Origin of the sequence: Anaerobacillus sp. MEB173 (assembly GCF_052119505.1) — a bacterium.
Lineage (GTDB): Bacteria > Bacillota > Bacilli > Bacillales > JBJMAU01 > JBJMAU01.
On the sequence record NZ_JBJMAU010000009.1, the window covers coordinates 1 to 115,343 of the forward strand.

General features: G+C 35.4%; 111 protein-coding genes, 1 pseudogene and 1 other annotated feature (1 of these 113 running past the window's edge). Of the genes and pseudogenes, 87 read left to right on the top strand and 25 right to left on the bottom strand.

From position 1 onward, the window contains the following. Positions 1-119 precede the first annotated feature (119 nt). The 12 genes from ACJ2A9_RS16325 to ACJ2A9_RS16380 all read left to right on the top strand — a co-directional run bounded on the left by ACJ2A9_RS16325 (position 120) and on the right by ACJ2A9_RS16380 (position 12,958). On the top strand, positions 120-1,499 hold the full coding sequence (locus tag ACJ2A9_RS16325; RefSeq protein WP_441422744.1) for a right-handed parallel beta-helix repeat-containing protein: 1,380 nt from the start codon (positions 120-122) through the stop codon (positions 1,497-1,499). Next, on the top strand, positions 1,496-2,074 hold the full coding sequence (locus ACJ2A9_RS16330; protein ID WP_441422745.1) for a nitrous oxide reductase accessory protein NosL: 579 nt from the start codon (positions 1,496-1,498) through the stop codon (positions 2,072-2,074). The genes ACJ2A9_RS16325 and ACJ2A9_RS16330 overlap by 4 nt, the downstream gene beginning before the upstream one ends. 39 nt (positions 2,075-2,113) lie before the next feature. Further along, positions 2,114-3,094 carry an ABC transporter permease subunit gene (locus ACJ2A9_RS16335; RefSeq protein WP_441422746.1) on the top strand — a complete coding sequence of 327 codons (981 nt, stop codon included), beginning with the start codon at positions 2,114-2,116 and terminating at the stop codon, positions 3,092-3,094. Then, complete coding sequence (locus ACJ2A9_RS16340; RefSeq protein WP_441422747.1) at positions 3,095-3,802, top strand: ABC transporter ATP-binding protein; 708 nt, start codon at positions 3,095-3,097, stop codon at positions 3,800-3,802. 337 nt (positions 3,803-4,139) lie between these two features. After that, complete coding sequence (locus ACJ2A9_RS16345) at positions 4,140-5,318, top strand: MFS transporter (RefSeq protein ID WP_441422748.1); 1,179 nt, start codon at positions 4,140-4,142, stop codon at positions 5,316-5,318. Beyond that, a complete protein-coding gene (gene fdhF, locus ACJ2A9_RS16350) occupies positions 5,315-7,438 on the top strand; it encodes a formate dehydrogenase subunit alpha (RefSeq protein WP_441422749.1) in 2,124 nt (707 codons plus the stop codon). Before ACJ2A9_RS16345 ends, fdhF begins: the two co-directional genes overlap by 4 nt. A gap of 186 nt (positions 7,439-7,624) precedes the next feature. Beyond that, positions 7,625-8,167: a 4Fe-4S dicluster domain-containing protein gene (locus tag ACJ2A9_RS16355; protein ID WP_441422750.1), complete on the top strand. Its 543-nt coding sequence runs from the start codon at positions 7,625-7,627 to the stop codon at positions 8,165-8,167. Positions 8,168-8,250: 83 nt separating this feature from the next. Next, a complete protein-coding gene (locus tag ACJ2A9_RS16360) occupies positions 8,251-8,793 on the top strand; it encodes a Rieske (2Fe-2S) protein (protein WP_441422751.1) in 543 nt (180 codons plus the stop codon). Then, positions 8,786-8,974: a hypothetical protein gene (locus tag ACJ2A9_RS16365; protein ID WP_441422752.1), complete on the top strand. Its 189-nt coding sequence runs from the start codon at positions 8,786-8,788 to the stop codon at positions 8,972-8,974. The genes ACJ2A9_RS16360 and ACJ2A9_RS16365 overlap by 8 nt, the downstream gene beginning before the upstream one ends. 262 nt (positions 8,975-9,236) lie before the next feature. Further along, complete coding sequence (locus ACJ2A9_RS16370; RefSeq protein WP_441422753.1) at positions 9,237-10,529, top strand: NarK family nitrate/nitrite MFS transporter; 1,293 nt, start codon at positions 9,237-9,239, stop codon at positions 10,527-10,529. 37 nt (positions 10,530-10,566) lie between these two features. Then, on the top strand, positions 10,567-12,063 hold the full coding sequence (locus tag ACJ2A9_RS16375; RefSeq protein ID WP_441422754.1) for a NarK family nitrate/nitrite MFS transporter: 1,497 nt from the start codon (positions 10,567-10,569) through the stop codon (positions 12,061-12,063). 181 nt (positions 12,064-12,244) lie between these two features. Continuing rightward, positions 12,245-12,958, top strand: a complete 714-nt coding sequence (locus ACJ2A9_RS16380) for a Crp/Fnr family transcriptional regulator (RefSeq protein WP_441422755.1) — start codon at positions 12,245-12,247, stop codon at positions 12,956-12,958. A gap of 151 nt (positions 12,959-13,109) precedes the next feature. On the opposite strand, the gene ACJ2A9_RS16385 is transcribed toward ACJ2A9_RS16380, so the two are convergent. Then, a complete protein-coding gene (locus tag ACJ2A9_RS16385) occupies positions 13,110-13,664 on the bottom strand; it encodes a hypothetical protein (RefSeq protein ID WP_441422756.1) in 555 nt (184 codons plus the stop codon). Positions 13,665-13,889: 225 nt separating this feature from the next. Here ACJ2A9_RS16385 and ACJ2A9_RS16390 point away from each other — a divergent pair, with 225 nt between their 5' ends. The 5 genes from ACJ2A9_RS16390 (at position 13,890) to ACJ2A9_RS16410 (ending at position 16,561) form a co-directional block, all read left to right on the top strand. Beyond that, positions 13,890-14,609, top strand: coding sequence for a YwiC-like family protein (locus ACJ2A9_RS16390; RefSeq protein WP_441422757.1), 720 nt, complete (start codon positions 13,890-13,892; stop codon positions 14,607-14,609). A gap of 140 nt (positions 14,610-14,749) precedes the next feature. Continuing rightward, entirely contained in the window at positions 14,750-14,929 is a 180-nt protein-coding gene (locus tag ACJ2A9_RS16395; protein ID WP_441422758.1) for a YjzC family protein, read from the top strand. A 140-nt stretch (positions 14,930-15,069) separates the two neighbouring features. Then, on the top strand, positions 15,070-15,216 hold the full coding sequence (locus ACJ2A9_RS16400) for a hypothetical protein (protein WP_441422759.1): 147 nt from the start codon (positions 15,070-15,072) through the stop codon (positions 15,214-15,216). A gap of 174 nt (positions 15,217-15,390) precedes the next feature. Further along, positions 15,391-16,320, top strand: a complete 930-nt coding sequence (locus ACJ2A9_RS16405; protein WP_441422760.1) for an NAD-dependent epimerase/dehydratase family protein — start codon at positions 15,391-15,393, stop codon at positions 16,318-16,320. A 73-nt stretch (positions 16,321-16,393) separates the two neighbouring features. Then, positions 16,394-16,561 carry a hypothetical protein gene (locus ACJ2A9_RS16410; RefSeq protein ID WP_441422761.1) on the top strand — a complete coding sequence of 56 codons (168 nt, stop codon included), beginning with the start codon at positions 16,394-16,396 and terminating at the stop codon, positions 16,559-16,561. Positions 16,562-16,643: 82 nt separating this feature from the next. On the opposite strand, the gene ACJ2A9_RS16415 is transcribed toward ACJ2A9_RS16410, so the two are convergent. Further along, positions 16,644-18,239 (bottom strand): peptide chain release factor 3, encoded by a 1,596-nt coding sequence (locus ACJ2A9_RS16415; RefSeq protein WP_441422762.1) that lies wholly within the window; start codon positions 18,237-18,239, stop codon positions 16,644-16,646. 277 nt (positions 18,240-18,516) lie between these two features. Between ACJ2A9_RS16415 and ACJ2A9_RS16420 the strand changes: the two genes are divergently transcribed. From ACJ2A9_RS16420 to ACJ2A9_RS16435, 4 genes are all read left to right on the top strand, one after another. Then, positions 18,517-19,491 (top strand): BMP family ABC transporter substrate-binding protein, encoded by a 975-nt coding sequence (locus ACJ2A9_RS16420; RefSeq protein ID WP_441422763.1) that lies wholly within the window; start codon positions 18,517-18,519, stop codon positions 19,489-19,491. Between the two features lie 77 nt (positions 19,492-19,568). Beyond that, entirely contained in the window at positions 19,569-19,754 is a 186-nt protein-coding gene (locus tag ACJ2A9_RS16425) for a ComZ family protein (protein WP_441422764.1), read from the top strand. Further along, complete coding sequence (locus ACJ2A9_RS16430) at positions 19,755-20,081, top strand: hypothetical protein (RefSeq protein WP_441422765.1); 327 nt, start codon at positions 19,755-19,757, stop codon at positions 20,079-20,081. A 131-nt stretch (positions 20,082-20,212) separates the two neighbouring features. After that, positions 20,213-20,464, top strand: coding sequence for a hypothetical protein (locus ACJ2A9_RS16435; protein WP_441422766.1), 252 nt, complete (start codon positions 20,213-20,215; stop codon positions 20,462-20,464). 43 nt (positions 20,465-20,507) lie between these two features. On the opposite strand, the gene ACJ2A9_RS16440 is transcribed toward ACJ2A9_RS16435, so the two are convergent. After that, positions 20,508-20,855 carry a hypothetical protein gene (locus tag ACJ2A9_RS16440; RefSeq protein ID WP_441422767.1) on the bottom strand — a complete coding sequence of 116 codons (348 nt, stop codon included), beginning with the start codon at positions 20,853-20,855 and terminating at the stop codon, positions 20,508-20,510. A gap of 305 nt (positions 20,856-21,160) precedes the next feature. Between ACJ2A9_RS16440 and ACJ2A9_RS16445 the strand changes: the two genes are divergently transcribed. After that, positions 21,161-22,096, top strand: a complete 936-nt coding sequence (locus ACJ2A9_RS16445) for a beta-ketoacyl-ACP synthase III (protein ID WP_441422768.1) — start codon at positions 21,161-21,163, stop codon at positions 22,094-22,096. A 51-nt stretch (positions 22,097-22,147) separates the two neighbouring features. Further along, a complete protein-coding gene (gene fabF / locus ACJ2A9_RS16450) occupies positions 22,148-23,389 on the top strand; it encodes a beta-ketoacyl-ACP synthase II (RefSeq protein ID WP_441422769.1) in 1,242 nt (413 codons plus the stop codon). 51 nt (positions 23,390-23,440) lie between these two features. Here fabF and ACJ2A9_RS16455 read toward each other — a convergent pair whose 3' ends face one another. Together ACJ2A9_RS16455 and ACJ2A9_RS16460 are read right to left on the bottom strand one after the other, a co-directional pair. Then, on the bottom strand, positions 23,441-24,487 hold the full coding sequence (locus tag ACJ2A9_RS16455; RefSeq protein WP_441422770.1) for an LCP family protein: 1,047 nt from the start codon (positions 24,485-24,487) through the stop codon (positions 23,441-23,443). 296 nt (positions 24,488-24,783) lie between these two features. Next, positions 24,784-25,296 carry a DUF3231 family protein gene (locus ACJ2A9_RS16460; protein ID WP_441422771.1) on the bottom strand — a complete coding sequence of 171 codons (513 nt, stop codon included), beginning with the start codon at positions 25,294-25,296 and terminating at the stop codon, positions 24,784-24,786. Positions 25,297-25,469: 173 nt separating this feature from the next. On the opposite strand from ACJ2A9_RS16460, the gene ACJ2A9_RS16465 reads away from it, so the two are divergent. From ACJ2A9_RS16465 to ACJ2A9_RS16480, 4 genes are all read left to right on the top strand, one after another. Further along, complete coding sequence (locus ACJ2A9_RS16465) at positions 25,470-25,685, top strand: YozQ family protein (protein ID WP_441422772.1); 216 nt, start codon at positions 25,470-25,472, stop codon at positions 25,683-25,685. A gap of 151 nt (positions 25,686-25,836) precedes the next feature. Beyond that, on the top strand, positions 25,837-27,990 hold the full coding sequence (locus ACJ2A9_RS16470) for a DNA topoisomerase III (protein WP_441422773.1): 2,154 nt from the start codon (positions 25,837-25,839) through the stop codon (positions 27,988-27,990). 74 nt (positions 27,991-28,064) lie between these two features. Continuing rightward, complete coding sequence (locus tag ACJ2A9_RS16475; protein ID WP_441422774.1) at positions 28,065-28,913, top strand: DUF2268 domain-containing protein; 849 nt, start codon at positions 28,065-28,067, stop codon at positions 28,911-28,913. Between the two features lie 511 nt (positions 28,914-29,424). Then, positions 29,425-30,171 (top strand): DUF3603 family protein, encoded by a 747-nt coding sequence (locus ACJ2A9_RS16480; protein ID WP_441422775.1) that lies wholly within the window; start codon positions 29,425-29,427, stop codon positions 30,169-30,171. 174 nt (positions 30,172-30,345) lie between these two features. On the opposite strand, the gene trpS is transcribed toward ACJ2A9_RS16480, so the two are convergent. Then, on the bottom strand, positions 30,346-31,338 hold the full coding sequence (trpS, locus tag ACJ2A9_RS16485; protein WP_441422776.1) for a tryptophan--tRNA ligase: 993 nt from the start codon (positions 31,336-31,338) through the stop codon (positions 30,346-30,348). Between the two features lie 58 nt (positions 31,339-31,396). Next, positions 31,397-31,638 (bottom strand) — a binding site (T-box leader). Between the two features lie 281 nt (positions 31,639-31,919). Between trpS and ACJ2A9_RS16490 the strand changes: the two genes are divergently transcribed. Both ACJ2A9_RS16490 and ACJ2A9_RS16495 read left to right on the top strand, forming a co-directional pair. Then, positions 31,920-33,062, top strand: coding sequence for a dicarboxylate/amino acid:cation symporter (locus ACJ2A9_RS16490; RefSeq protein ID WP_441422777.1), 1,143 nt, complete (start codon positions 31,920-31,922; stop codon positions 33,060-33,062). Between the two features lie 366 nt (positions 33,063-33,428). Next, the gene (locus ACJ2A9_RS16495) at positions 33,429-33,986 is read left to right on the top strand and encodes a TlpA disulfide reductase family protein (RefSeq protein WP_441422778.1); all 558 of its coding nucleotides are present in this window, start codon (positions 33,429-33,431) and stop codon (positions 33,984-33,986) included. Positions 33,987-34,142: 156 nt separating this feature from the next. Here ACJ2A9_RS16495 and ACJ2A9_RS16500 read toward each other — a convergent pair whose 3' ends face one another. After that, positions 34,143-35,150 (bottom strand): sodium:calcium antiporter, encoded by a 1,008-nt coding sequence (locus tag ACJ2A9_RS16500; RefSeq protein WP_441422779.1) that lies wholly within the window; start codon positions 35,148-35,150, stop codon positions 34,143-34,145. Between the two features lie 358 nt (positions 35,151-35,508). Next, positions 35,509-36,048 (bottom strand): HD domain-containing protein, encoded by a 540-nt coding sequence (locus ACJ2A9_RS16505; RefSeq protein ID WP_441422780.1) that lies wholly within the window; start codon positions 36,046-36,048, stop codon positions 35,509-35,511. Positions 36,049-36,251: 203 nt separating this feature from the next. On the opposite strand from ACJ2A9_RS16505, the gene ACJ2A9_RS16510 reads away from it, so the two are divergent. After that, on the top strand, positions 36,252-36,488 hold the full coding sequence (locus ACJ2A9_RS16510; protein ID WP_441422781.1) for an excisionase family DNA-binding protein: 237 nt from the start codon (positions 36,252-36,254) through the stop codon (positions 36,486-36,488). 68 nt (positions 36,489-36,556) lie between these two features. Next, complete coding sequence (locus ACJ2A9_RS16515; protein WP_441422782.1) at positions 36,557-37,774, top strand: putative glycoside hydrolase; 1,218 nt, start codon at positions 36,557-36,559, stop codon at positions 37,772-37,774. A 104-nt stretch (positions 37,775-37,878) separates the two neighbouring features. Here the strand turns inward: ACJ2A9_RS16515 and ACJ2A9_RS16520 are convergent, their stop codons facing one another. Beyond that, positions 37,879-38,058: a hypothetical protein gene (locus ACJ2A9_RS16520; protein ID WP_441422783.1), complete on the bottom strand. Its 180-nt coding sequence runs from the start codon at positions 38,056-38,058 to the stop codon at positions 37,879-37,881. A gap of 265 nt (positions 38,059-38,323) precedes the next feature. Here ACJ2A9_RS16520 and ACJ2A9_RS16525 point away from each other — a divergent pair, with 265 nt between their 5' ends. Continuing rightward, entirely contained in the window at positions 38,324-38,878 is a 555-nt protein-coding gene (locus ACJ2A9_RS16525; RefSeq protein WP_441422784.1) for a GNAT family N-acetyltransferase, read from the top strand. A 33-nt stretch (positions 38,879-38,911) separates the two neighbouring features. Then, positions 38,912-39,043: a hypothetical protein gene (locus ACJ2A9_RS16530; RefSeq protein WP_441422785.1), complete on the top strand. Its 132-nt coding sequence runs from the start codon at positions 38,912-38,914 to the stop codon at positions 39,041-39,043. 140 nt (positions 39,044-39,183) lie between these two features. Here ACJ2A9_RS16530 and ACJ2A9_RS16535 read toward each other — a convergent pair whose 3' ends face one another. After that, on the bottom strand, positions 39,184-42,225 hold the full coding sequence (locus ACJ2A9_RS16535) for an efflux RND transporter permease subunit (protein ID WP_441422786.1): 3,042 nt from the start codon (positions 42,223-42,225) through the stop codon (positions 39,184-39,186). 3 nt (positions 42,226-42,228) lie between these two features. Beyond that, complete coding sequence (locus ACJ2A9_RS16540) at positions 42,229-43,317, bottom strand: efflux RND transporter periplasmic adaptor subunit (protein ID WP_441422787.1); 1,089 nt, start codon at positions 43,315-43,317, stop codon at positions 42,229-42,231. A 323-nt stretch (positions 43,318-43,640) separates the two neighbouring features. Here ACJ2A9_RS16540 and spxA point away from each other — a divergent pair, with 323 nt between their 5' ends. Next, positions 43,641-44,039 carry a transcriptional regulator SpxA gene (gene spxA, locus ACJ2A9_RS16545; RefSeq protein ID WP_441422788.1) on the top strand — a complete coding sequence of 133 codons (399 nt, stop codon included), beginning with the start codon at positions 43,641-43,643 and terminating at the stop codon, positions 44,037-44,039. Positions 44,040-44,109: 70 nt separating this feature from the next. On the opposite strand, the gene ACJ2A9_RS16550 is transcribed toward spxA, so the two are convergent. Next, positions 44,110-44,787 carry a TerC family protein gene (locus ACJ2A9_RS16550; RefSeq protein ID WP_441422789.1) on the bottom strand — a complete coding sequence of 226 codons (678 nt, stop codon included), beginning with the start codon at positions 44,785-44,787 and terminating at the stop codon, positions 44,110-44,112. 365 nt (positions 44,788-45,152) lie between these two features. Between ACJ2A9_RS16550 and mecA the strand changes: the two genes are divergently transcribed. The 4 genes from mecA (at position 45,153) to pepF (ending at position 50,688) form a co-directional block, all read left to right on the top strand. Beyond that, the gene (mecA, locus tag ACJ2A9_RS16555; RefSeq protein WP_441422790.1) at positions 45,153-45,812 is read left to right on the top strand and encodes an adaptor protein MecA; all 660 of its coding nucleotides are present in this window, start codon (positions 45,153-45,155) and stop codon (positions 45,810-45,812) included. Positions 45,813-45,959: 147 nt separating this feature from the next. Beyond that, on the top strand, positions 45,960-47,471 hold the full coding sequence (gene cls / locus ACJ2A9_RS16560; RefSeq protein ID WP_441422791.1) for a cardiolipin synthase: 1,512 nt from the start codon (positions 45,960-45,962) through the stop codon (positions 47,469-47,471). 80 nt (positions 47,472-47,551) lie between these two features. Next, complete coding sequence (locus ACJ2A9_RS16565) at positions 47,552-48,754, top strand: competence protein CoiA (RefSeq protein WP_441422792.1); 1,203 nt, start codon at positions 47,552-47,554, stop codon at positions 48,752-48,754. Positions 48,755-48,873: 119 nt separating this feature from the next. Next, positions 48,874-50,688: an oligoendopeptidase F gene (gene pepF / locus ACJ2A9_RS16570; protein WP_441422793.1), complete on the top strand. Its 1,815-nt coding sequence runs from the start codon at positions 48,874-48,876 to the stop codon at positions 50,686-50,688. Positions 50,689-51,272: 584 nt separating this feature from the next. On the opposite strand, the gene ACJ2A9_RS16575 is transcribed toward pepF, so the two are convergent. The 4 genes from ACJ2A9_RS16575 to ACJ2A9_RS16590 form a co-directional block, all read right to left on the bottom strand. After that, entirely contained in the window at positions 51,273-52,139 is an 867-nt protein-coding gene (locus ACJ2A9_RS16575; protein WP_441422877.1) for a ClpXP adapter SpxH family protein, read from the bottom strand. A 74-nt stretch (positions 52,140-52,213) separates the two neighbouring features. After that, positions 52,214-52,606, bottom strand: coding sequence for a globin domain-containing protein (locus tag ACJ2A9_RS16580; RefSeq protein WP_441422794.1), 393 nt, complete (start codon positions 52,604-52,606; stop codon positions 52,214-52,216). Positions 52,607-52,817: 211 nt separating this feature from the next. Continuing rightward, positions 52,818-53,438 (bottom strand): lytic transglycosylase domain-containing protein, encoded by a 621-nt coding sequence (locus ACJ2A9_RS16585; RefSeq protein ID WP_441422795.1) that lies wholly within the window; start codon positions 53,436-53,438, stop codon positions 52,818-52,820. Between the two features lie 62 nt (positions 53,439-53,500). Beyond that, positions 53,501-54,085, bottom strand: a complete 585-nt coding sequence (locus tag ACJ2A9_RS16590) for a CYTH domain-containing protein (protein ID WP_441422796.1) — start codon at positions 54,083-54,085, stop codon at positions 53,501-53,503. A gap of 106 nt (positions 54,086-54,191) precedes the next feature. Here ACJ2A9_RS16590 and ACJ2A9_RS16595 point away from each other — a divergent pair, with 106 nt between their 5' ends. The 4 genes from ACJ2A9_RS16595 to ACJ2A9_RS16610 all read left to right on the top strand — a co-directional run bounded on the left by ACJ2A9_RS16595 (position 54,192) and on the right by ACJ2A9_RS16610 (position 57,101). Beyond that, a complete protein-coding gene (locus tag ACJ2A9_RS16595) occupies positions 54,192-54,560 on the top strand; it encodes a hypothetical protein (protein ID WP_441422797.1) in 369 nt (122 codons plus the stop codon). Positions 54,561-54,664: 104 nt separating this feature from the next. Further along, positions 54,665-55,294, top strand: coding sequence for a GTP pyrophosphokinase (locus ACJ2A9_RS16600; protein ID WP_441422798.1), 630 nt, complete (start codon positions 54,665-54,667; stop codon positions 55,292-55,294). 89 nt (positions 55,295-55,383) lie between these two features. Next, on the top strand, positions 55,384-56,175 hold the full coding sequence (locus ACJ2A9_RS16605; RefSeq protein WP_441422799.1) for an NAD kinase: 792 nt from the start codon (positions 55,384-55,386) through the stop codon (positions 56,173-56,175). A 23-nt stretch (positions 56,176-56,198) separates the two neighbouring features. Then, positions 56,199-57,101 (top strand): RluA family pseudouridine synthase, encoded by a 903-nt coding sequence (locus ACJ2A9_RS16610; RefSeq protein ID WP_441422800.1) that lies wholly within the window; start codon positions 56,199-56,201, stop codon positions 57,099-57,101. Between the two features lie 105 nt (positions 57,102-57,206). Here the strand turns inward: ACJ2A9_RS16610 and prpE are convergent, their stop codons facing one another. Beyond that, complete coding sequence (gene prpE / locus ACJ2A9_RS16615; RefSeq protein WP_441422801.1) at positions 57,207-57,947, bottom strand: bis(5'-nucleosyl)-tetraphosphatase PrpE; 741 nt, start codon at positions 57,945-57,947, stop codon at positions 57,207-57,209. Between the two features lie 249 nt (positions 57,948-58,196). Here prpE and ACJ2A9_RS16620 point away from each other — a divergent pair, with 249 nt between their 5' ends. The 6 genes from ACJ2A9_RS16620 (at position 58,197) to ACJ2A9_RS16645 (ending at position 65,533) form a co-directional block, all read left to right on the top strand. Continuing rightward, positions 58,197-60,044, top strand: a complete 1,848-nt coding sequence (locus ACJ2A9_RS16620; protein WP_441422802.1) for a monovalent cation:proton antiporter family protein — start codon at positions 58,197-58,199, stop codon at positions 60,042-60,044. Between the two features lie 104 nt (positions 60,045-60,148). Then, positions 60,149-60,292 carry a hypothetical protein gene (locus ACJ2A9_RS16625; protein ID WP_441422803.1) on the top strand — a complete coding sequence of 48 codons (144 nt, stop codon included), beginning with the start codon at positions 60,149-60,151 and terminating at the stop codon, positions 60,290-60,292. Between the two features lie 185 nt (positions 60,293-60,477). Next, positions 60,478-61,260, top strand: coding sequence for an enoyl-ACP reductase FabI (gene fabI, locus ACJ2A9_RS16630; RefSeq protein WP_441422804.1), 783 nt, complete (start codon positions 60,478-60,480; stop codon positions 61,258-61,260). A 220-nt stretch (positions 61,261-61,480) separates the two neighbouring features. After that, a complete protein-coding gene (locus ACJ2A9_RS16635; RefSeq protein ID WP_441422805.1) occupies positions 61,481-62,593 on the top strand; it encodes a CotS family spore coat protein in 1,113 nt (370 codons plus the stop codon). Between the two features lie 112 nt (positions 62,594-62,705). Next, the gene (locus ACJ2A9_RS16640) at positions 62,706-63,803 is read left to right on the top strand and encodes a CotS family spore coat protein (protein WP_441422806.1); all 1,098 of its coding nucleotides are present in this window, start codon (positions 62,706-62,708) and stop codon (positions 63,801-63,803) included. Further along, complete coding sequence (locus ACJ2A9_RS16645) at positions 63,803-65,533, top strand: glycosyltransferase family 4 protein (protein ID WP_441422807.1); 1,731 nt, start codon at positions 63,803-63,805, stop codon at positions 65,531-65,533. The genes ACJ2A9_RS16640 and ACJ2A9_RS16645 overlap by 1 nt, the downstream gene beginning before the upstream one ends. Positions 65,534-65,585: 52 nt before the next feature. On the opposite strand, the gene ACJ2A9_RS16650 is transcribed toward ACJ2A9_RS16645, so the two are convergent. From ACJ2A9_RS16650 to ACJ2A9_RS16660, 3 genes are read right to left on the bottom strand one after another with little or no spacing between them, the layout of a single operon-like run. Next, on the bottom strand, positions 65,586-66,722 hold the full coding sequence (locus ACJ2A9_RS16650; RefSeq protein WP_441422808.1) for a glycosyltransferase family 4 protein: 1,137 nt from the start codon (positions 66,720-66,722) through the stop codon (positions 65,586-65,588). Between the two features lie 13 nt (positions 66,723-66,735). Then, positions 66,736-67,677: an NAD-dependent epimerase/dehydratase family protein gene (locus tag ACJ2A9_RS16655; protein ID WP_441422809.1), complete on the bottom strand. Its 942-nt coding sequence runs from the start codon at positions 67,675-67,677 to the stop codon at positions 66,736-66,738. Then, complete coding sequence (locus ACJ2A9_RS16660; protein WP_441422810.1) at positions 67,674-68,954, bottom strand: UDP-glucose dehydrogenase family protein; 1,281 nt, start codon at positions 68,952-68,954, stop codon at positions 67,674-67,676. Before ACJ2A9_RS16660 ends, ACJ2A9_RS16655 begins: the two co-directional genes overlap by 4 nt. Before the next feature lie 223 nt (positions 68,955-69,177). On the opposite strand from ACJ2A9_RS16660, the gene ACJ2A9_RS16665 reads away from it, so the two are divergent. After that, on the top strand, positions 69,178-69,984 hold the full coding sequence (locus ACJ2A9_RS16665) for a UTP--glucose-1-phosphate uridylyltransferase (RefSeq protein ID WP_441422811.1): 807 nt from the start codon (positions 69,178-69,180) through the stop codon (positions 69,982-69,984). A gap of 716 nt (positions 69,985-70,700) precedes the next feature. Here ACJ2A9_RS16665 and ACJ2A9_RS16670 read toward each other — a convergent pair. Then, positions 70,701-73,013: an ATP-dependent helicase gene (locus ACJ2A9_RS16670; protein WP_441422812.1), complete on the bottom strand. Its 2,313-nt coding sequence runs from the start codon at positions 73,011-73,013 to the stop codon at positions 70,701-70,703. A 206-nt stretch (positions 73,014-73,219) separates the two neighbouring features. On the opposite strand from ACJ2A9_RS16670, the gene ACJ2A9_RS16675 reads away from it, so the two are divergent. The 3 genes from ACJ2A9_RS16675 to ACJ2A9_RS16685 all read left to right on the top strand — a co-directional run bounded on the left by ACJ2A9_RS16675 (position 73,220) and on the right by ACJ2A9_RS16685 (position 74,194). Further along, complete coding sequence (locus ACJ2A9_RS16675) at positions 73,220-73,492, top strand: hypothetical protein (RefSeq protein WP_441422813.1); 273 nt, start codon at positions 73,220-73,222, stop codon at positions 73,490-73,492. A gap of 89 nt (positions 73,493-73,581) precedes the next feature. Continuing rightward, positions 73,582-73,914: a chaperone CsaA gene (gene csaA / locus ACJ2A9_RS16680; RefSeq protein ID WP_441422814.1), complete on the top strand. Its 333-nt coding sequence runs from the start codon at positions 73,582-73,584 to the stop codon at positions 73,912-73,914. Positions 73,915-74,053: 139 nt separating this feature from the next. Further along, positions 74,054-74,194, top strand: a complete 141-nt coding sequence (locus tag ACJ2A9_RS16685; protein ID WP_441422815.1) for a hypothetical protein — start codon at positions 74,054-74,056, stop codon at positions 74,192-74,194. A 41-nt stretch (positions 74,195-74,235) separates the two neighbouring features. Here ACJ2A9_RS16685 and ACJ2A9_RS16690 read toward each other — a convergent pair whose 3' ends face one another. The 3 genes from ACJ2A9_RS16690 to ACJ2A9_RS16700 form a co-directional block, all read right to left on the bottom strand. Further along, positions 74,236-74,658: a GNAT family N-acetyltransferase gene (locus tag ACJ2A9_RS16690; protein ID WP_441422816.1), complete on the bottom strand. Its 423-nt coding sequence runs from the start codon at positions 74,656-74,658 to the stop codon at positions 74,236-74,238. 5 nt (positions 74,659-74,663) lie between these two features. Continuing rightward, entirely contained in the window at positions 74,664-75,179 is a 516-nt protein-coding gene (locus ACJ2A9_RS16695) for a YjcG family protein (protein WP_441422817.1), read from the bottom strand. A gap of 83 nt (positions 75,180-75,262) precedes the next feature. Continuing rightward, entirely contained in the window at positions 75,263-75,988 is a 726-nt protein-coding gene (locus ACJ2A9_RS16700; protein WP_441422818.1) for an alpha/beta hydrolase, read from the bottom strand. Between the two features lie 206 nt (positions 75,989-76,194). On the opposite strand from ACJ2A9_RS16700, the gene ACJ2A9_RS16705 reads away from it, so the two are divergent. From ACJ2A9_RS16705 to ACJ2A9_RS16715, 3 genes are all read left to right on the top strand, one after another. Continuing rightward, positions 76,195-76,746: a phosphatidylglycerophosphatase A family protein gene (locus ACJ2A9_RS16705; RefSeq protein WP_441422819.1), complete on the top strand. Its 552-nt coding sequence runs from the start codon at positions 76,195-76,197 to the stop codon at positions 76,744-76,746. A gap of 86 nt (positions 76,747-76,832) precedes the next feature. Continuing rightward, positions 76,833-77,006 carry a hypothetical protein gene (locus ACJ2A9_RS16710; protein ID WP_441422820.1) on the top strand — a complete coding sequence of 58 codons (174 nt, stop codon included), beginning with the start codon at positions 76,833-76,835 and terminating at the stop codon, positions 77,004-77,006. A gap of 78 nt (positions 77,007-77,084) precedes the next feature. Continuing rightward, positions 77,085-77,381: an atypical membrane-integrating protein (Mistic protein) gene (locus tag ACJ2A9_RS16715; protein WP_441422821.1), complete on the top strand. Its 297-nt coding sequence runs from the start codon at positions 77,085-77,087 to the stop codon at positions 77,379-77,381. A 43-nt stretch (positions 77,382-77,424) separates the two neighbouring features. Here ACJ2A9_RS16715 and ACJ2A9_RS16720 read toward each other — a convergent pair whose 3' ends face one another. Beyond that, the gene (locus tag ACJ2A9_RS16720; protein WP_441422822.1) at positions 77,425-77,568 is read right to left on the bottom strand and encodes a hypothetical protein; all 144 of its coding nucleotides are present in this window, start codon (positions 77,566-77,568) and stop codon (positions 77,425-77,427) included. 546 nt (positions 77,569-78,114) lie between these two features. Between ACJ2A9_RS16720 and ACJ2A9_RS16725 the strand changes: the two genes are divergently transcribed. From ACJ2A9_RS16725 to ACJ2A9_RS16880, 32 genes and pseudogenes are all read left to right on the top strand, one after another. Beyond that, entirely contained in the window at positions 78,115-80,868 is a 2,754-nt protein-coding gene (locus tag ACJ2A9_RS16725) for an ATP-binding protein (protein ID WP_441422823.1), read from the top strand. A 12-nt stretch (positions 80,869-80,880) separates the two neighbouring features. Beyond that, positions 80,881-81,765 (top strand): CheR family methyltransferase, encoded by an 885-nt coding sequence (locus ACJ2A9_RS16730; RefSeq protein WP_441422824.1) that lies wholly within the window; start codon positions 80,881-80,883, stop codon positions 81,763-81,765. Next, the gene (locus ACJ2A9_RS16735; RefSeq protein ID WP_441422825.1) at positions 81,758-83,728 is read left to right on the top strand and encodes a PAS domain S-box protein; all 1,971 of its coding nucleotides are present in this window, start codon (positions 81,758-81,760) and stop codon (positions 83,726-83,728) included. The genes ACJ2A9_RS16730 and ACJ2A9_RS16735 overlap by 8 nt, the downstream gene beginning before the upstream one ends. 282 nt (positions 83,729-84,010) lie before the next feature. Continuing rightward, on the top strand, positions 84,011-85,306 hold the full coding sequence (locus ACJ2A9_RS16740; protein ID WP_441422826.1) for an ATP-binding protein: 1,296 nt from the start codon (positions 84,011-84,013) through the stop codon (positions 85,304-85,306). Positions 85,307-85,570: 264 nt separating this feature from the next. After that, on the top strand, positions 85,571-85,750 hold the full coding sequence (locus ACJ2A9_RS16745; RefSeq protein WP_441422827.1) for an aspartyl-phosphate phosphatase Spo0E family protein: 180 nt from the start codon (positions 85,571-85,573) through the stop codon (positions 85,748-85,750). 103 nt (positions 85,751-85,853) lie between these two features. Then, entirely contained in the window at positions 85,854-86,861 is a 1,008-nt protein-coding gene (locus ACJ2A9_RS16750) for a DUF3231 family protein (RefSeq protein ID WP_441422828.1), read from the top strand. 126 nt (positions 86,862-86,987) lie between these two features. Beyond that, positions 86,988-87,056, top strand: a pseudogene (locus ACJ2A9_RS16755) (YjcZ family sporulation protein); the annotation flags it as partial. Between the two features lie 204 nt (positions 87,057-87,260). Next, positions 87,261-88,367 carry an S-layer homology domain-containing protein gene (locus tag ACJ2A9_RS16760; RefSeq protein WP_441422829.1) on the top strand — a complete coding sequence of 369 codons (1,107 nt, stop codon included), beginning with the start codon at positions 87,261-87,263 and terminating at the stop codon, positions 88,365-88,367. A 394-nt stretch (positions 88,368-88,761) separates the two neighbouring features. Beyond that, positions 88,762-90,045: an MFS transporter gene (locus ACJ2A9_RS16765; protein WP_441422830.1), complete on the top strand. Its 1,284-nt coding sequence runs from the start codon at positions 88,762-88,764 to the stop codon at positions 90,043-90,045. Positions 90,046-90,254: 209 nt separating this feature from the next. Further along, positions 90,255-90,791 carry a cupin domain-containing protein gene (locus ACJ2A9_RS16770; protein WP_441422831.1) on the top strand — a complete coding sequence of 179 codons (537 nt, stop codon included), beginning with the start codon at positions 90,255-90,257 and terminating at the stop codon, positions 90,789-90,791. 177 nt (positions 90,792-90,968) lie between these two features. Next, on the top strand, positions 90,969-91,883 hold the full coding sequence (locus ACJ2A9_RS16775; RefSeq protein WP_441422832.1) for a VOC family protein: 915 nt from the start codon (positions 90,969-90,971) through the stop codon (positions 91,881-91,883). Positions 91,884-91,902: 19 nt separating this feature from the next. Further along, a complete protein-coding gene (locus tag ACJ2A9_RS16780; RefSeq protein ID WP_441422833.1) occupies positions 91,903-92,694 on the top strand; it encodes an SDR family oxidoreductase in 792 nt (263 codons plus the stop codon). A gap of 25 nt (positions 92,695-92,719) precedes the next feature. Then, positions 92,720-94,405, top strand: coding sequence for a thiamine pyrophosphate-binding protein (locus ACJ2A9_RS16785; protein WP_441422834.1), 1,686 nt, complete (start codon positions 92,720-92,722; stop codon positions 94,403-94,405). A gap of 12 nt (positions 94,406-94,417) precedes the next feature. Continuing rightward, complete coding sequence (locus ACJ2A9_RS16790) at positions 94,418-95,863, top strand: aldehyde dehydrogenase family protein (protein ID WP_441422835.1); 1,446 nt, start codon at positions 94,418-94,420, stop codon at positions 95,861-95,863. 15 nt (positions 95,864-95,878) lie between these two features. Continuing rightward, entirely contained in the window at positions 95,879-96,661 is a 783-nt protein-coding gene (gene nadX / locus ACJ2A9_RS16795; protein WP_441422836.1) for an aspartate dehydrogenase, read from the top strand. 111 nt (positions 96,662-96,772) lie between these two features. Further along, positions 96,773-98,077: an aromatic ring-hydroxylating dioxygenase subunit alpha gene (locus ACJ2A9_RS16800; protein WP_441422837.1), complete on the top strand. Its 1,305-nt coding sequence runs from the start codon at positions 96,773-96,775 to the stop codon at positions 98,075-98,077. A gap of 81 nt (positions 98,078-98,158) precedes the next feature. Next, the gene (locus ACJ2A9_RS16805; RefSeq protein WP_441422838.1) at positions 98,159-98,668 is read left to right on the top strand and encodes an aromatic-ring-hydroxylating dioxygenase subunit beta; all 510 of its coding nucleotides are present in this window, start codon (positions 98,159-98,161) and stop codon (positions 98,666-98,668) included. A gap of 38 nt (positions 98,669-98,706) precedes the next feature. Further along, positions 98,707-99,495, top strand: coding sequence for an SDR family NAD(P)-dependent oxidoreductase (locus tag ACJ2A9_RS16810; RefSeq protein WP_441422839.1), 789 nt, complete (start codon positions 98,707-98,709; stop codon positions 99,493-99,495). A gap of 25 nt (positions 99,496-99,520) precedes the next feature. Further along, positions 99,521-100,480, top strand: coding sequence for a VOC family protein (locus tag ACJ2A9_RS16815; RefSeq protein WP_441422840.1), 960 nt, complete (start codon positions 99,521-99,523; stop codon positions 100,478-100,480). 208 nt (positions 100,481-100,688) lie between these two features. After that, positions 100,689-101,504, top strand: a complete 816-nt coding sequence (locus ACJ2A9_RS16820; RefSeq protein WP_441422841.1) for an alpha/beta fold hydrolase — start codon at positions 100,689-100,691, stop codon at positions 101,502-101,504. 128 nt (positions 101,505-101,632) lie between these two features. Then, on the top strand, positions 101,633-102,421 hold the full coding sequence (locus ACJ2A9_RS16825; RefSeq protein ID WP_441422842.1) for an IclR family transcriptional regulator: 789 nt from the start codon (positions 101,633-101,635) through the stop codon (positions 102,419-102,421). A 127-nt stretch (positions 102,422-102,548) separates the two neighbouring features. Beyond that, positions 102,549-102,974, top strand: coding sequence for a GlcG/HbpS family heme-binding protein (locus tag ACJ2A9_RS16830; protein ID WP_441422843.1), 426 nt, complete (start codon positions 102,549-102,551; stop codon positions 102,972-102,974). Between the two features lie 539 nt (positions 102,975-103,513). Next, positions 103,514-104,563: an ABC transporter substrate-binding protein gene (locus ACJ2A9_RS16835; protein WP_441422844.1), complete on the top strand. Its 1,050-nt coding sequence runs from the start codon at positions 103,514-103,516 to the stop codon at positions 104,561-104,563. Positions 104,564-104,645: 82 nt separating this feature from the next. Continuing rightward, positions 104,646-105,455, top strand: coding sequence for an ABC transporter ATP-binding protein (locus tag ACJ2A9_RS16840; RefSeq protein WP_441422845.1), 810 nt, complete (start codon positions 104,646-104,648; stop codon positions 105,453-105,455). Then, on the top strand, positions 105,448-106,209 hold the full coding sequence (locus ACJ2A9_RS16845) for an ABC transporter permease (protein ID WP_441422846.1): 762 nt from the start codon (positions 105,448-105,450) through the stop codon (positions 106,207-106,209). The genes ACJ2A9_RS16840 and ACJ2A9_RS16845 overlap by 8 nt, the downstream gene beginning before the upstream one ends. 52 nt (positions 106,210-106,261) lie before the next feature. Beyond that, entirely contained in the window at positions 106,262-107,014 is a 753-nt protein-coding gene (locus ACJ2A9_RS16850) for an ABC transporter permease (protein WP_441422847.1), read from the top strand. Between the two features lie 34 nt (positions 107,015-107,048). Then, entirely contained in the window at positions 107,049-108,467 is a 1,419-nt protein-coding gene (gene aspA / locus ACJ2A9_RS16855; protein ID WP_441422848.1) for an aspartate ammonia-lyase, read from the top strand. Between the two features lie 376 nt (positions 108,468-108,843). Beyond that, positions 108,844-110,211, top strand: coding sequence for a sigma-54 interaction domain-containing protein (locus ACJ2A9_RS16860; RefSeq protein WP_441422878.1), 1,368 nt, complete (start codon positions 108,844-108,846; stop codon positions 110,209-110,211). A 305-nt stretch (positions 110,212-110,516) separates the two neighbouring features. Then, the gene (locus tag ACJ2A9_RS16865) at positions 110,517-111,293 is read left to right on the top strand and encodes an enoyl-CoA hydratase-related protein (protein WP_441422849.1); all 777 of its coding nucleotides are present in this window, start codon (positions 110,517-110,519) and stop codon (positions 111,291-111,293) included. A gap of 26 nt (positions 111,294-111,319) precedes the next feature. Beyond that, the gene (locus ACJ2A9_RS16870) at positions 111,320-112,108 is read left to right on the top strand and encodes an SDR family oxidoreductase (protein ID WP_441422850.1); all 789 of its coding nucleotides are present in this window, start codon (positions 111,320-111,322) and stop codon (positions 112,106-112,108) included. 33 nt (positions 112,109-112,141) lie between these two features. Continuing rightward, positions 112,142-113,314 (top strand): acyl-CoA dehydrogenase family protein, encoded by a 1,173-nt coding sequence (locus ACJ2A9_RS16875; protein WP_441422851.1) that lies wholly within the window; start codon positions 112,142-112,144, stop codon positions 113,312-113,314. A 23-nt stretch (positions 113,315-113,337) separates the two neighbouring features. After that, positions 113,338-115,343, top strand: the 5' portion of a protein-coding gene (locus tag ACJ2A9_RS16880) for an acetate--CoA ligase family protein (protein WP_441422852.1). It continues 109 nt past the right edge of the window; 2,006 of the gene's 2,115 nt are visible here — the first part of the coding sequence; the start codon lies at positions 113,338-113,340; the stop codon falls past the right edge of the window.

Sequence of the window (115,343 nt, forward strand, 5' to 3'; positions counted from 1 at the left end):
TAATGAATCAGGTGGACCTGAAGGCGAATCAAGCATGAGCCACTAAAATATTGTTCTTTAAGGCTAATAATACCCCTCTTTCTGTACAGTAAAGAGGGGTATTGTAATGAGGTGGGAATATGAGAACTAGGGTCGGATTAGTTGGTTTATTCACCGTAATATTCTTCATTTCTTTTACAAGCATTAGTTTTACTGCTGGAAAAGAAATCAGTGTTACAGATAGTGATTCATTACATCAAGCTCTTAAACAGGCCAGTGCTGGAGATACAATTATACTAGAAGATGGCGAGTATCATGGCAATTTTACAATTGAAGCTTCAATTGTACTTAAAGGGAAAGGAGAAGCTCATATTAAAGGCCTTGATAAAGGATATCCAATTTTAATTGAAGCGGATGATGTTACAGTTGAAAACCTTCATGTTGAGGGCGGAGGCACTGATGCCGCTGGGATATTCTCGCGCGGAGACCGAAATCAAATTTTAAATAATAAAATAAGAAATGTATTCCATGGCGTACTTGTCAGAGATGGTTATGGCAATGTTATAAGCGGAAATAATATTTCCAGCTGGGATGAGTTAATAGGTAGTCGACGTTATGGTTATGCAATGTATGTCATTAACGGCGACGGTGCAATAATTACAAATAATCAAACGTACAATACACAAGATGGGGTATGGGTTTCACATACTAGTTCTGCACAAGTGAGCTATAATCGTTTTATTAATGCCAGATACGGTATCCATACGATGTATGCAAAAAACATTGCCATTACTCACAATGAAGTGAGAGGAAGTTATAATGGCGGCATGATTATGCAAAGTAAAGAAATAACAATAAAGTACAACTATTTTCATTTAAATACACTTTCTGATGGAACTGGTGTTTTTGGTTTCGACCTATTTGATTCAGTGATTTCCGAAAACATCATCAAAGGGAATTCGAAAGGGATTTTCTTAGGTTTTGCACAACGAAACGAGATTTACAAAAACCAAATTACTGAAAATGTAAGAGGAATTGAGCTGGGAGAAGGTGCGTTAAATAACTGGATATTTTTAAATAACCTGACAAAGAACACACAGCAAGTCGTTACAAACCCAGAAAACGAAAATGATTTTAATGTGGATGGATACGGTAACTTTTGGGATGATCAAAGAATTGTTGATTTAGAAAATGATGGTATTAATGATTTCGCTTATAAAAGCGGTGATGTCTTTTACCAAATGAGTGAACGAGATCCCTTTTTACACATTTTCTTTGAGAGTCCGGCTGTTCGTTTATGGAACACCATTGAACAGTACACACATATCCCGTCAGATACGTTCATTATAGATGAATATTCACTTTCTGAACCAGTGATTATTACACAACAAGTGGAAGTCTTTCAGCCTCATGGAAATCACATGGGTTTTACTCATCCTGCATTATTATTAAGTTTGTTTGTTTCAGTAATTAGTATTAGTTTTATCACTTTGTATTTAACAAGGAGGAGAACAATTTGAAACGGATTGTGATCGTTTTTGTAATGCTAATAGTATCGATTGGTTTGATGACTGGATGCGGAAATGCTTCGCTTGAACCAGTTGAAATCACGTTGGATGTAGATAAATGTTATACATGTCATATGGGAATTGAAGATTTACAATCAGCGAGTCAAACAATTCTGAAAGATGGTACACCACGCCTATTCGATGATATTGGGTGTATGTTAACGTATTTACTGGAAACAAATGATGAAATTGAAGTTTCTTATGTTAGAGATCATACGTCTGGTGAGTGGATTGACCTCTCTCAATCTTATTTTGTTCATGATCAAAATATTCAAACCCCAATGAGTTATGGATTTATTGCTTTTCAATCACAAGAAGCAGCAGAGCAGTTTGCAACAGAGCACGGTGGGGAGCTATTAACGTATGAACAGATAATGGACATTGATAGTGAAACACTGAAACAGTGGTATCAAACTCATACTGATGGTCATGGTGAGAGTGAACATGGTGAAGACATGGATGACCATAATGCGGAAAGCACTGAAGATGGGGAACACGAAGATGTTGAGATGGAAAAATCACACTAAGGTGAATCAGTCAATGCAATGACTGAGGAGGTTGGACATATGAAAAAATCAATGTTTCAGTCGATGCTTGCATTAGAATTACGTGTCCTGTTAAGAAGTAAATGGTTATTAAGTTTCTTAATTTTATTTATTGGCTTAGCGTTTTTACTCTACTTCTATGGACTTGAGTCAGCAAAAAATACAGCAATTCCGTTTTCTGATAGAGCAACGGGTGAGGTAGCTGGCACACAATTTTCTGTCGGGCAGCTAGATCCAGCGTATTTTGGTCTGGATGAAGTGAAAGATACGTCAGCAGTTTATGACGCTGAAGGCAACATAACAGAAGAAACAATAAGTAATGCGTATAGTCGTTCCATTGCTATGCTGATTAACTTATCTCTTTGGATTTTGCCTATTATTTGTTTGATATTAGGAACGAATTCAATTGTAGCGGATAAAGAAGAAGGAAGATTTTCTCTTTACCGAACCTATCAAACCCCAATGATTTTTTACTTGATTAGTAAGTATGTAGCTTTATCTGTTTCGCTAATGATATCTCTTGGTGTTTCCTATGGGGTCTTTGGAATTTTCCTCTATTTCAAAGGTGCACTCTACGACGCAGCAATGTTTGGAATTTTTCTTTCACTTAATATTTTTATTGTTTTAGTTTTCTCAGGATTAGCAGTACTGATCGGTTCGTTTTCAGTCACTAGAATGCAAGGATTATCGTTAGCATTATTTGCTTGGAGTTTCCTTGTTTTTGTCTATGAGTTTATTGTTTTTTCAATTATTAATACAATTCCATACGGTCAAAAATTAACGGCATTATTTTGGTTTATTTTAGCCAATCCAATTGAATCTGTGCGTGTTTGGACGATCAATCAGCTTGGGGCAAATTATATTTTCGGTCCTAACTATTTAATATTAAATGAATGGGGAGTAAATGGTACATTAAATGCATATTTCTTCTTCTCATTGTTCGTTATCATATTAATTTCCCTGAGCCTATCAGTCATAGTTATTAGGAAGAGGGTGGCATAAATGCAAGAAGAAAAAATAATGTTAGAGATTTCTAATGTTTCAAAAACATACGGTAAATCGACTGTTTTGCATCCGACAAATATAAAGATAAAAGCAGGCAAGTGTGTCGTCATTTGTGGAGGAAATGGAGCTGGAAAAAGTACTTTAATAAAAATTGTTACAGGTATAGAAAAATCCTCGAGTGGAACTGTTAAATTTAATACAAACGATAAAAAGTTATTCGGTTATATGCCTGACCATATGAATTTTCATCCTGAATTAACCCCAGTTGAAGTATTAGAATATTACGCTTCCTTTATAGGAGCCAAAAAAGAAAAAATAAAAGAAGTTCTTCAAAGAGTTGGCTTATGGGACAAAAGGAACAATAAAGTTGGATCTTTTTCAAAAGGGATGGGCCAAAGAGTTAACCTAGCACAGGCGTTGTTGGCAGATGTTGATTTATATATTTTAGATGAACCGACAAATGGATTAGATCCATTTTGGGTGATTCAGTTTAAGGATATTCTCCAAGAGTTGATTAGAGAAGGTAAGACTGTTGTTTTATCAAGTCACATTATGAGAGATGTAGTTGAAATTTGTGATGAGATCATCATATTATTTCAAGGAAAAGTGAAAACATCAGGTACACTTGAAGAAATTTATGCTGAACAAAACTGCTCATCATTAGAGGAAGTTTTCCTGTCAATGGTAGAGAGTTCAGCTAGTTAAATAAGTATCTATTAGGAGCTCAATTTCTCACAGCAGAGGTTGGGCTTCTTTTATTTAACAATAATTGTATGAAGTAAGTTAGCATTTTTTGTGAACGTTCTGTGACTAAGCTTCTGCTCCATTGTTATCAACGCTTTAAGTTATACTAAAAAAATAATTTGGAGTGTAGTAATACTTTTTTTCTCCACTATTTCATAGGTTTTCGACAACTGTGTGAAAAAATTCACAGCATGCTCTTTAAAAAAACTCTAGTATAGGAACTAAGAAAAGCGCAGATAAAAAACAACGGAAATCGCGCTAAATCGTTTTAAAAGATTTATAGGGGGAGTGAAAAAGGGTGAAACAGTATGAAAAATCCTTTTATTCAAAAACAAGCATGTATGCATTTGTCGTTGTCTTAGCTATGGTTTTTATAATGTGGGTAGCTACAAATCAGTTTGCACACATGAAACTAGCACAAATGGGGTATATTATTGGATCATTTGTTTTTGCTATTGGTATTACAGTTCGAATGTGTTCTTGGCTGATCCGTCCGGCTACTAAACAAGTTGTTAAACGAAGTATACAAAACATGAAGCAAGGTTCAAAAATGAAACGAAACTACAAGGCAATATTTAAGACATTAGTAGATAATATTATCCTTCAAAAATTTATTTTTAAGCGTGGTACGTACCGAGGGATCATGCACTGGTTGATAGCATGGGGCTGTCTTGGATCATTTGCAATTACATTTGGACTTGTATTTGGTTTGTTCCGCTTCGATCTAGTTGATCCCCACACTTATCAAATGATTGTGTTTGGATTCCCAACGATTACAATGTCACCGACTGGAATACTTGCCCAAATGGCATTTAACGGATTAAACATTACGGCACTATTATTATTAATTGGTTTAATCATGGCACTTATTCGCCGCACAAATAACAAGAACTTAGCAGTTACACAACGTGTTGAGTTTGATTTAGTACCATTATTTATGTTGTTAGCAGTTACTGTAACAGGATTAGTATTAACCGTTTCATATAAGTTTATGGGTGGCTGGATGCACCATAATTTAACAATTATCCATCAAGCTGTAACAGTTGTATTCTTAATTTACTTTCCATTCGGGAAATTGTTCCACTTGCCAATCCGCCCGCTTGCGACTGCGGTACCAATGAACTATCAAGAAGTATTACAAGTGGATACGCGTCCTTGTAAAAGCTGTCAAAAAGAATACAGCAGTGATGCTCAAATTGAAGATGTAAAAGGAATTTTAGGGGCACAAGCCTTTGATTTACAAATGGAAGATGGTTCGTATTTAGCTGACTATTGTCCAGCATGCCGTCGTAGAATGCGTGTAATGAAACAGATGAATATGGAAGGACCACAAGGTGATCCATTCGGACCTGTACAAACAAATAATGGCTTTCATATTTCTGGATTTGGAAAAAAACGATCAGATGATTTTTATAACTTAAACAAAAAAGAACAGAAGTCTACTGAGGAGAAGTCTAAAGAGGAGGTAACAGTATGACAAAGTTTTACGTAAAAGAAGGTACAAAGAATTTACAACATAAAGGTGAAAAACTAATTACAACTCATTGTTGTTATTGTGGAATGCAATGTGGAATGCACATCCGTTTAAATGAAAAAACAGGTAAGGTAGTAGGGGTAGAGCCTCGTTACGATTGGCCAGTAACGAATGGGAAAATGTGTCCTAAAGGGGTAACAGCTTACCAAACGGTCGATCACAAGGATCGTATTACAAAACCTTTAATAAAGAAAAATGGTCAGTTTGTAGAATCTAGCTGGGAAGAAGCACTTGATTTAATTGAAAAGAATTTTAAAGAGCTTCAAGCGAAACACGGAAAAGATGCTTTATCAGTTTACGGTGGAGTATCAATGACGAATGAAAAGTGTTATTTAGTAGGGAAATATGCTCGTGTTGCATTAGGTACTCGCTATGTTGATTATAACGGTCGTTTTTGTATGAGTAGTGCCGCTGGAGGCTTTATGAAAACTCTGGGAATTGATCGTGGATCAACATTGCCATGGACTGAGCTTGAACATACAGACTGTTTCTTTATGGGTGGAACAAATACAGCAGAGTGTCATCCGACAAGTATTCAATGGTTCTGGAGAGCAAAAGACAAAGGTGCAAAGCTAATCGTTGCTGACCCTAGAGAAACACCAACAGCTCGTATTGCTGATGTACATTTGGATTTAAAATCTGGTACAGACTCTGCACTGGCAAATGGAATGATGCACATTCTTATTAAGGAAGGCTATGTTGATGAAGAGTATGTAAATGAGCGTTGTAATAACTATGAGGAATTAAAGAAAAATGTTGAGCGCTTTACACCTGAGTACACGTCAAAAATCACTGGAGTATCAGTTGAGAAGCTATTAAGAGCAGGACACATTTATGGTCAATCACCACGTTCAGTCGTCATGTTCGCTCGTGGAATTGAACAGCAAACAAAAGGTGTAGACAACGTTTCACTATATACGTCAATGGCGTTACTAAGAGGTCAAATCGGTAAATTTGCTTCTGGTGTTGCAACATTTACGGGACAAGGTAACGGTCAAGGTGGACGTGAGCATGGTCAAAAGGCTGATGCATTACCAGGATACCGTAAAATTGAAAACCCTGAACATGTTAAATATGTTGCAGGTGTTTGGGGAATTAAGCCTGAGGAAATGCCTAAGGCTGGTGTCTCTGCTTATGAAATGATGGATGAAATTTTAAAAGGAAAAATTCGTGCAATGCATGTTATCTGTAGTAATCCTGCAGTATCGGCTCCAAACAATGAGCATGTATGGAAAGCATTCAAAGCGTTAGATTTCATGGTAGTAAGTGACTTCTTCTTATCTGAGACAGCAGAATTTGCTGATGTTGTACTTCCGGCATCAACATGGGCAGAAGATGAAGGGACAACAACAAATATTGAAGGTCGTGTTATCCGTATTCAAAAAGTAAAAGATCCAATCGGTGAGTCGAAAACGGATTGGGAAATTATGAAGTTAATTGCTGAAAGAATGGGCAAAGGGGACTTCTTCCCATATAAAAATGTTCCTGAAATTTTTGAAGAGTTCAAATTAGCTTCTAAAGGTGGAAAAGCAGATTATTACGGAATTACGTATGAGCGCTTAGAAAAAGAAAATGGTATCTTCTGGCCTTGTCCTGAAGAAGGTCACCCTGGAACACCAACGATGTTCAAAGAGAAATTTGGTACAGAAGACGGAAAGGCAAACCTGGCAGTTGTTGAATGGAATGAGCCTGGCGAAGTACCATCAACAGATTATCCTTTAACATTAACAACTGGACGTGTAGTATTCCACTACCTATCAGGAAACCAGACTCGCCGTGTTGATTTCTTAATGGAACAATGTCCTACGCCTTATGTTGAGATTCATCCTGAACTTGCGAGTCAATACAACCTATTAAACGGTGATACAGTACGTTTAACAACTCGTCGTTCATCAATGGTATTAGATGTCCGTTTAACAAAAGCAATCCGTAATGATCATTTATTTGTACCGTATCACTGGGGGAAAGAGTTATCAATTAACCAATTAACAAATCCTGCATTAGATCCAATATCACGTATGCCAGAGTTTAAAGTTTGTGCAGTTAGAATGGAGAAAGCGTAAAAAGATCAGTGAAGAGTTTAGAGTGTAGAGTTTAGAGTTGGTTTTGAATTGCTTCGACGTTTTTCTTACTAGAGCTTCGATGCCTTAACCCTCAATAACTCTAAACTCTAAACTATCAACTCTAAACTTATATTATCCTATATAAATGTGTGTTCGGGAAGAAATCAATGAGGGGGAACAACTACTATGAATAAAATTATGTATTTAGAATTTGAACGTTGTATTGGTTGTCGTTCATGTCAGGCAGCTTGTCGTGAATGTGGCGGTCATGACATGAAAGAACGTAACTATGTAGAGTATGTTGACTTTATGGAGAGCCGTCAAACATATCCAATGCTATGTATGCAATGTAAGGATCCTGCATGTGCTCGTGTATGTCCTGCTAATGCGATCCAAATTACGGATGAAGGTGTCGTTCTTTCAGCGATGGAGGAAAAGTGTATCGGTTGCCGTAACTGTACATTTGGTTGTCCATTTGGAATACCGAAGTTTGATTTTGAAGAGAATAAAATGTACAAGTGTGATATGTGTTATGACCGCACGCAGCATGATATTGCACCAATGTGTGCATCTGTTTGTCCAAGTGATGCGATTCGCTTTATTGACTTTGATGAAATGCAGGCATTACGCCGCCGTCGTACACAAATGAATCTTGTGGAAGGTAAGAAACCGACTGAACAAGATAAGTGGAAATATGTTCCTGAGTTTTTCGGGGTTTACTCAGACTAAGAAAAGCGGAAACGCCTTGTCTGAAGCAAAATGATTTCGAATGATGAGGAGTTGGAGCTAGACTAGAAATGGAGGAGAGTAAGATGACCGAAAAGAAAAAAATAGGTCGTAATCAAAAAGATACGAATGATGATATGATCAATCTCGTTGATAATTTAAACCGAGATGATGATTTAAAATATAATCGAAGAGCATTTCTAAAATCTGCTGTTGGGGCATCTGTAGCTTTAGGAATTGCAACATTACCTTTTTCACTTAAGGCGATGTTAGGTGCTGAAGAAAAAGCAGTAGCTGATAGTAACCGTGTCAAAATTGCCGATCTGGCTGATGTCCCAAAAGGTTCCTCAGTAACGTTTCATTATCCAACCGAAGAAGATGGAGCTTTACTCGTTCATTCAAAAGAGGGGAAACTTGCCGCTTATAACAATGCGTGTACACATTTAAAATGTCCTGTATTTTATGAAGAAAAAAAAGATATTTTGTTATGCCCTTGTCATAAAGGATCTTTTGATATCGGTACTGGACACCCAATTTCAGGACCGCCTCAACGTGAACTTCCTCTAATTGAGCTTGAAGTTGAAGCTGGAGTAGTATACGCAGTAGGAAGGAAGTATCGTCATGGCTAAAAAAATATGTTGGGCGATCATTTTTCTAACCGTTATTGTTAATGTGTTTATGTTACATTTAAGTGTACAGCACTACTATGGACATGAATATGAAGCAATTGCTCCATTATCGATTGTTGGAATGATTTCTGCTGTTATTGCGTTAATAACCTATTTCTATTGGCGCAAACTTGAATATTAAATTAATAAAGTACAAAAGCTGACTAGAAATTAGATAGTCAGCTTTTATTATTTTAATAAAATTTTATCAATTTTGTTTCAGTATATTGAACATTTTTTGAACACCATATAATATGTGAGAAATTTCACACCAGCAAGGGATTGACTCCTTTATGATTAAAGTAAGTTAAACAAAGGCCTTTATACTAATTAATAATTTAACTTAACAAATAATTATTTCATTAAAAATTATTTCATTAAAGTTTTTTAGGGGGAATTAAATCATGGCAAGAATTACAAGATGGGATCCGGAAGATGAACAGTTTTGGGAGTCTGAAGGAAAGCGGCACGCAAATCGAAATCTATGGATTTCAATACCTGCACTTTTCTTAGCATTTGCGGTATGGCAAATTTGGTCAGTAGTGGCTGTTAACTTAAATGATGTAGGCTTCAATTTTACACCTGGGGAATTATTTACACTTGCAGCCTTACCTGGTTTGACGGGTGCTACATTCCGATTAATCTATACATTCGTTGTACCGATATTCGGTGGGCGAAACTGGACAATAATCAGTACTGCTTCATTATTAATACCAACAATTGGAATCGGATTTGCAGTTCAAAATCCAGAAACATCGTTTATGACAATGGCAATTTTAGCCGCACTTTGTGGTTTTGGTGGAGGTAATTTCTCCTCTTCAATGTCAAATATTAGTTTCTTCTTCCCGAAGAAGGCGAAAGGTACGGCATTAGGACTAAATGCTGGAATTGGTAACTTAGGAGTATCAGCAGTTCAATTTTTAGCTCCATTAGTAGTGACAATCGGTATTTTCGGTGCATTTGCTGGTTCATCTCAAGAATTATCAAACGGTGCACAAGTATGGATGCAAAATGCAGCATTTATCTGGGTTATACCAATTATCTTAACAGTAATTGCAGCCATTTTTGGAATGGATAATTTACCAACAGCAAAAGCTTCTTTTAAGGAACAAACAGTAATTTTTAAGAACAAACACACTTGGATTATGACGTTTCTGTATATTATGTGTTTCGGATCATTTATCGGGTTCTCAGCGGCATTTCCACTGTTAATCAGAACAGAATTTCCGGAAGTAAATGCCTTACAATTTGCGTTCTTAGGTCCACTAGTTGGTGCTTTAGCTAGACCGATTGGAGGTATGATCTCTGACAAATTAGGTGGAGCTAGAGTAACATTTTGGGATGTTGTAGTAATGATTCTTGCAACATTTGGGGTTATTTACTTCTTAAATGCAGGTAGCTTCACAGGATTCTTACTAATGTTTATGTTGTTATTCATCACAACGGGAATTGCAAACGGATCAACATTTACAATGGTTCCATATATTTTCCCACCGAAGGAAGCAGCACCAGTACTTGGGTTCACAGCAGCAATTGCAGCATATGGGGCATTCTTTATTCCGAAAATTTTCGGTTGGTCAATTGAGACAACTGGTGGTGCAAACTTAGCTATGTACTTATTTATCGGATATTATGTTGTCAGTTTGTTAGTAACGTGGTACTTCTATTCACGTAAAAATGCGGAAGTGAAATGTTAATTTCCTTATAAAATCGTCTCTTGGGAGGGCGGTAGCGATGAGTTTTTCAGATATTTTTCAATTTAAAAATGAACGAACAAAAATCTTACACTTAACATGGATTGCCTTTTTCGTCTCCTTCTTTGCTTGGTTTAACATGGCTCCATTAGCCACCACGATGGTTGATTCCCTCGGGTGGCTAACAATGGACCACATCGCAGCTTTGGCTATCATTAATGTAGCTTTAACAATACCTGCGCGTATTATTATTGGGATGTTACTCGATAAATACGGACCAAGAAAAGTGTTCTCAGCATTATTAATCGTTATGGCGATTCCAACATTTGCATTCGCATTTGGTGATACGTGGACACAATTATTAGTTGCTCGTTTATTACTTAGCTGTATTGGTGCAAGCTTTGTTGTTGGAATTCGAATGGTTTCGGAATGGTTTCCGCCAAAAAGCGTTGGCTTTGCCGAAGGGTTTTATGCAGGATGGGGAAACTTTGGTTCAGCTGCAGCTGCAATGATTTTACCATGGGTAGCAATTTCAATGTTTGGTGGAGATGAAGGATGGCGCTATGCTATCGCTTTCTCAGGAGTATTATGTCTTATCTATGGTGTGATTTATTACTTCTCAGTCACTGACACACCTGAAGGAAAAGTATATCAAAAGGCTCGTAAAATTGCTGCAATGGAAGTAAGCAGCTGGGGTGATATGATTCAATTGATTATCTGGACTGTACCATTAGTTGCAGCACTTGGATTACTATCATGGCGTTTGAAAAATTTAGGTTTTATCTCTGAAACAGCACTCTTTATTATTTATGTTATCTTGGCGATTACTCTTATTTATCAGATTGTCCAAATTCTTCGTGTAAATATTCCAATTTTAAAAGCTGGGGTACCAGAAGATGATAAATATAAGTTTAAAAATGTAGCTGCATTAAATACAACATACTTTGCCAACTTTGGAGCTGAATTAGCGATTGTTTCAATGTTACCAATGTTCTTCTTACTAACATTTGGTTTATCAGCCACAGCAGCTGGTTTAATTGCTGCATCATTTGCCTTTGTGAATCTTTTTGCAAGACCTCTGGGTGGCTGGTTATCAGACAGAGTGAAAAGCAGAAAGAAAGTTATGTTGATGTATATGTTTGGTATTGGTTTGGGATTAATTGGAATGGGATTAATCAATTCTGAATGGCCGTTAATTTTAGCGATTGTCGTAACAATTATCACATCTATCTTTATCCAAGGTGCAGAGGGAGCAACATTTGCGGTCATTCCTTTAATTAAAAAAAGGATTACAGGTCAAATATCAGGGATGGCTGGTGCTTATGGCAATGTTGGGTCCGTTGTTTACTTAACGATCTTTACAATGGTTTCTCCTCAAACATTCTTTTTCATCTTAGCCGGCGGAGCCTTTGTTAGTTTCTTCTGTTGTTTGTTCTTACTAGATGAGCCTAAGGGTGGTCACGGAGAAGAGTATGAGTTATCGTCCGTAGATCGTGAGGTTAATCAAGCTGAGATTCCGTTACAGAAAACAAGTTAGTGAAAAATTTCACAAGATTCACGGCAGAATATTCTTTCTGCCGTTTTTCCCATAAGTAGAATCAATTATACTTTTTTTATTTTTTCAGAAAACATATTTTATTACAGTTTATATTTAAAAAGGATACAATAGAAGTGTATAATAGCAATGGATAAATAATAAGGAAAAGGTGGTTTTCTTCATGCCAAAGAAACAGCTAGAAATGAAGCGGTTCTTTAACGAGTTGTCCAAAGAAAACCAAGATATGTTGTTAGCGAATGGACAGGAACTATCTGTAGTGGCGGGTACAACTTTATTTTATGAAGGGGATCAACCTGATAGTGTCTATCTTGTTCGTTCAGGAATGGTAAGGCTAAGTAAAATGACTGTTGACGGGAGAGAATTCTCCGTTCATTTAAAGCAAAAGGATGAACTTGTTGGGGAAGTTGGTCTATTCAATGAGATGTCAATTAGTGTTACTGCTGAAGTAATTGAAGATGCAGTATTAGTAAAGTTTGAACGAAATCAACTAGAAGAAATTTTCCGCAAAAACGGAGAGATTGCCGTAGCGTTTATGAAGTGGTTTGCAAGGCACACGCAGTCGACTCAGGCAAAGTTTCGTGACTTAATTTTGTGTGGAAAAACAGGTGCACTTTATTCTACATTAATACGTTTTAGTAATTCATATGGCATTAAAAATCCTGATGGCAGTATACTAATCAATGTTCATTTAACAAACCAAGACATTGCCAATTATATCGGAACATCACGAGAAAGTGTTAACCGAAGCCTTAATGACTTAAAGAAAGACAAGGTGATTACGTACAACAAAGGTTATATTTGCATTAAGGATATTAACTACCTTAAAGAATATTTGCAATGCGGAGATTGCCCAGTAGAAATTTGTACGATATAAGAAAAAGACATGGTAACAAAAACCATGTCTTTTTAAGTCGAGTGTAGATTTTAGAGTGGAGAGTTTAGAGTTATTGAGAGCTTCTTAAGAAAGTCACTTTCTATCTTTGAAATCACTAACACAACTCTAGGCTTTAAACTTTAAACTAATTCTACATAAATTCCCCTGTAGGTCTTATTATTAAATCTTCACCGGAATATTCTCGGTCTCCGAATGTCGTAATTAAGGAGCACTTTTTTATTTTGAAATGTTCTGATTCATTTTCATCCTTTTCAAAGCTCATTAATATTCCTTCTGCTAGTAAGGCGGGGCCATCATAAACTTGTACTTTTTGTCCTTCCATTGAGCTGTGTTTTGCCTCCTGTAAAAATGATATCCAAGGATTCCATCCATTAATAATGTAAGCTTCGGAGCCGTCTTTTAAATATCCCATTGAAGCCTTTGAATCATTAATTACTCCGTTTAAAGATGAGTTAAGTTTATTAATTGTATCGTGAATAAATTGATATTGTTCCATTTTTAACTCACCAGAAAAAGTAAGGGTTATTTTTTTTTGTTCTGCATCATGATGTGCAGCTAAAGTGAGAAGAGAATGATCGATCTCTTTTTCTAAAATATAATTTCCGTCTTTATATAAAAAGTTACATTCACGCAATTTTTCAAAAACCGGTAACTCTCCGGTATAAGTAACAATGACTTCTAGCATAGCATTATCCCCTTCCCGTACATGATCAAGCAGTAATAGTGTAGCAAATTTCATAAAAGACGGCAGTGTAAAAAATCACAGTTAATATTCCTGTGATGAAAGTCACTTAGATTGGCGGTCGTTTTTAGTAAAATAAAATCAGGTTTTTAATATTGTTAAACTGTTTTGTATAAAATACTCACCTTTTAGGTAGTTGATATGATTTGTAAGAAAGGAAGAGGGGCAATGAAATGGTATATACCTCGTGAACATGGAGCTTGGGCAATGTTAATCGTACCTTATTTATTAGGGGCAATTAGCAGTGGACCAACATGGCTTCATTTAGTCTTCTTTGTAGGCGTACTCAGTCTTTATTTTTCATCTGCACCGATTTTAACGTATATACGCCAACCGAAAATTGGCAAAGAAATCATTCCCTCATTAATAATCTATTTAGTTGTTGGGCTTACGTTCGTTATCCCTGTATTAATAATGAAGCCATATATTATATTGCTGGGAAGTTTTGTCCTCCCATTTTTCACATTAAACATTCTGTTTGCCAAAGTGAAAAAGGAGCGTTTATTTATTAATGATCTGTTTGCCATTGTGGGATTGTCTTTTCTTGTTTTAATTGCTTATTATATCGGACAAGGAACAATTGCTACTACAGCTATCATCCTAATGTTGATTAATTTTGTTTATTTTATTGCGAGTGTATTTCATGTAAAATCCTTAATTAGGGAGCGGAAGAACAAAGGTTTCAAATTCGTGTCAACGATGTATCATGGAACAATGGTCGCGGTTCCAGTTATTATTGGCTATCCGTTTATTGCATTAGCGTTGTCTGTGAGCGCAATTAAATCATTTATTACATCGAAGAATAATAAACCAAATCCGGTTACAATCGGAGTAATTGAAATAGGCAATAGTATTGTTTTTGTAACATTAATGGCGTTATGGTACTAACTGTCAACAAGCTAATTATGAATCTTGGTTAGCTTGTTTTTTATTTGGGTACATTAAACTTAGTGAGAGTAACTATGCGTTTTAATGTACAATGTATTTTTTCTTTTTAGTATGATTAAGAAGGAAAGGTGATAGGGATTATGGGACAAAACAGACAATTTGATCATGGACAGAAGGCTCCTAATAACGGAATTTATGTTGAAATAGGTGAGACAGGGAGTATGGTTCAAAATCCGAAACAAGTGAAATTAAAAGCGGGTGATACATTTCCAGAGACATCCAATCATAATCGCAAATGGATGCCAAAACGAAAGCCATAATAAAGGAGAAGACAAGTGTTGAGACACTTGTCTTCTCTATTTTTGTTGTCTAGCGCAAGCGCTTTTCTTTTTATAATCCTGATAATTTAACAATAATATGCATATAATGAAAAAAGAATACTTAGTTGAGGTGAAATCAGTTGAATGAAAAAAAGAATGAATTAAAAGCTTTGTTAGATCAAAGTGAAAGTAATTTAACTGACATTGGAAAGAGACGGATACAACAATTAAAGGAAGAATTAAATAGTCAATTTCATCTAAATGATGAAGCAACATTTTCTTCATGATAATTATTTATTTATAATGAAACTCCAACTGTTTGCACAAGTTTTAATCAGTTGGGGATTTTTTTTACAGATGTCTAGCTCCAGCGCCTAGCCGCTTGAGGTCACTTCTGAGTAAGGCGCTTGCGCTTTTCTTATCAATTTAGCCATCTTCAAAATTAATGGAGGGGTGAACGAATGAAAAAAGTAATCGTAACAGGAGCATTGGGGTTTATTGGTTTTAATCTTTGTGAACGACTACTTCAGGAAGGAATAGAAGTATATGGAATTGACTGTATGTTAGATGATAATCGAAAATCAATGCAAATGGAGAAGTTGCAATATTTTACTCGTAATAGTCAATTTCACTTTATAAATAAAAGCATCGAAAATATAAATTTTGAAGAAATTCTCCCTGGAACACAAGTTGTATTTCATCTTGCTGCGGCTACGAAAACAGACAGTAAGTGGGAGAGGTTACGTGAGACAATTCATCATAATGTTAAGTGTACAAAGAAAATCATTCAATCGTGCACCAAAAATACACGAATTGTATTTGCCTCAACAATTCAAGTATATGGAGAGCGTTATGGAGTTGTGACGGAATCAACACCGACAAACCCGATTACACCATATGGCTTAACAAAACTAGCTGGCGAATCAATTCTGCTTCAAGAACAGAAGAAAAGAAATGTGCCGATTGTCATTCTTCGTCTTCCAACAGTCTATGGCCCATGGCAAAGACCTGATATGACTTATTATCAATTGCTAATGAATAAAGATATAAAGCAAAATGAAAGCATTGAAATCGATCGCGTTGTTGAGGACATTGTTTATGTAGATGATGTAGTTGAAGCGCTAATGTTAGCAGCGAAGACGAAGGCGGAGAATGAAGTATTTAATATCACGAGTGGAGAACTCGATGAATGGTATAAAGGGAGATCGTTAATTACAGGTAAGGATGTTGGGAACGCTCAGAATGAACGATTACGGATGAGAATTTCTACTGAGAAGGCAAGAAATGTCCTTGGATTTTCTAAGAAAACCCCACTTGTTGAAGGTGTAAAAAAACAGGAAGAACATTTCAAAAAAGTCATTAACAGAATGAATTTGGATAAGGATGGTTGAATCATAGAGCATTAATATGGTAATTTCTTTTATGGGAGAATCATGTAGTGAGGTAAGAGGGGGAATTGTAAGGTTGGCGACTAAAGTTGTTGTGCTAGGACTTATTATCTTTACTATTGTAACTATTACCACATATTTGCTTTTAGTAAATGTACTTTATTTTTCTGAAACAACTGCAGCAATTATTGCATTAGGTTGTGGATTAGCAATAGAAGTTATGTATCGAAAAAAAAAGAAATAAGGAAAAAGCCCTCTTATATATGAGGACTTTTTTACTGTCTAACTCTGGCGCCTAGCCGCGCTTTTCTTGTTTTTGTACTTCATTACGCTTTTATATATGAATTTTCATAGAATTTCAAATTAGGGTATTTATCTTGAGCTGTTCGCATTTGGAATTCATTTTCGAAAAGTGCAACAATTCTTCCGTCACGGTCAGTAACAAGATTTCTCTGCATACGTTTAAACGTATCCATATCCTTTTCATCACCAACAATCCAACGGGCAAATGAGAAAGGAAGGCGTTCTAAGCGAATATCAACTTTGTATTCGCTCTTTAAGCGGTGTTCGAGTACTTCAAATTGGAGGACACCTACGACACCAATGATTTGTTGTTCTATCACTTTATTGTAAGTTTGAAAAAGTTGAATTGCTCCTTCTTCGGTTAATTGATGGATCCCTTTCTCAAAAGATTTATGTTTTAATGCCTCTTTTACAGTAATAGCGGCAAAATGTTCAGGTGAGAAATGAGGCATCTCATCGAACTCAAACGTATCTTTTTCCACGAGGGAGTCTCCGATACGAAATGTTCCTGGATCAAATAAGCCAATAATATCTCCAGCATAAGCAGTCTCAATGATGCTTCTGTTTTGTGCTAGAAATTGGGTTGGTTGAGAAAGTTTTATTGATTTTCCGAGGCGAACATGATTAACATTAATTCCTCGCTCAAATGTACCTGATGTAATTCTTAAAAAGGCGATTCGATCGCGATGAGCAGGGTTCATGTTTGCTTGTATTTTAAAAATAAATCCAGAGAATTGCTCTTGTTCCAACGGATCAATAATTCCTTGGCTACTGTTTCTTGGTGTTGGAGATGGTGCCATCGTTAAAAAGTGCTCTAAGAAGGTTTGGACTCCAAAATTGGAGATCGCACTTCCAAAAAATATTGGTGTAAGTTCGCCCAGGTCAATTTTGTCTTTATCGTATTGATCACCTGCAACATCGAGAAGCTCAAGTTCTTCCCTGAACTGATTAACAAGCGCTTCATCATTAATAAGTTCATCGATCAGCGGATCATCTGGACCACTTACATCCTTTACATCAATATCATTTGGATTATTCGGATTATAAAGCTCTAATTTATGGTTATGACGGTCATACACACCACAAAAATCTTGACCCATTCCAATTGGCCAGTTCATAGGATAAGAACGAATGCCGAGTACATCTTCTAGTTCTTCCATTAATTCGAATGGTTCTTTTCCTTGTCGGTCAAGTTTGTTAATGAATGTAAAGATGGGAATACGACGCAAGCGACAAACTTTGAATAGCTTAATCGTTTGTGCTTCGACCCCTTTTGCTACATCAATGAGCATTGTTGCAGAATCTGCAGCCGTTAATGTACGGTATGTGTCTTCACTAAAGTCTTCATGTCCTGGTGTATCTAAAATGTTGATATGATAGCCGCTATAATTAAATTCCATTACAGAACTTGTAACAGAAATTCCTCTTTGTTTTTCAATTTCCATCCAATCACTTAATGCATGTTTTGAATTTTTACGTCCTTTTACAGTACCAGCCTCTCGAATTGCTCCTCCGAATAAGAGTAGTTTTTCCGTTAATGTAGTTTTCCCGGCATCAGGGTGAGAGATAATCGCAAAGGTCTTTCTTGTTTTTACTTCTGCAAGATAATTAGTATTCATTAATTTTCCTCTTTCTAATATCACAAGTTTTCATCTTTTAAATTTTATCATAATTTCTATGACAAGTTCCAACTGTGTTTTTATATCGAAGGAGGAAAATGATCGTTTTAGTAGAATTAATTTTTAAGAGGTATCAAATGAGAAGCTTTTTCAAATCATATCCACTCGTTTTTATTATATACTTAATAGTAATGACGTAATTTTATAAGACAAAATAAACTATTGTGTTCCTATTTTCAGCTTTGTGGGGTTACAGTTGTAAGGAGAGTGGCTTTTTATGCGTGCAATCGTTTTATTGTTTATAGGGTTGTTTGTTTTTAGTTTAACAGGATGTGGTTCTGAAGCTACTGGTTCATTAAAAAAGGTAGGGTTACTTTTAACAGATACAGTTAATGATGAGGGATGGAATAACAAAGGTTATGAAGGGTTATTAAATATCCATTCCAATGTGAATGTAGATATATATTATAAGGAGGGTGTTATTACAGAGACAGCAATTAGAGAATCAGTAGCTGAGTTTTCTGATGAAGGAGTTAACCTTATTTTTGGTCATGGCCGCTTATATACAGATGCTTTTATGAAGTTAAAGGATAAATATCCTCATATCCATTTTGTTGGATTTAATGGAGAAGTTTCTGGAAAAAATATTACAAGTATTCATTTTTTGGGTCATGCGATGGGCTTTTTCGGTGGAATGGTAGCAAGTGAGATGAGTACTAACAAGCAAGTAGGTATTATTGCAGCATTCCCATGGCAACCTGAAGTTGAAGGTTTTGTTGATGGAGCAAAATATCAAAATGAACAGGTTGATGTACATATTGAGTATATATCTGGATGGGGGTCAACACCAGATGAAGTAGATCATGCAATTCAAATATTTGAAGAGATGGCAAGTCGGGGAGTTGATGTTTTTTATCCGACGGGTGATGGATATCATGTACCAGTCGTTGAGGAAATAAAGAAAGCAGGACTTTATGCTATTGGTTATGTTGGTGAACAGTCTGACTTAGGGGAAACAACGATATTAACAAGTACGATACAAAATGTTGATACACTTTATACTTTAACAGCTGAGTATTTTAATGAAGGAACATTACAATCCGGTAATTTATATTATGATTTCGATAATCGTGTCATTTCATTAGGGCAATATAGCTCAGTAGTACCGGAAGATTTGCAGCATGCTGTCAATCAGGCAATAGAAGACTATATTTCAACAGGTGTACTACCGGATAGGTTGAAAAAAGAGTAATATTAAATGTAAAATTTAAAATGTATCATTATAATATTTATTTTCATTAAAGTAAATTTAAAAAGAGGTGGGATAGTATGAGTCAAGAACTAAACATGAAATTTATGCAAATTGCAATGAAACATCTTCCTGAGGGGAAGGAATTTTTCGATAAAAAAGGGATTGAACTCGATTTTGACGATTTACAGCCAATGATTGAATTATTAACAAAAGTTATGACTGAAGCTTATGAATTAGGAAAAGAAGAAGGTAAAAATAGCTAAATGGAGAAAAAAGAAAAGCTGCGTCAAATTAGTAATCAATTAAAATTAGGTTATGAATTAGTGTCGCAAAAGAAATATAGTGAAGCTAAAGATAAACTGGGGCCTTATGTTCCTATTTTTCATACAAAAGAAAAGCCTAATATTCGTCTTATGGGAAACTATTGTCTAGCTCAATTTGGAAGTGGTGATATCGACGGGTTTCTTCATAGCTATGCAGAGCTCAAAGATAGTAACCTTATGAATCCCACAGAAAAAGAACTAACGATGATAAGGCAAATTGATGAACTGTTTACTGTATCGATGGAGTACTTAGGAAGAAGTGAATAGCTTGTAAAGGTAAGAATTATATGCTAGGCAGGTGCCGAGTTTAAGATAGACATCGAATGGACAGTCTCAGTTGTACTAATGACTACATAGAATATTGGGAATACGGACTCACATTAAGGGAGGTAGAGTAAATGTATTCCCAACCAATGACAAGGTTTGGTGGACCTCACCATCATGGCCCAGGACACCATCCTGGTCACCACCATGGACATCACCATGGGCATCATGGTAGCGGCTTCGGACCTTTAATACCGTTTTTGACTGGTTTAGCAATTAGCCCATTTCTATTTGGTGGACCTGGAGGAGGATATGGTCCAGGAGGATATTACGGACCTCAATATGGACCATATTATGATCCGTATTATGGAGGACCTGGATGGTAATAAAACATAAAAAACTCCAACATGTGTTGGAGTTTTTTATGTTTTATTTCTTTGTAGAGTTTGTAAACGATTGGAGCATCTTTAGTAACGGAGAAATTTGTTCAATTGCTGGTCCTATTTTATTGATATATCCCATCATTTGATTTATATCCAATTGGCTCATCATTTGGTTTATATCTAATTGATTCATCGTGTTTTGCTGTTGTAAAGGAACTTCTTGGTTTTGATCTTGTGTCTGTGGCTGCTGTGTTGGAGATTGTCCAGTATTGCTAATAGCATTTGTTACATTTGAGGAATACTCCTGTTGTGGTTCTTTGCTTTGTGAAGAAGTAGAAGGGCCAAACATTAATTCGTCAAAAAAATTGGGACGGTTTGGTTGCTGTTGATCCATTTATAAATTATCCTCCTTCTAATAGATTAAAAAGATATCCTACTACAAAAATATGACTTATTATGCTGTTTAGTGTACTTTTAAGAGCCCGAATTTAACGAGTTCCTTATTTTAGAAGGAATTTTTCTTGCAAAAACAGAAAATATACAGTGAAAACTATAGTCTAGCTTGATCAAATGTAGACATTATTTATATTATGAATTAAAATTAGGAGCAGGTCATAATAATTACATATAATCATATTGCATAATTTCCCAAGATAAATTCGGTGTTCATTTAAATCTAATAGTGAAAGAGGGATCTGAATGAAAAATGCAGGAATAATAGGTATAGGTAGATATATCCCTGAAAAGGTAGTTACGAACGTTGATTTAGAAAAGATTGTTGATACAACGGATGAGTGGGTTCGTTCAAGGACAGGAATTGAAGAAAGAAGAATTGCTGCTGATGATATTGATTCATCAGATATGGCTTATAGTGCAGCTAAGGAAGCGTTAGCAGATGCGAACATTAAACCTGAAGAGTTAGATATGATTCTCGTTGCAACAGTTACACCAGATCATCCCTTTCCATCTGTGGCATGTCTAATTCAAGATCGTCTTGGGGCTAAAAATGCTGTAGCGATGGATTTAAGTGCTGCATGTACAGGGTTTATCTATGGTATGATAACTGCTCAACAATATATTCAAACAGGCACTTACAAAAATATTCTAGTAGTCGGTGTAGAAAAGCTTTCAAAAATAACAGATTGGGAAGATCGCAATACTGCGGTACTTTTTGGTGATGGAGCTGGTGCAGCAGTCATATCTCCAGTATCAGAAGGTAAGGGAATCTTAGCTTTCGAACTTGGTTCTGACGGTAGTGGCGCAAAGCATCTTTATCAAGACAAGCATATTGTTATGAATGGAAGAGAAGTATTTAAGTTTGCTGTTCGTCAAATGGGAGAATCAGCAATAAATGTAATTGAAAAAGCTGGACTAACAAAAGAAGAAGTTGATTACCTCATTCCTCATCAAGCAAATATTCGAATAATGGAAGCATCCAGACAGCGTCTTGAACTTCCGATTGAAAAGATGGCTGTAACAGTGAATAAATATGGAAATACATCGTCTTCATCAATTCCGATCGCATTAGTTGAAGGTGTCGAAAGTGGAAAAATTAAAGAAGATGATGTTGTTATACTTGTTGGCTTTGGTGGTGGATTAACATGGGGGGCTATTGCACTCCGTTGGGGTAAATAAGGTAACATGTTACAATCTAATTGAAATTTTACGACAGAGGGAGAGAAAGTTATGATACAAAACCGTGTAGTAGTAACAGGCATAGGAGCGGTTACTCCATTAGGGAATGACGCAGATCAAACATGGCAAAATATTATTGCTGGAGTATCGGGAATTGGTGAAATGAGCCGTGTCGATCCAGCCAATTTCCCGACGAAAGTGGCTGCTGAAGCAACAGAATTTGATCCAACTGAATTTATGGATCGAAAAGATGCAAGAAAGATGGATCGCTTTACTCAATTTGCAGTAGCTTCTGCTTTAATGGCGGTAAAGGATGCTAATCTCGAAATTACAGAGGAGTTAGCACCACGGGTAGGTGTTTGGATTGGATCTGGTATTGGTGGAATGGAGACATACGAGGAGCAGTTTCGTATTTTTGAAGAAAAAGGATACCGTCGCGTTAGTCCCTTCTTCGTTCCAATGCTGATTCCTGATATGGCTGCAGGTCAAGTGTCTATCACACTTGGTGCGAAAGGAATTAACTCTTGTACTGTAACTGCTTGTGCTTCAGGTACTAACTCAATTGGTGATGCGTTTAAAGTAATCCAGCGTGGAGATGCTGATATCATGATTACAGGTGGTACTGAAGCGCCAATTACAAGAATGTCAGTGGCAGGATTTTGTGCTGCAAAAGCTGTTTCTACAAATCCTGATCCGAAAACAGCAAGTCGCCCATTTGATGCAAATCGGGATGGTTTTGTTATGGGTGAAGGTGCTGGAATATTAGTTCTTGAATCGTTGGAATCTGCACAAAAACGAGGAGCTAAGATTTATGCTGAAATAGTTGGTTATGGAGCAACCGGTGATGCTTACCATGTAACGGCGCCTGCCCCTGAAGGAGAAGGCGGCGTGAGAGCCATGCGTCAAGCAATAGCTGATGCTGGAATGCATCCTGAGGATATTGATTACATGAATGCTCATGGGACAAGCACACCGTATAATGACAAATATGAAACAATGGCGATAAAGACCGTATTTGGTGATCATGCAAATCAATTAGTCATCAGTTCAACAAAATCAATGACAGGGCATCTCCTTGGTGCAGCAGGGGCTATTGAAGCGATTTTCTCTGTTAAAGCGATTGAGGAAGGGATTATTCCGCCAACAATTAATTTAGAAAGTCCTGACCCTGATTGTGATCTTGACTATTGTCCAAATGAGGCTCGCAAACAAGAGGTAAATGCTGTCCTAAGTAATTCTCTAGGCTTCGGTGGACATAACGCAACATTAATCTTTAAAAAGTATCAAGCATAAACAGAAAACACCGTCTACTACATTGGTAGACGGTGTTTTTAAATGTAATTGCTATTGAGAAGATGCTGATTCATTGATTGATTGCTCGTCAGTTAATAGTACATCATTATTATCAGTTAAACTGAAAAATTCAGAGATTACTTCTTTATTCTTTTCAAAATCAAGTTCCAATACTGAACCAGCATGGGAATATCGCCGGTCTGTATATCCTCCATTAACAGGGATTGTCAGCGTTTCAATATCATTGATTGGATTTAGAAAGAAATCCTTTCCGAGGCTAAGAATTTTTCTGTTATCTAAGTTTGTTTGAATATAAGGTTCAATTGTTCCGACTAATCGTGGAAGCTTCGTTATACCACTGACGCTTAAAAGTTCATCCTTCAAAACGGTAAGGACTTCCTGTTGTCGTCGTACACGGCCAAAGTCATTTTCATGATCGCTTCTAAAGCGGACATATTTTAACGTTTCCTCACCATCTAAGTTTTGTGGACCAGGCTGAAAATCAATAAGTAAGTCCCCGTAAGAATCATGGTAATACATTCTTTTTTCTATATCTAATTCAATTCCATCAGGTGCAATGGTATCAACAGTTTGAACAAAACCATTAAAATCAACTAATGCATAATAGTTAATGTTAATATCAAAATTCTCCTTGATTGTTTTTCTTAAGAGCTCAGGACCACCTAAGAAAAACGATGTATTAATTTTATTATCTCGATAACCAGGGATAGAAACATACGTATCACGCATAATCGAAGCGATACGAACTGTACCTTCTTTCGGGCGGTATTGAGCGACCATTATCGTATCAGTCCGTGCTGCACCGTCCCCTTCATTGTCAGCACCAATAAGAAGAACGTTAATATAACCATTTTCACTATCTTTATCCTCTTCAAATGGATTGAACTCAATATCTTCTTCATCTGGATCAATATCTAAGTTTTCGAGTGCTTGATTTCGACCACTTTCATATTGATAGCCGGCATAAACAAACGTAACTCCTAAAAGTAAAGCAGTCAAAAATAAGAAACTGACAACTTTTCTTTTAATTGCTGATTTTCTTTCTTTTTTAATTCGATCGGCACGTGATTTATCCAAATATCTTCACCCCTCTTGCGTACAAAACCGATTATAACAGAAAATTAGACAATATTTTAGTGTATTCTTACAATCTGTAGATTTTTCATAATTTCAGGGGAAAGGAAATCCCTATAAAATTATATAGTATAAATATGTTGGAAATGTATTAATCCTATTTTTTATTAACTCATGATGTTTTATGAAAGGTTTTTATATTTACCTGGTGAAGAATTTGTCTGTGAGCTTAAAACATACCCATCTGATAAGCCTACGAAAAAAAGAATGGGAGTACCCCATTCTTTTTTTCGTACTCATTAAACTAGCTCTGGCACTTTCAAATGTAAAGGTGGTAAGACTAACCAACCTTTTTCTTTTTGGATTCTTAATAACCGAAGCCCAAATTGGGCATTGTCAGCATGAAATCTTCCACACAGGATCGCGATATCTTCACGTGTACATTGTCCCATGATTGTGCTTAACGCTGTTAATCCTGTTCCGATATTTTTGGCAATGGCTGCGGCTATTTCTGGATCATTAAACCTTGCACCGACTGGAATACTTTCTAAATTTGCCATCGGACGTTCTGGTGGTGCGGGAGGTAAGGCGATGCCATTCTCTTTTAAAACAATTTCCATTTCCTCAATTTGTTGCTGTGCACCATTTATTTTATCTTCAATAAAATTTTTTAATTCTTTATCACCTGAATGATTCAAAAAGGTTTGATAGCTTGCAATCATTCCTTTCACACCTGCAACATACTGCCATATTCCATTTACTTCACCGTAGTGTAACGGTTCTTCTTTTTGATTACCACCTAATATTCCCATAGTAAACCCTCCTCTTGGTCGATTGGGATTAAATATCCCTCCATTACTTTTACCTTAAACGTAAAAAACATATGATGAATTTTTAGGAAGAGGTAAAAGAATTAGGAATGAATATTGTTAATAGTACAAAGGATTTTGCGCAAACTAATAAAGAATTGAAAGGAGATGGAATAATGGCTAAGGAAAAACAAGGAAAAGTTAATAATAGTACAGACGTAGCTGAGCATGCATTTCACCCTTCTGATTATGAAAGCTCACTTGAAGTAGAACAAGGACTGGCAACAACACATGAACAAGTAAGCGATACGTTAATGGAAGGAACAATAGATGCAAAAATCGAAAGAGAAAATGGAAAAGCCGAAGAAATTCCTCGTAAAGGTTATGAGTAAAAGACAATACATTGATATTAAAAAGTAAGGTGATTACAATATTCACCTTACTTTTTTTACTGGTGATTACCATAAAATTAGCTTACAATTGGTTAGGAATCAAGTTATGCTGAAAGATTACAGGCAGAAATATAAGATATGAGGGTAAAATATGAAACTGATTATTGCTGAAAAGCCAGATCAAGGGGCTAAATTAGCGGCCCCTTTTAAGAGTAAGAAGCATCAGGGATACATTGAGATTTTTGCTAACTCAATCTTTCCTCAAGGTGCTTATATTACATGGGCTGTTGGACATATTTGTCAATTGTTAAACCCAGAGGAATATGATCCGTCCTGGAAAAAATGGTCGATGAATAACCTGCCTATTATCCCCGCTAAGTTTCAATATAAAGTGATGCGTTCAAAAGGTAAACAATTTCAATTGATCAAGAAGCTACTGCATTCGCCAAAAGTTACAGAAATTATTATTGCGGGTGATGCAGGCAGGGAAGGTGAACTGATTGTGCGTACGATTGTTCATCTTTGTAAAGTGCAAAAGCCGATGAAGCGTTTATGGATTTCATCACTAACAGAAAACGCAGTGAAGCAAGGGTTTCAACGATTGCTTGATGAGAGTGAGACGAGAAACCTCTATTATGAAGCATACAGTCGAGCATGTGCTGACTGGCTTATTGGGATGAATGCTTCACGTATTTATACACTGCTTTTAAAGGAAAAAGAAATTTCTGATGTTTTTTCAGTTGGAAGGGTGCAAACACCAACATTGGCATTAATCGTAAAGAGAGAAGAAGAAATTCTCCAATTTACTCCAGAATTATTTTGGGAAGTACTCGCCTCTTTTACTATTAATGGGATGCAGTATGAAGGGAAATGGGAAAATGATAAAGGGGACTCACGGATAAAAGAAAGGCAAATGGCTGAAGCGATTTCTGCTTTTTGTCATGATAAAGATGCTGAGGTTTCTAAGTTAAAACAAGAACGAAAAGAATTTCTTCCCCCATATTTATTTAATTTATCGACGCTGCAAGCGAGTGCGAATAAAGCGTTTAAATTTTCACCCAAGAAAACGTTAGATATTGCACAGAAGCTTTATGTGAAAGGTATTCTATCTTATCCACGAACAGATTCTAACTTTGTAACAAAAGGTGAAGGAGAAATGTTCCCGCATATCCTGAAGCAATTAAATCAATTTGCTGATTATAAACCATTCTTTCCTCTGCCAAATGAATCGATCTTACATAATAAAAGGTATGTTAATGAAAAAAAAGTAACGGATCACTATGCAATTATTCCAACAGAACAAGTAATAGACCCAAGTAAGTTATCAGGAGATGAAAGGAAGATTTATGATCTCGTTGTCCGACGGTTAATTGCAGCCCATTATGATAAAGCCATCTTTGATTATACAACGATAGAAACATTGGTTGATCACCGTGCGAAGTTTGTATCAAAGGGAAAACAATTGATACAGCAAGGGTGGAGAAAAGTTCTCTTTCATCAAGAAAAAGAAGATAATGCTGTCCTGTTGCCAAACGTAGGAGAAGGCGATAATGGAAATGTAGTTGAAGTGAAAATAAAAGATGGAAAAACACAACCTCCTAAACGGTATACTGAAGGACAATTGATCACATTAATGAAAACTGCCGGAAAATATATCGAAAATGAAGAACTAGAAAAAGTTCTACAAAAAACAGAAGGCCTTGGAACAGAGGCAACTCGGGCAGGAATTATAACGATTTTAAAAGACCGAAAATATATAGAGGTTAATAAAAATCAAGTATATGCGACGGATAAGGGAAGGGTACTCATTAGGGCCATTGGTGATAAAATCCTTGCCTCTCCAGAAATGACAGCAAAATGGGAACAGCGTTTGAGCGAAATAGGTGAAGGAAAAGCAGCTCCCGTTTCATTTATCGAAGCAACAAAAAAACTTTCAATGAAAATCATTGATGATGCTAGAAAAACTGTCACGCAATGGGATTTTTCTAATCTTGAAATAGAGCAGATCCAACGAAAACCAAAAACAAAAGCAAAAAAAAGTCTCGGGTTGTGTAAAATGTGTGGTGGAAAAGTGATTGATAAAGGGACTTTTTATGGCTGCTTAAATTATTCAAAAACAAAATGTACGTTTTCTGTTTCTAAAATCATTTTAGGCAAAAAGATCACACAGGCTAATGTTAAGCGGTTATTAACAGATGGAAAGACTGATAAGATAAAAGATTTAAAGAAAGATGAAAAAACTTTCGATGCTTACTTAATATGGGATGAGAAGGAGCAAAGAATAAGGTTTAACATAGCGGAGTAATAATAGTCTATCTAATCACGTTAATCATAGAGTTTCATACACTATGAGAAGAAAGTGAAAAGGGTGGATAAACAATGCCAGTCATTGAAACAGATCAAATCATCAAGAATTTTATTGACGAATCTGGAAGAAAAGGATGGGGAAATGATTTTGTTATTCAATTTAAAACAATCATTTTTCCTTTATTAACTTACTTTCCGCAAAGATCACCTGCTGAAGTACATCATTACTTATTAGATTCTGGATTATTTCAGCCTGATGGGGTTGAAAGTGTTAACCAATGGTATGAAAAAATGAAGCATGAAAAAATTTATCAGAATGTAAAAAAAAGATATATTGAACTTAAAAAGCAATGGGAAGGTCCAAGTGTTAATATCATCATTTTACCAATTGAGCAGAGGAACGAAATGATGATGAAGAGCCTAGGTGGAAAAATGGGGTTAGGCTTTCAGGATAAAGTTATTCTTTTTTTATCTAGGGACATTTCCAAGCGAGAAGTTGGTGTTTTATTAACTCATGAATATAATCATGCTTGTCGTTTATCATTTCTTAATAAAAGCAGTCATACTCTTACACTTCTAGACTCAATATTAATTGAAGGATTAGCAGAAAATGCTGTAGAACAAAAGTATGGAAAGCAATTTCTTGGTCCGTGGGTGGAATTATATTCAAAAAAAGAAGCACTGGACTATTGGAGAAAAATCTTCCTTCCTTTCTTATCAATGAGGGGGAAGGAAAAACATCATCAATACTTATACGGAAGTAATAAAAGTGATCTTCCAAAATGGATTGGCTATAGTATTGGGTACCATATTGTATCGTCAATAATAGAATTTAATCCCGGACTAACAGTAAAGCAACTATTATACACATCTTCAGATAAACTTCTAAAATGGTCAAAATTTCCGAGTGCTACTGTCTGATGTCTGCCTTTGCAGACATCTTTTTTTATAATTTTTTTTATAATCTTAAAGGACATTCCGTTTTCTTAATCGAAGTTCTTACTATCTAAACAGCGTAGTCTATCATACAGATCTTCACAAAGGCGGGGGTTATTATGAGATGTTATCGTTCCCCAAAAAATAGGCAGAAGCCTTATGGGTATCGATGGGACAAGCTATGATTATACGCTTTTTTGTTCTCTTAATTGGATTTGGTTTAGCTGTTTCAGGTGGTGTTAGTATGATAGCCTATTTAAATTTGCTACTCACGGGCTACAACTATAAAGATTATGCGCTTTTTCTGACAACTAGAATTGAATTTTATATATTTATTTTTGGCATTCTTCTTATATGGGGAAGTATATACTTTCCATCTTCTTCTTCGCGGGATCATTCAAAATTTCAATAGGTTTTATATAGTATTAGTGGAATAAATTGTATTGCCTCTGACCATACTGTTTACAAACATACAAAGGTAAGGAGGCTAATTTTTATGGTCGACATGCGGGATGTTTGGATCAATTGGTTTGAAGGGGAAGAAAATGGCTATAATGTTTGTGAATTTTTTGAGTGGAGAAATGATGATAAAATTGAGCTTTTAGACCAAGTAGTAGTTGTGAAAATAACAAGTGATCTTTTTTACCACATTGAAAACAACTTAGCAGAATTACCAGATGAATTATTAAATGATGTGTATCAGAAAAGTTATTTAAGAAAAAACAACCAAAGAATCCAACTTGATTACTGTTTTATAGCTACTGATGGTCATGGGATTATTGCTGTAGACACGCTTGGGTATAAGACCCCAATTAGAAAAAGTCGTTTAACACCACGGCAAGAACAAATTGTCTATGAACTTGTAGAAAATCTTGATTCTAAAGAGTACCCAATAGACGGGCTTGATTTAGGAAAAGAGTATCATTCGCTTTCCTTAAACCCTGCTTACATGAATGGACTGACAAGAAAAGAACGACAATTAAAACAGCTGTTATTTATGGCACTTGACCAGCTGTATTCAACCAGAAATGTAGCTGAGGTACGTTATTGGTATACAGAATGGCAACCAACGAAATACTCAGAAATCCATTCAATGAGTTTTGAAGAAGTGTGGGAGTCTCTTTATGAGGAATTAAAACATGGTTGGACAAATCAACATTATCACCTTTGTGAGGCGATCGTAAAAGGACAACCATTCTTTGAAAAACTGTGGGAGCTTGAGCATGGTGAAAGCGTTAAATAGTTAATAGTTGAAAGTTAATGTAAAAAGAAAGCTTATCGGTTGATAGGCTTTCTTTTAATTTAGAATTGAGAATGTAGAATTTAGAATTAGGTGATTGTAGTTTTTGAAAGTTATTTTTAGTGCTTCAATGAAGTACCTTTAAACAATTCTAAATTCTACATTTTAAATTTAAGCTTATTTCCTTCTCTTACGCCCAAGTCCCATTGCACGTTCTGCTTTTTCAAGGGTTTTCCTTGCGACACGGTTGGCTTTTTCGGCACCTTGATCAAGGATGTTATCTAATTCTTCTGACTGTAGAAGTTCATTGTATCTTTCTTGAATAGGTCGGAGTGCATCAACGACGATAGCAGCTAAATCAGCTTTGAACTCTCCATATCCTTTTCCATCATACAGTGATTCAATTTCTTCAATTGTTTTGCCAGAACAAAGCGAGTAGATTGTCATTAAGTTTGAAACAGCAGGTTTTTCTTCTTTGTTATATTTAATTATGCCGTCTGAATCAGTAACAGCACTTTTAATTTTTTTAATGATTACCTTTTCGTCATCTAACATTGATATGTAACTTTTAGGGTTAGGATTCGACTTACTCATTTTCTTTGAAGGATCAGTTAAAGACATTATTCTCGCCCCGACTTTTGGAATGCTTACTTCAGGAATCGTAAAAATATCATTATATTTTTTGTTAAATCGTTCAGCTAGGTCTCTTGTTAACTCTAAGTGCTGTTTTTGGTCTTCACCGACCGGTACGATATCAGTGTTATATAATAAAATGTCTGCAGCCATTAAAGGTGGATAGGTTAATAAAGCAGCTGAAACGGCCTCTTTACCAGCAGATTTATCCTTGAATTGTGTCATGCGCTCTAACTCTCCAATGTACGAAACGCATTGCATAATCCACCCTAGTTGAGCATGTGCAGGAACTTCAGACTGAATAAAAAGAGTTGCTTTATTTGGGTCGATGCCAACTGCTAAGTATAATGCTGCTAAACTTCGAATATTTTCACGTAATTTCAAGCGATCTTGAGGTACAGTAATTGCATGTTGATCGACAATGCAAAAATAGCAATTATTATCGTTTTGAAGCTCAACAAAGTGCTTCATAGCCCCTAAATAGTTTCCAAGCGTTAAAGTACCACTAGGTTGAATGCCAGAGAAGATTGTTTTCATGTAAATTCATCCTTTCAAAATCTAATAAATATAAAAAAGCCCATTCGTCACCCAATACTGTAGGGACGAATGGACCGCGTTGCCACCCTAATTAATCTATTCAAAAATAGAATCACTCAAGCCGTACATAAGTTATACGGTGTCCATGGTATCGTATGGACAAATACGCCAAAGCCTACTCATTGCTTTTCGGTTTAGATGCTCGAAAGCCCATTCCATTCCATTCCTCTACCTGTTTACACCGACCACAGGCTCTCTGTAAGATTCCTAAAATGTACTCTTCTTTGTCATTGCATATATATATTCTGCTAATATTATACAAAATCATATTTCATTGTGCAAATGTTCACATCAAAAATACACATCGCGGAAAAGATATATAATATATTTCTGTTTGTAATAATTTTGGTAAAATAATTCTATTAATTAGTAATAATGTATATTTACAGAAAAAATAATTTAATTAATTATTCTGAAATCATTAAAAATTATTGAGTTTTACGAATTTCCATGTAAAATAAATATGTGCACTTGTCCTTTGAGTGTAGACAAAAGAGAGAAAAAGATAGGGAGGTCAGAAAATGAAGTTAGTTTTAAAATTAATCGCTGGTATTATTTTAGGTATTCTTATTGGTTTAGTAGCACCAGATTTTATTACTCGCATTCTTATTACGATTAAAGTCATATTTGGTAGCTTCATCAGTTTCGTAATTCCTTTTATTATCCTCTTCTTTATTGCAAGTGGTGTGGCGGGATTAGGGAAAAAATCAGGTCGTTTAGTTGGTATGACTGTAGGAACTGCATATGTATCTACCGTTGTAGCGGGTCTACTTGCGTTCTTTGTAGCAGTTACAATCATTCCGATGATCTCAACAGCAAATGAATCTGTCGCTGAAGGTACAGCTTTAGAGCCATTTCTTTCGATTGAAATTGCTCCATTGATGGGGGTTGTTACAGCATTAGTTACAGCATTTGTATTTGGAATTGGAATCTCCAAAGCAGAGAGTATGACATTGAAGAAAGTTGTCGATGAAGGGAAGGACATTATTGATTTAGTCATAGCAAAAATTATTATTCCTTTATTGCCGATTTACATTGGAGCTATCTTTGCTGAATTAGCAGCAGAAGGTACAGTTTTTGAAACGTTAAAAGTCTTTGGTGTTGTTTTATTATTAGCGATTGTTACACATTGGGTTTGGTTATTGATTCAATATGTCGTTGCAGGATCAATTAGTAAGAAAAATCCATTTGTTTTATTAAAGAATATGCTTCCTGCTTATTTCACTGCAATAGGAACGATGAGTAGTGCGGCAACAATTCCTGTAACGCTACGCTCTGTAAAAAACAATGGGGTTAAAGAAAATATCGCTAACTTTGGGGTGCCGTTATCAGCTACAATTCACTTATCTGGTAGTGTAATTACAATTGTAACATGTACAGTTGCTGTAATGATGTTATCAACGGATATGGGGATCCCAACGATCGGTCAAATGCTTCCTGTCATCTTTATGTTAGGGATTATTATGATTGCGGCGCCAGGTGTTCCTGGTGGAGCTATTATGGCTGCGCTTGGAATCCTAACATCGATGTTAGGTTTTTCAGAAGCTGCTATTGGTTTAATGATTGCATTATATATGGCGCAAGACAGCTTTGGAACGGCAACAAACGTTACTGGAGATGGGGCAATCAACCTAATAATTGATAAATATTCTTCTGATAAATAATTTGCATCGTTATTATTTTCCTGGGAAATAAAGCGGATTTTGACGAAATAAGCGAGTAGGACTATTGGTCTTTACTCGCTTTTTGTTTGCGTTGCCAGATACGGACGAGATAGAGGGGGACAGTGATGAGTAATAACAATCCGAGAATGGTAGAATTTATTGTGTTTGCTTTGTACGAAAAGAGGATATAGCCGGAAGTGATAAGGAGTAACACGAATAGAAGATATTGCAAGTTAGGAAGTTTCACTTTGCACCCCATTATATAAGATTATAGACCTTGTACATGATTTCTGAAATATTTTCATATAAATATTAACATAATGATAATGTAAGGGCTCGATAACTTCAACTATAGTGGAGGGTTATATGAATCGGCGTAATGCATTTTTTTCACTGACTATATTTTTTCTGATGTTTATTGTTGGGGTGTTATATGAAAGATCAGACACAGTGTTAAAAAATTTAGAGATGGCTGTGGCTGCGTCAACGAATGAAGGAGCTCAGGTTGGAAATGTTGCTGTTGATTTTACCTTGCTTAATACAAAAGGGGAGACCGTTTCTTTAACTGATTATAAGGGGAAAACGGTGTTACTGAATTTTTTTGCGACTTGGTGTGGACCTTGTCTGGAAGAAATGCCAGCACTGGTTGAACTTGATAAGCGACTATCTGACGAAGAACTGATAATTTTAGGTGTTAATTTAACAAAGCAAGAGCGGAATGCAAATGATGTCCGACCTTTTTTAGATCACTTTCATGCAGAATTTGATGTTGTTTTTGATGTTGAAGGTAAAGTGATGGAGAATTATCAACTGATAGGTATTCCTACTAGTGTTATCATTAATGAAAAGGGAAAAATTATTGCAAGAATTAATGGGATGTTAACTGCAGAGCAAGTAATGGAAATAGTACAAAATAATATGTAAATGCATTTTTCTTGTTTCTTTTTTTGTGACGTCTTACTGAACTATAAGATGAGCATACCCGTTTCATATTGGGTATTGATTGTTAAGGTGTAACGATTCTTTTATTTTTGCATAAGATAAAAGGCGACCATTAATTGATCGCCCTTTACTTTAAATTTAATAAGAGAATATTAGATAACTAGAGATAAAGTAAATCATGACAAGCAATGCTGATGGAATCCAGTAAGGAAGAATAGAGTGAAATTTAACTCGTAGTAGCGAATAAAGAACAATAACACTCAGGATAATGATTCCAATTGACGTAATTTGATTAACTGGTGAAACTGCTGAAAGAATTGCACCTTGCTGATAGAAAGCATCAGCGCCAATTAAAATGAGAACATTAAAAATGTTACTTCCAAGAATTGAACCGATTGCTAAATTATAGTTTCGTAGTTGGCACGCAATGAGAACAGCGATGGCTTCAGGTAATGATGTGGTTGCAGCAATAAGAAAACTACCAACGAAACTTGAGCCTAAACCAGTAATAACTGCAATTTGATCTCCGGTTAGAGTTAACAATGTACCAGAACCGAGTATGACAATTGCACCAATAATAAAGCCAATGATGGCTCTCTTGATCGAGATAGCTGATGTATTGTGGAGATCCTCATCTTCATCAACTGGTGCTAAACTAGCTGCAACCTCTACCTCATGACGATTGCGTTGTTGACGTGTAATTAAATACATACCTAACCCATAGATAAGTATAAGAATAAGCGAATCAATGCCCATACCAAGTAATGTAACATCGACTTTTGTTACAAATGAGAGCAGTATAATAATAGATAACAAGAGTCCGATTGAAATTGTGTAAAGATGATCGGAAGAAGCATGCTTAAATATTTCCTGTTTACGATAATAAAGGTCAAAACTAGCAAGAATGAGTAAATTGAATAAATTACTGCCTAGAACATTAGCAACAGCAATATCAGGATTATTAATAACAATAGCAGATAAGCTAGTCGTAACTTCTGGTAAAGAAGTAGCACCTGCTAACAGAAAAGTCCCTACAATCATTCCGCCAAGTGCAGTCCGCTCACTTAATACGTCGGCATAGGTAGATAGTTTAATAGCTGCAATAACTGTTAGAATTGCTGCAAGTAGAAAAAGAAAAAATATCATTGATTAATCCTCCTTATAGTTACAAAAAGAAAAAGACCCTTTTATGAAAGGACTTCAAATAATTGAAGAATTTTCATAAAAAGGTCTTGCGTACTTTGCGTGTGTACAAAGCTTAATGAACCGAGTGAATTTCTTCACTGACATGACGACTCATTAACCAAGTGGTCGCTACTCCCCTTTTTGGGCTATTCTTTTATTTAAAAATAATTTATCATAGGTGATATTTAATGTCAATAGGATGATTATAACAGTCAGTTATTTGTTTAACTTTATCATGCTTAAATAAACTGGCCAAAAATCAACATCTGTTTTTATCTCCGCCCAAAATAAAAAAACAGAGGGAACTGCCCCTCTACTATTATACAGATTCTTTGTAATTTTCATTTTGTAATAATGCTTTTTCTACGCATTCATCCAGACGATTCATTAATTTTATTGCTCTTTCATCATCGATTTGTCGATAGTGATGATTACCAGATGGTTCTTCGTCAGCTTCATCAGCTAGTGCAACAACCTTTTGTAGAGGGTCTAAATGCAATCGGCCTTCTGGTAAATAAGAGTCCGTATGGAGTAAAATAGCAAGGGCTATTTTTTTTGCGTTTGATGGATGTTCACCTAAGCGTATCAGCAATTTATGAGCACGCTCAGCGCCTTTAATGGCATGGATATCATTTTCTTTGTATAATTGAAGGTCCCATTCTCCGTTCCGATACCATGTATAATGGCCGATATCATGAAGGAAAGCCGCTTTTGTAGCTAAATCAGGGTCTACATTATATTGTTTAGAGAGAGATAAAGCATGATACGAAGCGGCAATAGCGTGCGCGAGACCAGAACGTTTTATATATTTTTGTGCAATTGGGTGTAGTAATAGTTGTGTAAGTGTTACTTTTCTCATATCATGTCCCTCCAGTCAGAGTAGTATTGGAAGAAAATATAACTCGTTTTTTGTATATTTTTATAATTATATAATTTTATTATATTATAGTCAAGGTAAAAAGGTGAAAAGGGAAATGGAAATTAAAATTTGTATGAATTATGTTCATGATTACAGGTGTGTTCTGTATATACTATTGGTAAAATAGTATAGGAGGAGGAGTGATGTTTTTGTATGTAACAATTGAACAGTTAGCGCAGTACTTACAACTGCCGGAGGATTATTTACTCGATCAAATTTACTTTGGACATTTAAGGGCTATTCATGATGGTGAACAATACTTGGTTAATCAAGACCAATTTAAATGGCACAAGGAACAAATTGAAAAATGTATTGAGCAATGGAAAAATAGCCAAGATGATCCGATCCCTGAAGATATCGATGTAAAAGATGAGGACTAAACATCATTGTATAATCTCCGCATTTTCTATTTATTATTACTATAATTTATAAGAAAGATGTGAGTACAATGGGGAAAAATACTGTAAGGGTTGCTGGTATAAGTGTATTAATTGTGTTACTATTTTCGATATTTAGTGTTGCACATGCAAACGAAACAAAAAATGCAACAATGCACCATTTTAAAAAATCAGAAATCAGATTACTGGAATTACCGGATAAATTGCCACGTTTTTTCTTTGATACCGGCTTAACCTTTGAATATCCTGATGCTGTGAGAGGGATATATGTAACAGCAAATTCTGCTGGCGGAGATAAATTTTCTAGTTTACTTGATTTAGTAACGACAACAGAATTAAATGCTATGGTGATAGATATTAAAGATGATAATGGCTATTTAACTTATATACCTGGAGAAGATTCACCTTATAATGATATTTCCAAAAACTTTATAAAAGATCCACATAAATTACTAAAAACATTAGAAGAGCATAAAATCTATCCAATTGCACGTATTGTTGTGTTTAAGGATTCCTTCTTGGCTGAAAAAAAGCCAGAGTTAAGTTTTGTAGATAACGGTAAGGTTTGGAAGAATGGTCGTGGAGAAGCTTTTGTAAACCCCTTTCTTCGAGAAGTGTGGGATTATAATGTCGGTATTGCCAAAATGGCAGCTGAATTAGGCTTTAAAGAAATTCAATTTGATTATGTTCGCTTTCCTGAAGGATTTGAGCGAAGAGATCAAGTATTAACGTATAACCAAGGTGAATATGGTCAAGGGGATAAAGATAATGTTCAGAAGAGAGTGGATGCAGTTACTGATTTTGTCGCGTATGCGCGTGATCAACTCGCCTATTATGACATTGATGTAAGCGTTGATATCTTCGGTTATTCTGCAACGATTCCAGAAGCACCGGGAATCGGACAGAATTTCTCTAGAATCTCTGATAATGTAGATGTCATTTCTTCGATGATTTATCCTAGCCATTGGACTTCTTATTTTGGAATAAATAAACCGGATCTTTATCCGTACGAACTAGTAACTGAATATGCCAAAGTGGAGAAGAATGTATTATCGGAGCTTGAAACTCCACCGGTTTCCAGACCGTGGTTGCAAGACTTTACCGCTTCATGGTTAGGTTCAGGAAATTACAAAAAGTATGGAAAGGCAGAGGTTGAGGCTCAAATTAAGGCTTTATATGAAAATGGCATAAATGAATTTTTATTATGGAATGCCGGTAACAGTTATACTCCAAATGTTGATTATATGATTGGAAAAAAAGTCGAATAATAGAAAAAGGGATGTCTCATAAGTGACAGCAGCTCTCCTCGTAGCCGAGGTGACTGTTACTTTGATTGAGACATCCCATTTTAGATAGACAAGAGTATGTAGTCTTAGCTTCTTCCGCCAACCTTTTTCCATCCTGCACTTGTATCCGCAGTTTTGTTTGTAAAACGACCTTTTTTACCACCAAATAAAAGGTGGCCAATACCATTGACTATTTCGCCCATAAAGGCCATTCCACCTACAACTAATAGTGCTAAAATTAAAAAGTCTATAAAAAATCCCGGCATTATACATCCTCCTTACGATAGGATCAAATCATTTGCTCAATTTCATTTTAGCGAAATACAGCGAAAAAAGAAAGGCATTTTTCAACTTTATCTTTTTCTTAGTTATGGTAAAATAGAGTGTTTGAATAATAAGTATCATTCCATTCTATTTAGATAATTATGTCATGGGAATTAACATTTTCAGCTTTTAGAATATACTATGAATAATAGGAGAAGCTATATCCATACATTTAGTAGTTCTGATATAATTAAATGGAGGATTTCGATGAATTGGTATGATAAACTAAATCAATATTTTCCAATTGAAGAAATGAAATCAAAAGAGCACATGGAATTGTTGCTAAGGGAAAAAGCTGATATTTATTATAAAGATGAAGGGTCTAATCATGTATTGATGTACGTTGAAATGGATGATTTTATCTTTATCGATTATTTATTTGTTTCCAAAGAGGCCAGGGGTCAAGGACTGGGACATAAGTTGATTGCAAAATTAAAAGAAAAGAACAAACCGATTATACTAGAGGTTGAACCGCTTGATTATAAGGATAGTGATACACAGAAGAGGTTTCGTTTTTATGAACGAGAGGGATTTACTCATGCTGAGTCCATTGGCTATCGGAGAAGATCATTAGCAACAAACAAAATTAATCAGCTGGAGATTTTATACTGGTCACCAACAAACGAAAGTGAAGAAAGCATTTTTGAAAAAATGAAAACTACGTATGAAGAAATTCATACGTACAAAGATAAAGATTTATATGGTCAATCTTATTCCGATGTTGATGAAGTTTTAACATTTGATCAACATGGTGACCGCTAGCATTTAAATATTTTTGAAGGGAGGGAAGTAACGATGAAGGAAAGAGCTAAACAACAGCGTAAAAAAAAGAGAGAAGTAATTAAAGAGCTGTTAAAAAAGAAGCTGACTAACTGGAATCGTCAACCTGCTCGTAACCCTGCCTCACAAACAAAAACAACAGCTTAGATAGTTTAGAGTTTAGAGTTTAGAGTTATGAGTTCTACAAGTAAATTCAGTGATGAAATAAAAGCAGAAGCGAATCGCTTCTGCTTAATTTTTTGCTCTTCTGTCAAACATCTATGATGTGCCTAAAACAACTCTAAACTTTAAACTCTAAACTGATTTTTTTTCCTTTCATCAAATACATAATAGACGGCTGGAATGAAGAGGAGGGTAATGATGGTGGCGAAGCTTAATCCAAAGACGATGACAATTGCCATCGGTTGCTGAATTTCAGTACCTTCACCAAACCCAAGTGTAAGAGGAATTAAACCTAGAATAGTTGTAAAAGTCGTCATGAGAATAGGTCTTAGTCTTGTTGGTCCAGCCTCCATGATCGCTTCATATGTTTCTTTGCCGTTTCTTTTTAGAGTAGTCATATAGTCTACCAGAACAATTGCATTATTCACAACAATACCAGTCAGAATAAGAACTCCAATTAAGGAACCAACCCCAAACGGTTGATTTGAAAGCAGAAGGCCAGTTATGATTCCAATCGTCGTAAGAGGGATAGAGAACATAATAATTAAAGGATAATAAAAGGATTCAAACCTAGCGGCCATGACCATGTAAACTAGCAAAACAGCTAAGGCAATTGCCCATCCCAGCTTTGAGAAGGCGTCCTTCATTTGTTCGAATTGACCTCCATACGTAACTTCGTAACCAATTGGCAGAGAAATTTCATTACTTATCTTGTCACGTATTTCATCCATTACTGTTCCTAAATCACGATTTAAAATGGATGCCTTAATGGTGATTTCTCGAACACTATTTCTTCGTTTGATTGAATTTGGACCTTGATTTCTCTCAATGGTTGCCACCATCTCTAATGGAATTCGGTCACCAATCGGCGTTTCAATGAGTAATTGTGAAAGCTTTTGTAACGAAGTTGAATACCCTTCTTCGGCAATTAGCCGAACTTCAATTTTATACCCATTCCTTGTTATGTGGGTTGGTATTAATCCACGTGTAGCATCATGAATTGTATTGGCAATTTGTGCACTGCTGACTCCATAATAAGACGCTCGTTCCCGATTGATTGACACGTTTATTTCAGGATGTCCAAATGCAAAATTAGAGCTAGGTTCACGTACTCCTGGTATCGTTTCAATTATTGAAATGGCATTCGAAGCGACTGTATGTAATGTTTGTAAATCATGACCTGTTATCGTGATGGAGATCGGGTCATCTGTAAAGCCATTGTCACTGGCAGTCACAGAAAGGGAATCAACTGGAATCATTTTCAGCCGTTCTCGAATTTCCTCGGCGATTTCCAGGTCAGATTTTGATCGCTGACTAGGCTTTGCAAGTAATAAACTATATGATGCACGGTTCGTTTGTGAGCCTGGAGTTAGCGAAAAGTGATTTGAACCACCAAGATTAACAAATACTGCGTCAATTTCAGAGATATCTTTTAATTTTTCATCAATGTCCTCAACTAAACTATAGGTTTGATCTAATGAACTGCCAGAAGCTAGCTGTGCATCAATGTTAATGTAGCTCTGATCCTGTGCCGGAAGAAATTCAGTTCCGAGAAAGGGAATACCAATCAAAGATAACAGACAAAGAAACGTCGTTATAATAATCATTGTTTTTGGTTTTGCCAATACTTTTTTTAATAATAATTGATAAGACTTTGTCATTCTTTGATATTGAAAGGTACGTGTATGAGATAGAGGTACTTTCATATAAGTTGAAGATAATAATGGAACAATCATCAATGCCGTAAATAGACTAGCAATGAGTGAGAACGCAATACTCAACGCAAGTGGCTTGAACAGTTGTGCAGCTAACCCATCAACAAATACGATTGGTAAAAATACAACAACCGTCGTAAGAGTAGAGGCAATAATTGCTCCTCCTATTTCTGCTGTTCCTTCGATTGCGGCATCTTTAAGTGATAGTCCGTTTTGTCTTAGACGGTAAATATTTTCGAGGATAACAATCGCATTGTCAACCATCATGCCAATACCTAACGCCAATCCTCCTAAAGTGAGCAGATTCAAAGTTTGTCCGCTGAAATACAGGAGTAAGAAAGTTGATAAGATGGAGATAGGTATTGATACACTAATAATTAATGTGCTGCGCAAATTACGTAAAAAAAGAAAAAGAACAAAGGCAGCTAATATACTCCCAAATGCCATATTCCAAGAAACGGCCCGGATTGATTGTTCTATGAAACGACTTTGATCAAAAATGGATTTTATCTCGATCCCTTCAGGAAGTTCATCTTGAAGCTGGGCGATTTTCTCATTAATTGTCCTTACAACTGAAACTGTGTTGGAACCATTTTCTTTTAAAATTGATATACCAATGCCAGGAGTACCATCTAAATAACTAGCTTGTGACAGCGGTTTGACCGTTTCTGTAACTGTAACAAGCTGACCAAGTTGAACGATGCCACGATTTGTTGGTACAGGGAGTTGCTTAACATCATAAATTGAGTGTAAATTCCCGGATATACGGATTGGCAGGTTTTGTTTCTTATCAGTAATCTGTGCCCCAGACAGGTTAATATTTTCACTTCGCAGTAACTGTTGCAACTGTCTAAACGTTAAACCATACGAAGCTAGCTTTTCAATATTTGCTTGGACAAGAATTTCCTGTTCAGTGCCTCCTTCAATAGATACAGAAGCCACACCTTCAATTGAGTTGAGGAGTGGTTTTATTTCATTTTCTGCTAGTTTTTTTAGATGAGTGAGATTACTGTTTGGCTCAGTTATCGCGAATTGAACAACAGGCAACATTCCAGGATCAAACCTTAATACTGTTGGTGGGCGAACATCACTAGGAAAACTGTCGCGGATCATGTCAATTCTTTCACGCATTTGCAATGTTGCAAAGTTCATATCTGTTCCCCATGTAAAAGAAACAAGAATAAGGGCCCCACCTGGACGTGAGGTAGAGGTAACAGACTCGACATTTGTTAATGTAGACATCATTTCCTCGATTGGAACTGTAAGGAGCTGTTCAATTTCTTCTGGTCCTGCCCCTTCATATTGCACAGTTACTGCAGCAACGGGAAAAGTTAAATCCGGAAATAGATCTACTGTAAGATTTTTCAAGGATATGATACCAAGAATCACGGTGAAAAGTATAACCATCGCCATGGCTATCGGTCTTAGTACAGAAATCCTGGCAATATTCATGAGTCAGTCACTCGCTTTGTTTATAATTTTACTGTTTTCTGTTAATCGTTCTTTTCCTCTTGTAATAATTTCATCACCTTCTTTAACTCCAGTCAGTACTTCGATAACTTCACCATTTCCTGCTCCTAAAGAAACCGTTTGACGGCGGACAGAGTCATTATTAGAAATAAAAACATAAGTTCCATCCTCATCATAAATGATACTGTCAACAGGTATCACGAATGCACCTGTTACTACCTTACTTTGAATAGTGGCAACCGCTCGCATTCCACTCTTTATTGCATGTTCTTCATTTGGAATTGCGACTTCCATTGTGAACAGATTTGTTTGTGGAAGGGTTGCTGGAGAGAGTGTTTTCACTATTCCTTTGAATTTCTCATTTATTCCATCTACATTGATAACTACTTCCATGTCCGGGTGTATTTTATTAATTTGAAAGCTGGTTAGTTGAAAAGTTGCTTTCATTGATTGATCATTCATAACGACGGCTAAAGGAGTATTTGGTAATGCTGTTTGTTGCTCAGATACATTAATTTGTGAGATGACACCATCAATAGGAGAAGTAATAACAGTCTCATTAAGTGTTTTTTTTGCCATTTCAACTTGTTCCTTGGCTTGCAATAGCTGCATTTCAATTTCGGTTATCTCAACCGAGGGAGCAGGAGGTGTGACACTGTTTGCAGCCTTCGAAAGCTCAGCTTGATGAATTAACAACTCAACAGTACTTTGTAATAGTTGTGTTGTTGGATTATTTTCAGTCATCAACTCCAGTTTATGTATACGTTGTTTTAAATTTTGCAATGAATTTTCAAATTCTTTTTCTAATTGTTTAAAAGTAGAAACATTTTGTTCGACAATTGTATTCAATCTTTTTACTTGAAATAGTGTATGATCAAGTTGTGCAACTGTGTTTTCAGCTTGCTTAAGCTGCTTCTCAGCCCAAGAAGGATCTAAGCTGATTATTTTTTCCCCTTTTTGGACAGTGTCACCTACCTTTTTGTGGATTTTATCAACAACAAGTGGTTTCATTGTAAACAGTGGAATCTGAATGTCAGGAGTCATATCACCAATAAACAAATGAAAAGTATACATAACAGTTTTTTCAAGTGAAACTCCACATCCTTGAATTACAAAGTGCTTTCATCTTCCTTACTTTTTGTAAAAAGAGTAAGATTTATCCTAGCTAAAAAAAAATTAGTAATTATTCATCAAATCTATATAAATAACTGGTAAACTAATAGAAAGAGTATAGGGGTGATTAAAAGAGAAAAATGATCTGTTTTAAAAAAATAATGGAACTTTTTATTGAGAAGGGTATTCAAATAATAATAATTATTGTATAATAAATACTACATAAAAGATATGATAATCACATGTTGAGATAGAACGATATATGAAGGGAGATGTTTTTACTAATGGTAAGATTATATACTTCTCCAAGTTGTACATCATGCCGAAAAGCCAGAGCGTGGTTAGAAGAGCATCAGATTGATTTTATTGAGAGAAATATTTTTTCTGAACCTCTTACAATTGATGAGGTTAAGGAAGTTATTCGGATGACCGAAGATGGTACAGACGAAATTATTTCGACCAGATCAAAAACATTCCAAGAATTGAATGTTGATTTAGAAGCGATGTCACTTCAAGATTTATTTAAATTAATCAGTGATAATCCAGGATTATTGCGCCGTCCAATTATTATTGATGAGAAACGTTTACAGGTTGGATATAACGAGGCTGAAATCAGACGCTTTTTGCCGCGTAAAGTACGTACATTCCACTTACAAGAAGCTCAGCGCTTAGTTAACGAATAATGAAAAAACTTCTACAGAAATTGTAGAAGTTTTTTCATTCTATTGATAATAGTTGTAAGCAGAATGAAAATTACAGTGAGATTCGCTTGATAAAACGTTTATTTGCAAGCCATCCACTGAACAGAACCGCAATAATTAATGCAACCTGAACACCGATTGTTAAGAATGGATGGTTTGAGAAGAGTGCAGATAATTGATCTTCCTCCGTAATCATTCTTCCTGCAGTAAAGGAAAGGATACCTGCACCGATATACACAACAAATGGATAAGATTCCATTATTCCTAATATCAGTTTACTCCCCCAAATAATAATCGGAACCGAAATGATTAATCCGATGACTACGAGAATGATATTACCATTTGCTGCACCAGCCACTGCGATAACATTATCAAATCCCATGACAAGATCAGCAATTACGATTGTTTTAATTGCAGCTGCTAAGCTTGTCTTCCCTTCAATCTCAGTAGTATCATTTTTCTCAACTACAAGACTATAGGCGATAAATAATAACATAGCACCGCCAAATGCCAACAGGTACGGGATTTGGAGTATGTATACAGCAATAACAGTTAAGAGCATTCGAGTAATGATTGCTAATGAAATACCTAGAATAATTGCTTTATTTCGTAAATGCTGCGGTAAATTTCTGCAAGCTAAAGCTACAACGATCGCATTATCTCCTCCGAGTACAATATCTATACCTATGATCGTAAGTAATGGTATAATAAAATCAAGTTCAGCATTCAATAGTTGTTACCTCCCTATCTCTAATGATTGTCATTGAGGAAAGGAAATATAAGGAATACATTGATTGGAATTGGATAACAATATTATTCAAATTGATTCATGGACAACTTTATTATATACCTATACGAATAATAGAAAGATAAGAACATAAAATTTATTATATTGGTCGTTATTTAAAGTTGTTATAAAATTGTCCGCTTTTTAATTTCCATTCTGAAATGTTTTATCATAGAATAGAAGTAGATAAACAGAATAAACTTGACATTAATAAGAGTAGGGAATGTATTGAATATCCTTAGGTTGTATTCTCTTGGGGAAGAGTTTGTCCCTTCCGCCACTATACTCGACAGAAGGGAGAGAGTAATATGGAAATAGAGAGAGTGAATGAAACAACAATAAAATTTTATATTACCTATAAAGATATTGAAGACCGGGGCTTTGACAGAGATGAAATTTGGTATAATCGTGAACGTGGTGAGGAATTATTCTTTGAAATGATCAACGAAGCCTATGATCAAGAAAATTTTGAAATTGAAGGCCCGTTATGGATTCAAGTTCAAGCACTTGATAAAGGGCTTGAGATCCTAGTTACAAGAGGACAAATTACAGATGGTAATGTGAAACTCGAAATCCCGGTAGGAAATGATAAGAATGTGGATTATCCGGTTGATGATAACATTGAGCAGAAGCTTGATGAACAGTTTCGACATTCCGGCGAGAATGGACAAAGCGAAACCCTTGAATTAGTAATTGGCTTTGAAGATTTTGAACATGTTATTTCACTGAGTCATACTCTAAAGGTTCGAGGGTTAGAGAATTCATTACATTTCTTTGAAGGTCGATATTACTTGTATGTTCAATTTACAGATGAATGTGATGAAGACGAACAAGATAATATCCTCAGTCAAATTCTTGAATATGGATATGAATCAGAAATTACGATTTATCGAATTCAGGAGTATGGTAAGGAAATTTTGGCCGAGAAGGCATTAGAAACAATCTCAATTAATTTTCCATTATCATAATTTTATTTAACACAATTTTTGATGAAAACACATCAGCCGATTTCACTTTCCGAAATCGGCTGTTTTTTTAGATGAACTCCTTTCATAAAGGAACGACATGATACATAAAAAACACATAAATTGTTAACTTATCGAAGGAGTATTTGAATGAAGAAAAAATTGCAACTTATTATCTTTTTAATTGCTTTTTCAATTTTTCTCTATTTTACGAGAGATTATTGGGAAGGCCGATTATTAGGCGGAATCAGCATTTTATTTTCTTTATCTGTTTTTTTCATTGCAGTAGTCATCTTTTTAGAAAATCGTAATCCGGCAAAAACGTTAACGTGGTTAATTGTTCTTGGTGTGTTTCCGGTTGTCGGCTTTGTTTTTTATTTGATGTTTGGACAAAATTATCGAAAAAAGAAATTATTCAGGCAAAAGGCGATCCTGGATGAGCAAGAATTTACAAAAATTGAGGGGAACAGGTTATTAGATGAAAATGAAATTATGAAAATGGGTGGACAGCAACAGTTACTATTTCGTTTAGCACATCGTTTAGCTAATAATCCAATTTCTTTTTCAACGGATACAAAAGTTTTAACAGATGGAATTGAAACGTTCGCACATATTATCCAATCATTAAAAATGGCGAAACATCACATTCACCTGGAATATTATATAGTCCGTGCTGACGGAGTTGGGCGTGAGATTCAAAAAATACTTATTGAAAAAGCAAAAGAAGGTGTGAAGGTTCGCTTCTTATATGATGCAGTCGGGTGTTGGCAATTATCTCCTTATTATATAAAAGAGCTGCGAACTGCTGGAGTTGAAATGATTCCCTTTTCCCCAGTTAAGCTGCCTATTTTTACACATAAAATCAATTATCGCAATCATCGAAAAATTATTATTATTGATGCTCATATCGGCTTTGTTGGTGGATTGAATATAGGTGATGAGTACTTGGGGAAACATAAGTATTTTGGTCATTGGAGAGATACCCACTTATATGTGAAAGGAGAAGCAGTTCGGAGCTTACAGCTTATTTTCTTGCGTGATTGGTACTATATGACCGGAGAAACTTTATTGAAGCCGAGTTATCTTTCTCCTCTTCAAGTTGAAAGTAAAAATCTAGGTGGGGTCCAGATGATTGCCAGTGGTCCAGATACTCGTTGGGAAGTAATAAAAAAATTATTTTTCTCAATGATTACCTCTGCAAAAAAATCAGTTTGGATATCATCACCTTATTTAGTTCCCGATGACGACATATTAAGTGCCATTCAAATTGCTGCATTAAGTGGAGTTGATGTCCGCATCTTAATGCCAAGCCGCCCAGATAAAAGGATTGTTTTTCATGCATCACGCTCCTATTTTCCAGAGTTACTTGATGCTGGTGTGAAGATTTATGAATATAATCATGGCTTTTTACACAGCAAAATTATTATAATTGATGGTGAAATTGCCTCGATTGGTACATCTAATATGGATATGAGAAGTTTTCATTTAAACTTTGAGGTAAATGCTTTTTTATACCGTACAAAAAGTGTTACAAAATTAGTTAATGACTTTATTTATGATCTTGAGCATTCCACACCAATTTGTTACGACGTTTTTAAGAAACGACCAATTACAAGGCGTGTAATTGAATCAACGGCTCGCCTATTATCGCCGTTATTATAGGAATACTTCGAAAATTTATAATTGTCTGAAATGCCACTTTCTATTAAAATAAAAATGATAATATAGGAGGTGGTGTTTCATTGCTAGTTGCAAAAAGTGATACTGGACAATACATTTCATTAGCTGCCCCTTGGGAAAAGAATGACCTTTTTACAATGAGGAAAGAACAAAACTTTTTTTGTACGACTTGTAATGGAGAAGTACAGCTTCGACTAGGAGAAAAGAGAATTTGGCATTTTGCTCATAGGAGCGCTCATAGTTGTGATATTGAAATAGAGCCGGAATCGGCATATCATTTATCCGGGAAAATACAATTATATCACTGGGCAAAAAAAACAAATAAAAATGTACAACTAGAGCCATATATAAAGAACATCAAGCAACGGCCCGATATCCTTGTGGAAACATACTCAGGAAAACGAATAGCGATTGAATACCAATGCTCAACACTATCACATGCAACATTTTCAAAAAGAACGAATCAGTATTACAGAATTGGGATTACTCCCATTTGGATTCTTGGAGGGAACCGTATTCGTCGTTTAAGTCATAGCATTGTTCAATTGCAAAGCTTTGATTGGCTATTTGCAAAAAATGCAGATCGATTTCATCAATTATCGATACTTTACTTTTGTCCAACCTCAAAACAGTTTATTTATTTAACAGACCTAATCCCCTACTCCTCAACGAAAACTCTGACAAGTCTTAAGATCTATCCCCAAGAATCATTTCCTTTTTCCTACTTAACAGACTTCCAAAAAAATATTCGTGTCTCAAAACAAAATGATTGGCTCATTATTAAAAAACATTGGCGCTATAGTAATACTAGCTTTAAAAAAAGTTATGCACACCATTATATGAATAAAGTATTTCAAACACTAGGTACGCCTTTGTCACTTTTTCCTTCAGAGGCTGGTTTCCCCACCCCCTATCATTTTGTAGTTGAAACGCCAAGTTATTTATGGCAAAGTTGGATCCTCATTTATTTTCTTCATCTGCAATCAAATCAACCATTCCATTTGAAACAATTAATTATTTCATTCGAAACATTAGTTAGAAAGAGAGTGTTTACATTACGTCGATTACCACAAGTTAAAAACAATGATCTTTCACTTGCCATTAGAGGGTATTTATATTTTTTATGTAAGCTTGAGATAATTGGACAAATAAATGAAGAAACGTTTATTAAGCGAAGAAAAGTTATTTGCCCGCAATCCATTGAACAGGCCTATAAAGGAGATCAACAATTGCTCTCCACATACTTTAAAAGAAAGGAAATTTGAAAATAATAAAGGAATGAAAACATTCATCACGAACGTATATATTGTAAAGACTATGTATAGTAGGTAGGCTAGCACAATGAAATTTTATTATAGAGAAATATTAGTGGAGGTGCTTATGGATGACAAATAAAAACAAGGGAAAATCATTACCAAATCGTGATGAGCTGCCAATTAAACAAACATGGGACCTAGAGGCGATTTACAGTGATGATAATGCTTGGGAACAAGAATTTAAAGAAATTAAAGAGATGCTTCCAAAGCTTTCTGAATTCAGAGGGAATTTAGCTAATTCAGCTGAGAGTTTGTATAATGGGCTTCAATATCAAAATGAAATCTCCAAAAAATTAGGGAAGCTGTATACATATGCACATATGCGTTCAGATCAAGATACAACAAATTCTTTCTATCAGGGACTTAATGATCGTGCGAGTACCCTGGCTTCACAGGTTAGTAGTGCATCATCTTATATTGTTCCAGAAATATTATCTATTCCTCAAGAAACAATTGATCAATTTCTTAAAGAAAATGAACAGCTTCGTTTATATGAACATGCATTAGATGAATTAAATCGCCAAAGACCACATGTGTTATCGACTGAGGAAGAAGCAATTCTAGCTCAAGCTGGTGAAGTGACAAGCAGTTCTAGCAATACATTTGGAATGCTGAACAATGCTGACTTAAAATTTCCAACAATTAAAGATGAAAATGGTGAAGAAACTGAAATTACGCATGGGCGATTTATCCGCTTTTTGGAAAGCAGTGACAGGAGAGTTCGAAAAGATGCGTTTGAAGGTGTATATGGAACGTATGGTAAGTTAAAGAATACATTTTCCAGTACGCTAAGCGGTCAAGTGAAAAAGAATCTATTTTATGCAAATGTACGGAAATACGAATCTGCCCGTCAAGCAGCTCTCGATAATAATAATATTCCAGAAGTCGTTTACGACCAGCTTGTTGATACAATCAACGATCATTTACATTTGCTTCACCGTTATGTGGATCTAAGAAAAAGAGCTTTGCAATTAGATGAACTTCATATGTATGACTTATATACACCGATGGTTAAAGATGTAAAAATGGAAGTGAGTTACGAGGAAGCACAGGAGTACGTACTGAAAAGCCTCGAGCCTCTCGGAGAAGAATATGTCAATATCGTAAAAGAAGGATACGAAAAACGCTGGATTGATGTTCAGGAAAACGTAGGAAAGCGTAGTGGAGCCTATTCTTCAGGTACATATGGCACAATGCCATATATTCTTTTGAACTGGCAAGATAATGTGAATAATCTCTTTACGTTAACTCATGAACTTGGTCATTCCGTTCATAGTTACTATACAAGGAAAACCCAACCTTATCCTTATGCAAACTATTCAATCTTTGTTGCGGAAGTCGCATCAACATTAAATGAAGCATTGCTGAATGATTATTTATTAAAAGTAACTGATGATAAAAAGAAGAAATTATATTTATTAAACCACTTTTTAGAGGGATTTAGAGCCACTGTTTTCAGACAGACAATGTTTGCTGAGTTTGAACAATTGATACATGAAAAAGCAGCTGCAGGTGAAGCATTAACACCAGAGTTTCTATCGAAAATGTACTATGATTTAAATGTAAAATACTTTGGAAGTAACATGTCAATTGATGAGGAGATTGGCTTAGAATGGGCACGTATTCCTCATTTTTATTACAATTTCTATGTTTACCAATATGCAACTGGCTATAGTGCAGCAACAGCTCTTTCAAAACAGATATTGGAGGAAGGAGAGCCTGCTGTAAAAAGATATATAGAATTTTTAAAGGCAGGGAGTTCTGATTATCCGATTGAAGTATTAAAAAAGGCTGGTGTTGATATGACATCACCAGATCCAATTAAAGAAGCACTTGTTGTATTTGAAAAAACGTTAAATGAAATGGAGGAATTACTTTTTTAATTTAAAATTTATAATGTAAAATTTAAAATTGGTGAGAGTAATTTTAGAAGAGTAAAAAAGGATATTGGGCAGCAATATCCTTTTTTACATTTTACATTTTCTTTTCTTATTTAAATCCTCGAAAACGTCGTCGTTCGTTAAGGCAGTGGACAGTGAATAGGATTGAGAGTAGTAAGAAAGGTGCAGATATAAATAATGGAAATAGTTTCATTAAACTTAAGAGTAAAAACCAAAAACTTATTAAAATTAAACAAATACCAGTGATAAGTAAAAAACGATACATCATAGCCACCTCAATGACAAATCTTATCCTGCTACTATAAATATGCTTGTCAATGACAGTTAAGACTAGTTTATTAAAAGTGTCAAATATGTGAATTGTTTCACGAAATAGTTGTTAATTATAGTTTCTATTGTTATATTTATATATGTAAATGATATACCTACCCCCTAAAAGTTAAAATATCCCCTATACGTAATGACGATGCTCGACAATGTCGTAAAAAAAACAGCCAAATGATAAAACCTGGCTGTTTTTTTTATTTCTCAAATAATATATAGGAATCAGTACTTTATATTTAAAATTATTGAGGGAGATAGCGCCAAAAGGTGCCATATTTAACGGGTACACGAGTTACTTTTTGTTTTAATTGAAGTTTTTTCATTTCAATTTCGACTTGTTCAAAAGTTAAGTCATAAACAACAGAAATTTCCTTTGTAGCTACAAAGTTATAACGTTGGAGAAACGATTCCAATGGTAGAATAGTTTCTGGTTCAGGCTCATATCCCAAAAGCTCAGCAAGAATTTGAACATAAACATGATAATCGTACAGGCCTGTAACTTTTAGGCCTTCATCATCTACATTATCATTGAAAAAAACTAATGTAGGATAATATTCTACTCCCATTTCTTTTGTCATTTTTATATCATGTTGAAAAGCTTTAATAGCCCCTTGTGAATATAAATCTTTTTTAAACTCATCGACATCAAGTTTTGCTTTTCGGGCACAGGCTAAAAGGACGCACTCTTTTGTTATATTTTGTTTATCCAAAAATAGAAGTTCACGTAATTTTCGTAAAAAACGATACCCAGCTTGTCGGCCTTGTAATTCAGCTGCTTTTAGAGCAATTGATGCTGAGTAAGGAGTTGAAATTGGATCTTCATACCACAGATCACCGTCACAGGACATTCCTGTTCTACTAGCGGTCAACTCCCAAATCTCAGCAAGCCGCTTTGGAGTAAGCGGTTTTTTTTCTTTGTACTGACAAGTATTATTACGTGTGCCTAACTTTCCGCCAACAAGATAGCGAATGGTGAAATATTTACCATATTCAAGAGTTAGCTTTTTTAAAAATGGCTCTAATGCCCAACATTCAGGACATAGAGGATCAATAAATGTATAGATTTCCAGTGGCTTTTGACGATGATGGTGAAGAACCGTTGACTCCATATCGTGACCACACAGACCTAAATGGTCATTGCAATTCGAATCATTATATGTTGTCAAAGCTCATTCTCCTTTCTTTAATCTACATCATCCGGTTCATTAATCATATGTTGTGCAGTAAAGGTTAAACGATTAAACACTTGCTGACGTATCGTTCCGGAAAGCTCAATTTCGTCCATTGCTTCTTCCATACATGCTAACCATGCTTTTGCTCTTTTCGGTGTGATTTTAAAAGGCATGTGGCGTGCGCGTAACATAGGATGACCATGCTCTTCCGAATAGAGATTGGGACCTCCTAAAAATTGAGTTAGAAATTGCTTTTGCTTCCTGGCGGTTTCTGTTAAATCATCAGGGAAAATTGGGATAAGGTCCGGATGTTTTGCGACTTTATCATAAAAGGCAGTTACCAATTTGTCGATAACTTCAGCTCCTCCTATTTCATGAAAAGGAGTGTAAGAATGATTATCCATTATTATTTACCTCTTTACTTTTTATCTTAATTTAGATTCATTTTAGCAATCTAAATGATTAACAGCAAATAATCCGACTCTAAAATAAGAAGTTTATCTATTTTTGTAATTTTTATTACTTAATAAACAGGAGAGTACTATATATCATTAGCACTTCCTAATGGTAAAACACCCAGAAAAGTAAAAGACGATCTGTAAGAGAGAGATCGTCTTATGCTTTCATATATGTGTTTAGCACCTTTGGTACATAGTTTTGTGTTTCTTTAAAAGGAGGAATTCCTCCAAACTTGTCCACATTTCCTGGACCAGCATTATAGGCTGCTAATGCCTTTGTAACATCACCATCATAGCGATCAAGCATTTGCCGTAAATATTTTGTTCCACCATCAATATTTTGCTGAGGATCATAAATATTTGTGACATGGAGTCCGCGTGCTGTGGCAGGCATGAGCTGCATTAGACCAACTGCCCCTGCATGGCTTTTTGCATTCGGGTTAAAATTAGATTCATGCTTAATGACAGAATAAATTAGTTTAGGATCGACGTTATATTTTTTCGCAGATGACTGAATAAATGCTTGGAATGGTTCAGCTCGTTTATCATCTAGCGGAGTTGTATTAAATGACGCGGATGTTAGAGTGTGGTTGAACCTGTTTAATATTGTAGGGAGATCACTTTGCTTAGTATGAGGTGCCAGCGGTGTAACCCCTTCCTCAATAACACTTGCAAAAATTGAATAAAAAGGCGATTGATTCTGCTTTGTTGAAGATAATTCTCGTAGTGCCTGAATTTGTTGTAATTGCAATTGCTGTAGCATATTCGAAATTTTCACTTGATCACCCTTATACATGAAGTAGATATCTTAAATATAGCAGACCTTGTTTGTTCAGACAATTAGGAGATATTGGCTTTTCTGGTAAAGAACCGAACAATTTTATTGTCACTTGTTCTAATTGGGATATGCTGCTGGTTAAGCAAATTCAGAAAAGTCTCTTTTGCAATTGTCTCATCAGATCCTTCATATTCAATTTCATAATCTTCAGTGTCCAAGTACGTGCTGTAATCGAATACTAGTGTCCCACTTTTATAAGAAATTTCTGCGCGACTTGTCGTTAATGTACCTAAATAGGTAAATTCATTAGGATGAATCTTAAAAGAGTTTATAATATGTGAGGCAATGTCTCCATTAGGTATCCCACCTTCATTCAGTGCTTTCTGAACTTCTTCCTTGGATAATGATTGGTGACTTTCCAATAGGCCAACGTGATGAGGTTCTTTAAGAGTTAACGTTGCTTTCCCGTTTTTTTCACGTATTCGTAATGCTGCACGATGTTGTTTTAATGAAAAATTAAGTGTATCGAAATAATGATTTTGCTGTGTCTTAAAATCGGTATCATTTATTAAAAAGTGAGCAAGCAATTTGTCAAACTCTTCTTTTGTTACGATATTTTTAAATTCTATCTCAACCTCTTGGTTCAAATGAAACCCTCCTTTTTAATTTCCAAATTGCTATCATTATCGCACAATGTTTATTTATGGTAAACTTAATCTGGAAATATCGTGAAAGCAAATGGAGGAGAAAGAAATGACGACTCGTTTGGAAGTTGAGAAAGCGGTTTTACTAGAGGATCAATTACAACTTATTATTACTAAAGGAGAAAACGTATCAGCTGTGAAAGATGGCGAGAGAATGCTCGTGGATGCTGATAATGTAGCATTTATTTATCTACTAGAAACGGATCATACATATATTTACATAAGTATTGGACAGACAATTTGGTTGGATTTGAAAGAAGCAATGGGTAGAGAGTTACCAGTTAACCTACTGGTAGGGGAGATGGAAGCCATCTCTTTAACTCATATATATCAAGAACTGCAATATTTAATTGAAAATATTAAAGGGAATAGCAATTATCGTGACGAATTGGTTTTGAGCGTAGAGCAAATTTTTTAAAAAACAAGAAAAATTTGCAGATATCTGGCTTAAGCGCCTGTACGCACGAACTTTTCTTATGAAACTACATAGAACCTTTTTAAGAGATTTTGGTGGTGATATTTATGAATGATTGGGATATATTTCTTGCTCCATACAAACAAGCTGTTGATGAGCTGAAGATTAAACTAAAAGGAATCAGGGAGCAATACAAAAGGTCATCGAAACATACTCCAATCGAATTCGTCACTGGCCGAGTAAAGCCTGTTCCCAGCATTTTAGATAAAGCAAAGCGTAAGAATGTTCCACTGGATTCTTTAGAAGATGAAATTCAGGATCTAGCAGGCATTCGTATTATGTGTCAATTTGTTGAGGACATAAACACCGTTTTGGAGCTGCTGAGAACCAGACGAGATCTAGAAGTGATTGAAGAGCGTGATTATATAACAAACAAAAAGCCCAGTGGTTATCGTTCCTATCATGTTGTTTTGCGTTATCCAGTTCAAACTATTGATGGTGAAAAGCATATCCATGTTGAAGTACAAATTCGAACGTTAGCGATGAACTTTTGGGCTACGATTGAGCACTCATTAAACTATAAGTATAGTGGCGAATTTCCAAAAGACATTGAACTGCGATTACAACGAGCAGCAGAAGCAGCTTTTCGTTTGGATGAAGAAATGTCACAAATTCGTGGTGAAGTTCAAGAAGCGCAACGAATGTTTAACCGCAAATATGAAGAGAACAACGATTAGTAAAAATGGAAATGTGTTTAATATGACGTGTTTCTTTAAATAATTGTAAATACTATTAAGGATCGCTGTAAAAATGGGGTGAGGGAAAGATGAAATTCGCTGTAACATCAAGGGGCGATACAACATCGAATGGTTTAAAACAGAATATTAAAAGTTACTTAACAGAATTTGGTCTTACATTAGATGAACAAGAACCGGACATTGTCATTACTGTTGGTGGGGATGGTACATTACTGCAAGCATTTCACGATTATAATTATCGGTTAGAAGATACATGTTTTGTTGGAATTCATACAGGTCATTTAGGTTTTTATGCAGACTGGATGCCAGAGGAAGTTGAAAAATTAGTTATTCATATTGCAAAAACACCATTTAAGGTAGTTGAATACCCATTGTTAGAAGTAATTGTCCGTTATCACGACCGTGTTCGTGGAGAGCGGTATTTGGCTTTGAACGAATGTACTGTAAAAAGCAGTGAAGGAACAATTGTAATGGATATCGAGATTAAAGGCGAGTATTTTGAAACGTTTCGTGGAGACGGATTATGTCTTTCAACTCCTTCAGGTAGTACGGCTTATAATAAAGCGTTAGGCGGTGCAATACTTCATCCTTCATTGGATTCGATTCAGTTGGCGGAAATGGCTTCAATTAATAATCGTGTATATCGAACAGTTGGTTCACCCCTTGTTCTTCCACAGCATCATACATGCATGCTAAGACCGCAAAGTGATACTGATTTCATTATAACGATTGATCATTTGACGATGATGCATAACAATGTAAAGTCAATCCAATGTCGGGTAGCTGATGAAAAGGTTCGTTTTGCACGATTTAGGCCTTTCCCATTTTGGAAAAGAGTTCGAGAGTCCTTTGTAGAATAGTATGCAGAAAGGAACATAGATTAATGATTTCATTCACATGGAATGTTAACGAAGCGTTTGCCGGACAGATGCTTCGTTATTTTTTACGAGAAGAAAAGCAATTATCAAGACAAGCGCTAACTGATATTAAGTTTCGCGGAGGGTCAATATTCGTAAATGACCAGCCAGTCAACGTTAGATATGTTTTAAAGAATGGTGATAAAATCACTTTAACTTTCCCGCCGGAACAGAGAAGTGAATATATGAAATCGGTAGAGATCCCGCTTACGATAGTTTTTGAGGATGACCATTTTTTAATTATACATAAACCTCCTCATTTACCAACAATTCCGTCACGCTTAGAGCCAAACTGGTCGTTGGCTAATGGTGTATTATTTTATTATGATCAAAATGACATAGCGAGTACGTTTCATGCCGTAAATCGTTTAGATCGAGATACTTCTGGCCTCGTTCTTATAGCGAAACATCGTTATGCACATGATTTACTGACAAGACAGCAAAAGTCAGGAATTGTAAAAAGAAGCTATAAAGCACTTATACATGGAAGAGTTCCTGCTGATCACGGGACAATTAATGCCCCTATCGGGAGAAAACCATGTAGTATTATTGAAAGAGAAGTACGTTCAGATGGTCAAGAAGCCATTACTCATTTTCGAGTAATTCATCGTTATAATGATGTTACTCTTATTGAACTATCCTTAGAAACTGGACGGACACATCAAATACGTGTTCATATGGCGCATCTAGGTTATCCTCTGCTTGGTGATGATTTATATGGCGGAAAACGGGAGTTAATTAGTCGTCAAGCACTGCATAGTGATAGGTTAAGCTTCTTTCACCCTTTTTTAGAGGAACAGCTGACTTTTTCTGTTTTATTAGAACAAGATATGGTTGATGTTTGCTGTCAATTGGAGAAAGTTGAGTAAATCAATAATCAAAATGGATGTCTCATAAGTGTAGTCGAGGGGACTGTTACTTTGCTTTTGAGACATCCTCCTTAACTTTATTTCGTTTTCATAAATTTATTAAATCTAGTTGGCAAAAGTTCGAAATTTCTCCTCAACAAAAGGCATCGAAGAAGAAACAGAAACTGTCTCCATTTCTGGATACTGAAGCGCAGTTAGTTTTCCCCCAAAAACACAACCTGTATCAATATTCATCGTATTATTAACTTGACGAGGCAAAGTCACGGGGGTATGACCATACACGATGAATGGTTTTCCGTGGTAATTTTTGGCCCAATCTCTTCGTACCGGTGAACCGTCAGGATGTTTTTCACCTGTAATGTCACCATATAATACAAAAGTTTTCACTTTCTTATCTGTTCTACCAATGTAATCCTCGCGAATGCCAGCATGAGCAACGACAAGGTTATTACTATCAAGCTGTAAGTAGAGAGGAGCTTCTTCAACGAGTTGTTTAAAGTGATGACTAATTTTTTTATATGTTCGTTTGTCCAGAGCCTCTAGCTCTGCCACGGTTGTTTCAAGTCCATGTGTGATTTGAACGTTTCGACCAAGAAGATATCGGTATAGTTTATTACAATGATTTCCTGGTGTATAGTAACCAATTTTTTTTTGAACAAGCTCATACACTGTTTCCATTACAGAGATAGAATTGGGACCTCGGTCAGTAAGATCACCAACAAATACAAGCTTACGTTGATTCGGATGGATTGGTATGTTTTCCTCCCAGTGATAACCTAACTGTTTCGTCAGCGTAACAAACTCAGCAAAACATCCATGAATATCCCCGATAATGTCATAAGACAATACGTCTCACCTCCGTTAAATATGGTAATAGTTATATATAGTTAATAGAATTAGTCTATAGCAAATGGTAAAAAATATGTAAATAGGGATAGAACGTTTCTCTTTTATCATAATGTAAAAAGTACCTCTACTGAAATCTAATCATTTGACAATGAGATAAAAACCTTCTAGGATGAATGAAGTCTTATTCATGATGATGCAGTAAATTTTTTTTTGAACATACTATTTATAAATAAGGAGGGTGTTTCAGTGGAAGAACATGCATCAGTAACGTCATTAGTTATCGTTGTGATGATTGCGTTTCTTATCCCAGTCCTATTACATAAGTTACGATTACAAGTAATTCCTGTAGTTGTTGCCGAAATTATTGCGGGTATTATTATAGGGAAGAGCGGATTTAATATTGTTCATCCAGATATATGGCTAGAGACGTTATCACTTTTAGGATTTATTTTTCTCATGTTTTTAAGTGGTTTAGAGATTGATTTTTCGGCTTTTGCAAAGAAACAAAAAAAGCAGTTATTACCAAATGGAAAAGCCGAACCAAATGCATTTCTTGTAGCTACGCTTATCTTTGTCTTTATATTTGGTTTATCCTATCTTTTATCAATTCTGTTTGTACTAGGTGGATTTATAGATAATGCGTTATTAATGACATTAATTATTGCAACAATTTCCTTGGGTGTTGTTGTTCCAACATTAAAGGAAGGAAATTTAATGAAGACGGCAATTGGACAAACGATTTTATTGGTTGCTGTAATTGCGGATTTAGTCACAATGATTTTACTTGCAGTCTTTGTTTCTATGTATGCCGAGGGTGGAGGAAATATGTGGTTATTGCTGCTTCTTTTTGCAGCGGGGATTCTCCTTTACTTTTTTGGCAAGCATTTTCGGCATCAATCATTTCTTGAAACAATGTCAAAAGGGACAATACAAATTGATACGAGAGCTATTTTTACCCTTATCATCTTATTAGTTGCACTTTCTGAAACAGTTGGTGCCGAAAACATTTTAGGTGCGTTTTTAGCTGGAGTGCTTGTATCCCTCTTGTCACCCAACCCAGAAATGGTTCATAAGCTCGACTCATTTGGGTATGGATTTCTAATCCCAATTTTCTTTGTCATGATCGGTGTTGAGCTAGATATAATCTCTTTATTTGCCGATCCTAAAGTAATGTTATTAATCCCATTATTATTTATTGCGTTATTAATTTCAAAAATTATCCCTGTTCTTGTCTTAAAAAGGTGGTATGATTGGCGGACAGTGTTGGGAGCAGGATTTCTATTAACGTCAACACTATCTCTTGTAATTGCTGCTGCTTCAATTGGAGAACGGATTGGGGTTATTGATACCCAGCTTATGTCCGCCTTAATTCTAGTTGCCGTCATCACATGTATTATAACGCCAATTGTATTCAAAAAGTTATTTCCAAAGCCAGTGGAATCAGAAGCTAAACAAAAGCTAGTCATTTTAGGGGCAAGTAATTTAACAATGCCATTATTTTTGGATCTTGACCGGACTCGTTTTGATATTCGAATGATTCATACAAAACAGCAAAAACCTGAAGAACTCAGTAGTGAGTCCTCCTTTGTTATTGAAGAAGTCGATACTTATGATGAAGCCACATTGAGTGAGAAAGGGGTATTCCAAGCGAATATTTTAGTGGTCGCTACTGGAGACCAGGATATAAATTATCATTTAGCTATGTTAGCAAAACAACAAGGGGTTGAACGAGTAATTGCCCGGATTGAAACACCGGAACTTGATGAAGAGCTAAGCAAAATTGGTATCGAAGTATTTTCAGTCTTCTTTTCCACACGGTCAGTCCTTAGGGCGATGGTTGAATCACCAAATGTAGTTGGATTATTAACAAAACAAGAACATGGTTTATATCAAGTAAATATGAATAACCCATTGTTTACTGGTGTACTATTAAGGGAGTTTCCTTATTTGGGTGATACTGTCTTTGTTAGAATCTTTCGCAAAGGTGAATCACTTGTACCACATGGAGATACGGTGTTAGAAGTTGGCGATCGAATTATTGTCACAGGCAGTCAGGAACATGTTGATAAATTAAGAGATTTATTTGAGGGTTAATAAGTAAATAAATGTCTAGAAAGTATGCATTTAGCTGAAAATATATAGAGGGTTAACCAGATGATCGGTTAGCCTTTTACTTGTATTTGAAGGGGGTCAGGAAAATGAGACCAATTGTAATATGTCCGAAGTGTCATGACGAACAGCCTCTTGAAATTGTACTAACAGCCCAATCAAATCAAAATGTGATTTATCACTGTGAAAAGTGTAATTATTTACTAAGAAATATTCAAACAAAAAAGGGTTAAGGAAAGTTAATGCAGAACTTTTATGTAGAATTAGTGGAAATTATTTTCAGATTATATCGTTAATGAATGATGAGTTGAAGCAACATATGTATCATCATTTGAAAAATCATGATATAATAATTTGGTACCTAGTCATAAGATTAGCTTATAATATTACCATAATCCCAAAAGAGGAGGATTTAAATATGAACTTATCATTAGAAAATCGTACATATGTCATTATGGGTGTAGCAAACAAACGCAGTATCGCTTGGGGTATTGCTCAAGCTTTATCGAAAGCCGGTGCACGACTTGTCTTTACATTTGCAGGAGAACGTCTTGAAAAAAATGTTCAGGATTTAGCTAATACACTTGAAAGAAATGATTCTCTGATCATACCATGTGATGTTACGAAGGATGAAGATATCGAACAAGCTTTTAAGACGATTAAGGATGAAGTCGGTGTTATTCATGGAATTGCTCACTGTATCGCTTTTGCCAACAAGGAAGAGCTTGAAGGAGATTATCTGAATACAACACGTGATGGATTCCTATTAGCACAAAATATTAGTGCATATTCATTAACTGGTGTTGTAAAAGCTGCTCAAGAATTAGAGATGATTGCAGAGGGAGGAAGCATTGTTACATTAACATACTTAGGTGGTGAACGTGTAGTTACTCATTATAATGTGATGGGTGTAGCAAAGGCATCACTTGATGCTTCTGTAAAGTATTTAGCTGCTGATTTAGGTAAACATGGGATACGTATTAACGCGATTTCAGCTGGACCGATCCGTACTCTGGCTGCAAAAGGTATCTCGGATTTTAATCTAATTCTGAAAGACATTGAAGAACGAGCACCATTAAGACGAAGTGTAACGCAAGAAGAGGTTGGCGATACAGCTCTATTCTTAATGAGTGATCTTTCGCGAGGTATTACTGGAGAAATGATTCATGTAGATGCAGGATACAACATTCTTGCTAGATAATACAACTAAAGCCCAGTGTTTTCTTTAAAAGGAAACGCTGGGCTTATTTTATTTCAGCTAATCATTTAGTGCCACGAGGCCGGCTATAGAATCTGCGTTTACTTTTTTTCAGCTTTTAACCAAAAACAATGATGAATAACCACCCATTTTAGTTTGTAAAGAATATATTAATTATTAGATTCATTATTTTTGATTCTAAGTCAAGTGGGGAGGGAAGAGAATGAAAGAAGAACAAAGATTGATCACACCATGGGATTTTGATGATGGTACTGTTGATGAGTTTTTTGTTCCTGAGTATATTGTTGAAATGGGTCAAGAGGTATTAAAAGAATATGATCTCAAAGTAAACAGTATGGAAGTTATTACTACAAAAGGTGATAAAGGAGGACTGATTTGGAAAATAGAAACGAATCAAGGACCAAAGAGCTTTAAATTACTGCATCGCAGACCGACACGAAGTATGTTTAGTTTAGGTGCGCAAGAGTATTTGGTTGTTGAAAAGAAGGCAAAAGTACCACCAATTATTAAAACTAAAGCTGGAGAGAAATGGGTCGAAGCAGGAGGTAAACTTTGGTTTGTTGCTGAATGGATCGAGCCCCTTGAGCCAGTGGGCAAAGATTTAGAAGGGGCTAAGGATCTTTGTCGTGCTATTGGTGAATTTCATCGACTTTCAAAGGGCTACCAGCCTCCAGAAGGAGCGGAAAAGGCATCAAGACTATACCGTTGGCCAAAAACGTACAAGAAGATTGCTAATAAAATTGATTGGTTTAAAGATATTGCTCATGCCTATAAGGAAATGCCTGCTAGTTCAACAATACTAGACGTAGCAGATATGTTTAAGGAACAGGCAGAAAAAGCCTATGTTGCTCTTGAACAGTCTGCTTATCATGAATTAGTTTCAAGAGGAAATAAGGCATGGGGATTAGTACACCAAGATTATGGCTGGTCAAATGGGCAAAAAGGTCCTGATGGAATGTGGATTATTGACTTAGATGGAGTTGCTTATGATTTACCAATTCGTGATCTGCAAAAGCTAATTACTGGGACAATGGATGACCTCGGAGGTTGGGATCTCCATTGGACACATGAAATGATCAAAGCTTACGATGAAGCAAATCCGATTGATAATGAGATGTTTACGATCCTAATAAATGATTTGTCATTGCCAAACTTATTTTATAAGAATGTAAAGGAAATTGTTTTTGAACCAACAGTCTTCATGGATGAAGAACTAAATACTTTAATTCATAGAATAGCAGATAATGATCAATCAAAATGGCCTGTGATTGAGGAGTTGCAAAAACAGTGGAAAGGAAAATCAACTGAGACATAGTCAAGGAGATTGAATTGTAACGACTTTTTTTGTTAATTCGGGATAAATGACCACCCAGTTTACTGTTTCAGGAATATAGTAACTAGTAGATAAGTGACCAGGAGGGATAATTATGAAAAAAAAGAAAGTGATAACTCCTTGGGACATGGATGAAACTTTGGGTGAACGTTTAGTTCCTGAATATATTGTAGAGATGGCTTATGATGTGATCAAAAATTATGATCTTGAACTAAATAATATGGAAGTTATGGCTACGAAGGAAGATAAAGGTGGCCTTATTTGGAAAATTGATACAGATAAAGGTCCCAAAAGTTTCAAAATACTTCACCGTCGTCCAACGAGAAGTATGTTTAGTTTAGGAGCTCAAGATTATCTCGTAAAAGAAAGGAAAGCGAATGTTCCAGCCATCATCCCTACAAGATCTGGCGAAAATTGGGTTAAGAGCGGCGGGAAGCTGTGGTTTGTTGCTGAATGGATCGAGCCGCTTGAGCCGGTTTCTAAAGATTTAGAAGGTACGACGGAGCTTTGTTATGCTCTTGGTGAGTTTCATCGTCTATCGAAAGGATATGTACCACCAAAAGGGGCTGAAGTTTCAACAAGGCTTTACAGGTGGCCAAAGACATACGAAAAGATCATAAAAAAGATTGGTTGGTTTAAAGATATTGCCAAAGCATATAATGAAATGCCAGCGAGTTCAACAATATTATCCGTTGCAGATATGTTTCAAGAACAAGCAAGATCAGCGTACAGCAACCTGCTAGACTCTGATTACGATCTATTAGTTTCCCGTGGGAATGAGGCATGGGGGTTAGCACACCAGGATTATGGTTGGTCAAATGGACAAAAAGGTCCTGGTGGGATGTGGATTATTGATTTAGATGGTGTTTCTTACGATTTACCAATAAGAGACTTACAAAAAATTATTACACAAACGATGGAATATCTGGGGAGTTGGAATACACATTGGGCTATTGAAATGATTCAAGCATATCATGAAGCAAACCCAATTGAAGATGATTTGTTTGATATTTTATTAATTGACTTATCTCTGCCAAACTTATTCTATCGAAATCTTAAAGATTTAGTCTATGAGCCAACAACATTTATGGATGAGCAATTTGCAGAAATGATACATCAGATTGTTGACCTTAATGAAAATAAGGAGAATGTTCTTGCTGATCTAGAAAAGCAATGGAAAGGAGGAAAATAATGAAGGTACTCATTATTTGTACTGAAAAGCTTCCAGTACCACCAGTAAAAGGCGGGGCCATCCAAACGTATATTGCGGGTGCAGTCCCCTTTTTAAAAAATAAACATGATATAACGATTTTAGGAAGAAATGATCCAACTTTACCGGAAAAGGAAACCATTGATGGGATTGATTATGTACGTGTCCCAGGTGGATTACTAGAAGTGTATCGTGATGGTGTAGTTAACTATGTAAGGCAGCATAATTTTGATCTCATTCATATTTTTAACCGGCCGCGACTCATCAGTCCAGTCAGAGAAGTTGCTCCTAATGCTCGAATTGTGCTAAGTATGCATAATGATATGTTTAAACCTGAAAAAATTGACCATGAAGAAGGAGAAAAAGCAATCGAGCAAGTCGATAAAATCATTACAATTAGTGATTATATTGGGAAGACAATTAAGGAAATGTTTCCTAATGCAGAATCAAAGCTAAAAACAATTTATTCTGGGGTGGATCTAGATCGATTTGTACCTGCATACACGCAAGAGGGGAAAAAGCTCAGGGATGAAATTAGAAAAGGTCATAATCTTGAATCGAAAAAAGTTATTTTATTTACAGGACGCTTATCACCAAATAAAGGGGCAGATATCCTCGTAAAAGCGATGCCTCTCGTTGCAAAAAAATTTCCTGATGTTGCACTTGTCCTAGTTGGGAGTAAATGGTTTAGTGTGAATGATGTAACCGATTATATTGCCTATGTTCGTGCTTTGGCTGAACGATTACCGATTCCAGTGGTAACAACTGGTTTTATCCATCCAACTGAAATTCATAAGTGGTTTGCAGCTGCTGATGTGTTTGTTTGCCCTTCGCAATGGCAAGAGCCATTAGCACGAGTTCATTATGAGGCAATGGCTGCAGGGCTGCCAATTATAACAACAAATCGAGGTGGAAATACAGAGGTCATTGATATAGGGAAAAACGGACTTGTCGTTGAGAATCCAGAAGAACCTGGTGAGTTTGCTGAGCATTTAATAACGTTACTTTCAGATTCCTCATTAAGAAAAGAGATGGGACAATTTGGAAGAAAGAAGGCAGAGGCAAACTTTAATTGGAATCGGGTTGTCAGTGATATAAAATCAGTATGGGATGAAATTGAAGATAAAATTAAGAATAATATTGCGATTGGTACCGTGGCTGAAAGTACTGAGGAAATTGATATTAGTAAGATAATGACTGATACTCCAGTTGAAGAGATTGAATTGGCTGAAACAAGTGAAGAAATCCTAGTTGCTGAGGGAGATGTAATAGAACAACAAGTGGTAAGTACAGACGGTATCGAAGAAAAGCCTGAAAAGAATGTCAAAACTGCTTTAAGTGAAATTTTTAATGTCATGAAAGAGAATATTAATTTAAATGAAGAAATTGTAGGAAAACAATTAACAGCACAAGTAAGAGAGATTGTTGAAATGCTAGAAGAGAAGATGTTAAACAACCTATCGTTACAGAACCATGATTTCAAAACAGTGGCAAACGATCTATTGGCAAAGCTGCAAATGGAAGGAACGGAATATACGGAACTGTTAGGGGAATCAGTACTAGAAGCAGGTAAAGAACTTGGAATAAAATTAGGGAAAAATGAAATGAAAGTTATCCCGAAAAAGAATATGTTTTATTCAGAGAACAATCCACCTGCTGCCCCATGGTTGGCACTGAAAAACAGAAAGATGAAAAATAAAAAAGCGATATAGAAGAGAATGACGCTCCTACTAGGAGCGTCATTCTCTTTAAAAGATTATTTTATTATTTTAATACCGAAAGGTACGTATCTTCTAAACGACCGGCAACATGTTTAAATTGAAAGTTTATTTCGACAAAGGTTCGTCCATTTCCAGCCATCCACTTAGAAAGTTGTGGATTTTCAAAAAGATAATCGATAGCCTTCGTATATTCCTTGGGCTGGTTATAGTTATTGAGCAGATAACCGTTAAATTCATGAAGAATGACTTCAGCATTACCGCCACGATTTGTCGTAATGACTGGGAGTGAAGCAGCCATTGCTTCATAGTGAACCCGTGCTAACGGCTCCTGCCATTGAGAGCTGCAAACAAAAAGGTCACTCATTATAAAAATATTCGGTATTTCACTAGCGGGAATAAACTTGGTGAAGATAATTTTCTCCTTAAATGGTTTAGCAAGGCGATACAACGTTCTAACATAGGAATTGACTGTATTGTCACTAAACCATTTTCCTCCTGCAATGACTAATGCAGCATCCTGGTGGATAAGTAATACATCTTTCATCGCTTGAATGAGGAGGTGTGGACCTTTTGATTTACTAAGTCGCCCTACGAACAAAATAACTTTTTTGTTGTGAAGCTTATATTTTTCTCGATACATATAGCGGATTCGCTTATATTCATCAGAAGCGATTTCTGGATAATCATTTAAATCGATACCTGAGTAGACGACTTTAATTTTTGATTTTGATGTTGGGAAGCGGTAGGTAATTGTTTCTTTTATATAGTTACTAATTGTTACAATGTGATCGACTTGATCAATGACATCGCTACCTAATTCATATGAGATTTTTTCCTCTGAAAACATTTCATTGTGAACTCCTAGAATAAACCGACTATGGGGGGCATGGGCTTTATATTCAGGAATATTGTTTGGTCGATTAAATACATGAATAATATCAAAGTCATGCCTTTTAATATGACTACAAACTTGTGCAACAAAGTCTTCTTTTGGTACACGGATATAAGTCAAGTTTTCTTTACTTTCATAGTCAGGTAATTGTGGATCGGTGATTGAAAATATGGTTAACTCATACTTCTTACTTAAATAAGGGGAAACGCCATCAATCATCATTTGAATGGCGCCTCCTTTAATTGCCGGTGATGGCAAACTCTCTGTACATATGAAAGCGATCTTCAATTGCTACACCTCACTAATAGAGCTGTTTTAGATCGTTAACTTCTTTTTGTAAACCTTCTCTTAAACTGATTAAAGGATTATAATTCAGCAGTTTCTGAGCCTTCGAAATGTCTGCCCATGTATGCTTTGGTTCTCCCCTGGTTCCTCCTGTAAAATCAAGTATTGCTTTTTTCTCAAAGATTTCCTCAAGGGAGGTGACAATCGACAAAACAGAAGATCGTTCCTTTCCGCCAATATTAATTGATTCTCCAATGACATCTTTCGCATAAAGTACTCTAGCTGTAGCTTCAACACAGTCGCTAATATAAGTAAAGTCTCTAGTTTGTTTGCCATCTCCAAATATAGGTATTGGTTGTTCTTCAATCATTGCCCGAATGAAACGATGAAAGGCCATATCTTGTCGTTGGCGAGGTCCATAGACTGTAAAAAAGCGCACAATGACGATAGGGAGGTTGTCATTGGTATGGTAAACGTGGCATAGGTGTTCTCCAGTTAATTTTGTTACTCCGTATGGTGAAAGTGGTTCAGGAGTAGAATCTTCAGAAACCTTACCAGTTTTGTCTCCGTATACGGACGAGGTTGAGGCATAGATAAACTTTTGAATTCGATGATTTCGACAGGCTTCTAATAATTGTTGAGTAGCCAAAATATTGTGTCTCACGTATTGACTGAAATCTTTGCCCCAACTAGTTCTCACACCTGGCATACCAGCTAAATGATAAATAACATCTATATTTTCAAGCTGTTGATCCCAATCAATGTCAAAAAGATTTCTTTCAATCAGTTGAAATCGAGGATGAAGTAATAAGTTTTGAACATTTCGTTTTTTTAATTTTGCCAAGCTAGTATTAATCATGCCATCAACACCAATAACATGGATCTCTTCATCAAGTAATAGTCGTTCACACAAATGAGACCCAATAAAACCTGCAGCACCAGTTACAAGAATATTCATGATCGTCCTACCCCCAGATAATAAAATCCAAGCGGCTTTACTGTTCTACGATCTATACAATTTCGACCATCAATGATTACATTACCGTTCATAATCTTTTTTACTTTTGACCAATCGGCATGTTTAAACTCATCCCACTCAGTTGCTATGATCACTGCATCGGCACCTTTTACAGCTGTATATTTATCGTCAGGCGTGATTACGTCTTCAATATCAATTGCTGCCATAGGATCATATGCCCGAATAATCGCACCTTCCTTTTGCAATTGTTTAATGATTTTAAGAGAAGGTGATTCCCGGACATCATCTGTGTTAGGTTTAAAGGTAATTCCCCATACAGCCACGTGCTTATTTTTCAGATCGCCAATATAGGATCTCGTTTTTTGCAGGACAATGTCAATTTGCTCATCATTTATTTTCTGTACTGATGTAAGGAGAGAGGTTGGGACCTCTTTCTTTTTTGCGGCATAATGTAGTCCTCTCAAATCTTTCGGTAAACAAGAGCCTCCATATCCAATACCAGCTTTCAAAAAGTAAGGGCCAATTCGTGGATCCGTTCCGATCCCCAGAGCAACGTCTTCAACTTCAACATCATATGCATCACAAATACGAGCAATTTCATTAATAAACGATATTTTTGTGGCCAAAAAGGCGTTAGAAGCATACTTTATCATTTCTGCTCCTGTAAGACTAGTAATAATATAAGGGGCTTGAATATTTTTATAGAGAGTTTGTAATGTTTGAACCGGTTTTGGTTGTTTAATACCGAGTACGATTTTGTCGGGATGTAATGTATCATAAATGGCTGTACCCTCTTTAAGAAATTCTGGATTTGATACAACGTCAAAAAGTAAAGGATCAACATTTTGTTTTAGTAAAAACTGATGAATATCTTCACTTGTTCCCGGGGGAACAGTGCTTTTTACGATGATCGTTTTATATTCATTGATTGACTCTGCTATGGTTTCAGTTACTTGATGAATGTAACTAAGATTAGGGCTGCCATCATGGTTAGAAGGTGTTCCGACAGCTATAAAGATGATTTCGTTATCAATGATTGCTTTTTTGATATTCGTACTAAATGATAGACAACCATTATTTAAAGTCTTGTCAACGATTTCCTCCAGTCCAGGTTCATAAATCGGGATCATACCTTGATTCAATGAATCTATTTTTTCTTTATTAATATCAACACAGCAGACTTTGTGACCGAAATTTGCTAATATTGCACCGGTTGTTAATCCAACATAGCCTGCTCCAATAATGCAAACAGTCATTATTCTTTACCCCTTTCTTGGTGGAATCCTCTGACAATTAGGGCTCTTATATCATATTAGTGGTAAAAAAGGATCGTGATTAGATTCATCAAAAACATAAAATTTGGGCTAATCCCTAAAAATCGTATGCCATTTTGCGCCCTTTTCTAGGGATATATTGAACGTATCATTTTTATAGGAATAAAATAGAGTAAATTGGATTGTAAGGGGGGAACATAAAAAGGTGAGTAAAATAAAAAAAGCAGTAATACCGGCAGCGGGCTATGGTACAAGGAGCTTACCAATTACTAAAGTTATACCAAAAGAAATGTTTCCAATTTGCGGAAGACCGGCCATTCATTATATTGTTGAGGAAGCTGCATTGGCCGGAATAAAAGAAATACTGATTGTTGTTTCAAGAAACAAGAATATGATACTTGATTATTTTGATGCGTCATTGGAGCTTGAATATTTCCTAGAGCAAATGAATAAAAAACATTTGTTAGAAAAGATTAATATCCCAAATGTTAATATTCAATATGTAAGACAGCCATATGCAAAAGGGTTAGGTGATGCTGTACGATTGAGTAAGTCATTTGTGGGAAATGAGCCTTTTGCTATTTTGTTACCTGATGATATATTTTTATCGAAAAAAGAAACTGCACTTGAGCAATTAATGAAAGTTTATGATGAATTTAGTACGAGTACAATTGCGGTTCAAAAAGTAAAAAGGGAATTTCTAAAAAATTATGGAGTAATTAAGGAGGAAAGAGTATCTGAGGGGGTTTATAATGTTGTCGATATAGTTGAAAAACCTCTTTCAAATCCTCCATCTGATTTAGCTGTATGTGGCCGGTATATTTTGGAACCGGAGATTTTTTCATTACTTGAAATGGTTGCACCAGATCCTAGCGGAGAATTACAATTGACAGATGCCCTAAAGCAGCTTGTCCTCACAAAAAGTTGTATAGCGAAACAACTAAATGCGGAACGATTTGATATAGGATCAGAAAAAGATTATATTAATCTTATTCAACGGTTGAACCAATAAAAATGAAAAAAGAGCAGTATCGCAAACTGCTCTTTTTTCTGTTGAATCCGCTAATCCAATCACTCTGGTTCTAAATAAGTGTACCGACTAATTTTCCCTAGTAAATAGCTGGTAAGAAGAACAAAGGTTAGAGAAGAAGATTCAGTTTTCTTTCAAACAAATGAAGTTATATTCTATGACAAAGCATTTCTAAACATTAGGAAACTTAAAATAATATTAACACAGTTTATAGTGTTAAACAATTTGTTTTGACATTTTTTTAGATTTTTCACCAACTTTACAAATTTATTCCGTACCAAATGATGGCCGACGACATTTGCATATGGTTTTTTGTAGGAAAATGTAGATTGATTCCCAAAGGAAGTGAGCAGGTATCTCCAATTAGAAGGAGAATATATCATATGAAAATGGATGGTGTTGTCATTTGTATTCGGTAGATTATAAATTGGAAGGTGATAGGATTGTTTCGGAAGTTTTGTACATATTGCAATACAGGCTCCTTTTGTGCAAGTGATCAAAAGCATTGGTTATGTCCAAACTGTAACAAAGATATTTCCCATTTAAAGACAACACCTCCCAAAACACAACGAGTGAAGGAGAAAGTAACAAGGGATAAACCTCCAGCTCATGCAGCTAATGTTATAACATAATCTGATAAAAAAACGGTAAGTCTCTTTGGAGCTTACCGTTTTTATACTATTATTTGAACATTTGATTTAATGACTTTGTTTTCCCATTTCTCGAATAAAACGTGACCGGTACGCTTTTTTGCCACGTCTATTTTGCGGGATAGAAATATAGATGCTTTCCTTGGCACGTGTAATGGCAACGTAAGTTAACCGTCTTTCTTCTTCAAGGGGAAGGTTCTCACCGTCGCGCCATGCTTCTAAGGCGTAATCATGCGGGAGACTTCCATCAACTGCACTCAGAAGATAAACATGTTTAAATTCTAGACCTTTTGACCGATGAACGGTCATTAACTGAATTCCACTTTGATGCTGTGTATTCGTTTGTTTTCTTTCATTACTTTTGGCAATGATATGATCAATATGCTCGAGAAAGGCCATTATCGTAGGGTAAGACTTAGCAGCGACCTTTAAATCACGGACATCATCAGAACCTCTATCCATGATATTACCTTCATTGCCTTGTTTCTTTAAATAATCTTGAAGCCCCATTTTCTTTTCGATAAGATCAATTGCTGCGACTGTTGAAAGTTTTGTTAGTTGTTTAAACTGAGGAACAATTTCTTTTAACTTACGTAGTTGGAAAGGCTTTATTGTTGTTAGTTTTGTTAAAGCTTCAACCATCGTACAATCAGCAGTAATACTAATCGCTTTTAAATCTTGGAGTACGGATTGCTTTAAAAATAAAGCACTAAGCAGGTCACTCATTGCTTTTGTATCTTCAGGATTAAGTCCAAGTCGGAGAAAAGCGAGTACCTTTTTTACGGTTTTACGATGATAAAAAGAGTCACCGTCTTGTTCGATAACAAATGGTAGGTTTGAATGAACAAGTCGCTCAAATATGGCTCTTGAAGCAACATTTGTCCGATAGAGAATTGCAAAATCTTCAGGTTTTGAACCTTGTTCAATTCTCTCTTTAATATCAGTGACAATCATTGTTGCTTCTTCTTCTTCATCATATGGATAAAAAAGGAGCGGTACTTGTGATTCATTATGAATGGCTGAAATATGTTTCGTCATCCGGGCCGTATTGTTGACAATGACATTGCCAGCTGCTGAGACAATGCTGTGACCAGAACGATAATTTCGATTTAATACAACAGTTTTTGCTTCGGTATAATCTTTTTTGAAATTTAAAATATATGTGGGATCACTTCCCCTAAATCCGTAAATAGACTGATCATCATCCCCGACAGCACACAGGTTTCGGGTTTCTGCTGCAAGCATTTTAATAATTTCATATTGTATCTTATTAATATCTTGAAATTCATCAACTAGCATATACGAAAATCTTTGCTGGTATTTGGCTAATAATTTCGGATCATTGAATAGTAGCTCATAACAGCCAAGTAACATATCATCGAAATCAAAAGATCCTATTGATTCTTTACGTTCCTCATAATGAGTGTATAAATAGAGCACTCTTTCTTCCCAAAGATCTTTTGCTTTCACTTGTTTAGGACTAAGCATATTATTTTTCCACAATCCAATTTGTGATAATGCCTGATCATAAGCAAATTCTTTTTCATCAAGCTCTATTTCTCGCCCAGCTTCCTTTAAAAGTTGATCTCGTTGCCAGTCCCATTTTAATAGTTTGTTAGGCTGCCACTTTTCCGGTTGATGGTGAAGCAGCATCTTGTAGAAAATGCTATGAAAGGTTCCAGTCACTAATTGTTGAAGCTGCTTCTTTGACAACCCTGGGTACAGTAACATTCTTTCTTTCATTTCCCTAGCAGCTTTCGTAGTGAAAGTGACAAGTAGTAGTCGATTAGCCGGGATTTTCTTTTCCGTCATCATATAAGCGGTACGAGCAGTTAGTACTCTCGTTTTTCCACTCCCAGCACCAGCTAGAATGAGTAGAGGACCTTCTGTTGTTCTTACAGATTCCCATTGGGCCTCGTCTAGACTATAGTTAACAGATTGTAGTTTTTCATAAAAGGGGTCATCATCTGGTTGATAGTAGTCTATTACTGGTTCGAATGTAGGAATACCTGTAATCGGCTGAGGTTCAATCCATTGTTTTGTTTTTTCGATAGTGGCTATTGTCTCTGATTGAATCGCTCGCCTTTCTGGTAACGTAAAGCCACTAACCGCTTTGTTGGTCGTTTTTGGGCTTGTTTTTTGCTCATGTTCCCATTTATCGGTCACAGAGTAACAATCAACCTGTGATGGAGGATGCTGAAAATCTGGGGCACCAAAAATTCCTATTCTCAACCTTAATGGCTGATCACAATTTATACATTTAACCTGTCCTCGAATACTAGCATGGTACAACTCTTGAAATGAAGAGCGTTCATAGTTTTTTAAATTTATAATCTGTTCACTGTATCGGGCAATGTGCATAGTGTTCCTCCAAGAGTATGAAATACAGGTATAAAATACAATTTACCGTCGTAATTTTGATTACAAAAACGAATAAATATAAAAAAGCAAACGGATAAAAACGCTAACTTATATCCTAACAAATTTTCTTAAAGCATGTAACCTTTTTTGTCATATTCTATTGGAAAAACGATTATAGATAAATAAGGCGCTAATAGATAGAAAGTGTGGTGATCATTGTGGGCTATGTTCCACCTGTAAGAGATGCGCAAGCCATACATTATGGGAATCGGATTATTTATCAAGGAACAGGAATGAAACCAGTATCACCAATAGCGAAAGGAGAATTTTATAAAGTATTAAGAAAAAGACAGTATGAGGGACGCTATTTCGAAAGGAATCTTAGGCAATACAATAATCGAAATGAAAAACATGAACACCTTGAAAATCAAATCCGGAAACTAACAGGAAAAGGAAATCTTTTTGATGAAAGTATATAATAAAAATAGGTACAGAAAAGGAATCTAGATGATTAGATTCCTTTTCTGTGTTGTGCTACTATGTATTTTTGAAGGGAGATAATAAGAAGATGGCTACGATTGAAGATTTTTTGAAACTTGATATAAGGGTAGGGACTGTAATCGAGGCAGAGCCGTTTCCAGAAGCGCGTGTACCTGCTATTAAAATGACGATCGATTTTGGTGAGGAAGTCGGATTGAAACGTTCGAGTGCACAAATAACGAATAGATACACTGCAGAGGAAATTGTTGGGCGACAAGTTATAGCAGTAATAAATTTTCCCCCGCGAAAAATTGCAGGCTTTAAATCAGAAGTATTAGTAATAGGAGGAGTCCCTGAAAAAGGGGATGTTGTCCTTTTAAACATAGATAAACCGGTCCCAAATGGCACACCAATCTCGTAAATAGAAAAAGTTTACCTGAACTCTAGGGAAGATGTGAAAAAAATATGAAACTACAGCCTTTTTTTCTTTTTCTAGACATATTTTGCAAAATGTCGACGTATAAATCAACTAAGAGCATGAAGAAAAGGGGTGCTGTAAAATGGAAATTGGTGCAAAGGTAATATACAACAATCAAGAGTATATTATTTTATATATTTATGAAAGTGGCAATTGTGAAATAATGAAAGATCAATATACGGTAGAGTTAGTTGATCTTTCAGAAATACAACTATTGCAATAATCACGAAAAAAAGCTAACCAAAAATGGTTAGCTTTTTTTCATCATAGTTCTTTTTTCATCGAAACGTGTGGGATTCCAGCATCAAGGAATGTATCGGAATATGTTTTGTAACCAAGCTTTTTGTAGAAGCCTTCTGCCTGGATTTGTGCATTTAATTTTAATTGAGTAATCTCTTTTTCTTTGGCATAGCTCTCAATATCATTCATTAAATGTAATCCGACGTTTTGTTTTCGATTTGCTTTTGCAATGCAAATCCGCTCGACTTTTCCATAACCATCAACGACTCTGAAACGACCTGCTCCTATAGGTTTTTGATGATCATAAACAACAAAGTGTGTCGCTTCTCCTTCAAGATGGTCAATTTCTTCTTCTGGAGGGACTTTTTGTTCATTTACAAATACTTCTTTTCGAATGGAATATGCATCATTTAGCTGTTTCTCTGTTTTGACGATAATCACTTCCAAATTTATTAACAATCCTTTCCTAAATGAAATGTCTCATAGACGGTCCATGAATCATTATCTAACTGATATAATAATTGGATTCGATCAATGATCTCTTCATGATTAATATCTTCCATTTTTAACCGTCCTACTACATCAAATAATTCTCCATCTGATAATTCCTGGCCAATCGTAATGTGAGGAACAAACTTATACTTTTGTTCCTGATTAAGATTATTACTATTTAATCGATTTTGTAGTGTGTTCAAGGCTTCATTTTCTTCGATACCAAGATATATCGTATTATTTAGTGGGTGAAAAGTACGAACTTTATTCACTTTTATGAAAAATGGTTTAGTTTGTTTTGCAATTTCATGTACTTCATTAATAATGGACGTTAAATTTTCGTCAGATGTTTTAAACGGTTCCTTTAAAGTTATATGTGGTGGAATTAGGGTGTAGTGGGAATCATACCTCATCCGATATGAGTTAGCTATGTCCTGAAGCTTTTTTGATGGAAAAATAGCGATTCCGCATTTCATTCTTTTTTTCCTCCCTTTACTAACTTGCATATAATTACAGTAATTGTATTTTTGCATAAATTTTCTAAAAAATAAAGTGAAAATTATATCTTAAACATATGCTGAAATGCTCGTTTTAAATCAGGTTGCCAATACGTCCATGTATGATTACCGTCAAATTCATCATAAAAATAATTGACTCCTTTCGTCCTCATTTGTTTCATTAATTCTCGATTTGGTGTAAGAAAGTCCTTTGTTTGGTTAGCTGTTGTTTTTACAGCGGTTTCCTGGTTTCCAATGACATGGTAAATATTTAATAATTCAGGATGACGGAATTGCTGTGTTAAATCAATCAGCGTATCATTAACGTACGGTGACTGCATAATCACTTGACCAAAAGTGTGAGGAAACGTAAACGCTGCCAATAATGATCCAGTACCAGCAAGTGAGTCACCTATTAATGTTCTGCCAGAAGCAAGTTGATGAGTAGGGTACTTAGCTTCAATGTAAGGTACTAATTCACCTGCGAGGAACCGGATATAGTCAGTACTCTTTTTTCCATTTGGATGGTATAGCTCTCTTCGTTCTGCAACATTATTATACGGAACTCCGACAATAATTAACTCTTCTATCTCACGTTTTTCAATTAATTCATCAGCGATCCGGGCGATTCTTCCTAATTGAAAATAGTCCTTGCCATCTTGGACGATAACCAAATGGTATGTATAAAGGGGCGAAAAGTTATTAGGTAAATAAACGATAAGTGCGCGTTCCTCTTGCAAATATTCACTAAATAGCTGATCATCGATAATTGTTCCGTTTGTAGTCATATAATAAACCCCCTTTCAATCTAAACGTTATTTTACCATACTTTTACTGCAAACAAAGACAAATCCTGATTTATATAAGAATATAAAGAATAGATTGTCAATTTACGGTGGAGATGTTATCTTTATCGTTAACATTAGACTTATTGTTTTATGCACTGCAATAAAATAGAAAACACCTTAGTTTTACAGGAGGAGAGAAAAGAAGGATGAATACACCAGTACATTGTCATGAAGTAGAGAAAGCAGCCAGGGGTTTATTAAAAGAAAGAGGAGTAGAGTTAACTGATATTGCCGAAATTGTCTATCAAATGCAAGTGAAGTTTACTCCGGATTTGAAAATGATTGACTGTTTAGAGAGTGTGGATGCTGTCTTATGCAAACGTGAAATTCAACATGCAATATTAGTTGGGGTAGAATTAGATAAACTTGCAGAAAAGAAAATGTTATCAGAACCACTTCAATCGATTGTAGAGCAGGATGAAGGACTTTTTGGTGTCGATGAAACGATAGCTATTGGCTCAGTATTTGGATATGGAAGTATAGCTGTTACCACATTTGGCTATTTAGATAAGGAAAAGGTCGGAATTATCAAAACTCTAGATACAAAAGGAAAGAATATTCATACATTCCTTGATGATTTGGTTTGTAGTATTGCTGCAAATGCCTCTAGTCGTCTTGCCCACCGATTACGGGATCGAGAAGAAAAGTTGCGTGAAGAGGAAATGGAAAAAAGAGATAAAGAAGATAAAATTGGATAGAAATATAGTATAAAATAACTGAGCATCGTCGTATAATTTCATTAGAAGAGAGAAAAGCGTTTTTCATTGAAGGAGGTAATTAGAAAGTGAGGCCTAGATGGGTTTATTGGAAGCAAATTTTTCATAGTAAATTTCAGGCAAACTGTATTAAAGCCAAGATTGAAGATAACTGGATCAATGGCTACGAATTGCCTCCACTAGTGGAAATTCGTAAGTTGAAAGAAGACAAATATATTGTCCGCTATACATATGATGAATAACCGTCAGGCTGTCATTTTAGCCTTTTCGGTTATTTTTTTTTTGATGAGAAAAACTAAAAATGGAGGAAGGTGATCGTTTTGAAAATTAATGAAATAGAAAAAAACACATTAAGTGATGCAATTGATAAAATTACGGAAGGACTTGACGAAGTTATTGAACTTTATAATGAATCAACTGAAGATAAACCGTTAATTGCCTTTTCTGAAAACGTAAATGAAGGGATTACAAAAGCTATTCACAAATATGGTGAAGAATTTGTCAATCGTAAAATTAATACACTTGTAGGCGAATTACTAGAATGGCTTCCATTAGATGATGTGGACATTCAAGAGGTAGAGGATAACAGCGACATTGAGCAAGATGAAGATATATAATGAGGACAGCCAAGGAGGGGAATCTCCTTGGCTTAATTTCATTTTATTTGTTCTTAATATTGACGGTTTTATTTCCACTCGTATATTCGTACGTAGCTTCTATTCCAGATGATCTAGCGTCCCCACTGTACACTTTGTATTGATCTAATTTATTATATACTTCACTACCCTTTTCCTTCTTTACCATGTTAATCCTCCTATCGGTAAGACGTTTTACATGGTTATTATTTTCGTCTGGAGTATGTTTATCCATGTAACAATTAACATGAGTTCTACTTTATGTGAACAAAAAAATACAGTGTAAATACCAAAAGATATTGTACACTGCTCAATAGAGATGAAACTTTATTAATAATATTAATATTATCACCTTACTGGGGAATTGACAATATGGAGATGAATAAATTATTTATGGTTTTATAGGGAACTCCATTTTCATTCATTATTGGGGGATGCAAAAGTTTTGCCGCTCTAAAATTGTCGAAAAATTATTTGATTTTTTTTACTTTTTAGGAATAATTACTAGGTGCTATTTTGTAGCGATAAACTTAACCAGAAACATATTCTGAGTTTTCTTTATGTCGTTTTTATTATAGTTTAAAAGTGAATCACAGAAAATAATGATTTGAATCTGGAGGTTTTCATAGATTTGCTAAAAAAAATGTAATATAATTTGCATAAGTGAAAATTATGCAGAAAATTTAAATTTTTTCTCGTAAGGAAGGTAAATAAAATGAAGTTTAAAACAAAACTGTACTTAGGATTCGGAGCAATTTTATTATTAATTATTATTTTGTTTGGCAGTGTACTCTATATTGTTAATGAGCAAAAAACTTATACTGACGAAATAGTAAAAGAACATTACGAGAAACTAAAACATGCGAACATTTTTCAACATGAAACGAATAATACTGCCCGTTATGCGAGAGATATCCTATTAATAAACCCTAACGATCCGAGGGTTCAAAAATATAGTGAGTATATCAATCAGTCGCGAATCAAGGTTACAGAAATTATGGATAATATACAAGATTTATATCGTTATTCCGAGGACAGTGAGCTTATAGCACGGCTTGATGTTTTAAATACTTCTTATGAACGTGCTGTTTTTCAAGTAATTGAATTAGCAAAAGAAGGCAGAAGGGATGAAGGAGCAACTCTTCTTATCGATGAATATTTAGATGTTAGAGAACAATTAGTTGAAACCTTTGAGTATTTAACTGAAAAAGAAGAGATTGGAATGAATCAGGCACTAGAACGTTCTATCGAGATTTACGATTTTGCTATAAAACTATTAATCACATTAACTGCAATTGCTATTTTAATAGGTTTAGGCATTATTATTTGGGTAGTCCGTAGTATATCCAGCAGGATTGAAAATGTTCGATCGGTGATTTCAAGTGTTACCGAAGATACTAGCGATAAATTACCGCGTGTTAAAACGATAACCAAAGATGAAATTGGTGACATAGCAGTGGCCTATAATAATATGGCACAGACATTAGAAGATCGAACAATACAGGAAAATATCTTAAAACATCAGATGCAAGAAGAAAATTGGATTAAGTCCAAGCTTGCTGAAATTACAACAACATATCAAGGGATTCAAACATTAGATGAATTTTCAAATATTTTTATTTCCTATATTACACCTATCGTTGGTGGAAGTTATGGAGCTTTTTATATTAAAGCTGAAAGAGACGATCGTTTAACAAAACTAGCCGCTTATGCTGATAGCAATGAGGATGTTGGAGAAGGCTCTTTCCGTTTTGGACAAGGACTTGTAGGACAATGTGCTGAAGAAAATAAAGTGTTACACTTAACATCTCTACCTGAGGGATATTTGAAGGTTACTTCAGCTTTAGGCAGTGCAACTCCACCACATTTATTAGTTCTTCCAATTGATTTTGAAGACGAAGTGATTGCAGTTTGCGAAATTGCATCGTTCCAGCCTTTCGACAACCGAAAGCAGGAATTTTTACAACATGTAATGAATACGGTTGGCATTAGTCTTGATAGCATTATTCGACAAATGAAAATTGAACAGCTTCTGCAAGAATCGCAAGCACTGACAGAAGAATTGCAGTCACAATCTGAAGAATTACAACAGCAGCAAGAAGAATTAACAATGATTAATGAACAATTAGAAGAACAATATAAAAATTCAGAAGAGAAAACGAGAGAACTCGGCAAGATAAAAGAGGATCTCGAAGATAAAAATAGGCAAGTTGAATTAACATCAAAATATAAATCTGAATTTCTGGCAAATATGTCGCATGAATTACGTACACCTTTAAACAGTATGTTAATTCTTTCGCAAATGCTTGCTGAGAACCATGAAGGTAACTTAACATCAAAACAAATTGATTACGCAAATACAGTCTATTCTTCTGGTAAGGATTTATTAGCCTTAATTAATGATATTTTAGATTTATCAAAAATTGAGTCAGGGAAATTTGAGGTTTATCCTGAAAAAGTGTTATTAAGTGATGTTTCCTCATTTATGGAGCGCCAATTTTATCCCGTAGCTCGTACACAGGGAATTGATTTCTCAATTGATATTTCTCCTGATACTCCTGAGCAAATCTTTACTGATGACCAAAGATTAAAGCAAATTATAAAAAATTTACTTTCAAATGCATTTAAATTTACAGAAAAAGGGTCGGTAAATGTGAAGGTCCAGCCTAAATATGAAGAGGGGGATAACAAAAAAACAACTCAGTTGTTAACTATTTCAATTAGTGACACTGGGATTGGAATACCGAAAGAGAAGTACGAATCAATTTTTGAAGCGTTCCAACAAGCGGATGGAACAACAAGTCGAAAATACGGCGGCTCTGGACTTGGATTGTCTATTAGTCGGGAATTAGCGCAAATGTTAGGCGGATATATTAAAGTAAGAAGTGTTGAGGGAGAAGGAAGTACATTTACCTTATACTTGCCGGATTATATTATCAAAGAATCGGAAGATCAAAATCAGGCGTATATAGCAGAAGTAGCTGCGGCTGTTGAGGAGGAAGCGATTGCCTTTGAAGAGGAAGTTGATAAGCAGGTACAAGACTCAACAATTGTAGAATTTGAAGATCGTAAAAAACAAAAAGCAAAAGAATTATTAGAAGGAAAAAAGGTACTCATTGTTGATGATGATATGCGTAATGTCTTTTCGTTAACAACAGCACTTGAAATGAGAAAGATGGATGTTATTTTTGCTGAAAATGGGAAGGAAGCGCTTGAGGTATTACAGAATAATCCTGATATTAATATCGTGTTAATGGATATTATGATGCCGATAATGAATGGATATGAAACGATGAGGGCAATTCGAGAAATTCCTGAATTCGAAATGTTGCCAATCATTGCCCTGACTGCAAAAGCAATGAAAAATGACCGGGAAAAATGTCTTGATGCTGGTGCTAGTGATTATATAAGTAAGCCAGTTAACTTGGATCAACTCTTTTCTTTAATTCGTGTCTGGTTATATCGATAGGTGGTGCGTAGGATGGACATACTTGATTTTGCTGAAGAAGAGTACGATGAGCTCGAGAATATCGAGCTCGACCTATTGTTACAAGGGATTTTTCTCAAGTATGGCTTTGATTTTAGAAATTATGCAAGGTCTTCTGTTAAACGTCGAATTTGGCAGCGTATTCATACGGAAAGGTTAAAAACAATCTCAGGATTGCAAGAGAAGGTTCTTCATAATCCAAAAATGATGGACAAGCTGTTCCATGATTTTTCCATTAATGTAACTGAGATGTTCCGAGATCCATCTTTTTTTAAAGCTTTTCGGACGAAGATCATACCTGTTCTTAGAGAATATCCTTATATACGAATTTGGCATGCCGGATGTTCCTCAGGAGAGGAAGTATACTCCATGGCAATTTTACTGCACGAAGAAGGTTTATATAAAAAAGCAAGAATTTATGCTACGGATATGAATGAAAGTTTACTGGAAAAGGCAAAGAAAGGTTGCTTTCCATTAACGAAAATGAAGGATTATACGAAAAATTACCACCAAGCAGGCGGTAAAAAAGCATTTTCTGAATACTACACAGCCCAACATGACTCGGTTGAATTTCATCCGTTTCTAAAAGAAAATATAATTTTTGCCCATCATAACCTGGCAACCGATCATTCTTTCAATGAATTTCATGTTATTTTATGCAGAAATGTAATGATCTACTTTGATGAAACATTACAACATAGAGTACATCAATTGTTTTTTGATAGTTTAAGTTTACACGGATTTCTTGGCTTGGGAAGTAAAGAATCAATCACATATACAAAATTTGCCGATCTTTATGAGGAGGTTGATTCAGTGGAGAGAATATATAGAAAAGTAACTAAAGGGAACAAGGATAAGAAGGGGATTCCTTATGAATAAAATAGAGAAAGTAAATATTCTAATCGTCGATGACCGTCAAGAAAATTTGTTAGCGTTAGAAGCGGTACTGGATTCCTCAAATTATAATTTAATTTTTGCTACATCAGGTGAAGAAGCATTAAAATATGTGTTAATGTACAACTTTGCCGTAATCTTGTTAGATGTACAAATGCCTGGTTTAAATGGATTTGATACAGCTAGATTAATTAAGAACCGTAAAAATTCCAAGCATATTCCGATTATCTTTATTACGGCTATAAGTCAAGCATCTGAGCATGTTCATAAAGGTTACTCAGTTGGCGCCGTAGATTATATATTTAAACCATTCGATCCACAAGCTTTGAAATCTAAAGTTGAAGCTTTTGTTAAGATGTATCTTTATCATGAACAGATTAAGGTGCAGAGTGAAATGTTAAAACAACATGCGATCGAACTTGAACATACAAATGAAAAGTTAAAGCGGACGACATCAATGTTACGGAAAAGCGAGAGCTTGGCACGAGTCGTTGGAAAAACGTCTATTGATACGATTTTAACTATTAATGAAACTGGACATATTCTTTCTGTTAACGAAGCAATTGAGCATATGTTCGGCTACGATAAGGCCGATGTAGTTGGCCTCCATATTGACGAAGTCATTTTAAGGACGGCAGATAATAAGCAAATAGGGGAAGCTATCCTTTCCAATATGAAAGGGAAAATAATTGAAGTTCTTGCAATTCGTAAGGATAAGAGTACATTTCCGGCTGATATACAGATCGGTGAAGATTCTGTAGAAGATCAACAAATTTTTGTTTGTTTTATTCGTGATATTACTGAGCGCAAGATTATGGAGAACCAGCTTAAGCAGCATAATATTACTCTGGAAAAACGTATCAAAGAACAAACAAAAGAACTTGTATTAACAAATAAAGATCTGCAACTATCAGAGGAGCGCTTTCGTAAAATATTTGAATGCAGTCCAAATCTTATTGCTATTCGTTCCCTCAAAGATGATCGATATATTGATGTGAATGAGAGCTGGTTAGATTATACCGGTTATCAATCTGATGAAGTGATTAATTGTACTAAGAATCTTTTACAATTTGAATCCAGTCATAATGGTATCGGAAACTCAGATCTTCAAGAGTCGGTTAGAAATAAGCGAATTAGCTATTTAAACAAAGCTGGTGAATATAGAGAAGGATTGTTATCAACGGAAGCCGTTAACATTCACGGTGAAGCTTGTATAATCAGTGTGATAACTGATATTACAGAACGAGTGCAATGGGAAAAGGAAATGGGAAGGCTTGATCGCTTAAATCTAATTGGTGAAATGGCGGCAGGAATTGCCCATGAGATTCGTAATCCAATGACAACGGTATTAGGATTTCTTCAAATATCAAAAAATCAGCAGCAACAATCTTTACCAGATGAATATATAAATTTAATGATCGATGAATTAAATCGGGCAAATTCAATAATTACTGAGTTTTTAACACTTGCAAAAAATAAAGTGGCGGATCGTCAGTTGCAGGATGTAAATAAAATTATTGAGGCAGTCTTTCCTCTTTTGCAAGCTGAGGCGTTACTTTTTGATAAATCGATTGAGTTAAAATTATCAAATTGTCCATTACTCTCTCTAGATGAAAAAGAAATCCGTCAGCTTATTTTAAATTTAGTACTTAATGGATTAGAAGCTATGGACTCGGAAGGCGTACTTACGATAAAGACATATACTGACAGTGAAAGTAGTGAAGTAGTCTTAGAGATTCAAGATCAGGGTAGCGGCATTGACAAACATATTCTAGATAAACTCGGTACACCTTTTTTTACTACGAAAGAAAAAGGGACAGGGTTAGGATTGGCAGTTTGCTATAGTGTTGCCTCCAGGCATAATGCTTCTATAGATATTGAAACTAGTGATAGAGGAACGATATTCTTTGTCCGATTTAAACAGAACTTAAAACAAGTAACAGTATAGAAATCATATGAGAGCATCTCTTTTTGTATAAAGGGATGCTTTTCTATTATTCTATAAATGATTTTAAGTTTTCGTTATTCTTATTTACTAGGAAATATTGACCGCGCGAAAGATTTTAAATTATCAAAAAATATATTTACATATTAGTAGATTTCCAATAAAATTTATATAATCAAACGTTGCCTTAAATTGATGCAATAAACATTTTAGACAGTTTCAATCTATTTTTGTATATAATTTGACATTTAATAGTGAAATATTCCTATTTTAAGGAGGGGTTTTATGTATGATCTTTCAATTCTTTTGATAAATTTACTCCTCATTTTAGTTTCTTTATTTTTTCTTCAACTTTGGTTTGAACGAAAAAACCGAAGTGAAAAAAAAATTAAATTAGTTTCGGTAATTGTTGCATCAATTCTCATTTTTCTGTGTATGACATTTACAGTAAATGTTAACGAGGATTTCAATTATGATTTACGTCAAGTATTGTTGTGGATTGCTGGATTATACGGGGGTCCTGTCGTTGCTATTGTCTTACTTTTGATAACCGTGGCATACCGGTCCATTATAGGCGGATTAGGAATTATTGTGGCAACGATTATAGCAACCACACAAACAACTATTTGTATAGCCCTTCATAAAAAATTTCTATCATTTTCTTCAAAACAGCGAGTTATTTGGACGGTTACTCTATCTACATTTTCAGGACTATTAACAGTGATCTTAATTGGTGTTGTTTTTAAAGCCCCTGTCGAGCTAATTGGCTTCATTGTTTTTCTTCCTCTCCAAATCATTGGAACATTAATTTGTTCATTAACTTTTGAATTATTAATTAGAAATAAACAACTTCAAAGAGAGTTTCAGAAGGCGAAAAAAATGGAAGTTGTCACTCATTTAGCAAGTAGCTTTGGCCATGAAATTCGTAATCCAATGACATCTGCCATTGGTTTTCTACAATTATTAAGACAAGAACCTAGCCTTAAATGTGAAAAACAAAAGTATTATATCGATATAGCAACGGAAGAATTAAAAAGTGCGGAAGCAATCATAAAAGACTATTTACTTTTTGCAAAGCCTTCAATCAATAAATTAGAAAAACTTGATTTAGAAAATGAAATAAGTCAATCATTAGATGTAATACGGCCTTTTGCAAATATGAATAGTGTCAATATTGTATCAAAAGTTGAGAAAGCATTCTTTTTAGGTGAACATGCCTCATTTCAACAATGTATTATTAATATCCTAAAAAACGCAATTGAATCTATGCCTAATGGAGGATTATTAAAAGTTCAAGGGTTGAAGAGAAAACAAGTGGTTATACGAATTGAAGACAAAGGTGTCGGAATGACAAAAGAACAAGTATCACGATTAGGTGAACCATACTTTAGTACAAAAAGTGTAAAAGGGACTGGGCTTGGGATGATGGTTTCCTATCGGGTGATCGAGACTTTAGGTGGAAATATTCAAGTAGAAAGTGAAGTAAATAAAGGCACTGCCGTCTCAATTAGTTTACCATTACTAACTGATGAAATAGAAAATAATGAATCAATCGTTTCAAAAATAAAAAAAATTATCTAAGAATATTAATATATAGTAGCTAAATAGAATCATGTTCATAGATAACCAATGCCCTTGCATCGCGCAAGGTTATTTTTATGAACGATATGTTAATGTATTCCTCGTTCGTGTCTAATATATTTAGATATCATTTATTATGTTAGGTAATAAGTATAGTAAAAATTTATTAAATATTAATATGAATGGATATTTGTGACAATAGTCATAATATTTTACAGAGAGTAATGCTATTATCAATAGTAATTATAACTTGGGAGGGCTTACATGGCTGCTGTAATTTCCTATATTGATGAGCTAAGACAATCAATTGAAATGAAACGAAAAGAAATGATAGTAATGGCAGAAAAAAAGGGATTTACACATAAAGAAACAGTAGTGGTTAGTCATGAACTGGATAAGCTCCTTAACCGATATCAAGAGATAATGATAAAAAGTAACAAATGACATATAACCTTACCATAATAAACTCTGAAAAATAATTTATTTGTATTTGCAAATACTAAAGTATCTGCACTTAAAATTATGAATATATTGGAGTGAAAAAATCGTGGAAAACAGTCAACAACATCAAAGCATGACTTCCGTTGAAATGGGTGCATTATGGAGTACATATTTTTCAGAAACTTTAACAAAATGTATGATAATTCACTTCTTAGACAACGTAGAGGATCCCGATATTGAGTCTTTGTTAATACATGCATTAAACATTTGTAACAAGCGTATCCCCAAAATTGAAGAACTTCTTTTAAAGGAAAATTTCCCTATTCCACAAGGGTTTAATGATGAGGATGTAGTTCCAAAAGCACCCCGTCTTTTCTCTGACCCATTCTATCTCTTTTACATTTGGTTTATGAGCAGTATGGAATTACAAGTTCATTCATTATCAATGGCTTTAAGTGCTAGATCAGATATAAACAGTTTTTATCGAGAAGTATTAAATGGTTCTGCAGAAACAGATACGAAAGCAAGGGAATTAATTTTAGAAAAAGGATATTTTATTCGTCCTCCTTTTATTCCGGTCCCTGAAAAAGTTGACTTTGTTAAAAAACAAGGGTTTTTGACTGGATGGTTTGGAGAGCGACGACCATTGAATGCAATGGAAATTACACATTTGTTCAAAAATACTATGACAAATACAATAGGATTAGCTTTAATAACAGGTTTCAGTCAAGCTGCTAACACGAAGGATATAAGCAATTTATTTGTTAGAGGTAAAGAAATAGCCGCTAAGCATATCAATGTATTTACTTCTGTTTTAAAGGAGGAAGACCTTTCTTCCTTTGATTCTTCAGCTACATATGTAACCAATTCAACAACATCGCCATTTTCTGAGAAATTAATGTTATTCCATGTAACTGCACTAAATTCTGCAGGTTTAGGGAACTATGGAATCTCTATGTCTGTCAGTTCAAGACGAGATCTTGCTACTCATTACACACGTTTGATGGGAGAAATAGCAATGTTTACTGAAGATGCTGCAAATCTAATGATCAAATATGGCTGGATGGAACAACCTCCGCAAGCTGCAGATAGAGATGAATTAACTAAATTGTAAAAAAATTATAGTTCAAAGCTATGGCACAATCAAAGTATATTCCTTCATCATAAATTATATTGATATTGAGAAATCAATCTCATAAATAATTTATAGGAGGGAATGTCAATGTCTTACGGTCACAAAAACGATTTTGTGTTAATCGTTGTGTTGTTTATCTTATTAATCATCGTTGGAGCTGCATTTGTTTGTTAGCACAGAGTAAGATAAAGAGCTAATTGATGTTAGCTATTCAGATTGTGGAGAAACCCCACTTTTTTTAAAAGTGGGGTTTCTTTTTTTATAAATGGTCTTATCTTTCGGGGAAAGTGTTTGATTAGAAATTATCCAATAATATACTAATGATTTTGATTGAGCATTGTGCTATTTTTATAAATATGAATTTAAGGAGGAAGATGAATGAAAACTATTAAACTTTTAGTCACGTTTATATTAGTAGCACTTTTCGTATTACCTGTTAACATCACTGCAACAACGAACAAAACGATCGATCATTATATTGCTATGGATATGGAGGAAGATTATTGGGCTTTTTATGAAATTGATGATTTTATAAATGCTGATATTATTGATGGATATATTGAAACTGTTGTAGATGATGAATTCGGGGAATATGTTGACATGACAGTAAGACCTGAAAATAACATTACACGAGCAGAATTCGTAAAAATCCTAGTAACTGCATTAAATTTAGAAAGCAATGGACAACCTAAATCTTTTTCTGATGTAAAAGAAAGTAATTGGTATTATAGTTATGTCAATATCGCTAGTAGTTTAGATATTATTAAAGGTTTTGAAGATGGTAGATTTGGTGCAAATGAACCTATCACTCGTGACCAAATTACTGCGATTATCGTTCGTGCTTTTAAAGAGACAATTGAATTCCCGGCAGTAACTGCCACACCTTTTACAGACGTGAAAGAATCACATTGGGCTTTTGAAGAGATTAATAAAGCAGCAGCAACTGAAATAGTTAAGGGGACTTCACCAACTACATTTAAGCCAAAAAATAATGCTACAAGAGCTCAAGCTATTGTTATGTTACATCGTGCAATGAATAAAGAAACAGCAGATCTGACAAACGAACAAGATTTAATTAACTTCGTAGAAAATCACATTAAACAAGAAAATACTTTCGTAGAAGTGAAGTCTTACGTTGAATTAGCAGCACTTTATGATGCAAATACTACTGGATTTTATCAATTAGTTGCAAACGACTCAATCGAAATGTACCAAATGATGGAGGAAGATGGCGTAGAATTAACAATTTCAGCTAATGACGAAAATATGGTTGTTACTGCGCTATCCGTAAATACACGTGTAGCTTCAATTGAAGTAACAGATCTTTCTTATACGATTTCTATGAAAGATAAAAACAGTTCTTTTGAATATACTGATACACTTGATGGTGTATACAATTTAAAGAAAGACAAATCTGGTAACTGGAAAATCTATAATTTTGTACCAACATTTGATGAGGAATTATATATTTCCAGCAAAAAATAAGAAGAATATATGCAATCACCCTGTTACAGAACAGGGTGATTTTTTATGTAACGGATAAATCTAATAACGACATTTTCATAATTGAGTTATATTGACTAGTTAAGATATGTCATTTAGTTCAGTTCATGGGAAATTTTTTTTGCATTTTATTCTTTATTAGTTACGCTAAAGTAATGATTTTTAACATTAATGACATTAAAATGTTTGTATTGAAGTTTTTTATTGACATAAAATTTCAAAAATTTTAAAATTAAGAAGAATAATAAACAATGTTTTATATATGTAACATGTAACCCTTATAACTAATTAAGAGAGGAGGACTAAACTCCATAATGGTGTTAAGTTCAAATATATACTAAACCTACATTTTCTAGTATTTGAAGGGGGAAATAAAATGTTTGACGGAAATAAAAGGTGGTTTCTAATTGGAATTCCAATCTTTTTCTTTTGGTTTTTTGGACAGATCGATAAATTGGGAATTTCTATTATTCAAACAGATCCTGAATTTTTAGAACACCTTGGCCTGGTAGGCCCTGACAAAAATGCAAAGATAGGGCTTATGACTTTTATCTTCACAGTTTCGTATGCGCTTTCAAATATTTTTTGGGGATTCGTTATTGATAAGTTTGGTGCAAGAAAAACCGCAATTATGGGTCTCTTTATTTGGACATGTACTATGATAGGTGGAGCTTTATCAACATCATATGAAATGTTCCTAGTCACCCGAATTATTCTCGGTTTTGGTGAAGGAATGATGATTCCTATTTGTGGAAAGCTTATAGCAAATTGGTTTAACTACCGTGAAACAGGTCGTGCACAGTCTACTTGGTTATCTGGAAACTACTTTGGTCCTGCAATTGGTGCACTGATGTTAACGGCAATCATTGCTACATTCCATTGGCAAGCTGCCTTTTATATATTAGCTGCTTTTAATCTTTTCCTTGTCATTCCAATGTTCTTGTTTTTAATTAGAGATACACCAGAAGAACACCCTAAAGTAAGTAATGAAGAGTTAGTATATATTCGCCAAGTTGATGAGAATAAGTCTAAAAGACCAAAGCAAAATTTCGCTCAAGACTATCGATATTGGATTGCTTGGTTCGGAATGTTAATGTCATCATTTTTGTTTTTTGGACTTAGTATTTGGCTTCCGACATATCTAGTTGAAGCGAAAGATTTTTCTAGGGAAGCAATGTCAGGTGTAACATCTTTATCCTGGCTCTTTGCATTAGGATTTGTGTTACTATGTGGATATTTGTCAGATAAGACAAAACGCCCTAGCTTGATTGCAACAATACTTTTCTGTATGACCGCTATATTTTTAACAACTGCAATATTTGCTCCGCATCCAGTTTTTGCAGGGATATGTATGGGATTAGCAATGGGGGCTCAAGGTGGAATTTTTCAATTAAGTAATTTATTTATCGTTAAGTTCTCTACACCAGAAACAGCTGGACGAGCTGCCGGACTTATGGGTTTTACGAATATCCTTGGCGGATTCTCAACCTATATTATGGGTTGGATGCGGGATCTCGCTAATGGTGATTTTGGACCGTCAATTGTCATGTTAATTATTTCTGCAGGACTTGGTTTTATTGCATATTTATTTGCGTTGAAAAAAGAAGCAGCAGAAGTCCGAGATGAAAGAGTCGCTAATGATAAAAAAGCTGCGGTTTAAGAAAGCTTGCTGCACAGCTAAAAAATGTGGATGGCCTATAAATTAGGCCATCCACATTTTTATTTGTTTATTTAATTATTTGATTTCATAGATTCTAAATTTTCATAATATTTGGTTGACAATTAAGTGAATTAAATTTATTATTAATTCAAGGGTAAAACATTGTTTACTATATAAAACATTATCAAAATTTTAAAGGAGTGTTTTAAATGACAGAAAAAAAATTAGACATTAAAGAATTTGAAAAGAAATATGTTGCTAGGCTGCAAAATCGGTCTTTAGACTGGAATGTTTTAAAATTTCAAGAAGATATTGATCCTAGATACAAACGAGCACAAATGAGATATATTGGCCGTGGTGCTACTGCGAATGCCGATGCAAATGTAATTACAGCGGAAAATTTTACACTAAGTACAATGGTGTTGCCTCCAGGATGTATTGGACCATTGCATTTACATGATGATGTAGAAGAAGTGTTCTTTATTTTAAAAGGTAACGTAACTGCACTTATCCAAGAGGATAGCGATAGTGAAGTACATGAAATTGCATTAAATGAAAGGGATTGTATCAGCAGCCCCCCTGGAGTATATCGTGGAATCCGAAATGATGGTGATGAAGAGGCATTAATGTTAGTAATGTTAGGCGCTAACAAACCTAATTTACCAACATATCCAGAAGGCAGTGAATTAGAGGAAGTTCGTATACAACGTGCAAAAGAGAGAGAAGCAATTATTAATCAAAAATAATAATTATAAATAGGGTTTTTGATTAATGTTTCGTAAGTTTTGATAAAAAAATATTAATTCGTTTAAAAAAATCTTGATGAGGACGATCCTCGTATTTATCTGTTGGATCGTCCCTACATGATTTTGTTATAGGCATCATTCAATATTGATACGAAAATTATAAGTGGAGGTGCTAATATGCTAGGGATAACGCATTTGCGTCATATTAGTTTAATTACCCCAAATATTTTGGAAACCGCGGATTTTTATGAGAATATATGGGGTTTAGACTTAGTCTCAAAGGATGAAAAAACGGCCTATTTTAGGGGGGCAGGTCCTGAACACCATATTATGAGTTTGCATAAAGGTGAACAAAGAGGTCTTCATCATATTGCTTTTGGAATGGTTGATAAAAATACCGTTGATCGTGCAGCTGAAATTTTAGCTTCAAAAAATGTACCAATTATTAGTGGACCTGGTTATTTGGATGAAGAAGGAAAGGGCTATGGGCTAAGATTTGTCGACCCAGAAAAACGTTGTATAGAATTGTCTGCTTGGGTAGAAGTTCATACATCAATTTGGAATAAGAAAAATGTTGATCCTGTAAGACTTAATCACGTTGTTATGAACACAACCGATCTTGATATGATTACTGAATTTTATACAGATGTTTTAGGATTTAAAGTTACAGACTGGAGCGAACATCAAATGGTTTTCTTAAGATGTAACCGAAAACATCACTCTATTGCCTTTAATCAAGACCAACATGCTTCAGTAAACCATATTGCTTATGAGTTGGATAGTGTTGATGAAGTGATGAGAGGAATTAGTAATGTAAGAAAAGCAGGATTTAAAGAGCTTTGGGGGCCAGGGCGCCATGGACCAGGAGACAACATCTTTTGTTATTTCCAAGATCCGGCAAATTTTGTCATGGAGTACACCTGTTATCTTGAAACAATTGAAGATGAAAATGAATGGATCGCACGTATTTGGAAACGTGTACCCCATTTAATGGATCAATGGGGAATTGCTGGACCGCCAAAACCTGAGGCTAGAGCAGCTATGTGCGGAAAAAAAGATCCAGGTTGGGTAGATATTAGGGCTTTGACCTAATTTTGAAAGGGGATGCATTATGGATTTGGGCTTAAATGGAAAAATTGCTGTAATAATGGGAGGAACATCGGGTGTTGGTCTTAAAACAGCTGAAATGTTCCTTCAAGAAGGAGCCAAAGTCGCTATCTGTGGAAGAAATGAAGAACGGAAAGATAAAGCTTACGACCATCTTATGAAATATGGAGAGGCTAGTTCTATTTATGCTGCTACTTGTGATGTAACAAATAAACTTGATGTAACATCGTTTATTGAGAATACAGCTTCAAGCTTTGGAGGCATTGATATTTTAGTTAACGCTGCGGGTCAAAGTGTAATGGGCTACTTCTTTGATGTTACAGATGAACAATGGGAACAGCAAATACAATTAAAATACTTTGCTATCATTTATGCTATACGGGCAGTTCATCCTTATCTTGTAAAGCAGGGCGGTGGCAGGATTATAAATATTAATGCAACGCTAGCAAAAGAACCTGAAAGACATATGGTCGCAACTGCGGCAACTAGAGCAGGTTTGTTAAATTTAAGTAAAACGTTATCACAAGAACTTGCACCAGATAATATTTTGGTGAATTCTGTTAGTTTAGGTCTAATTCGCACAGACCAGTGGGAACGTAGAAGGATGAAAAATGCCCCTGACATGAACCCAGAAGATTATTATGCTGATCTAGCAAAGAAAAGGAACATTCCAATTGGTCGTGTCGGGGAGGCAGAAGAAGTTGCGAGTGTTATTTTATTTCTAGCCTCTAAACAATCGAGTTATGTATCGGGTTCAACTATTGAAACTGCAGGGGCGCTCGGAAAAGCGCTTTAATCTATATAAAAGGTAGGAATTAGTGATGAATCAACTTGAACAAATTGAATTTACCACAGCAGATGCTATAGTACAAGAATTAGTTCGTGCAGGTGTAGAGGTCGCCTTTGGCATTGTTAGTATCCACAATATGCCGATTTATGATGCTATTCTTCGAGAAGGAAGTATTCACTTGGTTTGCTCCAGGGGTGAAAGTGGAGCGGTTAATATGGCCGATGGATATGCCCGTGCCACTGGTAAATTAGGAGTCGTAATTACAAGTACGGGTACAGGCGCTGGAAATGCTGCTGGCTCATTAGTTGAAGCTTGGGCTGCTGGGACTCCTATTCTACATCTTACAGGTGAAGTAGCTTCAAACTATTTAGGAACAGGAAGAGGATATATTCATGAAATGAAAGATCAATTGTCAATGATGGAGGGTTCCTCTAAAAAGGCAATTCGTTTAAGAAAACCAGAGCAAACATCTGCTGTTGTTAGAAATGCAATTCAAGATGCTTTTGCTGCTCCATCAGGACCAGTTACACTTGAAATTCCGATTGATTTTCAATCTGCAATTATACCTAATAATCCTATTCAAGAAGTTAGAAGTACGACAATAAATCATTCAATTCCATATCTACCAGAAGAAGCATTAATAAAAATAAGTAATTCCCGTCGTCCAGTGATTTGGGCTGGTGGTGGTGTGATTACCGCAGGTGCATCCAAAGAAGTACAGGAATTAGCGGAAATGATTGGGGCAGCTGTAATCACAAGTCAATCAGGTAAGGGGAGTATTCCTGAAGATCATCCGCAATGTATTGGTCATTTTGCTGCTTATGAATTAACAAAAGATTTATTAAAAAACTCCGACCTTCTAATAAGTATTGGCGTTAGATTTAGAGGAAATGAGACATCTAACTGGAAGGTATCAGTACCAAACGAACATATTTCTATTGATGCTGATTGGTTGGCTATGAATCGTAATTATGAATCTACTTATGGACTAGTAGGAGATGCAAAAGAGATTTTAACAAAGATAATACATGACATATCAGATATGTCAATTACACCTGACAAAGAGTATATAGAAGAGGTAAAAACGGTAAGAGAAAAACTACGAACACAGTTAAGGGAAACCCTTGGACCTTATGAACAAATATTGGATGGAATGCAAAAAGTGTTACCCCGAAATTCAATTTTAGTTCGTGATGTAACAGTACAGGCTAATGTGTGGGGAAGTCGATTATTTGAAATATACGAACCACGGACTTCAATCCATGCATCTGGCGGAGGGATTGGCCAAGGTTTACCGACTGCCATCGGTGCACAGATAGCCTGTAAAGATCAACAGGTTGTACTAATGGCAGGTGACGGTGGATTTATGGTTAATGTAGGAGAAATGGCTGTTGCCGCTCAGGAAAACTTACCACTCATTGTTGTTCTGTTTGATGATGCGGGATATGGTGTCTTACGAAATATTCAAGACGCGGCTTATGGACGGCAAGTAGCAGTAGATTTATTGAGTCCTGACTTTGTATTATTAGCAAAATCGATGGGTTTTGAGGCATCAAGAATCGGCTCACCTGACGAATTTACTGCTGAGCTTGAGAAAGCAATTGAAAACGAGAAGCCAACAATGATTGTTGTTGATATGGAATCAGTAGGACCAATGGCAAAACCATTTGGTGGACCTCCAGGTGCAGCAGATGCTTTCAAACCAAAGAAGTTGTAGAGGAGGAATAAAATGATAGTGACACAACCATTTGTTTCAGGTAAATATTTAATTGGCGGAAAATGGATTCAATCTAATAAAACAGCAAAAGTCATAAACCCTGCAGACATAAATGAAGTTGTAGGAGAAGTAGCTTTATGTACAAAAGAAGAAGTAAATAAAGCAATTGAAGTAGCTGCAACAGCTTATGAAAGCTGGTCAAGAAGTGAATTAAATGATCGTGTGGACCGAATGAAATCCGCAGCTAAAGAGATTAAATCACTTGTTGAAGAGAATGTAACATTATTAGTAAGAGAAAATGGGAAAGTATTAGTTGAAGCTAAAAAAGATTTACTTCGGTGTGTAGATGTGATGATCGAAACGGCCGATGAATTATTAGAATGGTGGAAGCCCGAACCATTACATGGTAACCAAAAAGTACAAATAAGAAAGCGTTCTCGAGGGGTAACAGCTGTAATTTCACCATGGAACTCTCCAATGATTTTAACATTTAAACGGGTTATACCGGCTATTTTGACAGGAAACACAGTTGTGGTAAAACCAGCGACAAACTGTCCATTAACGATTATGACTTTCTTAAAAGTTGTAGCTTCTTATTTTCCAGATGGAGTTATTAATATCGTAACAGGTTCAGGAAGTGTTGTTGGAGATGTTTTATGCTCAGATCCAAGAGTTCGTACTATTTCTTTTGTCGGTAGTACGGAAACTGGTAAGGATATTATGAGAGCTGCTTCTGGAACAGTTAAAAATTTATATATGGAACTTGGAGGAAATGATGCGGCAATTATTCTTCCAGGTGCAAATCTAGATACGGAAATGATTAAAAAGCTTCGTTTCGGTGTTCTGCGTGCTGCAGGCCAAGTATGTTCAGCAATCAAAAGAATCTATGTTCACGAGTCAAAATATGATGAGCTAGTTGAAAAATTAACAAAAGAATTTCAACGTGTGAAAGTAGGGAATGGTATTCAACCTGATGTTGAAATGGGACCATTAAATAATAAATCTCAGTTTGAGTATGTGAAAGGATTAATTGATCGTGCAGAAAAAGCAGGAGCTACTGTTATAACAGGTGGTATCCAATTAGATCCAGATTCTTGGGATGATGGCTATTATATATTGCCAACAATCGTTACTGGAGCTACTCAAGAAAGTGAGATTGTTCGGAGTGAACAATTTGGACCGGTAATTCCTATTTTAACTTTTGCGGATACTAAGGAAGCGATCAAACTAGCTAATGATAGTGAATTTGGACTTAGAGCATCCGTTTGGACTGAAGATGAATCAGTGGCGATTCAATTAGCAGATCTGTTAGAAGCAGGAGCGGTTTTTCATAATAACCATACAGTATTCCAAGATCTTCACCTTGATTTTCCTGGTCATAAAGAAAGTGGACTTTCGCGGGAAACAAGACATTGTGGTTTAGAATTATACGCAGATTCGTACGGTTTAGGAAACTAAGTAGGGGGAGTTTTAATGAAAATTGGATTGATCGGTGCCGGAAATATCGGAAAATTCCTTCTTCATAGTATTAATATTAGGGAGTTAATTCCAGATGCAAAAATAATTGGTGTATATACACCAAATGAAATAAAGGGCAAAAAGCTTGCAGAAGAATTTAATACAAAATATTACGTAAACCCCGAAACAATGTTTCAATCTGATGTGGATGTTATAGTGGAAGCAGCAACAGTTCAAGCTGTTAAAGACTATGCATCTACTATTTTAGAAAATGGAAAAGACTTAGTTCTAAGCAGTGTAGGAGCAATGTCAGATCACAATTTTTATAAAAAGTTAGAAGGAATTTGTCAATCAAACGGAACAAAAGTTCATTTGCCATCTGGAGCAATCGGGGGACTAGATGTTCTAAAAGCAGCACAGTCCATTGGTGAACTTACTTCTGTGACAATAATAACAAGGAAGCCGCCCAATGCATTACCTGGTGCTCCTCTCGATAAAGAACATATATTATATGAAGGTTCAGCGAGCAAAGCTATTGAGTTGTTTCCTAAAAATATTAATGTATCGATTATCTTATCATTAGCGGGCTTAGGAACAGAGAGAACAGGTGTAAAAATTATATCTGATCCAGCTGTGAAAAAAAATAGCCATATAATAGAAGCAACAGGTTCATTTGGAAAGCTTTCAGTTCAAGTAGAAAATGACCCGATGCCAAGTAACCCTAAAACTAGTTATTTGGCTGCACTTAGTGTATTAACCGCTTTGAAAAATAAAGATGCTATTATTAAAGTTGGATAGAGCTATAGGGAGCTCCATATAAAAGTAGTAGGGGATTTCAAAGATTTATTCTAGAGTATCCTCCTGCTCCTTTGTCAACTATTTCATTTATAGCTAAGGAGGAGTTTACGAATGATCAAAACGAAAAAGAATTTAGATAAAATGACTGACAATGAAAAGGTTGACTATTTAAATGAAACCGTTTTACCTGAAGAAGGCTCAATTCCTGCTTATATTTTGGCCGATCCATCAATATACGAATTAGAACATAAAAATGTCTTTATGAAAACATGGGTTTTTATCGGTCATGAGTCTGAAATTCCAAACAAAAATGATTATATGTTAAGAGATGTAGCTGGATATTCAGTAATTATTTCAAGGACCGCAGATAATGAAATTAAAGCTTTTTATAACATGTGTACACACCGTGGGATGAAATTATGTCGTGCAGATAAAGGAAACAATGCTTCATTCGTTTGTTCTTATCATGGTTTCAATTTCAAAAACAATGGTGACCTTATCGGTGTACCTTTACAAAAAGATATTTACGGTGACACGTTGGATAAATCTAAATTAGGATTGATCGAAGTTAGAATAGAGTCGTATAAGGGACTTTTATTTGGTACATGGAATGAAGAAGCTGAACCATTGACTTATTTCTTAGGTGATTTTAAATGGTATCTAGATATTTTAGTTGGTCGTGCAGATATGGAAGTTGTGGGACCGCCGCAAAGATTTATTCTCCATTCGAACTGGAAAATTGGTGCTGACAATTTTGTAGGTGATTCTTATCACACAATGGTTACACATGGATCTATTGCCAAGTTGGGAATGGTACCTAGTGCAACCTATTCAAAAATGGGGTATCAAATTCATACGAAGAATGGACATGGTTTAAATCTTGGTATGCCTAATCCTGATTTTGCCTTTCCTGAGGATTTAAAATCTGAATATAAATCTAATTTATCCAACGAGCAGTATGAGGTATTAGCAAATCTTAAAAATATGATTGGTAATATCTTCCCGAACTTATCATTCCTAATTTCACATACGAAAATTAAAGATCAGCTAATCTCTAATACATCGATACGTCTCTGGAAACCGATTGATAACGGTAAAATGGAAGTGATTGCATGGTTTTTAGTTGAAAAAAATGCACCTGAAGAATGGAAGAAGCGTTCGAGAGAATCATTTATTTTAACATTCAGTCCTTCTGGAATCTTTGAGCAAGATGATACAGAGGTTTTTACGGATATTACTCAGGCAGCGACCGGACACATGCCGGTGATGAAAGAACTTACTTATAATTATACAATGGGATTACATCGAAAACCTGTCACTGACTTTGCTGGTCCAGGTATTGTATACGATGATAAATTTACAGAAGCTAATCAAAGAAACTTTTATCGGTACTGGCTAGATTTAATGAAAGGTTAACAAGACTTATACAATAGTTTATCACCTGTTTTGAATATGGAATATTCGACAAAATTAATCTTTAGTATTGGGGGAGTTATGATGTCTTTAGAAAGGATGACTGCATCATATGAATTTGAACAATGGCTGTATCAAGAAGCGAAGCTGCTTGATGATATCGATTTTGACGCTTGGTTTAATCTGATGCATCCAAACCTAAAATATCAAATGCCTGTTCGTATTAATAAAGAAGGCATCGAACGGCCAGATTATTCAACTGATATGTTTGCTTTTGATGATGACATAGAGTTATTAAAGATACGTGTTGATCGGCTAAAAACAAACTATGCTTGGGCTGAACTTCCACCATCACGTACAAGGCGCTTTGTTAGTAATGTTTGTTTAGAGGAGTTTATTCCAAAAGAAAAAGCGGTTGTAAACAGTTATTTACTTATTTACCGTAGTCGAAGTACAGATATTCATCATGATTTAATCTCTGGTGAGCGTCGTGATGAGTTCATTTATGAAGATGGACAATGGAAGTTGGCAAAGCGAGTTTTCATAGTTGATCAAACGACAATTAATACACGAAATCTAGCCATTTTCGTATGAAAACAGTTCGTGATGTATAACAAGGGAGGTTGAGGATTATGGCAATGGTCTTAAAAGATAAAGTAGTATTGATTACAGGCGGTGCCTCCGGAATAGGAGAAGCAGTAACGCGCCGTTTTATACAAGAAGGAGCAAAAGTAAGTATTATTGGTCGTTCTCAAGAAACGTTAGCAAAAATGAAAAAAGAGTTTGGTGAATCTATTCTCACTTGTCAGGGAGATGTAAGCATTTATGAAGATAACGAACGAGCTGTACAAGCTACTGTGGAGCAGTTCGGCAAATTAGATGTTTTCATAGCGAATGCTGGCGTATTCGATGGATTTGCCAAATTTGCCGATGTGACTCCTGATGCGCTTTCAGAAGCTTATGATTTCCTTCTCAATATTAACGTGAAAGGATCTTTCTTTGGAGTAAAGGCAGCTCTTGAAGAACTGCAAAAAACAAATGGTAATATTATATTTTCAGTGTCAGGTGCAAGTTTCTATCCAGATGGAGGCGGTGTTTGGTATACAGCGAGCAAGCATGCCCAAATTGGATTAATGCGCCAGCTGGCGTTCGAGCTTGCGCCACATATCAGGGTAAATGCAGTAGCACCGGGGGGCACACTGACAGCGCTTTCTGTGATACCACCGCTGCGTCCATTTGTTAAAATCGTTGATAATGAGACGAAAGCAAGCAGCATTAAAAAACGTAATCCGCTTCAGATTGCACAATTGCCTGAAGATCACGTTGCTGCATATGTACTTTTGGCCTCTGATGAAGCACGTGCTATTACAGGTGAAGTCATTTCCAGCGATGGTGGTTTGTCGGTGCGCGGCCTTGGTTAAAAAATTAGAAGGAAGGTTGATAGATATGACTGAACCATTAGTAGGAAATAGAACTATTAACCAAATTGCAATTGTCGTAAACGATATTGAATGTGCCAATGAAGCCTTTACAAGTTTATTAGGCATTAAGAAAGTTGAACCTTTTCTGACTGGCGGTCATTCTGTTTCGAAGGTGTTTTTTAGAGGAGAACCAACCAATTCACAATCTAAACTTGCCTTTTTAAACACACCGACTGTCCAATTTGAACTCATAGAACCGGATCAAAATCCAGGAACAATGCGAGAATTTTTAGATACAGTAGGTGAAGGAATTCATCATATTGCTTTTGATGTGGATTCTATCCAAAAAAGGCTACCTTCTTTAGAAGAAAATGGATACCCAGTATTACAAACGGGTGAATTTACCTCTAGTGACGGCCGGTACGTATATGTAGATACACTTGATGATCATAAAATATTAATGGAACTGCTTGAAAGTGCAGAGCCAAGACAAACAGAGTGGGAAAAACCGGTGGATGACAGTATACTGCCGCTTTTAGGGACAAATAAAGTGGAGCAGCTTGCTATCGTTGTAAAGGACCTTGACGCTGCTGCAGAGGCCTACTGTAAATTACTTGGAATGGAAAAACCATCTGTGATCGAATCTGGGGCAAGTGAGGTTACAAAGGTTGTTTATAAAGGACATCCAACTGAAGGTAAGTCAAAATATATGTTTTTTAATACCCCTTTAATTCAACTAGAATTAATTGAACCAGGTGATTCTCCAAGTACTTGGAAAGAACATTTAGAGACATTGGGTGAAGGAATCCATCATATCTCATTTGTTGTAAAAGATATGGATAAAAAAGTCAAATTGTTAGAGGATATGGGATATCCAGTCATTCAAACAGGTAACTTTTACAATGGTAAAGGAAGATATGCTTATATGGATACAAGAGCTACGTTTAAAGTGATTATTGAATTACTTGAAAGATTTGAAGATTAATAGGAAAAAATCCTTCCTAACATAATTTTACAGGGGAAATTTTTGTATAATTGCAAAATTAAAATTTTCGAAAAAAGTCAAAATGATATATAATATTAAAATGACTGATATAAAGGGCAACGATTCTATAACCATACTTTTTTGAAAAACACCTTATTGTTGTAATCAATAAGCTTTTATTGATAAATAAGGGTGAGGAGGATAACATATGCCATTTATACAGGTTGAAGATCTCCAGATTCATTATGAAATTGAAGGCGAAGGTAAACCGTTAGTGATACTTCACGGTTTGGGAAATAACTCTCAGTCTTGGAGAAAGCAATTAGAAGGTTTAAAAGATAAATTTACGGTCATTGCTTGGGATGCTCCCGGGTATGGAAAAAGTTCTGACCCTAAAGAGGAATATAAAACTTTTAGTCAATTCACAGATGTTTTAAAAGGATTTATTGAGCGGTTAAATTACAACTCTGTGAATGTATTGGGGCACTCTATGGGTTCAGCGATTGCGATTGATTTTTGTCATCGTTATCCTGAGATGGTCGAATCTTTAATTATTGCAGATGCAACAAGAGGTTCTGCAGGTGTAACGAAGGAAGAGAATGAAAAAAAGTTACAAATGCGGCTACATAGTATAGATACATTAGAACCTGTTGATATAGCTAAACAAAGGGTAACAAATTTACTTGCCCCAAATCCAGATCCAAAAGTAAAAAAAGAAGCTGAAAGAATTATGTCGCAGGTAAGACCGATGGGGTATCGTTCTGTAGCTTTTTCGCTTTATAACTTAAATAATATGGATATTTTACCTATGATAAATGTTCCTACACTTATTATTTGTGGTGAATTCGATAAAGTAACTCCTATTAGCGAGTCTGAAATTTTTCATGAAAATATACGCGAATCCAATTTTGCCATCATTCCAAATACAGGACATTTGTGTTATCAGGAGGATCCAGAAAGCTTTAATAAAGCTATATTGGATTTTCTACTGGTTAACGGGGAAGTGTGTTCCAATGTACGGTAATATACTTGTATAATGTAAATCTATAGGATATAAAGAGTTCAGCCAATAACATTTTATTCATTGAGATGAGGTAATCATATTAATGGAGTTTCATTTAATAATATTGAAGAATGAGGAGGTGATGAAAATTGTCGAAAAACGAGAAAGAACAATATAGTGCTAATTCATTAGTAAGAGGATTACAAATTTTAAAATTATTTAATGATGATAAACCAACATTATCTTTAGCAGAAATTGCTAAGGAGCTTGGTGTAAACAGAACAGTTCCTTACAGACTATTGTATACCTTACAGTCACTTGGTTATCTTTATCAAGATGAAAGTACAAAAAGGTATAATTTAACGCCAAAAGTTTTAGAATTAGGTTTTGCATTTTTGAGTAGCCTGAAGCTTCCAGAAATTGCTCAGCATTATTTGGAATGTTTAAGAGATGAAACAGGAGCATCTTGTCATTTATCTATATTGGATGGTCATGAAGTTGTTTATATCGGTAGCGCACCAATTAGAGGGGTGTCAGCCGTTAATGTGAATATTGGGCTTAGGTTACCAGCGCATGCAACTGCAAACGGTAAACTATTACTAGCCTATCTTCCGAAAGAAAAATTAAATCAAATTGTATTCGGGTCTGAATTGAAGTCGTATACGGAAAGAACCCAAACTGATTTACTTGAATTACAGCAAGAATTAGAACAAATCCGTAAAAATGGCTATTCATATTCTAAAGGGGAATTTCATCATGGAATACAATCGGTAGCAGTGCCAATCTTTGACCGTAGCGGCAATGTTATGGCTGCAATCAATATAGTAGTACCAGAAATGAAATTTAATGAAGAATTCATAGAGAAAATTGCACTTCCTAAGCTATTGGACACTTCCGAAAAACTTTCAGGTTATATGAGTTCTACAGTTAAAAGCTAAATTAATAATTGAAATTGAATAGAACCCTCAGCCCTTGATTTGACCAATATAAGTCAACCAGGGCTTTTTGCAATAATAGCCATTTGATATACAATCTGGATAATTCTTTTTTTTAGGAGTGGTAATGATGGAAAAAAGCATGAAGTATATTCTTACTCATAATGTAATAAGGAAAATGCTTGATGCAGCTATAGAGAAAGCTGAAGAATTAGGAATAAAGGTAAGTGTAGCGATTGTTAACGATGGTGGGAATTTAAGTGGCTTTCTAAAAATGGACGGTGCTAATTTAATTCCTGTTCAAATTGCACAGGATAAAGCTTATACAGCAGCAGGATTTGGGATACCAACTTCAGAATGGTACTCGAAAATAAAAGACAAACCCCCTTTATTGCATGGGATTGTTCATACGGATCGAATGACTATTTTCGGTGGAGGTATACCAATTTATATAGAAAATGATTTAGTCGGTGGTATAGGTGTATCTGGCGGAACAGGTGAGCAAGATATATTATGTGCAGAAGCAGCATTAAATGTACTTGCAGCTGACTTATAGGTAATGTCTTTATCTACAAGATTAAATGGAAAATGCATGGTTTGAGAGACAAAAGAAGCGACGGATATGTCGCTTCTTTTTTGTGGTGAAATTTAATAATTTTAGAATCTACTTTATTAAACTTTATATTAAGTATTTACTACTATTTTAAATAATTAAAATTTTTAGAATATTTATTGACTTTTATTTTTGTATTATATACACTATGCATATAGTACAAAACATGGTTTTATATATAAAACATTAAGCATTGTGGAAATTTAAGGTTTTAAAAACAGTCTATGTAACTGTAAAAAAGAAAGTATTTTATTATTACGGAAGAATCTGAAGATAGAATTGAATTCAGAACGTTACTCATCATAATCATATTTGCTAGATGATTTTACAAATACGATTTATGTTTTATCTTTGAAACGATGTTAGAAAGGAGTGAGAGTATCTAATAATTGAAATAGTAAAAGAATGGTAAAGCAAATGGACTACTAGATTTAGCTAACAATGATTTTAATTTTAACTTGAAAATATGGGGGATGATGATGATGAAAAAAAAGTTACTATTTAGTTTAATTATTTCGTTTATAGTTACAATGTTAATTGCATGTAGTCAAACGAGTAACTCAACTGATACTTCTCAAAGTTCCGGGTCGGAAAGCGAAGGTGGAAGTACAGAAATCTCACAAAATACGGAGCCAGTAGAAATACGGTTTGGTGGAGGATATGCTACTGAAGAAACACTGTGGTTACTTGATATTGCAGGTGAAGATTTAGCTCCAAACAAAGGGAAAAGTTATACATTAAATATTTCTCAATTCAGAGCAAATGCAGACAGACTTAATGCTTATCAAGCAGGACAGCTTGATGCTGGTTCTCTTGGACAAGGAGCTTCAATGCTAGCACACGCACAAGGTATTGATTTGAAAGTTGTAACAGTTATGTCAAAAGATACACCAGATGTAGGCTTTAATACATCGTTTATGGCATTAGAAGAATCAGAAATTGAAAGTATTGAAGATCTTAAAGGTAAAACGATAGGAATCTCTGACTTTCGAGCACCAGCTGATCTTTGGACAAGAAGTGCACTAAGAAGTGCAGGTTTAGACCCTGATAAAGATGTGAAATTTGCGATTACACCAATTCCAGCAATGACGGAAGCTGTTAAATCGAAAAGAATTGATGTAGGAATGTTCCCGCAGCCATTCTTCGCGGAAGCAGAAGCTAGTGGTGAATTTAAAACAATATTCACTTCAAAAACTGGAATTCCTTTAGATGAGGACTTTTTAGTTATTTTCTTTGATCCAACATTTATCACAGAAAATGAAAATGCAGTTAGAGATTTTTTAGCCGACTATAAAGCTGTAGTAGATTATTATGTAGAAAACGGTGAAGAAGCTAGACAAATGATTATTGATGCAGGGAAAGTTCAAGCGGATCCTGCAATCTATCTAAGCATGGAGGATAATAATCGATCTGTTTATTTAGATATTGAAGGTTGGGAGGCAGTTCAAGAAATTATGGTGAATGATGGTTGGTTGGATGCTCCATTTGAATTAAACGAATTGCTTGATACTTCTTTATTACCAGCACAGTAATCGGTGATTGATGAGGGAGGATGTAATAACTCCCTCATAAAATAAATAAAAAATGGAAATTTTTTCAAGGAGGAATACTGCAATGATAAACAAAATTCCTGCAATGAGAATTGAAAGTCTAAGAAAAGTTTACACTTCTAGTAAAGAAGAAGTACTCGCTATTAAAGATATTAGTTTGGAAATACCAGAAGGAAAATTTGTCAGTATTGTAGGTCCTAGTGGCTGTGGGAAAAGTACATTTTTACACATTGTAGGTGGCTTTATTCAAAAAACGTCAGGAACCGTGAGAATAAGGGGAAATGAAGTAGAAAAGCCAGGTCCAGACCGCGGAATGATGTTTCAAGAGTCTGCACTTTTCCCTTGGAAAAATGTATTTGATAATGTGGCATGGGGATTAGATGTTCAAGGTATGGCAAAAAGTAAACGAAATGAAATTGTAGAGAAATACTTAAAGTTAGTACGTTTATGGGATTTTAGGGATCATCTACCTTCGCAATTATCGGGTGGAATGAGACAAAGGGTATCGTTAGCTAGAGTACTAGCGTTTAATCCAGATGTATTGTTAATGGATGAGCCATTTGGGGCATTAGATGCTCAAACTAGAGAGGAAATGCAAGTAGAACTACAGCGCATTTGGAGCGATTCGCAAAAAAGTGTACTATTTGTTACACATGATATTGAAGAAGCTGTCTTTTTAAGTGACCAAGTTGTTGTCTTCTCTGGTAGACCAGCTACGATTACAGAAATTATTGATATTAAGTTTGAAAGACCCCGTGAATTAAGCTTGTATAAATCGAGTGAATTTAGAGATTACCGCAATTACATTTGGGATCTTCTCCATGAAGAACATCATAAAACAGATGTTAGTTCTCCGGAGGTAGTCAATGGATAAGAATTTCAAAAAAATCGCTGCGATTGAAATTGTTGTGTTGATGCTGATTTGGGAAGGTTTGGCTTTTGTTCAGTGGATCCCATCATACCTTTCTAGTCCATCTATTATATTATCAGCGATGTGGGAATTAGTCAGTAGTGGTGAGATTTTTGCTCATATGGGAGCAAGTCTTTATCGTTCTTTACTCGGGTTTGTTGTCGTTGTAATTGTTGGTGTAGGATTTGGTATCTTAGCAGGTTATTTTAATAAACTTGGTGATTTTTTTGATCCAATCATCAATGCGTTAAATCCAATTCCTAAGGTTGCACTTTTGCCAATTTTAATGGTTTGGTTTGGTATGACAGATACTACTCGAATATTAATCATCTTTTTAACAGCATTTTTCCCTGCATTTGTAGCAACAAGAGACGGGGTTCGTTCGATTAAACAAGTTCATTTATGGGCAGCAGAAAATATGGGTGCAACGAAGCTGCAACTCCTATTTAAAGTAGTTTTCCCAGGTACATTGCCCAAAATATTCGATGGTTTGAGAGTTTCTTTAGGATTAACGTTTGTCATGATGTTTTCATCTGAAATTATTGGTGCGTCCAATGGATCTGGTCTAGGATTTTTAATATTAAATGCCGATTTAGTTGGGAGAACTGATATCATGTTTGCTGCCGTTGCATTTATCGGTATATTAGGTTTCATATTTGATCGGATTTTATTAAAAGTTCGTAGCAAAGTATTATGGTGGGATATAAAACGGGCATAGTTTTACAAGTATCAACTTTTAAACTAAGCTCCAATAGTAACGAGGTGAAGACATGATTAAAAAAATATTAGGGAAATTAATAAAATATCAGTCTATTTTTATACTATTTATACTATGGGAAATCATTGCTTTCTTAGGTGTTTTTCCTGAAAGATTATTTCCTTCTATAATTTCCGTATTAGGGGTTTCTATTGAAATCGCGACTTCAAGTATGTTTTGGGATAATTTATCTGTAACGATGTATAGGGTCATTATTGGTTTTGCGCTTGCCGCAGTAATTGGAGTTCCACTAGGTTTAATGATGAGCCGCTATAATTTATTAAATACATTGTTGCAACCAATGCTATCTATCGGTTATCCAATTCCGAGGGTTGCGCTGTATCCCATTTTAGTGTTTATTCTTGGAATTGGTTCAGGTTCGAAAATATTATTAATTACGTTAGAATGTTTGTTTCCAATTATCATTAGTACGTATTATGGGGCATTACGCGTAAATCACTTATTTATTTGGGCTTCACAAAACATGGGTGCTAATGATCGTAATATGTTTTGGAAAGTATTGTTACCGGCTACAACTCCGGCTATTTTTACAGGATTGAGAATGGCTGTACCGTTAGCATTAATTATTGCAATCTTAACAGAAATGATTAGTTCTACAGAAGGTATGGGCTACTTACTCGTTTATCTTTCCTCATCACTTGTACAAGAAACCGTATTAGCAATGGTGTTACTAATTGGTGTTGTCGGTTATATATTAAGTACTTGCTTAGATCTTGTACAGAATAAATTTGTTTTCTGGAAATAACTACTTAAGTATATAAATTAGAAGGTGAAATTAAATGTCTGAATACCGGACTGAACGGGATTTATTAGGGGAAAAAGAGGTACCGAAAGAAGCCTATTACGGTATACAAACAATGAGGGCTAAAGATAATTTTCCGATAACAGGCTACCCTCCCCATCAACAATTAATTCGTGCTTTTGGTTATGTTAAGAAAGCGGCTGCAATTACAAACCATGAAGTAGGTGAATTATCGAATAATATTACAGAGGCAATCTTGAAAGCATGTGATGATGTGATCACGGGGATGCTCGACGATTCCTTCATTGTTGACTCCATTCAAGGTGGTGCTGGGACTTCACTTAATATGAACACAAATGAAGTAATTGCTAATCGAGCAATTGAATTACTCGGTGGGAACAAAGGTGACTATCACATCGTTAGTCCAAATACACACGTAAATATGGCACAATCGACAAATGACGCTTTTCCAACCGCCATACATATTGCGTGCATTTATCTCACAAATGAGTTAACAGTAATGCTAGATTACTTAATTATTGAGTTTGAAAGTAAAGAAAAAGAATTTGATGATATTGTAAAAATGGGACGCACTCATTTACAGGATGCTGTACCAATTCGCTTAGGGCAAGAATTTGGTGCATATCGGCGTGTATTGACTAGAGATTTACAACGAATAAAAAGTTCAGTCGATCGATTGTATGAAATTAATTTAGGAGCAACAGCTGTCGGAACAGGTTTAAACGCAAAACAAGAATATATTGAACAGGTTGTTGTACATTTATCAGAAATTACTGGATTCTCCTTTCGTACTGCGGACGATTTAGTCGATGCAACACAAAACACAGACGCTTATACAGAGTTGTCAAGTTCTTTAAAAATACTAGCAATCAATCTATCAAAAATCGCCAATGACTTGCGATTAATGAGTTCCGGCCCAAAAACAGGGTTTAAAGAAATCAATTTACCGCCGAGACAACCTGGATCTTCGATTATGCCTGGAAAGGTAAATCCAGTAATGTGCGAAGTCATTAATCAAATCTCATTTCAAGTGATTGGCAATGACCATACCATTAGTTTAGCATCAGAAGCAGGGCAGTTAGAATTAAACGTTATGGAACCGGTTTTGGTTTTTAATTTATTACAATCTCTTTCTATTTTAAAAAATGGAATTGATGTATTTGGTAAATATGCAATTAAGGGGATTACCGCCAATACAGAGCGTTGTTCTCAATTAGTCGATCAAAGCATTGGTATTATTACAGCAATTAATCCTCATGTTGGATATGAAGTAGCTACAAGAATAGCAAAACAAGCATTAAGGTCTGGTCAATCAGTCCGTGAAATATGCTTGGAGTATGGAATTCTATCTGAAGAAGAATTAAATTATATTTTGGATATTAAAGAAATGACAAGTCCTGGAATTGCTGGGGGGAATCATATGTTAGTAAAGTAGGGATTTTATATATAATGTATGATGGTACCCCCTCTCCCACAATGAATTAACCATTATATGTAAGGTAAGACCCGTACTGAGACAAATGATCTCAGTACGGGTCTATTAAGGTTTTTACAATGGGGCTATGTCCTTTCCTTTCTAAATAAAATGTTTAACTTAATTTACCTAATACCTAATAACTCAAAATCCTTCATGTTGTTTATCAGGCATTCTGTATTTGTATTGTTCTAAATATTGTGAACATACTGAATGTTTTCCTTTTTTAAAAGATGAAATATAGATATAATTAACTCAAAATATGATTTTAAAATCATACATAGCTACTCATTTTTCATTACTGATATTTAAACCATAATCTAGAAACGAGGTGACGATATTTTTGGATACGAAAAATGCAAAGGGAATAGAAATTAGTGCCGAGGTCTTGCTAAACATTCTTGATCATTCATCAGATGAGATCTATGTTATGGATAAAGATACTCGTATAGTCTACGTAAATAAAGTTTGTGAACGTCATTATGGCTTAAAACCAAATGAAGTGATTGGTAATTATAATGATGACTTTGTCTCTAAAAATTATTGGACTCCGTCAATTATCCCATTCGTATTTAAAGAGAAAAAGCCTGTAACAATCAAGCAAAGTACTTATATAAACGGAGAATTAATAACAACTGCAATCCCAATATTAAATAATGAAAATGAAATTGAATTAATTGTCATCACAGCCCATGAACCAAACTATAAAAAACTTTATATACCAACAAAACTAGAAGAAAAAGAACGATTAGAGGATCGATTATTTGATAAGAATTTAATAACTAAAAATGAAAAAATGAAACATTTGTTTAAGTTCTGTGAGAAAATTGCAAGGGTTAATACAACTATTTTAATACAAGGTGAGTCTGGTACTGGAAAAAGTGTTGTTGCTAATTATATTCATAACGTTAGTCAGCGTAAAAATGGTCCCTTTTTAGGGATTAATTGTGCAGCTATTCCAGAAGAATTATTGGAATCAGAATTATTTGGTTATGCGGATGGCTCATTTACTGGGGCAAATCGTGGAGGGAAAAAAGGGCTGCTAGAGTCTGTAAATAACGGAACATTCTTTTTAGATGAGATAGGGGAAATTTCTCCAAAAATGCAAGCGAAACTTCTACAAGTGATCCAGGATAAGAAGTTTTTGCCTGTAGGGGGAAGGGTAATGAAAGAAGTCGATATTCGCTTTATTGCTGCTACTAATCGTAATTTATTTGAAATGGTCGAACAAAAACTATTTAGGGAGGATTTATATTATCGTTTAAATGTAATAGATTTGAAAATTCCTTCTCTAAGAGAAAGAACTGAGGACATCACACCTTTAACTTATTCTTTTCTAAATAAATTTAATAAAAAATATGAAACAAGCATAACCATTTCTCAAGAAGCACTCGATGTAATTACGAGCTATTCTTGGCCAGGTAATGTTCGACAACTAGAAAATGTTATTGAACGTTTAGTGGTAACAAGTGAATCAATTATCGAATGTTCTGATCTTCCGGAAAATATATTACAAGCTACGCAAAACATTGAAAAAGTAACTACCTTAAGTGTGCTAGATTCTCTAGATTCGGCGATAGAAGAATTTGAAAGAAATTTAATAATTAATTCGTATAAAAAATATCAAAGTACCAGGAAGGTAGCAAGTGATTTGAGGATTAGTCAAACAAGGGCATCTAAGTTAATTCGCAAATATTGTTATTAATATTGGACATAATCAATAAAGGTACTAATTCTGTATTAATGAGTCGTAAACAACTCACTTGAGTTGCTTACGACTCATTTTTTGTGTTTATAAGAGAGTAAAAATAGCGAACTCCAATATTATTACTATTTTTAAAATTGGCATAAGACTTGCAAAAATAAAAGAGTATCAATGGTAGTGAGAGGTGATGTTGGGTTTGGAGGAAAAATTGTGACAATATATATCGCTTACATCAATCAATATCTTAAACTATGTATCTAATTTTTTAATAAGCATGATCATTACAAAAAAAGGCAGGGGATGACATGGATGATTTATTAGGAATAAAAAAGAACGGCATGATAATGGAAATTACGTTAAATAGACCAAAAGCCAATGCTATTGATACACATACAAGTAAGAAGTTGGCCGAAGCATTTCTCTCATTTCGTGATGATCCTACCTTGAGAGTAGCAATAATTACAGGAAGTGGGGAAAAGTTTTTTTCAGCAGGATGGGATCTAAAAGCTGGAGAACAGGTCGATGCAGACCACGGACCGGGAGGATTTGCTGGTTTAACTGAACTATTTGACCTTGATAAGCCAGTTATTGCTGCGGTTAATGGAATGGCGGTTGGAGGTGGCTTTGAGCTGGCACTTGCTTGTGATCTAATTGTAGCGAGTGAACATGCCGAGTTCTTTCTTCCAGAAGTCTCTTTAGGCATTATTCCGGACTCAGGTGGTGTGCTACGTCTCCCGAAGAGGTTACCTAGTTCAATAGCCCGGGAAATGCTTTTTACTGGTCGTAGATTAGGGGCACATGAAGCTCGTCACTTTGGTTTAGTGAATCAAGTTGTACCAAGATCAGATGTAATGGAGCAAGCGCGAGTGTTGGCTATGAGAATTACCGACTCAGCACCTTTAGCAATTAGAGCAATGAAAAAAATTCTCGCTTCTACAGAACACCTTGATGTTGAGGAAGGATATAAGTTGATGCGAAGTGGTGAAATTAAGGAATATCTTGAGGTTCTACAATCTCAAGATGCCATTGAAGGTCAACAAGCTTTTGTTGAGAGACGGCAGCCGATGTGGAGTGGGAAATAAGAATAAAAGATAAAAGGAGTGTTGAAATGAGTGATCTTTCAGTATTTGCACCAAATATTTTTAAAGGGAAATGTGTTCTCATTTCAGGCGGAGGGTCAGGAATCGGTTTTGCCATTGCTGAGGAGCTAGGGAAGCTAGGTGCTCGTGTTATCTTGTCAGCACGAGATGTTGAACGGTTAGAGAGAGCAGCTTTTAAACTAAAGGAAAAAAATATAGAGGCCTATTATTACCCAGTCAATATCAGGGAAGAACATGAGGTTATTTCCTTATTTAAAACAGCTTTTGAAAAATTGGGAGGGGTTGACTTTTTAGTCAATAATGCAGGAGGTCAATTTGCCGCTCCAGCCCTCGATGTTTCAGCTAATGGATTTCGTTCTGTTGTTGATCTTAACCTACAAGGGACTTGGCATATGAGCTCAATCTTTGCTAGACATTTAATAGAAGAAAATAGAGCAGGAAAAATGATTAATATTGTACTTTGTCTCAAATCTGGTATACCCGGAATGGTTCATGCAAGTGCGGCAAGAGCAGGGGTTGTCAATATGACAAAAACGCTCGCATATGAGTGGGGACCATATAACATAAATGTAAATGCTATTGCTCCTGGAACGATAGAAACAGGGGGTTTGGAGAATTATAATTCAGAAAATTTAGATAAAACAATCCGTTCTTTACCTATTAAAAGAATGGGAACACCTAATGAAGTTGCGACAGCGATTAGCTATTTATTATCGCCCGCTGGGGACTTTATTACAGGAACGACGCTAGAGATTGATGGAGGAGAACACTTGATAGGAGCACAAAGCCAAATTTAAAAAATGCTTTCTTAAAATGAGGAGGAATAAAAAATGAGTACTTTTAAAGATACATTATCTAGAGAGCATCAGGAACTACAAGAAAAGGCAAGACAATTTGCCGAAACAATCCTTATGCCTTATGAACTTGAATGTGAAGAAAATGACGGACTTTCACCTGAAGTACTTCAAAAACTAAATCAAGCAGTTATTGATTGGGAATTGAATGCAATTAATCATACGAAAGAAGATGGTGGTCAAGGGCTGACGATTTTTGAACAAATGCTTGTAAATGAGGAACTCGGAAAGGTAACAAATGCGATCTGGGATGTTGTCTTTCAGCCAGCCTACCCTTTGCGGTTTGCTACTCAACAACAGAAAGAAGAGTATGTAATTCCAACAAACCAAGGAAAGCGACGCGATGCATATGCGATTACAGAAGAGTTTGCAGGATCTGATCCAAACCGTTGTACGACAATAGCCGAGAAGTGTGATGGAGGCTATCGCATTAATGGAGAGAAATGGTTTGTAACGGTTGGAGATGTAGCTGATTACATTCTTGTTCATGCTCTTGTTGATGGAGATCCCGAAAAACCAACTGTGTTCTTTGTTGATAAAAACCTACCAGGTGTAAAAATGACTAGAGTCCCAAAATTTACTCATCATTTTGTGTATGAACACCCGGAATTTGTATTTGAAGATGTTGTGGTCGATGAAACAAAAATTCTCGGCCAAATTGGAGAAGGTTTTGATTTAACAAAAGACTGGTTTGTTGAAGCACGGTTAGGAATTGCTGCTAGATGCGTTGGAGGGGCTACACGTGCACTAGAAACAGCCAATGCATTTGCTTCTGAACGTGTGCAATTTGGTAAGAGTATCCGAGACCATCAAGCAATTGAATTTATGTTAGCAGATATGGCATTAGAGATTATGGCGGCTAAAAGCATGTTATATCGACTATGTTGGGATGTTTCAAATAAATCAGATCGAAAAATTAACCATGCTCGTGCCTCTGCAGCTAAACTCTATTGTTCTGAAATGGTTGGTAGAGTTTGTGATAAAGCGGTTCAAATATTAGGTGGACGTGGTTATATGAGGGAAAATCCTGTTGAAAGATTGTGGCGTGATACACGTGTTGATCGTATTTGGGAAGGTACCTCTGAAATTCAACGTGTTATTACCGGGAATCAAATTAAAAAACGTGGATTAGATCTTTATATCTACTAAATTCGAAGTGAGGTGCAATTTGGATGTACGTGATTGAAAATAATAAAATAGAAAATATTAGCCGACTGTTTTCACCTCAATCCATTGTTTTCATCGGTAATAAAGGAATTGTTTCACAAGCAATTCGTAATAATCATTTGATCGGTTTTTCAGGAGACATATTTGTTGTACATCCAACAGAAAGTCAAATCGAGGGATATACTTGCTATCCCTCGATTCAAGACTTACCTAATGTTCCTGATGTAGCATTTGTTTCAGTTCGTGGTGAGAAAACAATTGAAATTGTACAGCAGTTAAATACTTTGGGCACTGCAGGCTGTGTTTGTTACGCTGCAGGCTTTGCTGAAATTGGTGCACATGATTTACAAGAAAAACTTGTTGATGCTGCTGGAAATATGGCCCTAATTGGTCCGAATTGTTATGGCATGATCAATTACTTAGATCGAGTAATATTATGGCCAGATCGATTTGGTGGTAAACCAGCCGAAAAGGGAATTGCGGTCATAAGTCAAAGTGGAAATATAAGTTTAAACTTCACGTTGTCTGACCGTTCAGTGCCTTTGGCCTATGTTATTAGTGTAGGAAATCAAGCGGTACTAAAAATGGAAGATTATGTTGATGCATTATTAGAAGATTCTCGTATTACTGCGATTGGTCTTCATATTGAAGGGTTAGATGATATTGAAAAATTTAGTAAAGTAGCCAAAAAAGCATTAAAAAAACAAATTCCAATCGTTGCCTTAAAAACAGGAACGTCTAGTATAGGTAGTGAATTAACGTTAAGTCATACAAGCTCCCTTGCTGGATCGGATGAACTTTATCAAACGCTGTTTACTCGCTTGAATATTTGTAGAACAGACTCAATGTCGACGTTTCTAGAAACATTGAAACTATTTTCAGTTACAGGGAAAATCAATGGAAGAAACTTAGGGGTTTTAACATGTTCTGGAGGAGACTCGACACTTGCAGCAGATCTAGCAGATAAAAAGAAATTTGTATTACCAAAACTAAGTCATGAACAAATTCATGCCTTGCGCCAACAAATGCCTGAATTTGCTCATGTTTCCAATCCATTAGATTATAACACATCGATTTGGGGGAATGAACAGGAGTTAGAGCGTTGTTTTTCAACAATGGTAGAGGGAAATTTTGATGTAACAATCCTAATCCTTGATTACTTACAGCCAACATTAGGAGATTTACAAGGTTGGAAAGCATCAATTACAAGTTTAATAAATACAAAAAGGAATTATGATAAACCGATTATTCTGTTATCGGTTCTCTCCGAAGGTATTCCAGGAGAAGTTAGAGAAATATTAATTGAAAATAAAATTACACCATTACAAGGGTTATCAGATTCATTTGCTGCACTTGATAACGTTATTAATTATTACCAATCACTTCAACAGATCGGTAACATCGAAGAGATTCATGAACGGTTGCTTCAAGCTAAATTTAACCACCCAATTAGAAATGACAAAATAGTCGATGAATGGGAAAGTAAACAAATTCTCTCTCAATTTGGATTGCTTCTTCCAAAGGGGCAATTGTTGTCCTCAGCCGATGAATTGGAGATCACAAAGGAAGTGACAGGTCCTTTCGTTGTAAAGGCAGTAAGCTCTGAAATTCCCCATAAAACTGAAGCTGGTGCTGTAATACTAAACTTGCAAGATAAAGAAAGTGTTATAAATGCTATAGAAGAAATAAACGCAAGAACACGCCATGTTTCTTCAGCGAATAAAAAGTTTTTAGTTGAAGAAATGGTTTCTGAAACTGTGGCAGAATTAGTGATTGGATTAAAACGTGATGAACAATTTGGATTAGCATTAGTCATTGGTACCGGGGGAATATTTGTTAACTTCCTCAATGATAGCTCAACGTTACTACTGCCAACAAACGAAAATGAAATACGTAATGCCTTATCTTCATTAAAAGGATTTCAATTATTAAATGGATTTAGAGGTCGTCCTAAAGGAGATATTAATTATGTTATCGAAATAATAAAAGGTATTGCTAGATTTGCAGAGGA

What these genes read in the sequence shown, in the direction of transcription:
- ACJ2A9_RS16325 (WP_441422744.1), top strand. Translation starts at nt 120, where the DNA reads ATGAGAACTAGGGTCGGATTAGTTGGTTTATTCACCGTAATATTCTTC.
- ACJ2A9_RS16335 (WP_441422746.1), top strand. Translation starts at nt 2,114, where the DNA reads ATGAAAAAATCAATGTTTCAGTCGATGCTTGCATTAGAATTACGTGTC.
- ACJ2A9_RS16340 (WP_441422747.1), top strand. Translation starts at nt 3,095, where the DNA reads ATGCAAGAAGAAAAAATAATGTTAGAGATTTCTAATGTTTCAAAAACA.
- fdhF (WP_441422749.1), top strand. Translation starts at nt 5,315, where the DNA reads ATGACAAAGTTTTACGTAAAAGAAGGTACAAAGAATTTACAACATAAA.
- ACJ2A9_RS16355 (WP_441422750.1), top strand. Translation starts at nt 7,625, where the DNA reads ATGAATAAAATTATGTATTTAGAATTTGAACGTTGTATTGGTTGTCGT.
- ACJ2A9_RS16360 (WP_441422751.1), top strand. Translation starts at nt 8,251, where the DNA reads ATGACCGAAAAGAAAAAAATAGGTCGTAATCAAAAAGATACGAATGAT.
- ACJ2A9_RS16365 (WP_441422752.1), top strand. Translation starts at nt 8,786, where the DNA reads ATGGCTAAAAAAATATGTTGGGCGATCATTTTTCTAACCGTTATTGTT.
- ACJ2A9_RS16370 (WP_441422753.1), top strand. Translation starts at nt 9,237, where the DNA reads ATGGCAAGAATTACAAGATGGGATCCGGAAGATGAACAGTTTTGGGAG.
- ACJ2A9_RS16375 (WP_441422754.1), top strand. Translation starts at nt 10,567, where the DNA reads ATGAGTTTTTCAGATATTTTTCAATTTAAAAATGAACGAACAAAAATC.
- ACJ2A9_RS16380 (WP_441422755.1), top strand. Translation starts at nt 12,245, where the DNA reads ATGCCAAAGAAACAGCTAGAAATGAAGCGGTTCTTTAACGAGTTGTCC.
- ACJ2A9_RS16385 (WP_441422756.1), bottom strand. Translation starts at nt 13,664, where the DNA reads ATGCTAGAAGTCATTGTTACTTATACCGGAGAGTTACCGGTTTTTGAA.
- ACJ2A9_RS16390 (WP_441422757.1), top strand. Translation starts at nt 13,890, where the DNA reads ATGAAATGGTATATACCTCGTGAACATGGAGCTTGGGCAATGTTAATC.
- ACJ2A9_RS16395 (WP_441422758.1), top strand. Translation starts at nt 14,750, where the DNA reads ATGGGACAAAACAGACAATTTGATCATGGACAGAAGGCTCCTAATAAC.
- ACJ2A9_RS16405 (WP_441422760.1), top strand. Translation starts at nt 15,391, where the DNA reads ATGAAAAAAGTAATCGTAACAGGAGCATTGGGGTTTATTGGTTTTAAT.
- ACJ2A9_RS16415 (WP_441422762.1), bottom strand. Translation starts at nt 18,239, where the DNA reads ATGAATACTAATTATCTTGCAGAAGTAAAAACAAGAAAGACCTTTGCG.
- ACJ2A9_RS16420 (WP_441422763.1), top strand. Translation starts at nt 18,517, where the DNA reads ATGCGTGCAATCGTTTTATTGTTTATAGGGTTGTTTGTTTTTAGTTTA.
- ACJ2A9_RS16425 (WP_441422764.1), top strand. Translation starts at nt 19,569, where the DNA reads ATGAGTCAAGAACTAAACATGAAATTTATGCAAATTGCAATGAAACAT.
- ACJ2A9_RS16430 (WP_441422765.1), top strand. Translation starts at nt 19,755, where the DNA reads ATGGAGAAAAAAGAAAAGCTGCGTCAAATTAGTAATCAATTAAAATTA.
- ACJ2A9_RS16435 (WP_441422766.1), top strand. Translation starts at nt 20,213, where the DNA reads ATGTATTCCCAACCAATGACAAGGTTTGGTGGACCTCACCATCATGGC.
- ACJ2A9_RS16440 (WP_441422767.1), bottom strand. Translation starts at nt 20,855, where the DNA reads ATGGATCAACAGCAACCAAACCGTCCCAATTTTTTTGACGAATTAATG.
- ACJ2A9_RS16445 (WP_441422768.1), top strand. Translation starts at nt 21,161, where the DNA reads ATGAAAAATGCAGGAATAATAGGTATAGGTAGATATATCCCTGAAAAG.
- fabF (WP_441422769.1), top strand. Translation starts at nt 22,148, where the DNA reads ATGATACAAAACCGTGTAGTAGTAACAGGCATAGGAGCGGTTACTCCA.
- ACJ2A9_RS16460 (WP_441422771.1), bottom strand. Translation starts at nt 25,296, where the DNA reads ATGGGAATATTAGGTGGTAATCAAAAAGAAGAACCGTTACACTACGGT.
- ACJ2A9_RS16465 (WP_441422772.1), top strand. Translation starts at nt 25,470, where the DNA reads ATGGCTAAGGAAAAACAAGGAAAAGTTAATAATAGTACAGACGTAGCT.
- ACJ2A9_RS16470 (WP_441422773.1), top strand. Translation starts at nt 25,837, where the DNA reads ATGAAACTGATTATTGCTGAAAAGCCAGATCAAGGGGCTAAATTAGCG.
- ACJ2A9_RS16475 (WP_441422774.1), top strand. Translation starts at nt 28,065, where the DNA reads ATGCCAGTCATTGAAACAGATCAAATCATCAAGAATTTTATTGACGAA.
- ACJ2A9_RS16480 (WP_441422775.1), top strand. Translation starts at nt 29,425, where the DNA reads ATGGTCGACATGCGGGATGTTTGGATCAATTGGTTTGAAGGGGAAGAA.
- trpS (WP_441422776.1), bottom strand. Translation starts at nt 31,338, where the DNA reads ATGAAAACAATCTTCTCTGGCATTCAACCTAGTGGTACTTTAACGCTT.
- ACJ2A9_RS16490 (WP_441422777.1), top strand. Translation starts at nt 31,920, where the DNA reads ATGAAGTTAGTTTTAAAATTAATCGCTGGTATTATTTTAGGTATTCTT.
- ACJ2A9_RS16495 (WP_441422778.1), top strand. Translation starts at nt 33,429, where the DNA reads ATGAATCGGCGTAATGCATTTTTTTCACTGACTATATTTTTTCTGATG.
- ACJ2A9_RS16500 (WP_441422779.1), bottom strand. Translation starts at nt 35,150, where the DNA reads ATGATATTTTTTCTTTTTCTACTTGCAGCAATTCTAACAGTTATTGCA.
- ACJ2A9_RS16505 (WP_441422780.1), bottom strand. Translation starts at nt 36,048, where the DNA reads ATGAGAAAAGTAACACTTACACAACTATTACTACACCCAATTGCACAA.
- ACJ2A9_RS16510 (WP_441422781.1), top strand. Translation starts at nt 36,252, where the DNA reads ATGTTTTTGTATGTAACAATTGAACAGTTAGCGCAGTACTTACAACTG.
- ACJ2A9_RS16515 (WP_441422782.1), top strand. Translation starts at nt 36,557, where the DNA reads ATGGGGAAAAATACTGTAAGGGTTGCTGGTATAAGTGTATTAATTGTG.
- ACJ2A9_RS16520 (WP_441422783.1), bottom strand. Translation starts at nt 38,058, where the DNA reads ATGCCGGGATTTTTTATAGACTTTTTAATTTTAGCACTATTAGTTGTA.
- ACJ2A9_RS16525 (WP_441422784.1), top strand. Translation starts at nt 38,324, where the DNA reads ATGAATTGGTATGATAAACTAAATCAATATTTTCCAATTGAAGAAATG.
- ACJ2A9_RS16530 (WP_441422785.1), top strand. Translation starts at nt 38,912, where the DNA reads ATGAAGGAAAGAGCTAAACAACAGCGTAAAAAAAAGAGAGAAGTAATT.
- ACJ2A9_RS16535 (WP_441422786.1), bottom strand. Translation starts at nt 42,225, where the DNA reads ATGAATATTGCCAGGATTTCTGTACTAAGACCGATAGCCATGGCGATG.
- ACJ2A9_RS16540 (WP_441422787.1), bottom strand. Translation starts at nt 43,317, where the DNA reads ATGTATACTTTTCATTTGTTTATTGGTGATATGACTCCTGACATTCAG.
- spxA (WP_441422788.1), top strand. Translation starts at nt 43,641, where the DNA reads ATGGTAAGATTATATACTTCTCCAAGTTGTACATCATGCCGAAAAGCC.
- mecA (WP_441422790.1), top strand. Translation starts at nt 45,153, where the DNA reads ATGGAAATAGAGAGAGTGAATGAAACAACAATAAAATTTTATATTACC.
- cls (WP_441422791.1), top strand. Translation starts at nt 45,960, where the DNA reads ATGAAGAAAAAATTGCAACTTATTATCTTTTTAATTGCTTTTTCAATT.
- pepF (WP_441422793.1), top strand. Translation starts at nt 48,874, where the DNA reads ATGACAAATAAAAACAAGGGAAAATCATTACCAAATCGTGATGAGCTG.
- ACJ2A9_RS16575 (WP_441422877.1), bottom strand. Translation starts at nt 52,139, where the DNA reads ATGGAGTCAACGGTTCTTCACCATCATCGTCAAAAGCCACTGGAAATC.
- ACJ2A9_RS16580 (WP_441422794.1), bottom strand. Translation starts at nt 52,606, where the DNA reads ATGGATAATCATTCTTACACTCCTTTTCATGAAATAGGAGGAGCTGAA.
- ACJ2A9_RS16595 (WP_441422797.1), top strand. Translation starts at nt 54,192, where the DNA reads ATGACGACTCGTTTGGAAGTTGAGAAAGCGGTTTTACTAGAGGATCAA.
- ACJ2A9_RS16600 (WP_441422798.1), top strand. Translation starts at nt 54,665, where the DNA reads ATGAATGATTGGGATATATTTCTTGCTCCATACAAACAAGCTGTTGAT.
- ACJ2A9_RS16605 (WP_441422799.1), top strand. Translation starts at nt 55,384, where the DNA reads ATGAAATTCGCTGTAACATCAAGGGGCGATACAACATCGAATGGTTTA.
- ACJ2A9_RS16610 (WP_441422800.1), top strand. Translation starts at nt 56,199, where the DNA reads ATGATTTCATTCACATGGAATGTTAACGAAGCGTTTGCCGGACAGATG.
- ACJ2A9_RS16625 (WP_441422803.1), top strand. Translation starts at nt 60,149, where the DNA reads ATGAGACCAATTGTAATATGTCCGAAGTGTCATGACGAACAGCCTCTT.
- fabI (WP_441422804.1), top strand. Translation starts at nt 60,478, where the DNA reads ATGAACTTATCATTAGAAAATCGTACATATGTCATTATGGGTGTAGCA.
- ACJ2A9_RS16635 (WP_441422805.1), top strand. Translation starts at nt 61,481, where the DNA reads ATGAAAGAAGAACAAAGATTGATCACACCATGGGATTTTGATGATGGT.
- ACJ2A9_RS16640 (WP_441422806.1), top strand. Translation starts at nt 62,706, where the DNA reads ATGAAAAAAAAGAAAGTGATAACTCCTTGGGACATGGATGAAACTTTG.
- ACJ2A9_RS16645 (WP_441422807.1), top strand. Translation starts at nt 63,803, where the DNA reads ATGAAGGTACTCATTATTTGTACTGAAAAGCTTCCAGTACCACCAGTA.
- ACJ2A9_RS16655 (WP_441422809.1), bottom strand. Translation starts at nt 67,677, where the DNA reads ATGAATATTCTTGTAACTGGTGCTGCAGGTTTTATTGGGTCTCATTTG.
- ACJ2A9_RS16660 (WP_441422810.1), bottom strand. Translation starts at nt 68,954, where the DNA reads ATGACTGTTTGCATTATTGGAGCAGGCTATGTTGGATTAACAACCGGT.
- ACJ2A9_RS16670 (WP_441422812.1), bottom strand. Translation starts at nt 73,013, where the DNA reads ATGCACATTGCCCGATACAGTGAACAGATTATAAATTTAAAAAACTAT.
- csaA (WP_441422814.1), top strand. Translation starts at nt 73,582, where the DNA reads ATGGCTACGATTGAAGATTTTTTGAAACTTGATATAAGGGTAGGGACT.
- ACJ2A9_RS16685 (WP_441422815.1), top strand. Translation starts at nt 74,054, where the DNA reads ATGGAAATTGGTGCAAAGGTAATATACAACAATCAAGAGTATATTATT.
- ACJ2A9_RS16695 (WP_441422817.1), bottom strand. Translation starts at nt 75,179, where the DNA reads ATGAAATGCGGAATCGCTATTTTTCCATCAAAAAAGCTTCAGGACATA.
- ACJ2A9_RS16700 (WP_441422818.1), bottom strand. Translation starts at nt 75,988, where the DNA reads ATGACTACAAACGGAACAATTATCGATGATCAGCTATTTAGTGAATAT.
- ACJ2A9_RS16705 (WP_441422819.1), top strand. Translation starts at nt 76,195, where the DNA reads ATGAATACACCAGTACATTGTCATGAAGTAGAGAAAGCAGCCAGGGGT.
- ACJ2A9_RS16720 (WP_441422822.1), bottom strand. Translation starts at nt 77,568, where the DNA reads ATGGTAAAGAAGGAAAAGGGTAGTGAAGTATATAATAAATTAGATCAA.
- ACJ2A9_RS16725 (WP_441422823.1), top strand. Translation starts at nt 78,115, where the DNA reads ATGAAGTTTAAAACAAAACTGTACTTAGGATTCGGAGCAATTTTATTA.
- ACJ2A9_RS16730 (WP_441422824.1), top strand. Translation starts at nt 80,881, where the DNA reads ATGGACATACTTGATTTTGCTGAAGAAGAGTACGATGAGCTCGAGAAT.
- ACJ2A9_RS16735 (WP_441422825.1), top strand. Translation starts at nt 81,758, where the DNA reads ATGAATAAAATAGAGAAAGTAAATATTCTAATCGTCGATGACCGTCAA.
- ACJ2A9_RS16740 (WP_441422826.1), top strand. Translation starts at nt 84,011, where the DNA reads ATGTATGATCTTTCAATTCTTTTGATAAATTTACTCCTCATTTTAGTT.
- ACJ2A9_RS16745 (WP_441422827.1), top strand. Translation starts at nt 85,571, where the DNA reads ATGGCTGCTGTAATTTCCTATATTGATGAGCTAAGACAATCAATTGAA.
- ACJ2A9_RS16760 (WP_441422829.1), top strand. Translation starts at nt 87,261, where the DNA reads ATGAAAACTATTAAACTTTTAGTCACGTTTATATTAGTAGCACTTTTC.
- ACJ2A9_RS16765 (WP_441422830.1), top strand. Translation starts at nt 88,762, where the DNA reads ATGTTTGACGGAAATAAAAGGTGGTTTCTAATTGGAATTCCAATCTTT.
- ACJ2A9_RS16770 (WP_441422831.1), top strand. Translation starts at nt 90,255, where the DNA reads ATGACAGAAAAAAAATTAGACATTAAAGAATTTGAAAAGAAATATGTT.
- ACJ2A9_RS16775 (WP_441422832.1), top strand. Translation starts at nt 90,969, where the DNA reads ATGCTAGGGATAACGCATTTGCGTCATATTAGTTTAATTACCCCAAAT.
- ACJ2A9_RS16780 (WP_441422833.1), top strand. Translation starts at nt 91,903, where the DNA reads ATGGATTTGGGCTTAAATGGAAAAATTGCTGTAATAATGGGAGGAACA.
- ACJ2A9_RS16785 (WP_441422834.1), top strand. Translation starts at nt 92,720, where the DNA reads ATGAATCAACTTGAACAAATTGAATTTACCACAGCAGATGCTATAGTA.
- ACJ2A9_RS16790 (WP_441422835.1), top strand. Translation starts at nt 94,418, where the DNA reads ATGATAGTGACACAACCATTTGTTTCAGGTAAATATTTAATTGGCGGA.
- nadX (WP_441422836.1), top strand. Translation starts at nt 95,879, where the DNA reads ATGAAAATTGGATTGATCGGTGCCGGAAATATCGGAAAATTCCTTCTT.
- ACJ2A9_RS16800 (WP_441422837.1), top strand. Translation starts at nt 96,773, where the DNA reads ATGATCAAAACGAAAAAGAATTTAGATAAAATGACTGACAATGAAAAG.
- ACJ2A9_RS16805 (WP_441422838.1), top strand. Translation starts at nt 98,159, where the DNA reads ATGTCTTTAGAAAGGATGACTGCATCATATGAATTTGAACAATGGCTG.
- ACJ2A9_RS16810 (WP_441422839.1), top strand. Translation starts at nt 98,707, where the DNA reads ATGGCAATGGTCTTAAAAGATAAAGTAGTATTGATTACAGGCGGTGCC.
- ACJ2A9_RS16815 (WP_441422840.1), top strand. Translation starts at nt 99,521, where the DNA reads ATGACTGAACCATTAGTAGGAAATAGAACTATTAACCAAATTGCAATT.
- ACJ2A9_RS16820 (WP_441422841.1), top strand. Translation starts at nt 100,689, where the DNA reads ATGCCATTTATACAGGTTGAAGATCTCCAGATTCATTATGAAATTGAA.
- ACJ2A9_RS16830 (WP_441422843.1), top strand. Translation starts at nt 102,549, where the DNA reads ATGGAAAAAAGCATGAAGTATATTCTTACTCATAATGTAATAAGGAAA.
- ACJ2A9_RS16835 (WP_441422844.1), top strand. Translation starts at nt 103,514, where the DNA reads ATGAAAAAAAAGTTACTATTTAGTTTAATTATTTCGTTTATAGTTACA.
- ACJ2A9_RS16840 (WP_441422845.1), top strand. Translation starts at nt 104,646, where the DNA reads ATGATAAACAAAATTCCTGCAATGAGAATTGAAAGTCTAAGAAAAGTT.
- ACJ2A9_RS16845 (WP_441422846.1), top strand. Translation starts at nt 105,448, where the DNA reads ATGGATAAGAATTTCAAAAAAATCGCTGCGATTGAAATTGTTGTGTTG.
- ACJ2A9_RS16850 (WP_441422847.1), top strand. Translation starts at nt 106,262, where the DNA reads ATGATTAAAAAAATATTAGGGAAATTAATAAAATATCAGTCTATTTTT.
- aspA (WP_441422848.1), top strand. Translation starts at nt 107,049, where the DNA reads ATGTCTGAATACCGGACTGAACGGGATTTATTAGGGGAAAAAGAGGTA.
- ACJ2A9_RS16865 (WP_441422849.1), top strand. Translation starts at nt 110,517, where the DNA reads ATGGATGATTTATTAGGAATAAAAAAGAACGGCATGATAATGGAAATT.
- ACJ2A9_RS16870 (WP_441422850.1), top strand. Translation starts at nt 111,320, where the DNA reads ATGAGTGATCTTTCAGTATTTGCACCAAATATTTTTAAAGGGAAATGT.
- ACJ2A9_RS16875 (WP_441422851.1), top strand. Translation starts at nt 112,142, where the DNA reads ATGAGTACTTTTAAAGATACATTATCTAGAGAGCATCAGGAACTACAA.